The organism is Empedobacter sp. UBA5924, from assembly GCF_002431085.1.
Taxonomy (GTDB): domain Bacteria; phylum Bacteroidota; class Bacteroidia; order Flavobacteriales; family Weeksellaceae; genus Empedobacter; species Empedobacter falsenii_B.
Genome location: NZ_DJDM01000036.1, coordinates 1 through 115,343, shown reverse-complemented (window position 1 = coordinate 115,343; position 115,343 = coordinate 1). Strand labels below are relative to the sequence as shown.

The window sequence follows — 115,343 nt, the reverse complement described above, 5'->3', positions numbered from 1 at the left end:
GTAAATATTCTCTAAAACAACGATAGCATCATCCACTAAAATCCCTACAACAAGCGATAAACCAAGTAACGACATCAAGTTTAAGGTATACCCCATTAAGTACATTCCGATAAAAGTCGCAATTAACGATGCTGGAATAGAAACCATTACAATAAAAGCATTACGAATACTATGTAAAAATAAAAGCATTACAATTGCAACTAAAACAACTGCTAAAACTAAATCGAAAATAACGTGATCTGCCGCAGCCAATGTAAAATCAGACGTATCATTTACAATCTGAATTTTAAGTCCTTCTTTCTTATAATCTGTTTCAACTTTTTTGATGGTTTCTTTCATCAATTCAGAAACTGCAACCGCATTTGCATCTGATTGTTTTACAACCTGAACAATAATCGCTGAACTCTGATTAACACGTGCAATTTTTTCTACTTCTTTTTGAGAATCTTGCACAAAAGCAACTTCCGATAAACGAACTTGAATTCCATTATTCGAAGAAATTACCAAATTATTTAATTCATCAACTGATTTATATTTTCCAGAAAGACGAATAATTGTAGAGTTTTCACGTGTTTTTACACTTCCTGTTGGGAAATCTAAATTCGAAGTTAAGATTGCTTGCTGAACTTGAGGCACAGATAATCCATAACCTTTCAATTTCACAGGATCTAAACTTACCTGAATTTCACGTTCTTGTCCTCCAATCAAATTTACTTGCGCAACACCTGTCACACGCGATAAAACTGGTTCTATTTTTTTATCTAACAAATCATACAAATCTTTTTCTGTCAACTTATCAGACGTTACACCAGCTGTAATAATTGGTAAATCACTTAACGAGAATTTCGTCAAAGAAGGCGGATCTACATCATCAGGTAAATCTTTCTCAATGGCATTAATCTTACGTTGCGCATCATTCAACGCTAAATCTGCATTTGCATCAGAATTCAACGTCACCATTACAACTGATAAACTTTCATAAGATTTCGATTCTACTTTCTTTACATTTTCTAAGGCTGCAACCGCATCCTCTATCTTTTTGGTTACAGAATTTTCAACTTCGTTTGGAGAAGCTCCAGGATAAACCGTTGAAATCGTAACAACATTCGTTTCAAATTTTGGGATTAATTCGTATCCCATTTGCGTATAACTAAACAATCCTCCTAATGTTAAAATCGTGAATAACACGATAATCATTGTGGGACGTTTAATTGATATTTCTGCTATTTTCATGGAAAAACTACTCTTATTTTACAACTTTCACTTTCGTTCCATCTTTCAGATTAATCTGACCACTTGTCACGATTTCAGCTCCATCTTTAATTCCACTAATAATTTCAACTTCAGTTCCAACCGTTTTCCCAATCACAACTTTCGTTAATTTCGCTGTATTATTTTCAACCACGAAAACTTGTCCAGAACTAATTCCGTTAACAAAAGCATTCGCTGGAACAACCAATACATTTTTCCCTGCATTTACATCATCTTTTGTCGAGAAAACTGCCGTTCCGTACATACCAGCTTTTAAACCAGAATTATTCGAAACTTGAATTTCTACTGGAAAGTTTAATGAAGCATCTGCTTTAGGCGCAATAAAAGAAATTTTTCCTGCAAATTCTTGATCAGGAAAAACACTCGCCAATACTTTGATTGTTTGTCCCACTTTCAAATTCACAACTTCAGCTTCTGTTACTGTAACTTGTAATTTTAGTTTTGACACATTAACAATATCAAACATTTGCGAACCCGGTGCTACTACAGATCCTGGCTCTATGTAACGCTTGTTAATCACACCAGAAATAGTTGCTTTTACATTGGTATCACGAACACGTAAATTTTGTGCAGAAACCGCTGCTCTTGCATTTTTTAATTGCAAACGCGAATTATCCAATTGTTGCTTTGTTACTCCTCCAGTTTTGTACGCATTTTCGTAACGTTGATTATCTATAATCGCATTTTGAAGATTATTTTGTGCTTGAGTTACATCAACCTCAATTGCATCTTTTTTGATTGTTGCCAATGTTTGACCAACAGAAACATAACTACCTTCATCTACCAATACACGAACAATTCTTCCTGAAATTTCTGAAGGAAAACTCATTTCCTGAAATGGCGCAAATGTACCGTTTGACGTATAATCTGTATTTAAGCTTTCGTATTTTGCTTTAATTGTATTTACCACAACCTCATCGTTATTAGCATTTACAATCGCAACTTCCTTTTCTTGCTTCGCTTTGTTATTTTTGATTATGTAAACTGCTCCACCAATCAAGCCAGCAGCAATTAATATATAAAGTAAAGTTTTTACTGATTTCATAAATCGGTTCTATTATTGAATTAATGTTTTTAAGTCTCCTTTTGCTTTGATTAATGCTATTTCTGCAATTTTATATTCTAATAAAGCATTTGAGTAATTATTTCGAGCGTCTGTCAACGCATTTTCTGCGTCTAAAATTTCTGTCAAATTAGCTAAGCCTTGTTGATAATTATTTTGTGTATTTGCTAAAACTTTCTCCGCCAAACTCACGTTTTCTTCTTGAATATCGACACTTTTTAACGCATTTTCTATTTGCGCTTTCGCATTATGATATTCTAAACTCAACCCAAGTTTTGTATCATTCATTTGCTCTTCGATGTCCAACAAATCAATTTCAGCTTGATTAATTTTTGCTTTTGTAGCTCCTCCTGAAAAAATCGGAACTTTAACACTCAAACCTATCGAAGCCAAATCTGACCAGATGTAACTTTTCGACGTAATAAATTTTTCGCCAAAACCTTGCAATCCATAATTTCCAGCTAAACCAACTGTTGGATATAAATTCGCACGCTCGGCTTCTTTAGCAAAATCTAACAATTCTTTTTGTTTTGATAAAACTTTAAATTCTGTTCTATTTTCAACATCTATTTGATCTTCCAACAAAACTAAATTTGGCGCAATAGTTTCTACTGCTAAATTAATTGGTTTCTCAATTGTATAACCCATATAAAATTTCAATGCATTCTTGTTAATTTCTACTGCATTTACCAATTGTTGGCGAGATGAAGATATGTTATTTAATTGTACAACTATTCGGTCTAAATCAATAGGCTTTGCCAATCCATTATCCACTAAACTTTTGATAACATTGCGAACTTTATTCGTGTTTTCGTAACTTTTATCAATTGTTTTTAATTTCTCTTCTTGAATAAAAACTTGATAATACGCATTCGCTACTCGCTCTATAATTTGTTCATCTGTTAAATCCGCATTAATTTGGTAAAATTCACGTGTAGATTTTGCTGCTTTAAGTCCTGTAAAAACACGCTGATCAAAAATATTTTGATTAACCGTAACTCCCAAACTCGAATTCCATGGTTGTCCCATTTTAATGATAGTTGTTTGCCCTCCCATTGTCAGTGCAGTTTCTTGCACAATTGGATTATACTGTAATCCTGCATTTGCACTAACCTGTGGCAAAGCTCCTGCTCTAGCTTCATCAATTTTATATTCTGCTTTTTTGATAGCCAAATTCGCACGTTTAGCATCAGCTTTATTTTCTAATGCAAAATTTACTGCATCTTTAAGTGCAATAATTTCTTGGGCATTAGCAGAACTCATCAACGCTACAATCGCTATAGAAAGTAATTGTTTTAACCTTTTCATTGATATATTAATTATTAAAAAGTGTATTGAGAATAATTTCTTTTCGATCAGAAAGAATACGTTTGAAATCTTCGTCGCTCAATTTCAAATCCAATTGAAGTAGCGGACGAATTGTAAATGGATAATTAACCAATGAAATCATGTTTAACAAAAACTGAAGTGGCTCCATCTTTTTAATCGTTCCTTTTTCCATTTCTTCCTCTAATCTTTCGTAAAAAACATTTACAACTACATCTAAATCATCTTTCATTAACTTAGAACACATTGTATTATTTTTATTCATTTCGGTAACGATGTAAGTTTCCAAATATGGATACTTGATTGATGTTGCAATAGAATCCTCTATAAATTCGCCAATCATTTCTTTGATATCACGATTTCTATCAAAAATAGCACGCGATTTTTCATTACTTACTCGCGTAGCTTCTTCGTAAATAATACTAATTAAATTGTTTCGCGATCTGAAATAATAATTAATCAACGTTCTATTCACTTTCGCTTCATCAGCTATTTCATGCGTTGTTGCATGAAATCTACCTTCACCAAAAAACATTCTTTTCGCTGTTTCTTTGATCAATTCTTCTGTATCGTCTTTCATATCTGTGCGGCTTTTTTATTTTGACAAAATTGTCAAACAAAATTATTAATATATTTCGTTAATCCAAATAGTTAAACATTATTTTTAAAAAAATTGAAGAAAATCATAAAGATTACCGAACTGATTATCCGTAAATTTGCTTGATGAAAGAACAATATGATTTGATAATTGTAGGTGCTGGGCCAATTGGTTTGGCTTGTGCAATAGAAGCGAAAAGAAACAATCTTTCTTATTTAATTATTGAAAAAGGTGCTTTAACAAATAGTTTGTACAACTATCCTTTGTATATGACATTTTTTTCGACTGCCGAACGATTAGAAATTGGAGAAATTCCGTTCAATTGTATTGAGACAAAACCTGGTCGACAAGAGGCGTTAGAATATTATCGAAACATTCATAAATATTTCAAATTCAATCTAAATCTATACGAAGAAGTTGAAACGATTAATAAAGTTGAAACAAATCATTTCGAAGTTAAAACATCAAAAAATAACTATTCAACTAACAATATAGTCCTTGCAACTGGTTTTTATGACATTCCAAACTTAATGAATATTGAAGGTGAAAATTTGCCAAAAGTTCATCATTATTACAAGGAAGCTCACCCTTATTCTTTTCAGAACGTAGTGGTTGTTGGAGCGAATAATTCTTCTGTTGATGCAGCTTTAGAATGTTATCGAAAAGGTGCCAATGTAACAATGGTGATTCGTGGCGAAGGTTTTACGCATCGACTAAAATATTGGGTTCGTCCTGATATCGAAAATCGAATTGCAGAAGGAAGTATCAAAGCTTATTTCAACTCGAATATTACTTCTATTGACGAAAATCAAGTTCATATCAAAACACCAGAAGGTGATATTTCAATTGAAAATGATACCGTTTTAGCTTTAACTGGTTATCATCCAAATTTCAATTTTTTGGAGAACTGTGGAATAACTTTCAGTGATGATGAATTGAAAACGCCAACTTATAATCCCGAAACAATGGAAACAAATGTGGATGGTTTATATTTGGCAGGCGTTGTTTGTGGTGGTATGTTGACAAATATTTGGTTTATTGAAAATTCGCGCGTACATGCACAGCAAATTGTTGAGGCAATTTTAGCAAAAAATAATAAATAAAAGTTTCTGTATTAATCAGAACATAAAAATAAAAATAACATGAAAGACCTTTTCGGACAGGCAATTTTAGATTATCAAACCAATCATTCGCCCGAAGATCTCTATACCGAAACATCAATTTCTGAGTTGGATGTGATGCCAATTGATTATCTTTTTAGAGATTATGATGACATGCCAATTTTGGAGCAAAAAGCATTGGATTTATCAAAAGGAAAAATCTTAGATGTTGGTTGTGGAGCGGGTTCTCATTCACTTTATTTGCAAGAAAAAGGGTTGGATGTTTTAGCAATTGATATTTCTCCGAAAGCGATTGAAGCTTGTTTATTGAGAGGAATCAACAATGCAAAAGTTCAGAATTTCCTTGAAATCAATGAAGCTGAGAAATTTGATACGATTCTATTTTTGATGAACGGAACTGGGATTTTTCAGAATTTAGTTTTAATTAATGTTTTCTTGGATAAAATCAAAAATTTATTAACCGAAAATGGTCAAGTTTTGATTGATGGAACCGACATTATTTATATGTTTGATGAAGACGAAGATGGTGGAAAATGGATTCCAAGTAATGGAAATTACTACGGTGAATTAGATTTTACGGTTCATTATAAAGGCGAACAAGAAGAACCTATTCAATGGTTGTATTTGGATTTTGATACACTAAAAAATGCGTGCGAATATCATCAACTAAAATGTACAAAAATAAAAACCGAAGGAGATTCTTATTTAGCAAAAATTACTTTGTAAAATATCGTTTCGATAATAAAATACAAACTCATTAGTTCATTAGAATTAGTGAGTTTTTTTTTATTCTCAAACAAAATTGATAATGATATAAAGTTAATCAATAGTTGAACAATTAATTATCTTTTAAAAAATTCTTAAATTAGTGGAGATTAAACGCAATTTATGGAAGAACACTTGCCAAAACTCATTACCGATCTTGGATTAATTCTATGTGTAGGCGCTGTGACGACGCTTATTTTCAAACGCATCAACCAACCTCTTGTTTTAGGTTATATTATTGCTGGTTTTTTGGTTGGACCGCATTTCGAATATATTCCGTCCGTTGCAGAAGAACATAATGTGGAGATTTGGGCGAAGATTGGTGTTATATTTTTGCTTTTTAGTCTTGGTCTCGAATTTAGTTTCAAAAAATTACTCAATGTTGGTGGTTCTGCCTCCATCACTGCGATTGTCGAAATCATTTGTATTGTAACCGTTGGTTATTTTGTTGGTCGATTTATGAATTGGTCGACAATGGATAGTATTTTCCTCGGCGGTTTATTAGCAAGTTCCTCTACAACCATTATTATTAGAGCATTTGATGAATTAGGATTGAAACGAAAGAAATTCGCGAATGTCGTTTTCGGAATTTTAATTGTAGAAGATATTGTGGTCATTTTATTAATGGTTATGCTTTCTACTATGGCGGTTAGCCAGCATTTTAACGGAGCAGAAATGATTAATTCTTTCGTTAAATTAGGTTTCTTTTTAGCGGTTTGGTTTATTGGAGGAATTTTTATTATTCCAACTTTTTTACGTTCAATTAAGAACTATTTAGATGATGAAACTTTACTAATTATCTCAATTGGGTTATGTCTTGGAATGGTTTATATCGCGGATAGTGCTGGGTTTTCTATAGAATTAGGTGCATTTGTAATGGGGTCTATTCTAGCTGAAACTGTTTATGCAGAAAAAATCGAACATAATTTTCAATCTGTAAAAAATTTATTTGCTACAATCTTCTTTATTTCTATTGGAATGATGATTGATCCTGTTTCAATGTACGAACACAAATGGGCAATTTTAATTGTAACATTGCTGACGATTTTTGGAAAGTTAATTTTTACCACTTTAGGTGCTATAATTTCAGGACAACCGCTAAAACAGTCCGTACAAGTAGGAATGAGTATGGCACAAATTGGTGAATTTGCTTTCATCGTTGCTGGTTTGGGACTTTCTCTTGGCGTAACAAGCGACTTCTTATTTCCTGTTGCAGTCGGTGTTTCGGCAATTACAACATTTACTACACCTTATTTAATAAAATCATCTGACAAAGTTTATACTTTATTGGAAAAAGTTCTTCCACAAAAATTTATTCAAGGTGTTGAAAATTATTCATCTGATACACAACACATTCAAAACGAAAATAAATGGAATAAAATCATCAAACAAACAGTTTCTACAATTTTTATCAATGGAATAATCATTATCGCAATCACATTGATTATCAAAAGCTACGTTTTATTCTTATTAACCGATTGGTTTACCTATTTTGGCGCAAGTTTGGTTAGCCTTACATTGACATTTGTATTGTGTATTCCATTTATTTGGGCAATTATTGGAAATCGACCAAAAAGAGAAATTATTGGAGAGTTTTGGGATGAATCTAATTATAATCGTGCACCAATTATCGCGATTATTTCTATCCGTTTAACTTTAGTTGTAGTTGCTGTAATTTTTATTTATAATCAATTTTTTTCAAGCACAATTGCCTCAATTGTATTAGTTATTGGATTATTGATTACAATGTATTTTCTTTCAAAATATTTCAATCAATTTTACAATTATATTCAAACAAAATTCATTTATAACTTAAATGAACGTGAAATTTTGACTAAAAAAATTGAAGAGAAAAAGAAACAAGATAAATTTCAATATACTTGGGATAACACGCATATTTCGGATATGATTGTTCCGCAAAATGCCAATTTTATTGGTGTTTTTTTGGGTGAATTGGATTGGCGAACAAAATTTCAGATCAATATTGCCTATATCAAACGTGGCGATCGAATTATTCAGACTCCAAATTCTGAATCAGTTTTATATCCTTTCGATAAAATTGGAATTATTGGAACGGATGAACATATTCAACGATTTGAGAAGTATTTGCAAATTATTGGTGAAACTCCTCCAGAAAATAATGATCTTAAAAATACAGATAATTTTACGTTGGATAAAGTAGTTATTCCGAATGATTTTTGTGTTTTGGAGCATAAATCGATTGGCTGGGTAAAAGATACGGCAAAAGGAATTGTGGTTTCGATAGAGCGCGATGGAAAAATGATTCACAATCCTGATCGAAATGTACCAATTGAATTGGGCGATTATTTGACAATTGTTGCCGATAAGAAAAACTTAAAAAACTTTATTCAAGAGTATCATTTAAAATAAAGCGAGTAATTTTGCAAGATGCAGCGTAAGATTATTCACATCGATATGGACGCTTTTTATGCTTCTGTTGAACAACGAGATTTCCCCGAATTAAGAGGGAAATGCATTGCTGTTGGCGGAAATGAAGAACGTGGTGTGATTGCTACCGCTAGTTACGAAGCTAGAAAATATGGCGTCGGCTCTGCAATGTCTTCTGTTGTTGCAAAACGCAAATGTCCACATTTGATATTTGTAAAACCTCGATTTCAAGTTTATAAAGAAGTTTCGAATCAAATTCGTGAAATATTTCTTGAATATACTGATTTGGTTGAACCTTTATCTTTGGATGAAGCTTTTTTGGATGTAACAATTAACCATAAAGACATCGAAATCGCCACAGATATTGCAAACGAAATCAAACAAAAAATAAAGGAACGAACAGATTTGACTGCTTCTGCAGGTGTTTCTTTCAATAAATTTTTAGCTAAAATTGCTTCGGATTATAACAAACCTGATGGACTTTATGTGATTACGCCTAAAATGTCTGAAAATTTTATTGATCAATTACCAATCAAAAAATTTCATGGAATTGGAAAAGTAACTGCCGAACGTATGCAAATGATGGGCATTCATACAGGTTTGGACTTGAAAAACCTAGAATTAGAAAAACTGTTACGGGAATTCGGGAAATCAGGTAAATACTATTACAATATTGTTAGAGGATTAGATTTTAGAGAGGTCAACCCTACTCGATTGCGAAAATCATCTGGTTCAGAAACAACTTTTAGCAAAGATTTAGAAACATTAGAAGAAATGCAAATTGCTTTATTTCCACTAATAGAAGATGTTTGGAACTTTTCTTTAAAAACATCAATTTATGGAAGAACAATTACTGTAAAAATAAAACACAATGATTTTTCGGTTACTACAAAAAGTAAATCAGCATCATTTCCAGTTAAAAATAGAGAACTTTTTGATCTTATTTGTTATGATTTATTAAGTGAAGGTTACTCCTTAGAAAAACCAGTTCGACTATTAGGTGTTGCTATCTCTAATTTATCCAATAATCAAAAAAAATTCGGAACTCAACTAGAAATTCCATTTAGAGAAACTATATAAAATCTTCAATATAATTTATCTTTAATAAGATATGACAAAATCAACTTTTACCATTGTTTATCAAACAAAAGTATGTTCTAATAAATTAATAAAATATGGTAAAACGAGGAACGGCAAACAACGTTATAAACGAGCTAATTATAAATTGTAATATTTTTTAAGTAAAAAAAACTAATATTTTAGATTTTTAAAAACATTATTATAACTTAAATCATATCCTAATTTTTGTATATTAGCATTAGAGTTATCGGAAATAGATTGAAATACTAAGCAATAAGAACCGTTACAAAATAATTACTACTCTTTTTCAACAATATTTATAAAATTTTGATTTTCAATAAATAGTAGCTTTTATAAATACTTTAAAATAAAAAAAAAACCAACTTTTCAGTTGGCTTATTAATTTATCTAAGTAATATCAAAAATTAACAATTCTCGATTACGCTTTTTACCACGCGAATTACATTTGGCATTGCTGTATTCGCTGCATTTAATACATCTTCGTGCGAAACATCGAATGAAATTTCTGGTCCACCTAAATCTGTAATAATAGATAAACAAAAAACGCGCATATCCATGTGACGAGCAACAATAACTTCAGGAACTGTACTCATACCAACACAATCTCCTCCAATAAAACGAACCAATCCGTATTCAGATGGCGTTTCGAAAGTTGGTCCTTGTAATCCTACATAAACTCCTTGATGAACCAGGATATCATTTGCTTTTGCAAATTCTGCAGCTTCATTCAACATTTCTCTGTCATATGCTTTAGACATATCCACAAAACGAGGTCCTAATTCGTCAATATTTTTTCCGCGTAAAGGATGTTCTGGCATCATATTAATATGATCTTTTACCAATAAAATATCTCCAACTTGGAAATTTGGATTAACACCTCCAGAAGCATTCGATAAAACAACTTTCTTAATTCCTAATCCGTTAAATACACGCATTGGGAACGTTACTTCTTCCATCGAATATCCTTCATAATAATGGAAACGACCAGCCATCATCAAAACTTTTTTACCTAAAATAGTTCCGTATACTAAATGACCTTTGTGCCCTTCTACTGTTACTTGAGGAAAGTTTGGTATATCTTTGTAGCTAATAACAACTTTATTTTCTACTTCATCTTCTAATTTTCCTAATCCAGACCCTAACACAATTACAAATTCTGGTTGATCTGGCAATAAATTATTGATGTACTTTACAGCCTCATTAATTCTGTCCAACATACTCTAAAATAGTTTGATTAAATTTTTCTTTATCGTTAATATCGATACTAATCGGAATGTAGTATAAATCGTCCTTTATCATGGATTCTTCCATCAAACGCATATAATCTTTCTCTGTTGTCATGATAATTTTATCAAAACGCTTTCTACCTTCCGTATCTTCGTATCGTTTGTAAATATACTCAATTTCTGATTGACTAAAATTATGATGATCTGGATATTCTAAATGCAAGACATTTGCAAAGTTTTCTTCCGCAAATTTTACCAAACCATCTGTTTTAGCAATTCCTGTAACTAAAATAACATTCAGATTTTTCCAAGTCGATTTCTCAACATTATCCAATTTCCCAATCAATTTGTTATCATAAACAATTTTCGAAAAAAATAATTGCTGATGAGATTTTAAGTTAATCTTTTTCGAAATTTCTTTGTGTTTTTCTTCCGAAATTCTGTCTGGACATTTCGTTACAATAATAATATCTGCACGACGAACTCCACTTCTACTCTCTCTCAAATCACCTGCTGGCAATAAAAAATCTTTGTAATATGGATTATTGTAATCGGTCAACAAAATATTGAAACCAGCTTTTATTCCTCGATGTTGATATGCATCATCCAACAAAATTGCTTCTGCATTATAATGGTCAATTAATTTTTGTGCACCAAAAGCTCTGTCTTCGCAAACAGCAATCAATATTCTATTCTTGAAACGTTGAAAAAACTGCATTGGTTCGTCTCCTATATCATAAACTTTGGATGAATAATTTGCAATCAAAAAACCTTTTGTTTTTCGTCCATATCCTCTACTCAATGTTGCAATTAATTTTTCGTCTTTCAACAAATCAATTAAATACATAATATGAGGTGACTTTCCCGTTCCACCAACGGACAGGTTTCCAACATTAACAATTGGAATTTTGAAGGATGAAGAACGCATCATTCCTATATTGTAAAACAGATTTCGAACCGAAGTTCCAATCCAATATAAACCAGAAAATGGAAGTAAAAATCTACGCCAATTCATTTTTATTTTTAATATTAAGCGAAAATACTATTTTCAATTTTAATTCTAAAAAAAGAAACACTTCATTTCTTTATTCAGCGAAAAAAAACCTATTCTATCGGAACAGGTTTTTAATTATTTATTAATTGTATAATTTATTCAATTCGTTGGCATAACTCGTTTTATCTTCTATCTTCCAACCATAGGTTTTTGCAAGGAAATACAAATCGCCAAGATTTTGAATTAATTGTTGATGTGCTTCTTGTTTTAGTTTGGTTTGATCAACCGTTTTTTCTACATGCTCTACTGCACGTTTCTTAATTCCGTTCAAATCATCTTTAGTAAATTTATTGAAAACACTTTGATCCATGTCATAAAAACTAACATCTGGATACACTTGGATTTCAACTGGAGGAATAGATTTGATGATAATTTTTTTATTCACCGAATCCAATTCAATATCCATTTTTTTCAAATCATACGTTGCTTGCGCTTTGGCTTTCACCAAAAGTGTCACCTTTTTATCCGCAGAAAAAATATGTGTTAAACCTGGTAATGATTTTTTTGACGTGTGATTGTATAAATCTGAATATGTTTGTTCAGCAACAATCATTTTATTCATTCGTTCGATTTGATACGCAATCACATGAGATTGTTCGCTATAGCTTTCAGATTTGAATTTATCCATGATGAAATATGTTATCATCACACCAAAAATAAAGGCTACAACGACAAGAATTATTTTCTTTAAATTATTCATTTGCATAATTTGGAGTCAGTGGCGTACCATTCACAATCTGTGCCAAATCTTCTTCTAAATAGCTAGAAACTGGAGATTCTACAATTCTACCAACTTCTTCTTTTTTATTATTATATACGATAATTGTCGGAACGTGCGTCACATTTTTATTAATTTCTTCTCCGTTGAAACTTTTCTTTTGACGATTTACACCAATCACTTTCAAACGATTTTGAGGAAATTTAATATCATCTAAAATTTTGTACAGACGCGGCAATTCACGACGAGAATCTGGACACCAAGTTCCTACAAAAACTTCCAAACGATAATTGCGTAAATCTTTTAAACCTTTCAATTTACTTTTTTCAACTTCGTATGTGTCATATTCTTGATGGTACCAATCCTTAAAATCATCTTCTTCCAACGCTTTTCTAGTGAATTCTCCCGTCAACATTTTCTTCCCATTTTCAGCTGTAATCGTACGATTCAACACTTTATTTTGAGCAAACGATTGCGTAGAAAATCCCAACATTGCAACAAGTGCAATTGCTAATATTTTTTTCATTGTATTTTTAGTTTATAGGTTAAATGTATAAATAATTATGAAATGATTTGCCCATTTTCAACTTTAATTGAGCCAATTTCGAAAGTCGCCAATTGATTCAATAAAGGATAATTTTTGGATGCTCCTTTATAAACTTGTTTTTCAGCATCAATTTCGAGATGACCAATAAATTTTCGCAAATCACCAATTTCAATAATTTTTGCGATTTGCTCTACCGAATTATTTTCTTCGTTGTATTCATCTTCAAAATAAATTCCCAAATCAACAACAGAAGATTTTTCACCATTCAGAATTTGAACATTATGAATCACAACATCCAAATATTTTTGTCCATTTTGAGGAATCGCTAAATATTCATCAAACGGAAAGTTATCTTGCTTAGCTAAAGCATTCAATCCTGCTAAAATAGCCAATGCATTGTATTTTCTTGTTGTATTACGTTGATAATCATTCGGAAAATGTCCCGCTTCAAATAATACGCACGGATAATCCATTTTTGTAAAATTATCCCCAGTAGACATCGGATAGAACTCTGATGTATAACGACCTACATGACCAGGAATTACTTTTTGCAATTCAATATTCATTGCCTGAATAATTCCCATCGTTTTTTCGCGAACTTCGTTTACATCTTCTTCAACATTGTAAGAAGGCGCCAAAAAAGAAAGCGTTGCAGGTTTTGCTGTTTGTCCAACATTGAAAATCGTACGCTGATCATGCAAATTGAATAACGTTTGATAATTTCCTTTCTCCACTTGATTCAACAAAACATGAATTTCTGTTGATTCTTTTGCTAAAAAGTCACGATTAATATCAATTCCAACCGCATTTCTACGTGTATTGACATTTGCACCATCAGGATTTAACATCGGAATAAAATCAATTGTCAATTGAGATAAAATGGTTTGAGCTAATTCAGATTTTTGTTCAAAAAAATTAATCACATCAAACATTGCACGCGTTCCAGAAGATTCGTTTCCGTGCATTTGAGACCAAATCAATAAACGTTTTTCTCCATTCCCGAAACTTAATTTATAAATCTCATTTCCTAAAAAAGATGTTCCAATTTGCTCTTTTTGACTTGATTTTAATGAAAAATAGTGATTTAAAGCTTCAAAATTTAACCATTTCGAATCAAAACCTTCTTGTCTGAAAGTTGAATATTCTTTCTCTAATTGATGAATATCAAACATATTTATTATGTTATACATTTATAATTTCTATGTTATAAATTTTGATTATCAAAATAAATAAAACCATCAATTCGAGTGAAATTCGTTTAGAATTTTGTATCGAGAATAAGGTTTTTGAAGATAAAATATATCTTAATTCTCGATACAATTTTTAAAAATAATCTTTCTAAAAATCACTCGAATTGACGAATTTTAATCCAAAATATACAACATTATTATTTATATTAAATTGATTTCTTGAAAGTTTTGCGACGTTTGTGATTTACAGGATTATATGCTTTCCATAAAACTTGAATACTTTCGTTGTCCGCTAATTCAGGGTTTGTTTCCAAAAATTTGATCCCGTTGTTTCTAAACGTATCAAACATTGCATTAAAAATCAATGCTGTAACTCCCTTTCCTTGAAATTTCGGATCAATTCCAATCAAATAAAATTGAGCAGAATCATTATTTTTACTTGCTTTCATTAAATGCCACCAACCAAAAGGAAAAATTTTACCTTTCGCTTTTTGCATCGCTTTCGAGTAAGAAGGCATCGTAATTGCAAACGAAACCATTTTTCCGTCTTCATCAACAATACAGTTCACAAAATCTGGATTGATAAACGGAATATATTTCTTTTTGTAATATTCTATTTGGTAATCCGCAATTGGCACATAAGTATCCAATTCGCTGTAAGTTTTATCTAACAAATCGAACATTTCGTCGACATACGGAATAATTTCAGAAGTTTTTGTAAACTTCAATTCTCGTAATTTGTAACGTTCTCGAATAATTTTATTAAATTTGATAACCTTTTCTGGCAATTCTGTTGGTGCAGCCAATTCATATTCCACCCACTCATTAGCCGTTTCAAAACCTAATGATTCTAAGTGTTGCGCATAGTACGGAAAATTATATAAACCAACCATTGTAGCCAATTTATCATATCCGAAAGTTAGCAAACCTGCCTTTTCCAAATTCGAAAAACCAACTGGTCCCTCTATATATTCTAATTGATTTTCTTTACCTATTTCCGTGACTTTTGCCAAAAGTACTTTCGTGACTTCGATATCATCAATCATATCAAACCAGCCGAAACGCATTTTACGTTTTTGTTGATTATTGACTTCTTGCCAATTGATAATTGCCGCAACACGTCCCACAATCTTACCTTCTTTTTCAGCAAGAAAATAACGCGCTTCAGCATCTTTAAAAACGGGATTTTTAGAAACATCTAATGTTTCCTTCTCCTCATTAATAAAGGGTGGAACGTAATATTGATTATCCTTATACAAATTCATCGGAAACTTAATAAATGCTTCCAAATCGTGTTTTGATTGTACTTCTATTATGCGAATACTCATAGCTTACAAAGGTAATGAGTTTTGTAATTTCAATTCAAAAATTTTTGAGCAAAATGTCAGTTTTTGTTCATTTTTATATGATTTAATACAGAACTCTGCCAAAAAAACTAACTTTTCTGCTATTTTTGTCTCTATTCACTTATTGGAATACTTTTTGAATTTTGAATAAATATTAAAATTGATTAAAAAATAAAATAGAAAATAGATGACAGGTTATTACATTATTATTGGGTTATTTATGCTGATTAGTTGGTTTGTTAGTAACCGACTGCAAAGTAAATTTAAGTATTATTCGAAGGTACATTTAGCAAACGGAATGTCAGGAAAAGAGATTGCAGAAAAAATGCTTTCTGATAATAATATTCGCGATGTTCGTGTTATCTCTACTCCTGGACAATTGACGGACCATTACAATCCTGCTGATAAAACGGTAAACTTATCGGAAGTTGTTTACCACGAACGAAATGCAGCGGCAGCAGCAGTTGCAGCGCACGAGTGTGGTCACGCAGTACAACATGCGGTTGGTTATAATATGTTGCATTTACGCTCGAAAATGGTTCCAATGGTAAACGTTGCATCTCGCTTAAATCAATGGATTTTGATGTTAGGATTAATCGTGATGGCTTCATCTAAAAATGCAACTTTATTGTGGATTGGTATTTTCCTATTTGCGGTAACAACAGTTTTCGCATTTGTTACTTTACCTGTAGAATACGACGCTTCCAACCGTGCGTTAGCTTGGTTAAAAGGAAACAATATGGTAATGCCAAACGAATATGAAGGCGCAAAAGATTCATTAAAATGGGCTGCAAGAACTTATGTAGTAGCGGCGATTGGTTCATTAGCGCAATTACTTTATTTTGTAATGATGGCAATGGGCGGACGACGAGATTAAAACTTAATTATTATAAAATTAAAAAAATCCCTTCAAAAATTTTTGAAGGGATTTTTTATTATTTCTTATCGTATAATTTATTGTATAAATCTTGATATTTAGCCAAGACATTTTTACGTTTCAATTTTAATGTTGGCGTTAATAATCCATCATCAATTGTCCATTCATCAGGAGTTAATTCAAACTTTTTGATTTGTTCCCAATGTCCTAAACCTTTATTCATTTTTTCAATTTCACGACCTATAATATCTAAAATTGCAGGCTCTTTAATTAAATCTGCCTTCGTTGCAGGTTCAGCAATTCCTTTGATACGTAAATAATCTTTCAACACTTGAAAATTAGGTTGAATAATCGCACAAGGCATCTTCTCTCCTTCTCCAACAACCATTACTTGCTCGATAAAACGAGATTGTTTAAACTTATTTTCAATAATTTGAGGTGCAATATATTTTCCTCCAGAAGTTTTGAACATCTCTTTTTTACGATCAGTAATTTTAAGTAAACCTCTTTCAAGAACTCCAATATCACCCGTTTTGAAATAACCATCTGGTGTGAATGCTTCAGCAGTTTTTTCAGGATCTTTATAATAACCTTGTGTAACGTTAGGACCTTTGACTAAAATCTCTCCATCTTCTGCAATTTTAACCTCGATTCCTTTTAATGGAGCACCAACAGTTCCGATTCCGAAACCATCTTTCTTCATACAATTCACCGAAATTACAGGAGAAGTTTCTGTCAAACCATAACCTTCTAAAATTGGAATTCCAGCACCCCAGAAAATATGATTCAAACGTGCTGCTAAAGGTGCAGATCCCGACACCATACATACTAAATTTCCTCCAACTCCTTCTTTCCATTTACTGAAAACCAAACTTTTCGCGATAGAATGTTTCAACCCAAATAATCCACCTTTTGGATTATAAGGATCGTAATCTTCAACAAGGCTTAAAGCCCACATAAAAATTTTCGTTTTAAGACCTCCTGCAGAAGCACCTGTATTGTAAATTTTATCGTAAACCTTTTCAACTAATCGAGGCACAACCGTCATTACATGTGGTTTGACCTCTTTCATATTATCTCCTAATTTATCGATGCTTTCTGCATACCAAATTCCAATACTCAAATGTTGATACAAATAAATCAACATACGTTCGAAAACATGATTAATCGGAAGAAAACTTAACGCAATCGCATGATTTGGAAAATCTGGAATACGATCAACAGACATTAAAACATCAGAAACGATATTTTCGTGCGTTAATACAACACCTTTCGGACGACCTGTTGTTCCAGAAGTATAAATCAAAGTTGCAATATCAGAAGGTTTTATCATCTCTTTGATACTATCTACTTCATGTTGTGTTGAATTATCTTCACCCAAATCTAAAATTTCTTTATAATTAGGAACTCCAGCAATTTCATCAAAACTATAAATCCCAACCAATGTTGACACTTTATCTTTTACAGCCGCAACCGTATCGTATAAACCTTTATCAGAAACAATGATAAATTTACATTCAGCATTATTTAAGATATAATCAAAATCATCTTCCGAAAGTGTTGGATATAATGGAACGGAAATCGCGCCAACTTGCTGAATACCGATATCACAGATGTTCCATTCGGTACGATTAGTTGAAGTGACTATTGCAATTTTATCTTGTGGCTTGATTCCTAATTGTAATAATCCTCGACTAAATGCATTTGCTTTGCCAACGTATTCTTGCGTAGATGTTTTCACCCAAGTTACGTTCACTTTAGACACCAATGCATCTTCTCGAGGATTATTTTCTAATTGATTTTGCGGAAAATCAAATAATCTTTTTATTTCCATGGTTTTGAATAATTTTCTTAGTTGCAAAATACTAATAAAAAAATTATAATGCAAGCATATAAAATTATTTTAGTGTAAATCTTACACCAATAAAAACATAGAAATTTTATTTATTTAAGACTTATTCTTCATCATCTAACAAAGACATTTCTTGATCATAAAAATCTAAAGCGTCTTCAATTAAATTAGCAATTTCAGTATTAAATTCTTCGTTATCTTCTTCTTCAGAAATATCTTCAAACCATTCAATATCGTCAGTTTCTACATCTAATAAAAATCGAGGATAATCTGTATGTAAAATAAAGATTTTGTCTGGCATTGTAGAGTTATCAGCCAATAAAAATTTTGGTAATTCCATTTTATATGTTTTTTAATTTATCTTCTAAAATTATTTCTGCATTAGGATTTTCCCTAATCATTTTCTTCGTTTGACGATTGTAACGAATCATCAAAAACACTGCCGAAGCTGTTAATCCAGTTCCTAAACCAATCCACATCCCAAATGCTCGCATTTCAAATACAATAGCTAAGACTACACCAATCGGAATTGCGATTAACCAATATGAAATAAACGTTAGAATAGAAGGGATTTTAACATCAGTCATTCCTCTCAAAGCACCTAGTAATACCAATTGTACGCCATCTGACATTTGGAAAAGCGAAGCAATGATTAATAAGGATGCAGCTAAATTGATAACATCTGGATTGTCTAAATAAATTGTTGGTAACTGATAACGGAAAATAATAAACAAAATTCCACACAAAATCATAAATGATAAAACCATTAAAATACAAGACCAACCTGCCTCTCTTAAGGTTTTATAATCTTTTAAACCTAATTGATTTCCGATACGAACCGTTGCTGCAACTCCAATTCCTGTACACATCATAAAAGTTGTGGAAGCTAAATTTATCGCAATTTGATGCGCTGCTAAATTTACTTTTGCTAATTCTTGATCTGCAATAGAATTTGTAAATGTATAACCGCAAACAAAGGCTGCCAAAGAGAATGCACTCATTTCGAAGAAAGAAGTTAACGCGGTTGGAATTCCAATTCCAGCAATTTTTCTGAAAATAGCTTTCTGAAAATTACTTGCCTTAAATTGAACTTCTTGTAATACAGATTTCGTTTTCTTAAAATTAAATAAAACAAGAATTAAGAAAATCATCATTACCAAACGCGCAACGAATGTTCCCCAAGCTGCACCAGCGACTTCTAAACGTGGGAATCCCCAGTTTCCATAAATCCAACCATAATTTAACGTAATATTAATCACGTTACTCAATACAGTTGCAATTGTAACAGGAATCGTTAAAGATAAACCTTCTGATAATTGACGAAACGTTTGAAAAATCATCAACGGTATCATCGAAAATGTCATAATCGTAAGATATGGAATACATTTTTCTACTACATCAGCGGGTTGTCCCATGTAGAACATCAGCGGTTTTAGGAATGTAATCAATAAGAATAAACCGATTGATAACGTAATATTTAAGACCAAACTGTGCGAAAAATAATTTGCAGCCATTTTTTTATCACCTTTCGAATCTTCTGCTGCAATCAATGGTGACAACGCAAAACTAAATCCGAAAGCAAATACTAAAACTGCAAAAAACAATGAATTTCCTAAAGAAGCTGCTGCTAGAGCTGTTTTACCCAAAACCTCATCTTCTATATTATCATATTTTCCACCTAAACCACCAACCATAATGTTATCAATAATGTTGACAGAAATTTGCCCCATTTGAGTAATCATTACAGGAAATGCTAATTTGATATTACGCCTTAAATGCTCTTTTAATTCCAATTTATTCTCTATTTACAATTGCAAAGATACAGCAAAGGTTTTGCTTCTACATTTAGAAATTGTGATGTAATTTAAAATTAATCAATAAAAAAAGACTACTTAAATAAGTAGTCTTTAATATTTATAGAAAATTTTTCTTTTTATTTTGCAACAAATGTTGACGCAATATTCAGTTCATCCATTTGTGTTTGATCAATTGGAGAAGGTGCATCAATCATGACATCGCGACCCGAATTATTTTTAGGGAATGCGATGTAATCACGAATTGTTTCTGAACCATCTAAAATCGATACAAAACGATCAAAACCGAATGCTAAACCTCCATGAGGTGGCGCACCATATTTGAAAGCGTTCATTAAGAAACCAAATTGCGCTTCTGCTTGATCTGGCGTAAATCCTAATAATTCGAACATTCTTGCTTGAACTTCTTTATCGAAAATACGAATAGAACCTCCACCGATTTCATTCCCATTTAAAACTAAATCATATGCATTTGCACGAACTTCACCTGGATTAGTCGCAATTAATTCCATATCCTCTGGTTTTGGAGAAGTAAATGGATGGTGCATCGCGTGATATCTTTCAGATTCTTCGTCCCATTCTAATAAAGGAAAATCTACAACCCATAATGGAGCAAAAACTTCTGGATTACGTAATCCTAAACGCTCTGCGATTTCCATACGTAAAGCCGATAATTGCGCACGAACTTTGTTTGTATTACCAGACATCACCAACATTAAATCTCCTGGTTTTGCGTTCATACGCTCTGCCCAAGCTGCTAAATCTTCTTGCGAATAAAATTTATCTACAGAAGATTTAAATGTTCCATCTTCATTATAACGCGCCCAAACAAGACCAGTTGCCCCAATTTGTGGACGTTGAACCCATTCGATTAATTTATCAATATCTTTACGTGTGTAAGCATTACAACCTTCCGCAGCAATACCAACAATTAATTCTTGTTCATCAAAGATTTTGAAATCTTTTCCTTTAGCTAAGTCTGTGATTTCACCGAATTCCATTCCAAAACGAATATCTGGTTTATCATTTCCATAACGACGCATTGCTTCTGCAAATGTCATACGTGGGAATTGTTCAAATTCTAATCCTTTGAAAGTATGTAATAAATGTTTTGCTAAACCTTCGAAAACATTCATGATATCTTCTTGTTCAACAAACGACATTTCACAGTCAATTTGTGTAAACTCTGGTTGACGGTCTGCACGTAAATCTTCGTCACGGAAACATTTTACAATTTGGAAATAGCGGTCTAAACCTCCTACCATTAATAATTGTTTGAATGTTTGTGGCGATTGTGGTAACGCATAAAATTCACCTGGATTCATACGAGATGGAACCACGAAATCACGCGCACCTTCTGGCGTAGATTTAATTAAAACTGGAGTTTCAACTTCTACAAATTCTTGTGCATCTAAATATTTACGAACTTCCTGCGCAACTTTAGAGCGGAAGATTAATTTTTCTTTTACTGGATTACGACGAATATCTAAATAACGATATTTCATACGGATATCTTCTCCACCATCTGTATTATCTTCGATTGTAAATGGAGGCAATGCAGATTCATTTAAAATTGTAATGTTTTCTGCTAAGATTTCGATATCTCCTGTTGGAATGTTTGGATTTTTTGAAGCTCTTTCGATTACAGTTCCTGTAACTTGAATTACGAACTCACGTCCTAAATGACGAGCAGTTTCAAATAATTCTTTCGAAGAACGTTCTTCATCTAAGATGATTTGTGTGATTCCGTAGCGATCACGTAAATCGATCCACATCATAAAACCTTTGTCACGTAGCGTTGATACCCAACCGCTTAACGTTACTTTTTCATTAATGTTGGCTTGTGTTAATTCACCACAAGTATGAGTTCTAAACATTTGTCGTCAAATTTATAAGACAAAGGTAGAGTTTTGAGGTGAAATAAAGAAGTTATATAACTTTTTTGATGAAATAATTTTAAGAAAAAAGCGATTCAAAATTGAATCGCTTTTTTACTATTATGAATTTTGATTTCTCAACTTACTATGTTTATAACCGTATGTAAAATAAATTGTCAAACCAATTGCGATCCAAATCAAGAAAATCATCCAGTTTTTTAATCCTAATTGTGCCATCATATAAAAACAACATAACATACCTGCAAGTGGAATAATAGAAGTTCTTTTGAAAAACGTTCTAACAACCATAAAAACATAAATCATTAAGAATAGAATCATTGGAATTTTGTGTTTGAAAACATCCCAACCTTTTTCCATCTTCTTATCCTCATAAACTGGCAATTTGCTCAAAGTAGATTTGTATTGTTCTGGTGATAGTTGAGCCAAATAATCATCCAAAAATTCAATTTCAGATCCTGTTAATTCATTAATTGTTGCATAAGAATCTTTTAGTTCTTTTGGCGTTAACGAACTTACAAAATGTTCAACTGGCATAGGTTGCGGTTTATTCGTAAAGAAATCAATCGAATCATCTTTAAACGTTGTTGCGCATAAAAATACAATCACCGCAGTTACAATTGGCATAATGTATTTTGCATTGATAAAAGGCGTTTTAAAATTTCCTCTTTTCGCATTTGGATCAGCATCCATACGAAGTACAGCCGCACAAACCAACACAAAAGCAAACAAAGTTCCGATAGAACAAGCATCAACAACCAATTCTAAATCTGTAAATAAAATAGGAATACCTACAACAAATCCAGTAAAAATAGTCGCAAAAGATGGTGTTTTAAATTTTGGGTGAATAGTAGAAAATTTCTTTGGTAATAAACCATCGCGAGACATTGTCATCCAAATACGAGGTTGCCCAATTTGAAAAACAATAAATACACTCGCCATCGCTACTACAGCCGAAAAAGCAATAATTCCTGCCAACCACTTTAAATCTTGAATTTTATCAAAAACATACGCCAAAGGATCTCCAACATTCAATTCAGAATAATGAACCATTCCCGTAATTACTAAAGCAATCAGCACATATAAAACAGTACAAATAATGATAGACGCAAAAATTCCACGAGGCAAATCTCGCTTCGGATCTTTACATTCTTCCGCAGTTGTGCTAATCGCGTCAAACCCAATATAAGCGTAAAAAACAGACGAAACTCCAGCCAAAACGCCTCCTACTCCATTCGGTGCAAAAGGATTCCAATTATCTGGATTCACATAAAAAGCGCCAACCACAATTACCAAAAGCACCACTGCTAATTTTAACACAACCATTGCGTTACTTGCTTTTCTCGATTCATTAATACCGCGATAAACCAAAGCTGTAATCAAAAAAGTAATGATTAATGCAGGAATATCCACCACTAAATTGAATCCTAAATATGGTGCATCTTTGAAAGCTAAATATTTTGGGATTTCTTGTGCATAAGGCGAATTCGCAATTCCTTCTAATGTTTTACCTTTCGCTAATTCATTCGAAACAAATTCAAAACCTTCTCTCGCCGTAAAATAATCCATTGTCATCCATTCTGGCAGATGTAATCCCATTCCGGAGAGCAAGGTGGTAAAATAATCACTCCACGAAATCGCGAGCACAATATTCCCAATCGCATATTCCATAATCAATGCCCAACCAATTACCCAAGCAAATAATTCTCCAAATGCAACATAGCTATAGGTATACGCACTACCCGAAACAGGCACTAACGAAGCAAATTCTGCATAAGCAAAAGCTGTAAAACCACAGGCAATTGCCGTAAAAATAAAAAGGAAGATAACTGCTGGACCGCCCTCGAAACTTGCTCGACCAATGGTACTAAAAATACCAGCTCCAACAATTGCGGCGATACCAAAACCTGTTAAATCTCGAACACCTAAGGTTCTTTTCATTGTAGACGTGTTCTTTGCAGACTCTGCTAAAATGGATTCGACAGATTTTTTTCTGAATAATTGTGACATAATTTATTTAAAAACGGGCAAATATAAAAAAGACAATCCCAAAATCGGATAGAATCCGTATAAATATTGGTTTTTTATTCAAATTTTCTTTTTTATTCTGCTTGGTTAGATTAATTTTAAATTTAATTCAAAAAATTAACATGAAACAATTTTTATTTGCAATTGCTTTAGCTGCTACTTTAGTAAGTTGTGATTCTACAAAACCAATTTCTCAGGAGAAATATCAAAAGAGTCTTGTAAAATATACAGATAAAATTTCTGAAGCTGAATTAAAAAAACAGCTTTACATCATTGCTGCGCCTGATATGGAAGGTAGAAATGCTGGAACTGAAGGCGAAATAAAAGCGGGAAACTATATCTCTAATTATTACAAAGAATTAGGAATTAATGGACCAAATAATAATTATTTCCAAATTATTCCTGCTGGAACTTTTAACCGAGTAAAAGGTCAAATGAGAAATGTGATGGGATTCATCAAAGGATCAGAAAAACCAGAAGAAATTGTGGTGATTTCGGCACATTATGATCACGAAGGAATAAAAGATGGAAAATTATATGCTGGTGCTGATGATGATGGTTCTGGAACTGTTGCTGTAATGGAAATTGGTCGTATTTTCCGCGAAGCTGAGAAGAAAGGAATTCGTCCAAAACGTTCGGTTTTATTGCTACATGTTTCTGGTGAAGAAAAAGGATTATTAGGTTCTAAATATTATTCAGAACATCCAATTTTTCCTCTTGCAAACACAGTTGCAAATGTTAACATTGATATGATTGGTCGAGTAGACTACGAACATAATGAACAAACAAGAGACTTTGTTTATGTAATTGGTTCTGAAATGTTGTCTTCTGATTTACACAAAGCTGTTTTAGCAGCAAATGATGGATTAGGAATTAATTTAGATATGCGTTACAATACGCCAGATGATCCAAATCGTTTTTATTACCGTTCTGACCACTATAATTTTGCGAAACATAACATTCCGTCTGTTTTCTTCTTTAATGGTGTGCACGATGATTACCACAAACCAGGCGATACACCAGACAAAATTGAATATGATTTATTGACGCGTCGTACAAAATTAGCTTTCAATACAATTTGGATTTTAGCAAACGTCGAAAATAGACCAGTTGTAGACAAAGAATCTCCTATGCCTTCTACAAGATAAATATAAAAAGTATACATTAAAAAATCCCTTGAATTCAAGGGATTTTTTGCTTTATAGATTTTTCTTTCTTATAAAGATAAAGTAACTCAACCCTAAAAAGAAAATATTGTATATAAGGTTGATATAATCTAATCTTTCTAAAGATGCTATTTGATTCATTAAGTTATCAAATGATTTTGGAGAACTTGAATAAGGAATGAAATCTGCAAACTTTTTACTACTAATCACAGAACAAAAAACAGTTACAAATAGAGAAAAACCTACTGGATAAATAAAACTTCTGAAGAATAAACTCAAAGCAAATTGTATCATAGATACAGCTAAACATCCAATCCATAATTTGAAAAAAGTGTAAAAAGCAATTTCTCTAAAATCAAAATTCTGAAAACCATAATTTGGTGAAATAAATTGTAATAAATATCCACTTAATAGAAAAAACACATAAGCCCCAACAACAGAAAAACTGACTATAATTAAAATAAATAAAGCTTTGGCTAAATAAATTTTAGCATGTGAAATGGGCAGTGTAAATAACAATTTATAATTGTTGTTCTTATATTCTACATCGCAACATGAATGCACAAACACAGCAATTAAAACTGGAAATAGCATATAGAAAAACATAAAAACATATCGTCCTAAAAAACCGTACCACGGATTCAAAGCAATAGGTTCCATTGGTACTTTATAAATTAAATAGAAAAAAACACCTAAAACGACTAAAGTTGGTAAAAATAATACACCAAAAATTTCTTTGTTTTTTGATAATTTATATCGTTCGGAAGCAAATGCTTTATAAAATGTATTTGTCATTTTAGTGTTGAATTAGGTTAATAAAAATTTGTTCAAGATTAGCTGTTTCAGACTGAACATCATAAATTTTAATGTTATGCTGAATTAATTGTTGTATTTTTTGATGAAAATCATCATCGTTTTCAATTTCAAAATGCATGACGTTATCTTCAATTATTACATTTTCAAAAAGTTGTTTTGCTTTCTCTGCATCATTTATTTTTATAGCAACTTTACGAACAACATTCCCAAGTAATTCTTCTTTTTTGCCTTCAAAAATCATCTTTCCTCCTTCTATAATTCCAATATGCGTAGCAACTCGTTCTAATTCACTTAAAATATGACTTGACAAAAAAATCGTTTTACCTGATGCATTCAACCTCAAAAACAATTCGCGCATTTCATAAATTCCTTGTGCATCCAATCCATTAAGAGGTTCATCTAAAATCAAAATTTCTGGATCATGAAAAATCGCTATTGCAATTCCCAAACGTTGTTTCATTCCCATCGATAAATCAGATGTTTTATAATGTTCCGCGTACAACAAATCAACCAAATCTAACACTTCACTAATTCGCTCCTCACCTTTTTGGTAAATTACATCTAAGTATTTTAGATTTTCATAAACAGTCAATTTTGTGTAAAAACAAGGCGCTTCAATCAAATTACCTGTTAAAGCATGAATCTTAATAGGATGTTTTTTGATACTCAACTCATTCAAGAAAATAGTATCTTCATTCGAATTCAATAATCCTAAAAGCAATTTTATTGTTGTCGATTTTCCTGCTCCATTTCGCCCCAAATAGCCATAAATACTTCCTTTCGGAACATTAAGATTAACTTGATTTAATATTTGTTTTGACCCGAAACTAAAATTCAAATCTTTTATTTCTATACTTTTCATTATTTCTCTTCTTTTAGTGGTGTTGGTTCTTGATTAACATCGATGTAAAAAATTCCATCTACAAAGTCACTCCATTTTGCTTTTACATTCATTCCTTGATCTATAACTGAATAATACTCAGATTTTAGTGCAGATTGATTCGGAATTTGACTAAAATCTAAAAAGAAATAAGGCTGATTAAGTTGATGAAATGCATTCTCTACCGCATATTTATTAGGTGTATTAATTATTTGTTTCAGAGGATTATAAACGCCATACGAAGTAAAACCAATTGCATACGATTGGTTCTTGTATTTTTCTTTGATATATTGTCCCAATGGTTTAAAATTATTCGGATAATATTTTTTGTAAGCATGTACATTCGCCGACCAAATAATTACTTTCTGATTTGGATAAAGAGAATCCAATTGATAAATTAAATTCTCTATCATCAAAGAATCTCTAAAATTCATACTTTCCTTAGTTCCAGATTTATACATCAAATTTTTCTGAATATGGTTTTTAATATCTTTCAGATAACGTGAATAGATTTTAGTTTCTTCAGTTTTTGGAAGCCTTGATATTCGTAATGAAATCGATTGTAACTCTTTAAGGAGTTGAGTAATTTCATTTTTTTTATATGTAGCTTCAGTAAATTTTTTATATCTAAAAATTGTAAGATTATCAATATTTTGATTTAAAAAAGGGTAATCATATAAAGATATATTTTGATTCGCTAAAAACTCTCTTAATAATTTTATACGTCTTAAATACCCATTATTTAAAATTTCTGTCAGTAAATCACCAGAATATTGCATATCAAAACCACCTAATGTGATTGGATTATTTGTTTTCTTAGTTTGTAAATAATAGTTATTTAGAGGTTGAGTTTCTTTATTATCCCACCAAAAATTAAACATACCAAGTCCCGCAATCGAATCTTTTCCAACACCTAAAGTTCCTTTTTCCATTTCTTGGTTGGTTATCCACATATCATATTGTCCAGCTTCGTACAAGACAACATTGTAATCCAAATTTTCGTGCAAATACTTTATCAAGCGTGATTTGGCTTTAAAAGTTTGTCCATCTTGATGTATACCTTCACCCAAAAAAACAATACGATTATCTTTTAACATCATTTTCAAAAATTCTAAATCCTGATTATTTTGTTCAGTCATTTCAATCGAATTTATTGGATGTTTATATTGATTTGTTTCAGCGATTATCTTCTCTGAGTCATCATTGAAAGTTTTCTTGAAAACAAAAACATTCAACAATACTGCACTGAGTAAAGTCAAAATTGTAAATAGTGTTAATTTCTTCATGAATCATTAGTGTTATTTAAAAATAGTATTTTTCGTATTACATCACGTTTTTATTTTTTCATTTATAATAATATGATTCATAAAAAAATAAAAAGGTTGGTTGAGAATCAAAAAAATTTAAAACTTCTTTAATAAAACTATATTGTCGCAATTCCGTAACTTTGAGGAACAATAAAAAACAAACAATGAATAACGATATTCTTAATTTGGAACCAAAAGCAATCTGGAAAAACTTCTCAGCATTGAATTCAGTTCCAAGACCTTCTAAGAAAGAAGAAAAAGTACGTCAGTTCATCATCAAATTTGGTGAAGATTTAGGTTTACCTGTCGAAACGGACGAAGTAGGAAATGTTTTAATCAAAAAAGCTGCTTATCCAGGAATGGAAGACCGTAAAAAAGTGATCATGCAATCGCACTTGGATATGGTTTGTCAAAAAAATAACGATGTAACATTCGATTTTGAAACACAAGGAATTGAAATGTACATTGAAGATGATAAATTTGTTACAGCAAATGGAACAACTTTAGGTGCAGATAACGGAATTGGAGTTGCGACAATTATGTCTATTTTAGAATCGAAAGATATTCCTCATCCAGCTATTGAAGCATTTTTTACAATTGACGAAGAAACTGGAATGACTGGTGCTTTAGGTTTGAAAGCTGGATTCTTATCTGGGAAAATCTTGTTGAACTTAGATACCGAAGAAGATGATGAATTAGACATTGGTTGCGCTGGTGGTGTTGATGTAACGGCGACAAAAGCTTACACTACAGAAGCTACTAACGGAACTGCTTTTACCTTAACATTAAAAGGTTTGAACGGTGGACACTCTGGAATGCAAATTCACGAAGGTTTAGGAAATTCGAACAAATTGATTGTTCGTTTATTAAATGCTGCAACTGAATTTGGTTTACAAATCGCGCACATGGAAGGTGGAAGTTTACGTAACGCTATTCCTCGCGAATCTTGGGCTAAAGTTGTGATTCCTGCGGATAAAGTAGATGCTTTCAAAGCGTCTTACGAAACTTTACGTACAGAAATCATTGAAGAATACGAAACAAAAGAGCCTAAAATGGTAATTACACTAGAACCAACTGATGCAACTGATGCAATGTCAGCACAAGATTCTAAAGTTTTTGTTCAAACAATTATGGCAGCTTTCAATGGTGTTTACAGAATGAGTCCAGATGTTGAAGGTTTAGTAGAAACATCTAACAATGTGGCTCGCGTAGAAGTTATTGACGGAAACGCTCGTGTTTTATGTTTAACGCGTTCTTCTATAGAATCAGGTAAAGAAGCATTAGCACAAACATTAAAAGCTGGTTTCGAATTAGGTGGTTTTGAGGTTAAATTCTCTGGTTCTTACCCAGGTTGGAAAGCAAATACTCATTCTGAAATTTTAGAATTGATGAAAGGAATTTATGTTTCAAAATTTGGAGAAGAACCAAAAGTTGTGGCTTGCCACGCAGGTTTAGAATGCGGAATTATTGGAACAAATTATCCAGGTTTGGATATGATTTCTTTTGGTCCAAACATCTCTGGTGCTCACTCTCCTGACGAAAAAGTAGAAATTGCTTCTGTACAAAAATTCTGGGATTATTTATTAGATATTTTAAAAGATATTCCAAACGATGGTCCAGTTAATTACAGCTGTGCAAATTCAAAAAATATATAATTTAAGCTGAAAACTTAATCTAAAGACCACTTTTGCAAGTGGTCTTTTTTTACAATAATACTTTTTAAACAATTCTTTTAATCAAATTAAAATTTTTCTATAATTCTATTTATTTCAGAAAAAAAATCATTAATCATTCATAAGATTAAAAAACAATTATTTACAATTTTATCACCTTATTTTTACTTCTTCAAATAAGCATAATCATTTAATAATCTAGACTATATTTGTTTAACACGTGATTAAAAATGCTTATTGAAAAATGAATCTTATAACAAAATACAGTAAAGTTATTGTTTCTGCACTTGTTGTTCAGACAACTTTTGCACAAATAAATCCGCCAATTGAAAATCCTTTTACTCATAATTTAGGGGGCTTCAATTACGGAATGAAAGATTCTCCAGACGGTAACGAATGGGAATCGCCAATGAATTTATCCTTCAACAAAGAATTACCTAAAAGCTATTTTTTCTCTTTTGAGAATCAAAATCAAGCTGTAAAACTTTTACCAGAAAATAGTCCATATTGGATGAATTTGAATGGTACTTGGAAATTTAATTGGGTAAAAAACCCAAACGAAAGACCGAAAAATTTTTACGAAAACAATTTTGATACCTCTTCTTGGGCTGATGTTCCTGTCCCGATGAGTTGGAATATTTTTGGAATTCAGAAAAATGGAGATTTAAAATATGGTGTTCCAATTTATGTCAATCAAAAAGTTATTTTTCAGCATGCTGTAAAAGTTGATGATTGGAAAGGCGGTGTAATGAGAGAGCCTAACAAAGATTGGACAACATATATTTATAGAAATGAAGTTGGTTCGTATAAACGTACATTCGATGTTCCTAAAAATTGGGATGGACGTGATATTTACATGAATTTTGATGGAGTAGATTCATTTTTCTACTTATGGATTAATGGAAAATATGTTGGTTTTTCTAAAAATTCTAGAAATTTAGCTTCATTTAACATTACACCTTATCTAAATAAAAAAGGTGAAAATTCTGTAGCAGTTGAAGTCTATAGGAATTCTGACGCTTCATTCTTAGAAGCACAAGATATGTTTAGATTGCCAGGAATTTTTCGTACAGTTTCATTAACATCAAAACCGAAAATCCAAGTTAGAGATTTGGTTGTAATTCCTGATGTAACGAATAACTATAAAGATGATGAACTAAATATTTCGGCTGATATTAGAAATTTATCAAATAAAGTCGCAAAAGGTTATAAAATTGCTTATACACTTTATCAAAATAAATTATACAGCGACGAAACTGAAAAAATTGCAACAACTGAATATATTATCAATTCTGATGCAGTTACAATCAATCCTAATTCTTCATCTATTTACAAACTAAAACTAAAACTAAAGAATGCAAATCTTTGGTCAGCAGAGCGTCCTTATCGTTATACGTTAGTTGGAGAATTAAAAGATGTAAAGAACAAAACAATCGAAACAGTTTCGACGAATGTAGGATTTAGAAAGGTTGAAATTAAAGATACAAAAGCTGAAGATGATGAGTTTGGTTTGGCTGGACGTTATTTCTATGTAAATGGAAAAACAGTAAAACTGAAAGGTGTTAACCGCCACGAAACAAATCCTGAAAAAGGAAAAGTTGTGACACGTCAACAGATGGAAGAAGAAATTAAGTTGATGAAACGTGCAAATATTAACCATGTTCGTAACTCACATTATCCAGATGATCCTTATTGGTATTATTTATGCGACAAATATGGGATTTATTTAGAGGACGAGGCCAATGTAGAAAGTCACCAATATTACTACGGTGAAGCTTCAATCTCTCATCCAAAAGAGTGGAGAGATGCGCACGTGGCACGTAATGTAGAGATGGTTCATGCAACAATCAATCATCCTTCTATCGTTATTTGGTCTTTAGGAAATGAGGCTGGTCCTGGAAATAATTTTGTTGAAGCCTACAATGCAATCAAAAAAATTGATACTTCTCGTCCTGTTCAATACGAGCGAAATAATGCAATTGTTGATATGGGATCTAATCAATACCCTTCTATCAATTGGGTTCGTGGTGCTGTACAAGGAAATTATAAGTTAAAATATCCTTTCCATATTTCTGAATATGCGCATGGAATGGGAAATGCAGCTGGAAATCTGATAGATTATTGGGAAGCAATGGAATCTACCAACTTCTTTATGGGAGGTGCTATTTGGGATTGGGTTGACCAAGCAATGTATTATTATGATAAAAAGACAGGCGAAAAATTCTTCGCTTACGGAGGTAATTTCGGGGATAAACCAAATGACGGAACGTTTGTAAACAATGGATTAGTTTTCGCTGATTTAAAGGAAAAACCTTCTTACTGGGAAGTTAAAAAAGTCTATCAAAATGTTGGTATAAAACCTGCAAATATCTTGAATGGTGAAATCGAAATTTTTAATAAAAATTATTTCATTTCGTTAGAAGATTACACGCCAGAATGGGCTTTATACGAAGATGGAATCGAAATTGAAAGAAGTACAGCTTTTATTGAGCCTAAAAAAATCATTAGTCCTCGCGAAAAACAAATCGTTCGTTTACCAATTAATCAATCAAAATTAAAACCTACATCAGAGTATTTTGTAAAAATTCAATTCAAGCAAAATCATGATCAATTGTGGGCGAAGAAAGATTATGTTCAAATGGAAGAACAAATTTTTGTGAAAGCTGCAGAACAAATTCCGACAATTCAAGAAGTTCAAAAAACAAATCAAATTACCATAACAGATTCAGAAAAACTAAAAACAATTAGTGGAAATGGTTTCGCTGTAAAATTTGATAATCAAACTGGAACTATTTATAGTTTAAATTATAATAACCAAACGATTATTAAAGATGGTGACGGTCCAAAATTAGATGCTTATCGTGCACCAATGGATAATGACAACTGGGCGTATCAGCAATGGTTTCAAAAAGGTTTACATAATTTAAAACACAAAGTTTTATCATCAACTTCTTACACAAGAAAAGATGGCGCAATTGTATTATCGTATGTTGTAGAATCACAAGCGCCAAATAGCGCATCACTTTTAGGAGGTACTTCTGGAACATATAAGATCGAAGAACACAAAGACCAAGTATTTGGGGAAAATGATTTCAAATTTACTTCAAATCAAGTTTGGACGATTTATCCAGATGGTTCAATCGAATTATCGTCAAGTATTACTTCAAATGACGAATCGCTTGCTTTAGCGCGTTTAGGTTATGAATTGAAATTACCAGAAAATTTGAGCAATTACAACTATTACGGACGCGGTCCGATTAATAATTATGCAGATCGTAAAACCGCTCAGAATATTGAATTTCATAAAAGTACAGTGAAAGATCAGTTTGTACCGTGGCCAAATCCGCAAAGTATGAGTAATAATGAGGAAGTTAGATGGAGTTCTTTAACTGATACTTCTGGAAATGGGGTTGTTTTTGTAAGCAAAGATTTGATGTCAACTTCTGTTTTGCCTTGGAGCGAATTAGAATTAACGCAAACGCCTCATTTCTATCAATTACCAAAAAGTAATGGAACGTATATGCATTTAGATGCTGGTGTTACAGGGCTTGGAGGAAATAGTTGTGGGCAAGGACCACCATTAGAACAAGATCGTGTAAAACCAAACGCAACAACTTTTGGATTTATTATTCGTCCTGTTCAAAGCAATAATTATTCAACGCAAGCAAAAGTAAAAGGAGCAGGAGATTCTCCACTTCTTATTACACGAAACAAAATTGGGGAAGTTACAATTTTGAGCCAAAATCAACATGCAGATTTGTATTACAAAATCGGGAATGGAAAAGAAACGAAGTATACAGAACCTTTCAAATTGAGAGATGCGAATACAATTGTTACTTGGGATAAAAATAATCCGAACATTAAAGTTTCTTCAAAATTTACTAAAATAGAAACGATTCCGTTACAAGTTGTTTTTGCTTCAAGTCAAGAAACTGGAGAAGGAGATGCTGCAAATCTTGTAGATCGTAATCCAAGCTCTATTTGGCATACGATGTATTCTGTCACTGTTGCGCAATATCCTCATTGGGTTGATTTTGATGCAGGAGAATTCAAGATGATTAAAGGATTTACATATTTACCTCGTCAAGATGGAGCTAATGGAAATATAAAAGATTATAGAATTCAGATTAGTTTAGACGGAAAAAATTGGAGTAACCCTATCAAAGAAGGTTCTTTCGAGAAAAACACTAAACTGCAAACAATTTTGTTCGACAAACCAATTCGCGGAAGATATATCCGTTTCACAGCTTTAAGTTCTCAGAATGGACAAGATTACGCTGCTGGATCCGAATTTGGAGTTTTAGTTAACTAACATTTTTACTCATAGTTTTTTCAAAAGGAATTCATATCATACAAAATGGTATGAATTTCTTATTTTTATACCTCACATCAATTTAACATCAAACCAAAATGTCATCAAATCGATATCCTCAACGCATTGTTTGCTTAACCGAAGAAGGAACTGAAATTATGTATAACATTAACGAACAACATCGTTTAGTAGGAATTAGTGGTTTTACCTATCGTCCGCCACAAGCAAGAAAAGAAAAACCTAAAGTTTCAACTTTTTTAGATGCTAAATTTGAAGATATCATCAATTTGAAGCCAGATTTTGTTGTAGGATATTCTGATTTACAAGCTGATATTGCAGCAGAATTAATTAGAAGAGGAATTAATGTTTTTATTTTTAATCACCGAACAGTTGATGAAATTTTAAATATGATTGTGCAATTTACTTCATTGATTGGTTGTCAAGATAAAGGATTAAAATTAGTCGAATTTTACGAAAAGAAACTCGAAGAAGTAAAACAACAAGCAACTCTTCTTCCCTATCGCCCAACAGTATTTTTTGAAGAATGGGACGAACCAATTATTTCGGGAAGCGCTTGGGTTAATGATTTGATAGAAATTGCTGGTGGAAAATTAGCTTTTCCAGAACTCAAAAATAAAGCTTTAGCTAAAGATCGTATTTTGTTGGATGAACAAGTGATTGAACGAAATCCTGATATTATTATCGGTTCGTGGTGTGGTAAAATGTTCAAACCCGAAAAAGTAAAACAACGAATTGGTTTCGAAAACGTAAAAGCTATTCAACAAAATCATTTATACGAAATAAAATCTGAATTGATTTTACAACCTGGTCCTGCTGCTTTAACCGATGGTTTGGATAAAATTGTGGAGATTATTACAAATTATAAATAAATATATGGATCCGGATTTTTTAATTTTGTATACTAAAGTAATTTTAGTCCTTCACTTCGTATTCGATATTTTATTATTAATTATTTCTATTGTTGCTCACGGAAAAAAAATAAGTTTTAGTAATTATCTAATTTTCATAACAATTTCTATATTACTATTATCAATAATAAGATTATCTATAAAAGAATATCTTGGTGTTTCAATTTATGAACTAAATATAGTAACAAATATTCTCGAAAAACTTTTATACATAGCATTCGGAATTATATTAATAATTGGAATTTCTAAATTAAAAATCAATAAAGAAGAAGAATAAAAATCCCGCTGAAAGCGGGATTTAATTTATTGTATAATATTGACTTCTCTAACCAATGTTACGCCATATTTGGCTTTCACATCTTCTATAATTCGTTCAGACAAATCATATATTTCGCGTCCTGTTGCATTTCCATAATTCACCAAGACCAAAGCTTGTTTGTCGTGAACTCCCGCATCTCCAAAACGTTTTCCTTTCCAACCTGCGTGTTCTATTAACCAACCAGCAGCTAATTTTACACCTAAATCAGTTTTGAAATGAGAAATTTCTGGATGAAGTTTTTCAATCTCAGCAAATTCTTCATTCGAAATCACAGGGTTTTTAAAGAAACTTCCCGAATTCCCTATTTGCGAAGGATCTGGTAATTTACTTTGACGAATTTTGATCACAGCTGCACTAATTTCTTGAATCGTTGGATCAAAAATTTGCTCCTTTTCCAATTCAGATTTTATTGCACCATAATCAACATGAAGTTTATGATTTTTCTTTGTCAGTTTAAACGTAACTGCCACCAAGACATATTGACCTCTCAATTCATTTTTAAAAACAGATTCGCGATAACCAAACTGACATTCTTCATTTGTAAAAGTACGTTCATCACCCGTTTCCAGAACTAATGTCTGAACTTCTTCGATATAATCTTTTACCTCTACGCCATACGCACCAATATTTTGCATCGGTGCAGTACCAACATTTCCAGGAATCAACGAAAGATTTTCTAATCCTCCGAAATCATTTTGCAACGTCCATTCAACAAAATTATGCCAATTCTCGCTTCCTTGCGCTTTTACATACACAAAATCATCATCTTCATTGATAATTTCGATTCCTTTCAAATTCAGTTTTAACACAATTCCAGGGAAATCGTCTACAAAAAGCATATTACTTCCTCCTCCTATAAATAAAATAGGTAAATCTTTTTGACGACGAAAAACCAAAACTTTTCGCAAATCTTGAATAGTTGCAACATCAGCAAAATATTTTGCTTTCGCTTCTATTCCAAATGTGTTATATAATTTTAATGAATAATTTTCGATGATTTCCATCTTCGTATTTTTCTTATGATCTAATTGTTCCTGGATATTGTTCTAAAGCTTCTTTCAAAATTTCGACAGAACGAACCAAATCTTCTTCTTTCAAAACATAAGCCAAACGAACTTCTTGAATTCCTGAATTTGGAGTTGAATAAAATCCTGCTCCTGGTGCCAACATTACTGTTTCTCCATTTGATGAGAAAGATTCTAATAACCAGATTGCAAATTTTTCTGCACTATCTACAGGTAATTGAATCATACAATAAAATGCTCCTTTTGGATTTGGACAAACAACACCTGGAATTTGTTGTAAACCTTTTACCAAAGTGTTGCGACGTTTTAAATATTCTGTACGACAATCTTCAAAATAAGTTCCTACGTTTCTGTGTGCTAATGTTGCAATGTACTGAGAAATTTCAACTGGACTTAAACGCGCTTGAGCATATAACATCGCAGCTTTTAAGAATTTCTCGTTACGTGTAATCAAAGCTCCAGAACGTGCTCCACATAAAGAAAAACGTTTCGATTCAGAATCAATTACAATTGCATTATCTTTCAGTTCTGGGAAACTTAAAACAGATGTAAATTCTTCTTCAGTATATAAATATTCAGCATAAACTTCATCCGCAATTAAATAGATATCATGTTTAAGAACTAATTCTTTCAATTGATTTAATTCTTCTTTCGAATATACATATCCAGTTGGGTTTCCAGGATTACAAATTAAAATTGCACGTGTTTTATCCGTAATTTTTTTCGCAAACTCCTCAACAGATGGTAAAGCAAAATTATTTTCGATTGTAGATGGAACAGGAACAATATTTACATCATTTTCACATGTAAATCCGTTATAATTTGCATAAAAAGGTTCTGGAATAATAATTTCATCACCTGGATTTGCAATAATTCCGAAAATAAATAATAAAGCTTCAGAACCTCCTAATGTTGCAATAAAATTCTCTGGCGTTAATTCAATTCCACGATTTGTAAAATAATCTGCCAAAGCTTGGCGATATTCCAACGTTCCTTCTGAGTGCGTATAAGAAATAATGTTTGAAGGAAAATTTTTCAATCCTTCTAAAACAGCTTTTGGTGACTCAATATCAGGTTGTCCAATATTTAAGTGATAAACTTTCGTTCCTCTTTTTTTCGCTGCATCTGCGTATGGCACCAACTTTCTGATTGGAGAAGCTGGCATATTTTGTGATTTTTCAGATAATATTAACATTTATTGTAATTTTTTAAATTTGATTTGAATTCTTTGGTATTGTTTTTGTAATTTTAAAGTGTAAATATAAAAAACGTTTAATCTCAAAAAAAACTTTATTATGAGTAAATTAAATAATGCAACTAAATTATTAGCAGGTTTAGCAATCGGAACAGCAATCGGAGCAGTAGTAGGTTTATTATATGCACCAGAATCAGGGAAAGACACTCGCAAAAAATTAAAAAAAGAAGCTGACAAATACAAAAAAGAGTTAGACAAATACGCGAATGATTTTTCTGATAAAGCGAAAAAAACGAAAAAAGAATTAGAAGCTAAATTAGATGAAGTAAAATCAAAATTAGTTGAGCAAAAAGATGAGTTTGTTTCTAAAGCAAAAGAAGCTGGAAAAGATTTAAAATCTAAAGCAAACCAAACAAAAGAAGATTTAAAAGACGAGTTTCAAGAAAACGTAGGAGTTTAATTTCTTCGAAACACAACATTCCTTAAAATTTATAATTAACTTTGTCTTAAATAAATCAATTTTATGTTTAATGAACTAAAAGTTTATATTAATAATAGAATAACTTTAGCAAAATATGATCTCGTAGATTCGCTGAGCAACATGCTGGCGAGCGGTATTTATATATTAATTATTGCTGTATTTTCTTTGTTTATATTATTATTAGGAAGTTTAGCATTAGGATTTATTTTAGGAGGTTATTTTAATGATATAGGATTAGGTTTTCTTACTGTAACTGGAATTTATTTCTTAATGATGGTTCTTTCTATTTTATTTAGAAAGAAATTAAAACTTTTCTTGACAAATATTGCCGTAGAAAACGCTATGGAAGCCATGTCTAACCACGATGATGAAGACGACGATGAAGAATAAAGAACAAATATCTGCGATAAAAAATTTAGACGATTTGCGAATGGCAAAGCGTAAACTAAAATTGCAAATGAAAGTTGCTGAAAATAAGCACGATAATTCATTTGTAAACAAAGCAGTAAGTCTTGTAACAAATTTAAAATCTGATACAAGTTTCACTTCTTCTAAAGTTGAAAGCGCATTAAATTGGGTTGGAGATAAAGCTTCAAAAAAATATCCAATGAAAGGGATTACAAAAATTGTAATATCTGGATTGATTATGATAGCGGTTCCAATCATTACGAGTAAAATTCAGGAATACATAGAAGAAAAATTATAAAATTATTTGATAATAAAAAGACCACTTCGTTTGAAGTGGTTTTTTTGTGTGTGTTAATTTTAAGCTCGACTAATATTTTTCGTGAAAATATTCGTTTGGTATAATCGTTTTATTCTTTTTATCGATAGCTTCTTGATTTCGCAATTCCACACGACGTATTTTTCCTGAAATTGTTTTTGGTAAACTCTCCACAAACTGTACAATACGCGGTATTTTATAACGTGCTAAATGCTCTTCTGTATATCTAAAAATATCTTTCGCTAATTCTTCCGACGCTTTATGACCAGGCGCTAAAATCACAAAAGCTTTTACAGCATTACTGCGTAAATCGTGCGGACTAGCGACAACTGCAGCTTCCATAATTGCATCATGCTCCAACAAAACACTTTCTACTTCAAATGGTCCTACACGGAAATCAGACGCTTTTATCACATCATCATCACGCCCAACAAACCAAACATAGCCGTCTTCGTCCTTATAAGCTTTGTCTCCAGTATAATATAATCCATGTTTGAAAACTTTCATCATTTTATCTTTCTGAATCAAATAAGTTTTGAAAATTCCATTGATGGTTTCTTCATTATGCACAACACAAATATTTCCTTCTTCGCAATCTTGCACAATATTTCCATCATCATCTGCAATCACAATATCATACAAAAATGCAGGTTTACCCATCGATCCGTATTTAATCTTCTCATTTGGCAAATTCGCTATCATGGCAGTAGATTCTGATTGTCCGTAACCATCACGAATCGTAATTCCTGTGCCTTCTTTCCAAACATCAATAATTTCAGGATTAAGAGGTTCACCAGCTGCAACACATTGACGAAGTTTGAAATCATAACTTTTCAAATCTTCTAAAATAAATACACGTAAAGCTGTTGGCGGCGCGCAAAAGGTTGTTACACCCAAATCTTGAATAGTTTGTAATTGTTCTTTCGGAACAAATTTATCTGCATGATAACCCAAAATTGTCGCACCCATATTCCACGGAGCAAAGAAACTACTCCAAAAAAATTTCGCCCAACCTGGTTGAGAAATATTGTAATGCAAATCGCCTTTTTTCATTCCTACCCAAGAAGATGTCGTGAAACCTCCAAGCGGATAAGTGTAATGCGAATGCACCACAACTTTCGGCATTCCTGTCGTTCCTGAAGTAAAGAAATAGAATAAATCATCGTCAGGATTTGTATCTGCAGCCTCAGCTTGTGTAGATTCTTTCCATAACTCATTGATATTTGTCCAACCTTCTCTCTCGCCTTCTGTAATTAATTTTACCTTGATCTTTTTATCAAATTTTGCTTCTGCTTCATCTATTTTCGATGCATTTGCTTGATCTGCTAAAGCAACTTCTGGAAAAGAAGACTCGAATCTAAATGTTAAATCTCTTGCTTCTAAGGTTGTTGCGGCTGGAATAATAATTAATCCGCCTTTGATAGAAGCCAAATAACCAATCCAAGTAATCGGTAATAATGGAACTTGAGAAAACATTTTGTCTCCTTGTACAATTCCTTTGTTTCTTAAATAGTTTAAAAATTGATTGTATTTATCAGCTAAATCCTGAAAAGTATAATTATCTCGTTCTTCATTATACTTCCAAATTAAACCTTTTTGAGTTCCTAATTGAGCGACATTATAAAGCTCAAAAATATCCTTCACCCAATTGAATTTTTCTGGCTTAAAAATTTTAATTTCTTTTAATTGCGTATAATTCTCTTTTTCGATGGATAATCGAATAGAGTTAAACAATTCTTGTACTGTCATTTATTTGTGGTTTTGAATAAATATAGAAAAATTATTTATTTAAACAGAAGTTTTATGAATAAAAAAAAGGATGATTTTAAGAAATCATCCTTTTTTTTTATTATTTATTGAGAATATATTAATCTCTACCTCTTCTCGAGTTTCCGGTTCTGTTACGATCTCCACCGCGGTAACCACCACGATCTCCACCTCTTGAATCTCTTGAATCACGGTCACGATCTCCACCACGGAATCCACCTCTGTCTCCTCCGCGATCACGATCTCCACCACGATAACCTCCACTTCTTTCACGGTCATTATCACGACGGCTGTTGAAACCACGTCCGCGAGAATCTCCTCTATCATTACGACGACGATCTCCACCACGACGCTCACCATCACCACGTCTTGGTTCTGGTTTAGAGATTTGAACATCTAAATCTACACCATCACGTTGTGCATCTTTGAAAGATTCTAACACTAATGATTCGAATTGTTTATCAACTTCAAAGAAAGAGAAATTACGTAAAATTTCAATTTTTCCGATTTCGATGTTACGGTTACGAGTTTGCTCGTTGATTAAACCAATTAAGTTTGGAACACGTAAGTTGTGTTTTTGACCAATATTGATAAAGAAACGAGAGAAATCACGACCTCCACGACGGTTAGAAGAACGATCTCCTCTATCACCACGATCTCCTTCAGAAGAAATATCTTTCGTGTTTTTGTAATATTCTAAGAAAGAATTGAACTCAACTGTCATGAAACGTTTTAATAAATCGTCACGATCTAAGTTTGCCAATTTTTCGTTTACAGTTTCCATGTAAGGCTCGATTAATTCTTCATCAACTTCAATATTCTCGATTTTATCGATTAAAGAAATTAAACGTTTTTCACAGATTTCTGCTCCAGTTGGTACGTTTTTAGGCTCGATTTTAGAAGCAATTAATTTTTCTAAATCTCTAATTTTACGCGCTTCACGTCCTCCTGAGATAATGATAGAAATCCCTTTGTTACCCGCACGTCCTGTACGTCCTGAACGGTGTACATAAACTTCTGGATCATCTGGTAAATTGAAGTTGATTACGTGAGTCAATTCATTTACGTCGATACCACGAGCAGCAACATCTGTTGCAACAAGGATTTGAATGTTTTGGTTACGGAATTTCTCCATCACGTGATCACGTTGTGATTGTGATAAATCTCCGTGTAATGCGTCTGCATTGTAACCATCTTGCATCAATTTATCTGCTACATCTTTCGCTTCGCGACGAGTTCTACAGAAAACGATACCATAAATATTAGGGTAATAATCGGCCAAACGTTTTAAAGCTAAGTAACGATCAGAAGAACGTACTAAGTAAACGTGGTGCTCGATATTTTTTGATGCAGTATTTACTTTACTTACAGCAATCTCAACTGGATTGTGCATATATTCTGAAGCGATACGACGAACCTCTGAAGGCATTGTAGCTGAGAATAATAAAGTTTGTTTTTCTTCTGGAGTTGTTTCTAAGATAGAATCGATTTCGTCACGGAATCCCATGTTCAACATCTCATCTGCTTCATCTAAAACTGTCCATGTGATGTCATTAATTTTTAATGCGCCACGTTTGATTAAGTCCATTGTACGACCTGGTGTTCCTACAACGATTTGCGGATTATCTTTTAATCCTCTAATTTGTTTAACGATGTCAGCACCACCGTAAACTGCCTGTACACGTACTCCACGCATATCTGCAGAAAAAGATTCTAATTCTTTTGCAATTTGTAAACATAATTCACGAGTAGGACACAAAATAATTGCTTGTACTGATTTTGAATTGCTGTCTAATTGATTTAAAACCGGAAGCCCGAATGCTGCAGTTTTTCCTGTACCTGTTTGCGCCAATGCAATAACATCTTGATCTGATGAAAGGATTTGAGGAATAGCTTTTTCTTGAATTGGAGATGGGTTAACGAAGCCCATTTTCTCAATTGCAGTTAGGATTTCATCTTGAAGTCCTAATTCTTTGAATGTAATCATGTTAGATACTATACCGAGATAATGAAATTCATTTATATTCCATATCACCGGTTTTATTTTAAATTATTTAACCAACAGATATGAAAGAATAAAATTAAATGGCTGAGCAGCCTAAAAAATCCCTAAATGAATATTCTTTAACATCCGTACCTTAACTCTAAAAGGCTGTGCAAATGTAAGGATTATTTTTGAAATACACAACACACATTCATAATCCTTACAATTAATACACATAATTTTATTTTATTGATAATAAATAAATTACTAACAGTCTGCAATATTTACAGCAACTGCCAAACCTCCTTCAGAAGTTTCTTTGTATTTATTATTCATATCTTTTGCAGTTTCCCACATCGTATTTACGACTTTATCTAACGGAACTTTCGCAGTCAATGGATCTGTATCCAATGCTAATTCTGCCGCATTTATCGCTTTAATCGCTCCCATTGTGTTACGCTCGATACAAGGAATTTGAACCAAACCTCCAATCGGGTCGCATGTTAAACCTAAATGATGTTCCATTGCAATTTCGGCAGCCATCGTTACTTGCGCAGGAGTTCCTCCCATTAATTCGCATAATGCAGCTGCAGCCATAGCCGAAGATACACCGATCTCAGCTTGGCAACCTCCCATTGCCGCAGAAATAGTTGCTCCTTTCTTAAAAATAGAACCAATAACTCCTGCTGTTGTTAAGAATTGTTCAATCTCTTTTTGACCAGCTTTATGATTTTCGATCACCAAATAATACATCAAAACTGCTGGAATAACTCCTGCACTTCCGTTTGTTGGCGCTGTTACAACTCTACCTAAAGAAGCATTTACTTCATTAACAGCAAGAGCAAAGCAACTTACCCATTTCAAGATTTGACGAAAATATACTTTGGTTTTTCGGATTGAAGCAATCCATTCTTGTGGATTAGAATAAGGTGTTGCCCCAACCAAATTCTTGTGCATATCGTAAGCACGACGTTTCACGTTCAATCCACCTGGTAAAATACCTTCTGTATGACAACCAATGTACATACACTCTAACATGGTATTCCAAACACGCATTAATTCGTGGTGAATTTCATCTTCAGTTCGAATTGTTTTTTCATTCTCGAACATGATTTCAGAAATCGATTTATTTTCTTTCGAACAAAATTCTAATAATTCTGTTGATGTATTAAATAAATATGGAAAAGCACAAGTGACATCTGTATTGGTAGCACTATCATCTTCTTTTGTAATAAATCCTCCCCCTATCGAATAAAACGTAGAAGATAATTCTTCGTTCTCATAAAAAGCTGTAAACATCATTCCATTAGCGTGAAAAGATAAAAACTCTCGATTGAAAACGATATCAGTTTCGGGATTAAAATCAATTAAAAATTTATTTCCAAAATTTAATTGTTTATTTGTATTGATCGTATTAATAATATTCGAAATATCATCAACAGGAATATATTCAGGATCAGCACCGCTTAGCCCTAACATTACTGCATAATCAGTCGCATGTCCTTTACCCGTAAGTGATAAAGAGCCATACAAATCTACACGAACTTTTGTAATTTTATTAAAGATAGATGCAGCATCTAATTCTTTCAGAAAAGCTTCTGCAGCGCGCCAAGGACCTAAAGTATGCGAACTTGAAGGACCAACGCCAATTTTGAGCATATCAAATACTGAAATACAATCCATTTTGTACTTTTAATTTATATTATTTCCACACAAGACAAATATAGCCGTTAAATTCTCATATTCGCTTTATTTAAGCAGTTTTTTTATCAACTTAAACAATTAATAAGCTTAAAATATTCATATTGAATGATATTAACACAAATTATTTAGCATCAAAAAAAGAGGTCACAACTAATTGTAACCTCTTTTCTAGACTTTATTAAGTTTTTATTTAAACTTGTGCCAATATGGATAGATAATCGCTAAACCATAACCTATAAACACAAATAATGTAAACATGGTAAAAAGTGTTCCATCTGCCATAAATTCGGGCTGCATTGCTGCTGACACAAATAATGATGTCACAACCATATATACACCAATTCTTTTATAAGATTTCACTAAAAAGATACCTATCAATGCAATAACTCCTAAAACAAGAGTCGAAATTGGATACCATTTTGGCATTTCTGGCGCATCTTCGTTCATCATTTGGCGGAACAAATAATCATTTGTCACCAATAATTGATAACCACGATAAAGAATACTCAAAATCAAGAAAACCATTATAAAGATCATTGACTTGAAAAGGAATGATGTTTTGTTTCCTTCGTGTTTCAAATCTTTTGTTTTGGTATTATCCGACATTAAAACTTTTGTGTCAAAAATATCGTCACGTTCTTGATTTTGTTCTACTTTTTGATCTGTCATAGCTTTATTTTAAAATAAGAAATCATATCCTTTCAAACTCAATTTTTCGTATTTTTCTTCATCAAAACGATACAATTTAGATACTTTACGATGTTGTTTAGGATCTGTTGTATTACCAGTTTCGATAATTAAATTTGAGTTAAAGATTTTCTTTCTAAAGTTACGTTTATCCAACTCACGATTCAAGGCTTTTTCATACAAACTTTGCAATTGCGCAATTGTAAACTCATCTCCAAGTAAGTTGAACCCTACTGGACGACGCTTCACACGACGTTTTACACGCTCTTTTGCATATTTTACAATCTCATTATGATCAAAAGCCAAATCCGGAACACGGTCGTAAGCATACCATTCTCCACCTTGTGTTTTCACTTTTTCCTCTATTTGAGGTGTCAATTTAACCAAAGCGTAATAAGCAACATTTACAACACGTCCTAATGGATTACGAAAAACTTTTGTAAAAGCTTTCAATTGTTCAATATATGTTTGATGCTCATCGTAAGCAATTTTCTCAATCAACAATTCGTGAATTGCTTGATCGTTACTTACCGTTGGCGCAATATATTTTCCTGGCAAAACCAATGCTCCTTTGAAAGGATCGTTTAGTTTTTTGTACACCAATATTTTGAGATCTTCTCCATCAAACCCGAAAAGTACGAGACTTGAACATAGAGCGACCTGAAAATATTTTTCTTTTTCTTCGTCTGTCATTTTGTGGGATGATTAATAAATTGAAATTTATTTTTAATGAAAAATTGAATGCATCAATCTATTTTTATCGTTAAAAGATTCTTCTAACGAAATCATAGATTCTGTTCTCAATACATCATCAATTTGATCAATTTTGTAGATAACATCTTTCGCATCAGAAGTATCTCTTGCACGAATTTTACAGAAAATATTATATTTCCCAGACACAACGTGAACCACTGTTACGTTAGGAATTTTATATAATTCATCTATCACTTTCTGAGTTTTGTTTGTTTTTGTAAGTAACAATCCTACATACGCAACAAACTGATAACCCATTTTATCATAATCTGTAATTAGTGTAGTTCCTTTGATGATTCCAGCCTCCTCTAATTTCTTGACACGTACGTGAATAGTACCAGCAGAAACATTCATTTTCTTTGCAATTTCTGTAAATGGCATTCTTGTATTGTCAATCAAATACATCAAAATTTTCTTATCAACATCATCAATTATGTAATTCATTTTCCTAATTTTTGATTATTATTATTATTTTAATAAAAAATCGAATTAATTTTTAGCAAAATTATAAATAAAACAAACAAACTTCAAAATATTTTTTAATGATTTATTTAATATTTTACTTTTGTTATAATAATAGTTCAAAAAAGAAAGAACTAATCACTTTTGTTTGTTTGCGCGAGTTTATTGTCTAACCACAATAAACTCATTTTTTTTTATTTAATTTTGACTAAACCACGACGTTTTTGTTCCACTTTAGGTTGAGTACTTTTTTGATACGTAACTTTGACCGTATCTTTTGTAGTTTGACGAGTAGAATCTATTCTTCTTTCCTCACTTTTAAACTGTTTCGGAAGGACAATCGAATCAAATCTTTCTTGCGTTTGCTCCTCTTTTTTAGCTTTTGCTTTTCGTTTATTTTCATCTAAACCTAAGAAACCTCTAAACGTTTCGAAACTTTTGTTGTATTGAATTCCAACTCCGAAACTTTGATTCAAGTTATTTTCCATTCCTGGCAATAAACCGAAAGTTGTAGGTTTTGTAAATGCTTTTAAGACCAAAGATCCATTATTCAATTTCGAGATATCATAAGAAACATCAAAATTTCCATCGAAGTTCTCTTGTACATTTCTATTATTTGTAACCGCAATTCCATACGAACCACGCAAACTTAAACGATTATTAACGCGATATGAAACCGAAGTTCTAATTTTATCATTTGTCTCTGATTGTGCACTACCACCTACGTACTCCATTTGTATATCTACATTATTTGCAATAGATGATAACATGCCCGCAATTGTCGATAAACCAATATCGGCAGCTGTACTCGTTACACCAGACTGAACAGCCGAAGCATCACCAAATTTACCTGTCAATAAGATATAACTAAACTGAAGCATCTGTTCTTCTGTATTTGAACGGAATTTTGACTGTAACTGCGAATTGATATCCGAACCTGCATTAGGAATTGTTAATCCAAAATCGATAATAGGTTTCTTCAACGTTTCGGAAATATTAATTGATAAGAGAGCATCATAAATTTGCGAATATCCTACACCTAAATAGTCTCCAACATTTGACACCGAACGTTGATATTCAGCTGTAATATTAAGCGTTGCATCAAGTGGATTTCCTGCAAATTGTACCGAAGATCCTTTTTTGATTTTAAAATCTTTTGGAATCAGCGGAAATTGTCTAAACTCATATGTTCCACTTTCTATATTATATACCCCTGTAATACTCAATCCTGCTTTATTCATTAAGAATCTAAGATTTTCTGCAGTTCCTCGCGCTGTTGCTTTATCATTTGTAGCTGCATCAAAAATCAAATTCACCATCGCATTTGGATACGCATTGATGTTGACATCTATCGACATTCCTTTTGGTGCGTGAGGCTCGTTATTTTTCGATTTTTCATCTAGATGTTGGTTAGGAACAAAACGTACCAAATTATTTTCTGACTCAATTGTTGTACTTCCTGTATTTATCGTTAACTCAGAATTTCCAACCACTGTCGCATCTCCAGCAATCTCCAATTCCTCTACCGCACCAAACATAGATACATTTCCTTTCGCAAATACTTTTCCATAAAACAATTCATTGTCTTTAATAGATGTGTTCATCACCAATAAATTATCGGTATCAAAATCTAAGTTGAGACCCCATTTAGATAAGTTGCGGAAAAGAATTGCTCCATCAACTTTTCCTTTTGTATTGAAAGTTGTGTCTTTGAACGCAATATCATTCAACATAATAATCCCTTGTCCTTTTCCTTGTTTCGAAACAAGTAATTCATTTTCTCCTTCAAATAAATAATCTGTTCCTAAGAAATTAACTTTTAATCCAAGATCTTTTGCAATCATATTTCCGCTAAGATTTGGTAAATCAATTGGTCCAGTAATTTTTAAATCACCAGATAACGTTCCACGCATATTAGAGAAAACAGATTTTAAGAATCCTTCTAAGAAATCGATATGAAACTCATCAAAATTGGCATCTACATCGACTTCAGGACCTGTTGGTTTATTAATAATATTACCATAAGCAACCAACGATTGAATTTGCTCTTTCTGTAAACTTGTTTCAAAATTAAATTGTTTATCCGCTACATTATAACCTCCTTGTAAAGTCAAATTACCAAGCTCAAAATCATTTAAACCTAACTTATCAATTTTAGCTTCAAGTGTTGGTTCTAACTTTTCTTTTGTACGAATAATATCTACTTTACCGTTCGCTATACCGACAATTTTTAGATTATTCAATAATGTTTTAGGAATGATTTTTTCTAAATGCAAATCTTTAAAATCAGCATTGAAATTGTAATCTACATTGTTATTAAATAAACCACTTACTTTTAAATATTGTTCTTCCGATTCTAATGACAAATCTTCAACTTTTAATGATTTATTGATTCGATTAAAAATTACCCGATTAGAATTTGCATCATTCAAATGATTAATTGTCCATTGTGTCGAATCTATTTGTATTGTCGAAGGTGAAAATCCAAAAATCAAATCATTATTATTCTGAACTGTGTGAAAAAGATTTAGATTAAATAAAATTGGATTCTTACGACCAATATTAAAATCTGTTTTGACAATCATTGTATCATTCTTCGGAATCGAATTTACGTTAATCGCATTAATCGTAACTCCACTCACTTTCATACTATCAATTTTCGCATTAAGTGTTGGTAGTTCTGCAATTGTATTTAGATTAACATTCGACTGAAACAATTGAATTCCTGCATATTTTATACCTGGAGTATCCAATGTCGCTTCCAATTGATTTTTCGTACCATCAATATAACCTTTAACATGTGTATCTGGCTCAATAGAAATCGATGGATCGATATATTGTAATAAATTTTCTTGCACATAAACATCAAACGAAAAAGCCTGATTTGGCGAAACTTTTTTATGGCGGAAAGATGGCACTAGATCTACAAGCGAATTATTGATAACATTTGCAACTTCAGTAATATTAAATTTACCATCAACAGTGGCTTTCATATAATCTGGCACATCTAATGTCATGATTTTATGCGAACCATCTATTTGAGAATTCAACATGACATGTGACAATTCTAACGTATCTTTTTTAGAACGGAAATAAAGATTTTTGACATCAATATTTCCCCTAAAATCATTAATATTTGTCAGCTTAAAATTCCCTTCAACATCGCCACGTACTATTGCATTTAGATTTTTTGTAACTCCAAGAAAATCTAAATTAACTTGACGAATGTTTGATGTAAAATCAAAATCATATGGTTTTCCACTGAAGTTAATTTTTCCGTTCAATTGTGCATTTAGATTAGGATCTTTGATATCAAATAAACCATTAAACTGATAATTTTTGACCAAGCCATCTACTGTAATATTTTGATATCTTTTTCCAATCAAATCGATGTAACGAAGATTTCCATCTAAATTTAAATTGATATTTTTTAGATCAGTTCCTTTTCCATCAAATCTAAATTTTCCGCTTACATAACCCAAATCTTTTGCATTTGTTAATTGACGAAGATTAAGATTTTTCGCATCTAAAGTTCCCTTATAAATTAACGATTTTACATCTTTGTAATTCCTAATTTGAGCTTTAATATCAGCATCACCAAGTCCAGAAACTGCGTAACCATTCGCATGAATTTCATTTGGATTTAATGAAATATCACCACGATAATTTAAGTTTCCAAAACGAGTCAACATATTCGGAATTTTCTTAGAAACAAAGGTTGGAAGTAACTTTACAATTTTTTGATAGGATGTATTGATTTTTACATTTCTTGTCGAAAAATTTAGCGAAGAACCATGTGTCACATCTTGCAATTGTAAACGAGAAGCACCAACATAATTATCTTCTCCTTTCAATTCGAAATCTGTAAATGTTAAATTATTCAGGGTTCCATTTACTTTTCCATATAAATCAACCGAAGAATTTTTATCAAATAAATCAGTGAAATAGCGAATTTCTTTAAAATTAATTTTAGATCCTCGATCAAAAAAAACGTCCCAACGAACTTTATTATTAAAATCAGACATATCCGAAGGTTGATTGTAACTCAATAATAAATTTCCGTTTAAAACAGACGTATCCGTTCGTAAATTTAAATTCCCAACTCGAATTTCTTTTTTCGAATAATGAACTTTTCCTGTGAAATTTTGTACGTTATACGTTTCTTTATTTTTTGTTGCAACAAAGCAGAAATTTTCTAAATCGGCCGTAATATCAGAATCAACTAATCGAAACTTTTTTACCGTCATGTTCAACTGCTTCGAATCCAACCAAACATTTCCAGAATTTTGATTAACAATTGAAACTCTTCCATCCTGTAAAATAAAATCTCCATCTAATTTGAAAATCTTTTTCGGATCTTTTGGTTTATCAGAACTAAAACCGTTCACAAATTTGATGAAATTCGAAATCGAATCACCTTTGTAGGTAATCACACGAATTTCAGGTTCAATCAATTTCACTTCACTCAAATTGATATGATCTTTTTTGATTCCTGGAATTAACGACCAAACATTTATTGTTGTTTCTAAAGTCTTCGACTTCAAAAAATCATATTTGTGATCGTCTTTAATGTGTACACCATAGAAATAAATACGTCCAAAAAAATCAATATCAACCGCATCTACATACATTTGTGTGTTCAACGATTTATTTAATTTTTCTAAGGCAAAGTGAGCTATTTTTGTCTGTACCGCAGGGATTTGTATTGCGATTGCTACTGTTAAAACAAGGGTTAAAACGAGTATAATCAACGACAATAAAAATCTTCCTATTCGTCTGACTATTTTCAATGGTTTAAATTTACGATATTTGCAGGGTAAAAATAAGTTATAAATTTTATTCTACAAGGAATTATGAGCGATAAAAACTACATTTTAGCCATAGAATCTTCTTGTGATGATACAGGCGCAGCAATTATTGACAGAAATAAAATTATTTCTAATGTTGTAGCAAGCCAAAAAATTCACGAAATATATGGTGGCGTAGTACCAGAATTAGCTTCGAGAGCACATCAACAAAATATTGTTCCCGTCGTAGATCAAGCCTTAAAACAGGCAAATATTAACAAAGAAGAACTTAAAGCAATCGCGTATACACGTGGTCCAGGATTGATGGGTTCGCTTTTGGTTGGCGGAAGTTTTGCGAAATCTTTCAGTCAATCATTGGATATTCCGTTGATTGAGGTTAATCACATGCAAGCACATATTTTGGCAAATTTTATTGAAGATGCCAACGACGAAAAACCAACTTTTCCATTTTTATGTTTGACTGTTTCTGGTGGACATACACAAATCGTGAAAATCAACAGTTATTTTGAGATGGAAATTTTAGGTGAAACAATTGATGATGCAGCTGGTGAAGCTTTTGATAAAGCAGGTAAAATTTTAAACTTACCATATCCTGCAGGTCCAATTATTGACAAAAAATCTAAGATTGGAGATCCTACAAAATTCAAATTTGCAAAACCAAAAATTGATGGTTTAAACTTTAGTTTTAGCGGTTTCAAAACGTCAATTTTATATTTTATTCAGAAAGAGGTCAAAGCAAATCCAAATTTTATAGAAGAAAATATTGATGATTTGTGCGCTTCTATTCAACGTTCTATCGTAAATATTTTGATGGAAAAAGTAAAAAAAGCATCGGACGAAACTGGAATTAAACAAATTGCAATTGCAGGTGGAGTTTCGGCTAATTCTGAAATTCGTCAACGATTAAAAGATGGAGAAACTGAATTTGGTTGGAAAACTTTTATACCAAAATTTGCTTATACAACAGACAATGCAGCGATGATTGCAATGGTTGGAAGTTTAAAATTTGATCAAGAGTTATTTACAGAAAACACAGCGAAATCTGTAGCTAAATACCATATTTAATGAAATTATTTTTTGGAGAAATTCATCATGACACAGCTATTCTCAACGAAGAAGAAAGTCATCATTTTGCAAAAGTTTTACGCGGAAATGAAGGCGATTTGGTGCACGTGACAGATGGAAAAGGAAATTTGGCTGAAGTTGAAATTACATCAATTTCTAAAAAAGCAGTTGAAGGAAAAGTTGTTGACTTAAAAGTAAATTTCGAGCAGAAAAATTACTATTTACATGTTGCAATTGCACCAACAAAAACAATGGAACGTTTGGAATTTTTCTTAGAAAAAGCAACTGAAATTGGTATTGACGAAATTACTTTTTTACAGACTTTTCATTCGGAACGAAAAAATATTAAAATCGAGCGAATTGAAAAAATTGTACAATCTGCAACCAAACAATCGTTGAAAGCGTATTTGCCAAAAGTAAATGATTTGACAAAATTCAATGAATTTATCAAACAGGATTTTGAAGGTTTCACGAAATGTATTGCGCATTGCGAAGCGGATATTGAACGTACGCCTTTACGAACAGTTTTGGAAAATAATCCGCAGAAAATTTTGATTATGATTGGTCCTGAAGGTGATTTTTCGAGAGATGAAATTTTCGCTGCAGAAGATCATAATTTTACAGGAATTAGTCTTGGACATCAACGTTTCCGTACTGAAACTGCAGCTTTACAAGCTGTTTTTGCTGTTGATTGGGGATTGAAATAATATAATTAAGAAAGTTGTTTCAAAAATGTCATTTCGAATGAAACGTAGTGAAATGAGAAATCTAAATTACAGATTTCTCCATGCGTCGAAATGACATGACTAATTTTAGTCTTTTGAAACAGCTTTTTTCTTTCATTCGAAAATAAATATCTTTATCAAAATTTAAAACTTATGAAAAAATTAGCACTTATTTTGGGATTATTCATCGGTAATTTTTCGGTTGCGCAAACTGTAAATGATGTTCCGATTAAAGATATCAATGTTGATTATGTACAGATTATTGGAACTGGGCGAGGTTTGAGTACAAAAATGAATATTCGATTGGATTTTGGACAAGAAACCAAATCTTTTTCACTGAAAAATGGTTTGAAAATAAAAGATGAACGCGGAATTTCAGTGAAATTCAATTCGATGATTGATGCGTTGAATTTTATGTCTGAAAACGGATATGAATTTCAGTTTGCCTACACATCAAAAGAAAATGATAACGATGCGCTTTATTATATTTTAAAGAGAAAAAAATAAAAAAATCCTCAACTTATGTTGAGGATTTATATTGAGAGAAATTCAATTCTTAATTAATTTTTTGAGCAACGTAATCACTTTCGTTTCCTAAACGATCGACAGCTTTTAGTGCAACTGCTGTTAAACTTTTACCATCTTTGTGTTTCAAAATTGTTTGGTTTGTTTTGGTTTTATCCAAAATAGACGTTTCCCAATCGTTGTTGTAACGTGTGTATAAAATCCATTTCGAAACATTTGAATTCATTTTATAATCATTCCAATTCATCACAACTTCTGACGCTTTCATATTTACAGTCAAACTTGGTTTTACCAAACGATCTGCTTTTATCCAATTCATAGTTGGCACCAAAGCTTTAGCTTTGTATGGACCTTCTTTCAGATAACTCAACATCGAAGGATTTTTCGTTAATCCAGCAATACTCCAGTGAATAACACCCACATTGTTTTGTAAAATTTCTCCAGCCATTTTTACCTGATTTGTAATCTCAGTTGTTCTATCCGAAACTTTCACTTCTACAGTATTCAAACCTGGCCAAAGATGACGATTATGTGTGTTTTCTGATTTCCACCATTCTAATAATTTCGGAAAACTTTGTCCTGTCGAATTAATTGGCCAATACAATTGTGGCGAAAAATAATCAACCCAACCTTTGTTCAACCATAATTTTGCATCTGCATACAATTCATCATATTGCGAAGAACCTGTAATTCCAGCAGGATATCCTGGTTTCCAAATTCCAAAAGGACTAATACCAAATTTTACAAAAGGTTTTTCTGCTTTGATTTCTTTATAAATACGCTCAATAATTGTATTCACATTTTGACGACGCCAATCTGCTCTCGACAACATTCCTCCATTATTCTTGTAAACATTCCAAGTTGAATTATCTGGAAAGTCTGCACCACCATTATACGATGCATATGGATAGAAATAATCATCAAAATGAACACCATCAATATCATAACGCGAAACGATATCACGAACAACTTCCGAAACGTGATCTTGCGTTTTTTTGTCAGCAGGATCAAACCAATACATGCCATTTTTCAATCTCACCACATTACTTGGCGATCTTTTCACCATCGATTCGTTTGTCACTGGACCTCCACTACTGTGATGCGCTCTGTAAGGATTTAACCAAACATGCAACTCAATTCCACGTTTGTGTGCTTCTTCCACCCAAAATTCTAACGGGTCATAATATGGCGAAGGCGCCTTACCTTCTTCTCCAGTTAAAAAGTAAGACCAAGGTTCGAAATTACTTTTATACAAAGCATCTGCCGCTGGGCGAACCTGAAAAATAACAGCATTAAAATTGTTTGCTTCTAACATATCCAACAACTTTATTGCTTCATCTTTTTGTTGCGTTGTTGTCAAATCTTTTTTAGAAGGCCAGTTAATATTTGCAACAGAAGCTACCCAAGCTGCACGAAACTCACGATTTACTTCAGGTAGTTTTACTGTAAAAACTTCATCTTTCTTGTTCGGAATTTCAGTTTTTGGCGTAGTAGCAATGGTTGACTTCGTAGATTCGACAGGTTTTATAGGCTGCTTAGATTCTACTTTTTTATAAACTATTTTTTTCGAATTTTTATTTGAAGCACACGAAGATAAGCCAATTGTAGCTATTCCGAAACACATCAAAATATATTTAAAATTAATTTTCATTCGTTGAAATATGTATTTTTAGCGTTACAAAATTAGTAATAAAGCTTTATTAATCCAGATTTTATCAAATATTTAGGATATCTAGATTTTCCTTCTCTATTAAATTTACAAAATTTTTCGCTTCAAAAAGTGTTCTATAAATTTTATTCTTTACATTTTTGTACTCATCTATAATTGATAAAAATATGTTTCTAATTATATGTTTTGGCGTATTGATTATTTGTGTAAATGTTATTTTACAATCAACTGTTACGGTTTATTCGCTAAAATATCTACATAAATATAATCTCAAAAAACAACGATTAACGTTTAGTGAAGTGCTTTGGCAAATGGCAATTTCAGTATCTTTCTTGACTTTATTGCACGGTGCACAATGTACAATTTGGGCGGCTACTTTTTATTTCAATCCAAATATTGACAATTTATATAGTTTTCAAGAAGCAATCTATTTTTCATTAATCACTTTTACAACCGTTGGTTACGGTGATGTTGTGATTGATAGCGAATGGAAAATTATGGCTGGATTAGAAGCTATAAACGGAATTATGATGGTAGGCTGGTCAACTGCGTTGATGTTTTCTTACCTACAAATTATCTTAAAGAAGAATATTACTCAATAAAAAAATCCCTTCAAAAATTTTTGAAGGGATTTTTAATTAATATTTATTTTTTTCCAAATTAACTTTCAATTCTTTGTAATAATCTGGCGCATTTGCATCTTTTTCTAAAGCTGTATTAACCCATTTCAACGCTTGATTTCGATCCAATTTATTCGAATAATAGAAGTTTGCTGAATTGTAAAAATCTCTTGCAGAAGAATTTTCATTCAATTGATCTCCAATCATTTTTAAAACTTCGTTAATTGTATTCGTTTCAATATCCAAAACAACCGTTGTGTTATCCCAAGCTAATACCAAATTCGCTGATTTTTGCGTCACATTTGTAAAACGAATCTCAAACGTTTCTGTCTTGTTCATCGATTTTGTTGACGGAGCTTTCACTTTCAAAGCGATATTCGACTCCTTCCACTCTTTCGGATTTCCCCAGTTTTTCGTGTCTTTGTAAAAAATTACCTCCCACTCCTCTTTATTCGGAATGCTATACAACGCATATTCGCCAGCAGCCAACTCTTGTCCATTCACTTTGATTGGTTTATCAAATTTGATGACCGTATTTTCATTCGCACCAGTTCGCCAAACTTCTCCATTCGGTACCAATTTTCCAAATACTTTTCTTCCGTTTACATTTGGTCGATTATATTCAACTTCAAATTCTGTTAAACCTACTTTTTGTTCAACTTCAGCATGAGAACTTACCGCGGGAAATTTCATTTGAGCAAAAGCACAACTTCCTATTAACAAAGCTAAAACTGTTGATGTTATTTTCATATAATTATTTCTTATTCTTTATTTTATCTGTTTTTTTATCGTATCCATACGGACAATGTTTGCATCCACTTTTACAACAATACCCTCTTTTTTTTAGATATTGTTCAGTAAATATTCTGAAACCTTCTGGAGATAAATAATAATCTCCTTCTTCAAACTTTTTCATTTCTAACGCTGTGAATTTACAACTTTTATCTATAAACTATCATTAATTTTGGTATGATAATTATTTGCGAAACTTCTTCTAAATTTACGCTTTTTAACGCTTTTTAAATCAATATCTTTTCAGATTGATTAATTTTGCAATAAAATCGAATTACCTAAATCATGTTTGTAGTTGTTTTGCGTCATTTATTCCGAAAGAATTTTATTGGAATTACCATTTTTCCTTTCATTTTTTTGAGAGATAAAAAACTGAAAAATGATGAAGTTTTAATCAATCACGAAACCATTCATATCATTCAACAACTCGAACTTTTGGTCGTTTTTTTCTATCCTTTTTATTTTATTGAATATGCCATTCGATTGATTCAATATCGCGATCAACACAAAGCATATCGCAATATTAGTTTTGAGCGTGAAGCTTATGCAAACGAACACAATTTGAATTATTTAAAAAAACGAAAATTTTATAATTTTCTAAAATATATCTAAATGATTTGGAACGATTTTAAAGCTCAAATTCAAAACATTGACATCAAACATTTAACTTCTCAAAATATTCAACTTTCTATATTAAGAGAAGATTTGATTCATCCAGAAATCTCTGGAAACAAATACCGAAAACTGAAATATAATTTTATTGAAGCTGAAAAACTTGGTTTCAAGAAATTGATAACATTTGGTGGCGCTTTTTCCAATCATATTGCAGCAACGGCGGCAGCTGGTCAACTTCATCATTTCGAAACTATCGGTATAATTCGTGGAGAAGAATTAAGTGATAAAATCGATGAAAATCCTACGTTACGTTTTGCTCAAAAATGTGGAATGCAATTGCATTTTATTTCCAGAGAAGATTATCGAAAAAAAGATGAAGTAGAATTTATTAATCATTTAAACACTAAATATCCAAACACTTACGTTATTCCAGAAGGAGGCACAAATGATTTTGCTATAAAAGGTTGCGAAGAAATTCTGTACGATGATTGTTTCGAATATGATTTTATTGCTTCGGCAATCGGAACTTGCGGAACAATTGCTGGATTGATTGAAAGTTCGAAACCTCATCAAAAAATTTTAGGTTTTCCGAGTTTAAAGGGAGATTTTATCCAAAATGAAATCGAAAAATTGACAAATAAAACCAATTTTACTATTTTTAATGATTATCATTTTGGCGGATATGGGAAAGTTTCGGATGAATTAATTACTTTTGTAAATGATTTCAAGCGAATTAACCATATTCAATTGGATCCTATTTACACTGGAAAAATGGTTTTTGGTATTTTTAAATTAATTAAAAATCATTATTTTAGTGATAATTCTAAAATTCTTTTGGTTCATACAGGCGGATTGCAAGGAATTGAAGGAATGAACAAACTTTTAAAGAAGAAGAACAAAAATATTATAGAATGAAAAAATTGTTATACGTTTTTAGCTTAGTGTTGACGATTTCGACGCAAGCACAAGAAAGTAGAGACATAACTTACATTCGAAAACATGCTATTTTAGCTGTTGAAGAAATGCAACTTTACAAAGTTCCGGCAAGTATTACGTTAGCACAAGGATTATTGGAAACTGGAGGCGGACAAAGTAAATTAGCCGATCAAGCCAATAATCATTTTGGAATAAAATGTAAAGGTCCTGAAGAATGGTCGTTGGATAAACCTCGTATTTATCACGATGATGATTCGAAAGGAGAATGTTTTAGAAAATATTCTTCAGTTGAAGAAAGTTATAGAGATCATTCTAAATTTTTGGCTTTAAGACCTTATTACAAAGCTTTATTTTTCTTAGATCCGACAGATTATAACGCTTGGGCAAATGGTCTGAAAAAATCTGGTTATGCAACTGATCCAAAATATGCTTCAAAATTAATTTCGAGAATTGAGAAATATAATTTAGATCAATTTGATAAGATTTCTCCAGAAGAAGTTTATACAAAATTGTATACATTATACAACAATCAGGATGATATGATGATGGCAAATAATTCATCGAAATCTAAAACGAAGAAAGAATCTAAAACAATCAAAGAAGAAATTGCATTAGCGTCTTATCAACCAAATAATAATAGTATAGAGAAAAATGAGCCTAGTGTAAATAACAAAACAATTGCTTACGAAACTCGTCCTCAAAATCCTACAACTCGCATTAAAAATCACAAGAATAATATTCCTTATATTGTTGCTCAAGCGGGAGAAACAATTGCGACTATTTCTAAAACATACAACAAAGTTCCTTCGGATATTGCGAATTTCAATGAAATACAAATGGGTTCTAAATTGAAAGATGGACAAATTGTATTTTTCGGAAAAAAGAAAACAAAAGGTTCTGATTATTCATACAAAGTACAAGAAGGTGATGATATGTACACGATTTCGCAACGTTTTGGTGTAAAAGTAAACAACCTATATAAACTAAATCGTATGGAACCAGGTGAACAACCTAAAATTGGTCAACGTATTAATTTGAAAACAAAAGTTAGAGCATAATGAGCTCAATAATAAAAAAAAGCTTCCAAATGGAAGCTTTTTTTATTTCATCATTTTGAGAATATCAACCAATTGTTGATTGATTCCTCCTGTTTGATAATCCATCGGTGCAGGCGCGCGATCAATCATAATATTTCCTTCTTTGTCTAAAATAATAAAAGTCGGAATGTATTCTATCTTATAATCAAAGCCAAAGTTATCTTCTCTTCCTGCAAATAACTGTACACCAGACATCTGATTTTCTCTCACCATTTTTTCCCAAATTGGCTTATCTTCTAATTTATCCAAAGAAACACTTACAAAATGAATTGGTGCATTATGAAATTGTTTTTCCAATTCTTTCATAAAAGGAATTTGAACTTTGCAAGGTCCACACCATGTTGCCCAAATATCCATGTAGACATATTTTCCTTTGAAATCTGATAAGTCAAATCGTTTTCCATTGATATCAGCCAAAGAAAAATCTGGTGCTTTTATCAATTCTTTCGGAATTTCTGATTCTGGTGATTCTTTTTTTGCAACAGAATCAATCTTTTCTATTTCAGCAGATTCTTCAATTTTTTGTTCGGATTTATTACAACTAAAAAATGTAAAAAACATTGATAGTAATAGTAGTTTCGTTTTCATTTTATTTTTCAAATAAGTATTAAAAAACTTGATAATATCTATAAGTCTTTCGTCAAAAATAAACATTTAAACGTTAGCAATTTCATAAAATACCTCAATTCACTTGACAAAGGGGTATCTGACATCGTATATTTGCAAAAAATTGTACAATTATGAAAATGAAAACCTCCGATTTCGACTTTACTTTACCTGAAGAACTTTTAGCAGATCGCCCTTCTGAAAACAGAGACGAAGCTCGCTTAATGGTTGTTCACCGTGACACCGGAGAAATTGAACATAGACAATTTAAAGATCTTATCGAGTATTTCGACGAAGGAGATGTAATGATTCGTAACAATACGAAAGTTTTCCCTGCTCGTTTGATGGGTAACAAAGAGAAAACTGGTGCTCAAATCGAAGTTTTCTTGCTAAGAGAATTAGATGCTGAGACTCGTTTATGGGATGTTTTGGTTGATCCAGCGCGTAAAATTCGTATCGGAAATAAATTATTCTTCGATAATGATGATACATTAGTTGCAGAGGTTGTTGACAATACAACTTCTCGTGGACGTACTTTACGTTTCTTATTTGATGGATCTTACGAAGAATTCCGTGCAAAATTGAAAGAATTAGGAGAAACTCCACTTCCAAAATATATTTTACGTGATGTTGAACCAGAAGATGCAGAGCGTTACCAAACAATTTATGCAAAACACGAAGGAGCTGTTGCTGCACCAACAGCTGGTTTACACTTTTCTAAACACTTATTAAAACGTTTAGAAATTAAAGGTGTTGATTTTGCTGAATTAACATTACACATTGGTTTAGGAACTTTTCAAGCTGTAGAGGTTGAAGATTTATCTAAACACAAAATGGAGTCTGAGCAAGTTATTATTCCTCAAGAATCTGCTGATCTTGTAAATCGTGCAATTGACGAGAAGAAAAAAGTTTGTGCTATTGGTACAACTTCTATGCGTTCTATCGAATCTTCTGTTTCTGCAGATGGTCATTTAAATGCATTTGATGGTTGGACGAACAAATTTATTCACCCACCATACGATTTCTCTATTGCAAATTGTATGATTACAAACTTCCACACACCAAAATCTACATTAATCATGATGATTTCTGCGTTTGCTGGACACGATTTAACAATGAAAGCATACAACGAAGCTGTAAAAGAAGGATACAAATTCTACTCTTACGGAGATGCAATGTTAATCTTATAAGACAAGTTTGAGTACAACAAAAAAAGATATACGAAAGCTTTCACAAGCTGAGATTGAAGATTATTTCAAAGAGATTGGAGAAAAATCATTCCGCGCAAAACAAGTGTACGAATGGTTATGGAAAAAGAATGCGCATCAATTTGATGACATGACGAATATCTCAAAAGCTCTACGTGAGCAATTGGGAGAATCTTTCCAAATTCAACCTGTTGAAGTTGATCTTCTACAAAAATCTAACGACGGAACCATCAAGAATGCGGTTAAACTTCATGATGGTAACGTTGTGGAATCTGTTTTAATTCCGACTGATTCTCGCACAACTGCATGCGTTTCTTCGCAAGTTGGTTGTAGCTTGGATTGTACTTTTTGTGCAACAGCGCAATTAAAACGTATGCGTAACTTAACAGCTGCCGAAATCGTCGATCAAGTTGTGATTATCGATGAAGAAAGTAAACGTTATTTCAATCGTCCTTTAAGCAATATCGTATTTATGGGAATGGGAGAACCTTTGTTAAATTATAACGAAGTAATTTCTGCCATCAAAAAAATCACATTGCCAGAAGGACTAGGAATGGCTCCAAGACGAATTACAGTTTCTACTTCGGGAATTCCTAAAATGATTGAAAAACTGGCTGACGAAGATTTACGTGTTAACCTTGCGGTATCTTTACATTCGGCTCGAGAAGAAGTTCGTAATGTGATTATGCCTTTTTCTGTTAAATTTCCGTTGACGGATTTAATGGATAGTCTTCAATATTGGTACCAACAAACAGGTTTACGAATTACGTTCGAATATATTGTTTGGGGCGGTGTTAATGATAAAAAAGAAGATATCGATGCATTGGTAAAATTCTGTCGAAAAATTCCTTCTAAAGTGAATATTATCGAATATAATTCGATTGATGACGGAATCTACAAACAAGCATCAGAAGAAGCAGTTAACAATTATATCAAAGCTTTAGAATCCAACAATATTGTGGTAAATGTACGTCGTAGTCGCGGAAAAGATATTGATGCAGCTTGCGGACAATTAGCCAATAAAACTGGAAATGATTAAAACATAATCAAATGAAATATTTAGCCATATTTTTATTTTTGATTCTGACTAAATTCTCTTTCGCGCAAATAGTAGAAAACATCGATACAATTTCTATTGATGATTATAAAATGGAAAGTATCAACTTACCGCCTACTTTGAACGAAATTTCGACTTTAGAATATGAAAAAGAAGATAAAAATGTGGCTTCTTTTTGGGGTTTAAACGATTCTGATTCCAAACCAGAATTGTATCGTTTTGATGCAAAAACAGGTAAAATTATCAATACTATTTTCATCACAAATGCTCCAAATATCGATTGGGAAGAAATGTCTTCGGATGATAATCGAATTTATTTTGCTGATTTTGGAAATAATTTGGGCAAACGAAAAGATTTAGCCATTTATTTTATCCAGAAATCAAACATCGATTATTCAAAATCTTATCAGCAATTAAAAGCTGAAAAAATAGAATTTTATTATCCAGATCAAGAAACTTTTCAGTTCAAAAATATGACGACAAATTGGGACGCAGAAGCATTTTTTGTCTACCAAAATCAATTGCATATTTTTACAAAAGAATGGTCAAATATGTCAACGTCTCATTATGTTGTTCCTATTGACTCTTCTAAAAAACACGCAGCCAAAAAGTTAGAAACTTTTCCTACAAATTACGCTGTAACTGCTGCTTATATCGATGCTGATGTAAATAGTTCTACCAAAGGAGTTTATCTGTTAGGCTACACAAAAGAAGCGTTAACGTTTATCAGTTGGTTTGATTTGCCAAAAGATAACAATCAGTTATTCTTCACTTCTCAAGTTAAAAAAATAAGTTTACCTTTGGGCTTCACGACACAGTTGGGACAATTGGAAGGTATTTCAGTTTTGCCAACCGAAAACAAAATTTGTTTTAGCGGAGAGGAATTTAATTATAAAGGATTCTATGCAAAACAGGTTGTACATTGCATCAATAATTTTACGAATTAAAAAACTAAATTTTGGGTAACACGGTAGATTTGATTAAAGCTCCGATCGCGGAGGAAATGAAATTGTTTGAACAGAAATTCTTCGAATCGATGAAGAGTAATGTTTCGCTTCTTGACCGTATTTCCAATTATATCGTGCGTAGAAAAGGAAAACAAATGCGTCCGATGTTTGTATTTTTAACTGCAAAATTAAATGGCGAAGTACAAGAACGTACCTATCGTGCAGCTTCTTTTATCGAGCTTATTCACACCGCAACTTTGGTACACGATGATGTAGTGGATGATAGTACATTGCGTCGTGGTTTCTTTTCACTTAATGCGATTTGGAAGAACAAAGTAGCTATTTTGGTGGGAGATTATTTTTTATCAAAGACCTTAATTATTTCGACTAAAAACAAAGATTTCGATTTACTTGAAGTTGTTTCGGTTGCGATACAGGAAATTTCGGAAGGTGAATTATTGCAAATCGAAAAAGCGCGAAAACTTGATATTACAGAAGATGTATACTTCGAGATTATTCGAATGAAAACGGCAACGCTTATCGCAGCTTGTTGTGAAGCTGGTGCGCGTTCTGTTGGTTGTTCGGAAGAAGTAGCGAAGAAAATGCATCGCTTTGGTGAATTGGTTGGAATTGCCTTTCAGATCAAAGATGATTTGTTTGATTATACCACTTCTAATGCAATTGGAAAGCCTGTCGGAATTGACATCAAAGAACAAAAAATGACGTTACCGTTGATTTATTCAATTAACACAGCGAATGAAAAAGACAAAAAATGGTTGATTAATTCGGTAAAACGTTACAACAATGACAAAAAACGTGTACGAGAAATTATTCAGTATGTAAAAGATCACGGCGGAATTGAGTACACGCAAAAAATGATGAAACAATATAGCCAAGAGGCTTTAGATATACTATACGAATTCCCAGAAAGTGAATTTCGAAATTCATTGGAAACAATGGTGAAATACGTTATCGAAAGAGAAAAATAACAAAAGGACTTCTAATTGAAGTCCTTTTTGTTTTACATTAAGAATTAACAGTTCTAAGCTCTGGATGCGATATTGAAACAAGTTCAATATGACTCCGATAAATTAAGATCTATTTTCAATAATAAATTAGCGGAAAATGTCAAGCTGAATTGAATTCAGCTTCTCATCACTTTAAAAACTAAATCAACCTCACGACATTACGAATTAAGTCAGCTTGGTTCTAGACACTTTGTTTACAACATAAAAAAAGCCATTACAAACCGTAATGACTTTATATTTTGATTAAAACCTTATTTTTAAATGGATTTCTGATAAATATAATCATCCATAATGTATCCATTTCCAATGTCAAATGTTTTTGATTCCATATTCTTGAAACCATTTTTCTCATAAAAACGAATTGCTTTCGCATTGTGTTTATTCACTGTTAAATGAACAGCTTTTGCTCCTTTTTCTCGCGCATAATCTACAACTCTATTCAACATCAATTGTCCAATTCCTTTGGTTTGATTAGACTCTTTCAAGTAAATTTTGGATAAGAAAACAGTATTATTTTCATCTAATTTGTAATGCAAATAACCAGACGGAACATTATCAATTTTCAGGATTTCCCAAACATCTTCATTTGCAATTCCTTCGTTTACTTTGTCAGTATTATACATCATATCAATCATATAATTGATTTGATCTTGGGATAATAAATCTTTGTAACATTCGTTCCAAATCTCATTTGCTAAAGGTTGAACCAAATGAATATTTTTTTCATTAACCGTATGAAAATGAGGATAAACGTCCAATTTTACTGGATTTATTTTTTGATTAACTTCTAAATTTTGTAGAATTTCATCTTTACGCTTTTCGATATCTGCAGAAAACATTTCCATTGTCCATTTACGTTTAAGATGATAGTAATAGAAAACACCAATAAATAGAAAAATAATTGTTTCTCCAATCCAAACAAATTTTGACTTACTCAATTCAACAGGATTCATGATATCAATATCAATTATACTAGTTACTTTAAGAGCCACTAATGCAAATACTAATAGAACAATTCCAAAAAAATACATTCCAATAACACTTAGAATTGTTTTAACTTTGTTCTTCTTAAAAAACTTAGCTAAAAAATAATATTGTACCGAGAACAAAAATAATATAATAAAATCCACTTAATTTAAATTTTTATATCTCACAAAAATACGAAAAATATGCCCGCAAACATTTATATTTGTATGAAACATATCAAAACAAAAAGTGATTTATTATGTATAGCGATAAATTTCAAAACTACTTACAAACGCAATTGAATGATTTAGAAGAACAAGGATTATTCAAAAAAGAACGCATCATTGCTTCTCCTCAAAGTGCAGAAATTACATTAGAAAATGGTAAAACATTACTTAATTTTTGTGCGAACAACTATTTAGGATTATCTGATAATAAAGACGTTATCTCAGCTTCTCAAAAAATGTTAGATGACCGCGGATACGGAATGTCTTCGGTTCGTTTTATTTGTGGTACGCAAGATGTACACAAACAATTAGAGAAAAAAATCGCTAATTTCTTAGGAATGGAAGATACGATTTTATATGCTGCTGCTTTTGACGCAAATGGTGGTGTTTTTGAGCCTTTGTTTACAGAAGAAGATGCTATTATTTCTGATGAATTAAACCACGCTTCTATTATTGATGGTGTTCGTTTATGTAAAGCTGCTCGTTATCGTTATAAAAACAATAATATGGCTGATTTAGAGGCTCAATTAATTGTAGCTTCAGAAAAAAATCATCGTTTCAAAATTATTGTAACAGACGGAGTTTTCTCTATGGATGGTATCGTTGCAGACTTAAAAGGTGTTTGTGATTTAGCTGATAAATACGATGCTTTGGTAATGGTTGATGATTCTCACGCAACTGGTTTTATTGGAAAAACTGGACGTGGAACACATGAGCACAACGAAGTAATGGGACGTGTAGACATCATTACATCTACTTTAGGAAAAGCTTTAGGTGGTGCAATGGGTGGATTTACTTCTGGTAAAAAAGAAGTCATCGAAATGTTACGTCAAAAATCTCGTCCATATTTATTCTCTAACTCTTTAGCTCCTGGAATTGTTGGTGCAGCTTTACAAGTGTTAGAAATGTTAGAAAAAGATACTTCTTTACGCGATAAAGTAATGTGGAATGCTGAATATTTCCGCAAAGAAATGGTTGCTGCTGGTTTTGATATTCCAGAAGGTGATGCTGCAATTGTACCTGTTATGCTGTACGATGCGAAATTATCTCAAGTTATGGCAGACAAATTATTAGATGAAGGTGTTTATGTAATCGGATTCTTTTTCCCTGTTGTTCCTCGCGACAAAGCACGTATTCGTGTACAATTATCAGCTGCACATACAAAAGAGCAATTAGATCATACAATTGCTGCTTTTACAAAAGTTGGTAAAGAATTAGGAGTGATTAAATAAGAATTTGTTTTTTCAATATTATATTAGCGACTAAATATTTTTAGTCGCTTTTTTTATATATTTAACTTATGCTTTTCAAAAATAAAACATATCAAATAACGACAAATCTTTCTGAACAAGAAGTTTTTAAAATACTAAATGATAATACAGAAGAAAAAAGAATTCGTTTTTCTAAAAGTAAATATGAATTTGAAGGGATAGTTTATAAAGATCATTTCAATTTGATGAAAACGATTAGCGGACGAAATAGTTTTAATCCTCAAATTATTGGTCATTTCAATACCAACGACAATAAAACCACTATTGTTTACAATTTAGAATTAAACTCTTTTGTTTCAATATTTTTCATTGTTTGGATAAGTATTGTGACTTTATTTTTTATAATCTCACTTTTTCAAATTATTACTAATGGAATTCATAATTTTTTACCTTTAATTTCTATTCCGATGTTATTTTTTGGATTCATATTATATTTTGTTGCTACAAAAATGTCTGAGGATAAAATCACTGAAACTTTTGAAAAATTATTTCAAGAAAAAGTTCAAGAAGTAAAATAATTCAACGCCACGAATTGTCTCTCAAAATCCTTACTTTTACAACAACTCAACGAAAGAAAATTTCAAAATGGCTCAATTCATAGAAAATGTTGTAAAAGATTTAGTCCAAAATCAAAAAAACTTTATCAACACCACTTTAGTTTTACCAGGAAAACGTCCCATGTTATTCTTCAAACAAGAATTTCAGCGTCAAGCGCAAAATATCATTCTTCCACAAATGAAAAGTATCGAAGAATTGATGAGCGAACTTTCTGGTTTAGAAATTATTTCTGGAATTAATCTATGGTTCAAAGCGTATCAAGCCTATAAAAAAATCGTTGACAAGCCTGATTCTTTCGAAGATTTTATCAAATGGGGACCAACTGTTTTGAAAGATTTCGATGATATCGATGCTTCTTTGCAACCTGCGCATAAAGTTTTAGACTATTTGATTTCGGTAGAACGAATTAGTCAATGGGGAGATGGAAAAATTGAGATTGGGAAAAATGAAATCATTCAAAATCACTTAACGTTTTGGGGAATTGTTTCAAAATTATATTTTCAATTACAACAAGATCTGTTGGATTCGAAAGAAGGTTATGCTGGGATGGTTTTTAGAATCGCAAGTGAAAAGGTTGAAGAGATTGTCGAAAACAGAACTTCACATTATGTTTTTGCTGGTTTTAATGCCTTGACAAAAGCAGAACAAGCACTAATTTTTCGATTAGAAAAAGAAAAATTAGCCACTTTATATTGGGATGCAGATAAATATTATTACGAAAATCCGAATCAAGAAGCTGGTTCTTTTCTAAGAAAATACAAAGAAAAAATAAAACCTATCAATTGGGTGGTTGATGAATTTTCGAGACCAAAAAATTTACAGACAATTGGTGTTGCAAAACAAGTTGGACAAGCAAAATATATTGCAGATTTAATTAGAAATCTCAACGAAGATGAGATAAAAAATACCGCGTTGATTTTGGCTGATGAATCTATTTTACCAGCAATTCTCAATTCGTTGCCCGAAAATATCACACATCTCAACATTTCGATGGGAATTCCGTTACGTTCTGTTCCGTTAGCGCAATTTTTCAAATCAATTTTTGAGTTGCAAATGAATCGGGAGAAGTTAGGAAAAGGAACCATGTTTTATTTCAAAAATGTCTTACAAATTCTTGAAAATAAAACATTATCTCTTTTTAGCACAGAAGAAAGTCGAAGATTAATCGGTGATATTCGTTTACAAAATAGAATATTTAATTCTCAAAATTCGATTCAAAATGCCTTAAGAGAATCAATCTTTAAATCTATTTTTCATATTCCGAAAAGCATCACTGAATTTATTCATCATCTAAAAAATTGGACAGACGAATTACTGCATCATCCTTCGATGAACGATTTGTTGACAAAAGAATATTTGTTCTTTTTCAAAAAAGTTTTCAATCAATTGCACGAAAATTTGTTGAGTGTTGATGATATCAAAGATTACAGAACCTTGTTTTTATTGTACAATAAAATCGTTTCTTCCGAGACAATTTCCTTTATTGGAGAGCCTTTGAAAGGTTTACAATTGATGGGATTATTGGAAACTCGTTTATTGAATTTCGATAATATTATCATGACTTCTGTGAATGACGAAATTTTGCCTTTGGGACGACAAAACAATACATTTATTCCGTATGACATTCGCAAACAAATGAAATTGAATACATTTACCGAAAATGATTCGATTTATGCATATCACTTTTATCGTTTGATTCAGCGTGCGAAAAACGCTTATTTCGTGTACGATACCGAAGCTGACGGAATGGGTTCTGGAGAAAAATCTCGCTTTTTGGCTCAAATCAAATTTGAAAGTAATCACGAAGTGAAAGAAACTTTTGCTGCTCCAAGTTTTGTTACAAAACCTTTGAAAGAAATCATTGTTCCTAAAACTGACGAAACAATGGCTAAACTTCAAAATTGGGCTGAATATGGAATTTCACCTTCTTCACTTTCGACATATTTACGCAATCCGTTAGATTTTTATGAACAACGTGTTTTTAATGTAAATGAAGTCGAAGAAGCCGAAGAAATTGTAAGCGCAAGAACGTTAGGAAACATTGTACACGGAGCTTTAGAGGATTTGTACACGCCTTATATTGGACATATTTTGCATGAAAATGATTTCAAAAATATCGAAAAAATAAAAGATAAAACCTTACAAAAACATTTTAGCAAAGAATATAAAGATGGGCATTTAGATAAAGGACCAAATTATTTGATTTATAAAATTGCAGAGCGAATTGTAGATGGCGTTTTGTCTAAAGATACAACTACTGCAAAAGAAAATGAATTTGTTATTCGAGCTTTGGAGAGCAAGCTCGAAGTTGATTTTACACTTACAAATGGCAAAATTGTAAAACTGAAAGGGGTGATTGATAGAATTGATTCTGTCAATAATCAAACTCGAATTATTGATTACAAAACTGGTTATGCGAAAGATATTTCGGTTAAAACCGAAGAAATAGAAACCGTTTACAAAAAAGAAGATAAAGCCAAACAATTGCAATTAATTTTCTATGCTCATTTATTTTATGCAGACAAAAAAAATCTAAATAAAGACATTGAATTGTGTATTTATCCGATCAAATTTCCAAATAAAGATTTAATTAAACTTTCGGTTGATAAAAATACAACCATCGATTATTCGATTGTCGAAAATTCTACCGCACCGATGTCAACATTAATAGAAGAGATTTTAAATCAAGAAATTCCGTTCAAACAACCAGAATAGTACTCAATACACCATAAAGAAAACCCTTTGTAAACACTACATACAAAGGGTTTTATATTTTATTTGGTGTATAAATTGATTTATATTCTTAATAATTTGCTAAAAAATAGTAGTTTTGGAAAAGTTTAAAATCGCATAATGAAAAACAATAAACTTTTTATAGCTATTATTATTGCCCTTCTTATCGGGGTTGCGCTTGGAGGATATGTACATTATAATACCTCGCCAGAATTTATTAAAACATTTTCGACTAACATAAAACTTCTTGGTACTATTTTTATTCGTCTTATTCAGATGATTATTGCGCCTTTAGTTTTCTCAACATTAGTAGTTGGTATTGCTAAAATGGACGATATGAAAATGGTTGGACGTGTTGGTGGACGTGCAATGGGGTGGTTTATCACAGCTTCACTTACTTCTTTGGTGATTGGTGCTATTGTTATCAATGTAATGAAACCTGGAGAAGGATTGAACATTGAAATCGATTCAAGTTCTGCTCAAGATTTATTAAAAGGTCAAGCTTCGCTTACATTAGAACATTTCATTACACACATGATTCCTAAATCTGTTTTCGAATCATTTGCAACGAATGAAATCTTACAAATCGTTGTTTTCTCTATTTTCTTTGGTGTCGCAATGGCAGCTTATGGAAAAGAAGGAGAAATGATTACGAAAGCGTTAGACAAAATTTCACATATCGTTTTAATCATGGTTGGATACGTAATGTGGACTGCGCCATTAGGAGTTTTAGGAACTATTTCTGCTGCTATTGCTACGTACGGATTCGGAATATTCTTACTTTATGTTAAATATTTAATCGCCTTTGTAATTGGTATTTTACTTCTTTGGGCTGTTTTAATTTTGGTTGGATATTTCATCTTAGGAAAACGAGTAATCGACTTATTAAAACATATCAAAGCGCCTTTATTAATCGCTTTCTCTACAACTTCATCAGAAGCTGTATTCCCAAAATTAGTAGAAGAATTAGAAAAATTTGGAGCGCAAAAGAAAATTATTTCGTTTACTTTGCCGCTCGGATATTCCTTCAATTTAGATGGATCAATGATGTACATGACGTTTGCGTCGTTATTTATCGCGCAAGTTTATGGAATTCACATGCCGATCGAGAAACAAATTTTGATGTTATTGGTCTTAATGCTTACTTCAAAAGGTGTTGCAGGTGTGCCAAGGGCTTCATTAATTGTAGTGGTTGCAACTTGTTCGATGTTTGGAATTCCGCCAGAAGGAATCGCATTGATTTTACCTATCGACCATTTCTGTGATATGGCTCGTTCGATGACGAATGTTCTTGGAAATGCTTTATCGACTGTTGCGGTTGATAAATGGGAAGGACACGTGGCAATTGAACAAACATATACGCACGATGATGATCATCACAAAGCTTAAATAAAAATTGCTTTTCAAAAATATAACAAGAAATGCGACCTTTATCGGGTCACATTTCTTGTTATAATCTCATTTCGTTAACTGATTACAATTCGTTATATTTCGGAAATTTAGGATGAACAATTCGTTTCCATTCCGGATGCTTTTTGATGTAGGCATACACATAAGGACAATACGGAAACAAAGGATTTTTATGTTCCTCCAAATAAACCAATGTTTTTTCTACCAAAGCAGCCGCAACACCTCTTCCTCCTAATTCTTCAGGAACTTCGGTATGAATCAATTTGATGATATCATCTTCTTGTTTATAATCTATAAAAGCGATGTATCCATCAACATTCAACTCAAAGCGTGAAGTTGATTCATTTTTTACAACCAGTAAAGGAATTAATTCTTCATTCATATTATTTCTTTTTTTATGACAATAATCCGATAAAAATCTGTTTTCAGAATTGATATACATCAAAAAAGCAACCAAAAATTTTGATTGCTTTTTCCTACTATTCTATGCTGATTTCAATTCTATTAACGTAATTTCTGGCCAAATCCCAACTCTTCCAGGATAAAAATGATAACCAAAACCACGATTTACATTGATAATTTTTCCTTCAAAATCATAAAATCCTGCCCATTGCGGATACACATATTGCGCAGGACTCCAACGCAAACCAATTTTCGGAACTTCAATTCCCAACTGCATTCCATGCGTATGTCCAGACAAAGTCAAGTCAAAATGTTTGGGATGATTCTTCAAAATTTCGTTCCAATGCGAAGGATCATGTGACATTACAATTTTAAAATCCTCTGCATTTACATAATTCGAAGCTACATCAATATCACCTAATTTCTTAAATCGTGTTCCCCAATTCTGAACGCCAATCAACGCAATTTTTTCACCACTCTTTGTAATAAATCGGTTTTCATTTAATAATAATTTCATTCCAATCTTAGGGAAAATCGCTTTGATTTTCTCAAAATTATCTTGCTTTTCTTCCTCCGTTTTCCAATCCGAATATTCACCATAATCATGATTTCCTAACACTGCAAAATTACCATGCGGCGCTTGTTTTATTTTCGAAAAAACATCGTACCATTTGTCCATTTCCCAATGAAAATTATTCACAATATCTCCCGTAAATAACAATATATCAAACTCTTGTTGATTGATTAAATCGACTGCATATTCTATCTTTTCTCGATTATCCAAACTTCCCGAATGAATATCTGTAATATGTAAAATCTTGAAACCGTCAAACGATTTTGGTAAACGTTGATAAGCCAATTTTTTCTTGATTACTTTGAAATTATATTTTCCAATTGTCATTCCATAAATCAAACTAAAAAAAGGTATTGAAGCCACTGTTAATCCAGAAATCATTACAAATTTTCGGCGAGAAGGTAAATAAGAATCTTCTTTTGTTGGATGATTTGTTGCACGATTAAATAGCCAACCAAATCCTCTAAAAATATCTTGAACAAGAAAAAATAAAAACATAATCAATCGCGGAAAACCAAACAACATAAACAGACCTGTTGCCCACATTGTCGTTTGCGTTTGACCGACATTACGATCAAAAAAGATTAAATTATATCCAAAATTACCCAAAACAAGTAACCACAAAAGCATATTCCCGAAAAGAATATACTTATTTTGAATGAATTTTTTAAAATTATAATACAGGTAAATTTCAAGTACGATTGAAATAATTATTGACGTGATAACACTATAAACAAACATTATTTTATTTGATTTTGAACAAAAATAAAAGAAATCTTTCTAACAGTGATTTATTATTAAATTCTTAACAGAACATTATAAAATTTATAGATGATTCTACACAAAAATTTGCGTGATAAAAACGTAACTTTGTAGCATATTTTTAAGCATAAATTATGAAAAATAGACTACCTGTAACGGTACTTTCTGGATTTCTTGGAAGCGGAAAAACGACACTTCTTAATCATATATTACACAATAAAAAAGGACTAAAAGTAGCAGTTATCGTGAACGATATGGGCGCAGTAAATATTGATGCGCAAATGGTTTCTCGCGAAAATGATTTAATTCAAACGGATGAAAAATTGGTTGAATTAAGCAACGGTTGCGTTTGTTGTGAATTACGAGAAGATTTGATCGTAGAAATAGAGAAGTTGGCACAATCAGGGAAATATGATTATTTGGTTATCGAAAGTTCTGGTATTTCTGATCCAGGTCCTATTGCGCAGTCATTGGATTTTGTTTCGCCAGATGGTAAAATTGATTTGCCAAAAGTTGCGCGTTTAGATACGTTGGTAACTGTAGTTGACGCTTATAATTTCTTCAAAAATTTAGGAACTGATGAAGATGTTTTTGATCGTGGTTTCACAGAAAATAGAGACGATAATCGTCCGATTGTAAATCTTTTAATCGATCAAATTGAATTTTCGAATGTGATTATTCTAAATAAAATGGATTTGGTTGAAGAAGAAACGTTGATGAATATTGAAGCGTTTGTGACAAAATTAAATCCTTCTGCTAAAATAATTCCTGCAAGTTTTTCTCACGTTGAATTAACTGAAATTTTGAATACCAATCTATTCGATTTCGAAAAAATTCAGGATATAGACGCCTGGGTAAAATTATTAGAAGAGCAAGAAAAAGAGGAACATCACCATCACCATCATCACGACCATGATCAAGAATGTGGCGAACATTGTACACACGAACACCACGATCATTTGGAAGAAAAATATGGAATGACTTCTTTTGTTTACAGACAAAAAATTCCATTTCATGCAGAACGTTTTTTAACCTATTTGAATGATAATTTTCCAGCAACAATTTACCGTTCAAAAGGTTTATTTTGGTTAGCAAATCGTCCTGATGAAGCTATTTTCTTGAGTCAAGCTGGTGGTAGTATCCGAATTGATCCTGCGGGGGCTTGGTGGTGCTCGATGCCATATGACGAAAGAATTCAGTTTGCAGCGTATCAATTTAATCAAAAAACGATTGAAGCCAAATGGTCGAAAGAATGGGGAGATCGAATGATAGAACTTGTTTTCATTGGACAAGGTTTGGATAAAGAAAAAGTTACACAAGAATTAAACTCTTGTTTGCTGAATGAGCAAGAAATTGCTGAATGGCAAGCAAAACATAATTAAAATAAAAGAGCCTTATTTCGAATTGAAATAAGGCTCTTCTCTTATCATCCTTGTTCTAAAGATTTAAATAGATTTATTTCATTTATCAAATTCACTTGTTCTTTTCTAAGGCTCGGTTAATTACAAACAGCTATGTTTATCCTATCCCGAGGACTCAGTTGATTGTAAACAGATGTGTTTGTAATAAAATCTTCTTGACAAACATTACAAACAAGTATGTTTGTAATAAAATTTGGAACGGATATTTATATTTTTTGTTTTTGATTGAATGAATAAATCAAGTAAAACAAGAATGGTAAAATAAATATCGAGCCGAGTAATAATGCCCAAGCTAACATATTTATCGTACTCAACGCACCGTAATCTGTTAATAAAGATAATGTTGAACCATCTTTAAATAATACCAAATTTGGAAAATGCGAATAAGTTGCCGCAAATAAAATCATCATCACAATAATTCCTGCGTAAACTTTCAACAAAGAATCCTTCGCTTTATTTAAGGCTGAAAGTAATAATACAATCGAAATTGAAGCAATTGCAATTGCGATATAACCGTAAATTTCTGATGTTATCCAACTAAATAATGGAATGTTTTTCCAAAGTGAAACTGCAAATACCAATGCACCAGCAACAAAAATTAAAGCTGTATAAAGCTTCGCACGTTTTCTTAAAATCACTTTATCTTCTTCGTTTTTAACAGTTTGAATTGAATAAACCGAAGCCAAGAAAGCACAAATCACAACAGTAAAAATTCCAACTGAAAAATTAAACCAACTTAGCCACGAAAATATATATGCATCTTGAAACGAAAATGCATTATCATCAATACTTCCTGAAACGATAGATCCTGCAATTATTCCCAAAAACAAAGGCGTCACAACACTTGAATAGGTAAAAATGACATCGTACAGATTGTGCCATTTATCATTGATTGCATCATAATTTCTAAACGTAAACGATGTTCCACGCGCTATGATTCCTAACAACATAATCACTAACGGAATATGTAAATAATTAGAAACATCTGCATAAACCTTAGGAAAACCGACAAACAAAATTACAATGGCAATGATTAACCACATATGATTTGCTTCCCAAATAGGTCCAATCGAATTGTACATAATCTTCTGCGTACGTTTTTTGTAACTCTTTTCAGAGAATAATTCGACAATTCCAGCACCGAAATCTGCTCCACCTAAAATTAAATATAAACAGATGGCAACCCACAAAAATGCTATTACTACGTAAATCATACTTAATGTTTTTCTGGTTTATAATTTGGATCTTCTGGATCGTAAAGCTTCGCAACCATTTGTATTTGTCGATTCATTAAGAACACTAAAATAATGGACAATGTAATGAATACAAACGTGAAAATGTAAAACGAATATTGTATTCCTGGCATTGGCGTGATGGAATCTACCGTTCGCATAATTCCGTAAATAATCCACGGTTGACGACCGACTTCTGTTACCGTCCAACCTGCTTCTAAAGCGATGTATCCGAAAGGTGTCGCAATCATAAACAATTTATAAAACCAGCGTTTTGTTCGCCAATCTTTCTTAAAAAATTGCGCAATCAAATAAATAACAGCTATTCCCATCATCAACATTCCGAATGTTATCATAATCTGAAAAGCATAATGTACAACTGCCACAGGCGGCCATTCATCTTTCGGAAATTCTTCTAGACCTTTTACAGGTGTTTTGAAATCTGAATGAACCAAGAAACTCAATACACCCGGAACTTTTATCGCATATTTAATCTCTTCTTTTGATTCGTCCACTATTCCACCCAAAACAAATGAAGCACTTTCTTCTGTTTTGAAATGCGCTTCCATCGCAGCCAATTTAATCGGTTGACGTTTTGCTACATCTTTCGCCGAAATATCACCACTCAAAGGTGCTAACATTGCTGCTGTAATCGCTAAAACAGAACTAATTTTGAATGCTTCGCGATGAAAATTTACATTCTTACCTTTCAAAATAAGATAAGCATGTAAACCCGCAACCGCAAATCCAGTCGCACAAAAAGCTGCAATTGTCATGTGCAACGCTTGTGAAAACCACGCATCGTTGAACATAGCTTTTACAGGATCTATGTTTAAATATTCGCCATTTATAAAATCGAAACCTGACGGAGAATTCATCCAAGCATTTGCAGCAACAACCAAAATCCCTGAAGCTAAACCACTAATCCCTACAATTACACCACAAATCCAATGAAACCATTTATTGAATTTGTCCCAACCATAAAGGAAAAAACCTAAAGCAATGGCTTCAATAAAAAAAGCTGTTCCTTCTAACGAAAATGGCATTCCGAAAATTGGTCCAGCGTGTTCCATAAATTTAGGAAACAATAATCCTAACTCAAACGAAAGCATTGTACCAGAAACTGCTCCCGTAGCAAATAAAATTGCAACTCCCTTACTCCAAGCTTTGGTTAACCCTTTGTAAATTTCGTTTTTAGTTTTGAGGTATTTGTAGTGAGCGATTGCCATCATAAACGGCATCACCATTCCAACACACGAAAAAACAATGTGAAAGGCAAGCGACATCGCCATTTGACTTCTGGCAGCAATAAAATCGTCCATAAGTAGTTGTTTATAATTTGTTTGTTGGTTAAAGTTACTAAATAAAAAGAGGCAATTCGATTTTGAATTGCCTCTTTTTATATGATTTTGATTATATGTGATTTTCAAAAATTATTCAAATAATCTACATTCGGTATTTGATAAACTTTATTACTATCAAAATTTTTAATTTTATTACCCCTTACCATAATTCTTTTAGTTCCAGACTCTGTTGAAAAAATAATTTGAAAATCTTCATCAAAATTTTTAGAATCTATTTGTTTAGCTTTATTTAAAATAACTAAAAGTTGTTTTATCTGATTGTCATTTAATTGTTTTATTTCTGAAAATTTTCCATTTGAATTACTATCAGGTCTTTCTAATATAACTTCTTTAATTTCATTAATATTAGATGGATAATTTAACCTATCAATATTTGAACATGAAATTATAAATAGAAAAAGTAAAACAATCTTGATATACATCTTAATAAAATTGATTTTCTATTTAGCTGTCGCAGGAACTAACCACTTGAATTGTGGTCCTACTTCAGGAATTACAATACGTTGCGAAATTCTATCCATTCTATCTGGGAATTTCATGATATAATCTCTTGCTTTTTCAGCCTCAGCATTCAATCCAGAGATTTTATCTAATTGCCAAGCTTCAATTAATTTTCGCATAATATCGATGTAATCAAACGCTGTGTACACATTAATGCGTTGCGCTGCATCTGAAAACGCATCAAACAAAGTTCCTCTTTCTTCACCAGAAGCTCTTAAGAAATGCGCTGGCATTACAATTTTAAGTTTGAACATATGTTGAACAGCTAACATCATTTCAGAAGGATCAGCTTCGAAGATACGACGAACGAACTCTGTGTAAGCTAAATGGTGACGCATTTCATCTCCTGCAATAATTTTACACATACGCGATAATTTTTTCGCTCCGTATTTTTTTGCAATTGCTGATACATTATTGTGCGATACATAAGTTGCTAATTCTTGAAAACTTGTGTAAACAAAGTTTTTGTAAGGATCGTGTGCTGTTCCAATGTCGAAACCGTCATTTATCAAATGTTGCGTTGTTACTTCAACCTCGCGCATATTGATACGTCCTGATAAATACAAAAATTTATTCAAAACATCACCGTGACGATTTTCCTCTCCTGTCCAATGGCGAATCCATTTTGCCCAACCATTTTCTAGGTAATTTCCTTCTTCATCTACCACACCGTCCATTTGCATCAACCAAGATTCGTAGGTTGGCAAAGCTTCCTCGGTAATGGTATCACCAATCAATGTAATCCAGAAATCATCTGGCAAATCTTTCGAAAGCTCTTGTAATTCTTTGATTTCGTCAAAAAAAGAATCTGTTTGAGAATTCGGTAAAAAATCTGTTGGTTGCCAAATTTTATCGGCTGGAACTAAGAATTTGTCCATATAAGCATCAATATCTTTCTCAAGAAATTGCATTACTTCCAGGCGAACATTATTTATTGACATATAATTATTTTATGCGGTTATACTACTTTTTACAGTTTTTTCGGTAAGCTCGAATATTTCATCAAACTTATAGTCACTCACTTTTAAGGGTTTATGGTATTGTATCGTTACTTTCGCGCCCAAATACATCGGGAATTTACCCCACTTTTCTATTTCCCACGTATTATTTAGCGTAACGGGAACAACATAAGCGTCTTTAGCATATTTCGTCAAAACTTTCAATCCATTTTCTTTGAAAGCCTTTGGTACTCCATTTTTGCTTCTTGTACCTTCTGGAAAAATAATAGCTGAATAATTATTTTTCTGAATGTATTGCGCTAATTTTTTTATTTCCTCTATTGCTTGTTTTCCGTTCTTACGATCGATTAATGCAGAACCTCCATGCGTTAAATTGTACGATACACTGGGAATTCCTTTTCCCAATTCTATTTTCGAAATAAACTTAGGATGATAATCAGCCAAATCATATTCCAACGGAGAAATATCATACATACTTTGGTGATTACTCACAAAAATCAATGGTACATTTTGTTTCAAATTTTCTCTTCCTTTATAGGTATACGTTGTACCTAAAATTCTTGTCCAAAAAACCAAAAGACCATTCATCACTTTTACACTTTTGTGATGAGCAGCATAACCTCCCAAATTGTAGCACAACCATTGCACAACATGCATTACCAACAACGTTAATCCATAAAAAATATAAAAGATTATAGATAACGGATAACTTAAAATTTTCTTCAACATTAGAAATTTAGACAAATTTAATAAAAAATTATGCTAAGCATAATATATTTTTCTAGGCGATTTACTTTATTAATTTCAAAGTTAACTTTTCTTGATGAGCTTCATCATAAAAAGTAATTTGATTTGATGATTTTACTTTAAAATATGCAGTTTTTTGCAAATTTTGAATCAAATTTTGAGGAATTTCGCAATCAGAATTCACTTGTTTTAAATGATTAAAAATTATAGCTTGATCTATTTTGGTATAATCAGCCGTAATAATTCCGCAAACCGTTTTCATTACCATTTTTTTCGTTGCATCTTCAAAAATAATGTAATCTCCTCCATCATTTATATTCCATTTACCCGACAAATCGCTAATTTCTGAAGTCACAACTTTAGTTTCGGAAACTGTTTTGGTTGGTAAACAACTTGTTAATCCTAAAACAAAAAACAAAAGTATTGCTTGAATTGTATATTTCACGTGGTTTTATTTGTAACGAAGGTAGAAATATTTTGAATATTACGGATTGATTTTTTAAATATTCAATTTTATTAAGAAATTTGTTCTCTAAATAAGAAACAATGGCGAACACAAAGAAAGGAGAAGTTTTTACTGATCAAAATAACATCAAAAAAGTAAAAATAGAACGAAAACCAAGTTTTCCTAAAATCTATATTTTAACCGATGATTGTCAATTCGTGGAAGATGGTTTGTACGAATTAGATTTTTTTGAAACGCCAAGTGTGACTAATTTCAAATCTAAATTGAATCCAACTATTCCTGCAATTAACTTTAAACAATTGAGTGAAAAAGGAAAAGATTTTTTACAATAATATGCTGAAATAATTTTCTCTAAAAACACAATTAAATAACAACACAATATCCATTGTTGAAAAAATAGAATTCTACATTTTTTCTCCTACTTTCCTTCGAGGTTTCTTCGACCGTTGTTCGACGNNCGTCGAACAACGGTCGAAGAATGGTCGAACAACAATCGAACAAACTAAAAAACAACTAAAAATTCATATCGCTCAAAACGATGATAAATAGAGGCATAAAAAAGAATTTTTCTTTTTACTAATTGAATAAATAATGATAGGACAAATACGGACACAAAAAATGTTTTTTTTATAATTATTCTAACTTTTTAGTATCTTTATGAATCTTCGTTTTTTGAAAAATCAATAAAAGACGAAAATTTATTAAAAACTTCCTCCGAAATTAGCACCTTCAAATAGTTTTAAAATTCCAAAAAAAGGAATAAAACTTAAAAGTAATACAAGATATAATATCCTATTTTTATAGTTAAAAATAATGGATATTACTGAAAAAAGTGGACATAAAATAAAAGACCCAAATCCAGTAATAGCTATAAAATCGAACATAAAATTTTGATTTCTTGCTATTTCAGTTCCATCAATACTATACATAACAATAAAGCATAGAAAGAAGAATATTGTCAATCCTATAAATACTCTTGATATGTTGATTTTGGTTGGCTGATTCATACAATTTATTTGAATAAAAATAAGTAAACTTTACAGAAAGCATCTCACTGAAAATAGTGATTTACAATTTTGCTTAAAATTTGATTGTATTGAAGCAGTAATAAACAAAAAACCCATACTGATAATCAGTATGGGTTTTCTTTAGATTGTGATCCAGTCAGGATTCGAACCTGAGACCTACTGCTTAGAAGGCAGTTGCTCTATCCAGCTGAGCTACTGGACCAATCCAAAATTCTATTACTAAAATTCGTCGGGGTGGCAGGATTCGAACCTGCGACCTCCTGCTCCCAAAGCAGGCGCGATGACCGGGCTACGCTACACCCCGAGTGGTGTTTTATTTCTAGCTTTAAAAAAGCGGAGAGACAGGGACTCGAACCCTGGCATCGGTTTCCCGATGACAGATTAGCAATCTGCTCCATTACCGCTCTGGCACCTCTCCTAACTTTTAAAAATAAGACTGATTAGTCTCATAAAGCGGTTGCAAATATATATTGACTTTTATTGCAAAACAAGTCTTTTTAGAAAAAAAATTAAATTATTTGGCTTAATTTTGGCTATTCAAAAGACTATTTAGAACTAAAAGAATGAATTTTAAAGGATTAGTATTTTCGGCAATTTCTTGTTTTTTTATTTTGGCTAGTTGTGCAACTAAAACAGTTCCACCAAAAACAATTACAAAAGTAATTCGTGACACAGTCATTATCAATTCAAAAACAGATCAACCGGAAATGACTCGAGCTGCAAAACTCGACAAGTACAAGGTGACAACAGATTATTATCCATCTATTTCGCAAGATGAACGTGTACGATTTTTAGTGTTACACTACACAGCAATCAACACAGAGTTATCGTTAAAAGTATTGACTCAGAAAGATGTAAGTGCACATTATTTGGTAAATGATTATGATGACAAAACAATTAATCTTTTAGTTGACGAAACAAAACGTGCATGGCATGCAGGTGTTAGTAGTTGGAAAGGATTGGATAATATAAACTTTTCTTCTATTGGTATCGAAATCGTTAATCTTGGAAACAAAGGAACGGATGCTTATCCAAATTACACGCCTTATCCAGATTATCAAATCAAAAAAGTAGGTGAATTGACACAAGATATTGTAAAACGTTATAATATTTCTCCTTTTAATGTAATTGGGCATTCTGATGTTGCGCCAGGAAGAAAACCAGATCCGGGTCCACTTTTCCCTTGGAAAAAATTATATACAGATTACGGTGTTGGTGCTTGGTACGATGATACAGACAAGTATGTATTTTTGCAACAATATCCTTGGGATACAACAAGTTCCGTTTTTATCACACAAGTGCAAACTGATCTTAAGAAATATGGGTACAACGTTCCTACAAATGGAATGATAGACGCGCAAACAAAAAATGCAATTGTGGCATTTCAGATGCATTTCCGTCCAGAAAAATACGATGGAGTTGTAGATGCTGAAACTTGGGCAATCTTGAAAGCATTAAACAAAAAATATAATCCATAAATCAATTTTGATTTATAGTATGAAACTCCTACGTGTTAGGAGTTTTTTATGGAATAAACTTTCAGTAAAATAATATGAATAAATAGCTTAATTTTCATTAAAAATGGAATTGAGAGTTAAGAAAAATTGAAGTAATTTTATCCAAAATAATATAACATGGCTTTTAAAAGTTTGCGCCCAATTATTTGGACGAAAGATTTACAAAAAACAACAAAATTCTATAAAAAATTAGGATTTAAGATTGCTGATCAAAATGAAGATTGGATTTGGGCTTGCTTGCAAAAAGACGATGTAGAAATTATGTTGGCTTATCCAAATGAAGGAGCAGATTTTGAACGAGCTAATTTCACAGGTTCTTTTTATTTTGTTGTAGACAACGTAGACGAGTTGTGGAATCAAGTAAAAGATGATTGCGAAGTTGTATATGAAATTGAGACCTTTGAATGGGATATGCGCGAGTTTGCAATCTACGACAACAATGGTTATATCTTACAATTTGGACAAGAAATAGAAGTTACATTCGAAGATTAATTATGATCTCAAAACGATATTACAACATTATTTTAGCGATAATTATTCTTATTATTCCAATTGTTTTTTACATGATTATTAACACTATGGTTAGTATAAAATATGAAACCGACGGAGTTGACACTTGTATTTCTACTGTAACAGGAAAAAATCTTTGTTCGCAAATCGATCAACTAAAAGTTACTATTTATATTGACATGATTGTGATGATTTTCTGGTTAGCCTTAAGAAACTTAATCGTAAAAAAATAACTTATGGATTATCATTTCGAAGAAAAATTTGAACAAATTAATTTCTCAGAAAATCAAAATATATCTGGTGAATACGAGAATTGCGAGTTTATAAATTGTGATTTGAATGGATTAGATTTAAGCGATATCAAATTTATTCAATGTCAATTTATCGAATGTAATTTGAGTAATGTAACTTTAGAAAACACAAGCTTTCAGCAAGTTGAGTTTATGAATTGTAAAATGATAGGTTTTAATCTCGAAAATTCGAACAAATTTGGGTTAAGCATTTCATTTGAAAATTGTACGTTAAACGACTCATCTTTTTATGAATTACCGCTAAAAAAGACAAAGTTTAGCAATTGTTCTTTACAAAATGTAGAATTTTCTTTCGCAGATCTTAGTCAAGCTTATTTTATGAATTGTAATTTGGCTCACACCATTTTCTATCAGACCAATTTAAAGCAAGCCAACTTCAAAACGGCTTATAATTTCACGATAAATCCGAATGATAATCAATTGAAAGGCGCGCAGTTTTCCAAAGAAAATTGTGTTGGATTATTAGATTATCTTAGAATTACAATAAATTAAAAAAAGGTTTCGAATAAAATCGAAACCTTTTTTATGCTTTCTACTTATACTATTCTAATCAGAATAAATAATTTCAGATTATATTTTACTAAATCATAACATTTTAGAATAAATTACTTCTATATTTTATCAATTAGTCAATAATTATTTCTTGATTTAATAAATAATAAGATTATTATTGCATCTTTTTTTGATAAATTTTCTGAAATAAATCCAACTCAGATTATCAACTTAAAACTTTTCTTGACATTTTTTTAAGAAATTAAAAAAAATATTAGCGTATTATTTACACTAATAAAATAAAAAAGAAATTCTTTATCAAAAAAAGCATTATTATTATTCAATACATTATTTTAGATAAACTTAAGTCTATTAATTAAGTCAATACAAAATCACAAATAATGTACAACTAACACCATTTATTAAAAAATGAAAAAAATTTTTGTCGCAATTGCTCTACTATCCATTTTTGGAGCCACGGAATTGAAGGCTCAATATGCTTCTGAATATGACGGCGGTTTGGTCGTTAAATTAAATCCAGAAGGAAGTAAATATGTCCGATTTATTCTTTGGGGACAAACTTGGTTTCAGGATTACGAAGGAAAACACGCCAATGATGGATTTTCTATCAAACGAGCGCGCGTTCTTGCTTATTCACAAATCAATGATCGATTTATGATTTTAACACATTTTGGTGCAAATGGAATCTATGATAATAATCTTTCTCCGATGGGAAAAAGTACAGATGTATCGTTTTTCTTGCATGAAATGTTTTTACAATATAAGGTAACAAACAATTTAGCAATTGGTGCTGGAGTTCACAATTTTGGTGGAATTTCTCGTGGAAATGGTCAAGGTTCTATCAATATGTTGACCTTAGATAATAACAGAGCTGACTGGTCAACACTTGGTTTGTCTGATCAATTTTCAAATCATTTGGGAATGTTTGCAAAAGGGCGAATTGGAAAACTGAATTATCGTTTAGCATTAAGTGATGCTATTACTAATACTTTAGATGGAAACTCTTCGACAGTTTTAGAAAACGGACAAGAAAAGTATTTAGGAAAAGCGATACTTGGAGAAGGAAAATATGCGGTTTCAGGATATTTTGATTATCAATTTTTAGATCAAGAATCAAATGCTTTACCTTATCGCGTTGGAACCTATTTAGGAACTAAAAAAGTATTTAACATCGGAGCAGGATTTTTCAATCAAAGTAATGCAATTGTCAAAAAAGAAAATGATAATTTGATTGGAGAAAATGTAACTCATCTTGCTGTTGATGCTTTTTATGATGCGCCAATCGGAAAATCTTCTTCGATAACAGCTTATGCGAAATATCAAAATTCGGACATGGGCGAAAATTATGTACAAGGAAATGTTGTAGGAGATGGAAATCAGTTTTCTGGACATGTCGGGTATTTATTGCCTAAAAACATCAAAGAAGGAGAAGGAAAATTCCGTAATAGAATTCAGCCGTATGTAGGATATTCTTACAGAGATTTCAAAGGTCTAGTAAAGCCTGCAAACGAATTAAAATTAGGTGGAAACTGGTACATTGATGGTCAGAATGCTAAAATTTCTGTAGAATATCAAAAATCTTTCGATCAACCAAAACACATGGACGACATGATAACAATACAAGCAATGATATTATTATAAAAAAACACACAAGAATTAACACAAAAACACATTATTTATGAGCGAAACTGCTAACAAAAAAACAATCTGGAAAGTGATTGGTGCTTCCTCGATGGGAACGCTAATTGAATGGTATGACTTCTTTATTTTTGGAAGTTTAGCTGTTGTAATTTCTACTAAATTTTTCCCTGCTGACAATCCTACAGCTGCCTTTTTATCAACATTAGCAACATTTGCTGCTGGATTTGTTGTACGTCCATTTGGCGCGTTATTCTTTGGTCGATTAGGAGATATTATTGGTCGTAAATATACATTTATGGCAACTTTAGTATTAATGGGAGGAGCAACTTTTTTAATAGGATGTATTCCATCTTACGAATCAATTGGTTTTATCGCACCTTTATTAGTATTAATCTTACGTTTATTACAAGGTTTAGCACTTGGAGGCGAATATGGAGGTGCTGCAACATACGTAGCAGAACACGCACCAGACGGAGAAAGAGGATATTGGACTTCTTGGATACAAACCACTGCAACAGTTGGTTTATTTGTTTCGTTATTGGTTATTTTATTAACGAAAACATTATTATCAGAAGAGCAGTTTGACCTTTGGGGATGGCGAGTTCCATTTATCTTATCAATCTTAATGGTTTACGTTTCATATTTGATTCGTAAAAATATGGACGAATCGCCAGCTTTCAAAAAAGCAAAAGATGAAGGAACAACTTCTAAAAATCCTTTGAAAGAATCTTTCGGGAATCGTTACAATATGAAATTCGTTTTATTAGCACTTTTTGGAGCTGTGATGGGACAAGGAGTTGTGTGGTATACAGGTCAGTTTTACTCGATGAGTTACATGAAAACGGTGATGAATGTAGAATCTGATCAAGTAGATTCTTTGTTAGGAATTGCTTTATTATTTGGTACACCTTTCTTTGTGTTCTTTGGATGGCTGAGTGATAAAGTTGGTCGAAAATGGGTGATGTTAATCGGAATGATTGTCGCTGTATTCTCGTATCGACCAATTTACGAATCAATGTATCAAACAACAAATCTTGAAAATAAAGAAGTAATTGCAGCACAAACAATTGAAAAAGCTGAAATCAAAAATGTTGACGAAAAATCTGATTCTATTTATACAATTCAAAAATCATTTACAGATGGCACGACTTATAAACAAGTTACAACGCTTCATTTAGAAAATGGTCAAGCAAAAATTGTAGATGGAAAAGTAAGTGAAATTGTAAAAAAATCGACACATATTAATAGTGGTGATAAATGGAAATTAGTTGGATTAATTTGGATTCAAATTATTTTTATCACAATGGTTTATGGTCCAATTGCTGCGTTCTTAGTAGAAATGTTCCCTGTTAAAATTAGATATACATCGATGTCTTTGCCTTACCACGTAGGAAACGGAATTTTTGGAGGTCTTTTACCTGCTGTTTCTACTTATTTGGTAACAAATGCCAAAAACAACGGAGATCCACAGTTTTACTTAGAGGGTCTTTGGTATCCTATTGGAATTGCGGCTGTTTGTTTTATCATCGGAGCAATTTATATCAGTAATAAAGACAGAAATGTTAACTAAAAAACTAATTAGAAATGGAAACAATTAAAAAAATATTAGGAATCGTTTGGATCGCATTATCACTTGTTTTAGCCTACTTTTGTATCATGGAATTTGGAATTCCAAAATTATCATCAGGTTCGCAAGATGATTTAGTATTCGGAATTATTATTCTATTTGTCCTTACACCAATTATAGTTATTGGAATGGCACTTTTTGGATATTATGCTTTACTCGGCGAATATAGCGAAGAAAAAATGTAAAAAACTACACACGAAATCCTCAACACATGTTGGGGATTTTTTATATAAAATGTATTTTCAATAAACGTTTTTATTAAATCCATAAAAAACAAATCATAAAACGTTAATATCTTTTTAAGAGTTTTAGCATAGTTTATGTCAATTAATTTTAAAATCAACAAAGGTACTCGAAGTTAAACTGAAATATAATTCAAATACAAAAAACCTTGCAAATACAAAGCTTTTCATTTATAATATAATTTCTAAAATTGTTTTATATCTGTTCTTTTTCCGTGATAGAAAAGTATTTTCCAGTGTTCTGTTTTCGCATCAACTTCCCACCGCAAACGATCTTCCATCGCTTTTACACCATCTACATCATTCTTGAAAGCAGCATGATATTTAAAATAATTTAATTGAGGTAGATTGTCAGCTCCATAAAATACAATTTCATCATTTTCTTTGATCCAAAAAACTTGTTGAAACGGAACGTGTCCTCCTGTTACTTCGAATTTGATATTATCCGTTATATTTCCACTATCATCATTCATCCATACAATATTTTTGAATGATTTCAACTTTTCTAAACGATCATAGTTATAAGAATTATTTGTTTGAACAACCGCATAATCATACTCGCGTTGTTGAATATAAATTTTTGCTTCAGGAAAGTTACATACAAACTGATCCCCTACCCAATTTCCAATTCCGTTGATATGATCTTTATGTAAATGCGAAATCAATACTTTCGTAATTTGATTTGGATTAATATTATATTCGCGTAATTTTTTTAGAATGATAGGTTCACAATCTACTTCAGTTCCGAAACCACAATCAATCAAAATATTTTCATCTCCAATTTGTATCAAAAATGGACGAACAATAAGATTATATCCGTCAGCGGGATTTTTAACATCAATATTATCACCTAAATAATGAAACTCTTTTTTTGCATCAACATGAAAAACACCTTCTAAAAGAGGAATAACTTTCATTTACTTTTATTTTTTACAAAGGTAATTCGTTTAGATTCTCTCTACAAAAAAAGGCTTCCAAAATAGGAAGCCTTAAAAATTATTCTGATTCAAATCTTATTTTACAATTGTCATTTCATCAACGATGTGTTTTGCTCCAGCAAATTTATCAACAACCCATAAAACATAACGAATATCTACAGAAATCGTACGTTGTAATTTAGGATCAAAGATAACGTCACCAGCCATTGCTTCAATGTTTCCGTCGAATGCAATACCGATTAATTCACCTTTACCATTCATTACCGGAGAACCAGAGTTACCTCCTGTAATATCATTGTTTGATAAGAAATTTACGTGTAAATATCCATCTTTATCTCCATATTGTCCATAATCTTTCGCTTTCGCTAAATCTAATAAACGTTGTGGATTTTCGAACTCTTCGTCACCTGCGATGTGTTTTGCAACTGTACCTTCTAATGTTGTGAAATAGTTAGAAGCAACATCTGGTTGACGTTTTGGATTTGTACTTTTTGGTAAATTTTGAATAGAACCGTAAGTTAAACGTAACGTAGAGTTAGCATCTGGATATAAAATATTTCCGATTTTAGACTCACGTAAACCTTTTACCAATAAACGGAAGTTTTTAGAATAAACATCATTCAATTTTGCTTGTTCATCAGTTTGCTTAGAAGCTCTTTCTACTAAAGCATTTGACAAAACATATAAAGGATCTTTTTTCAAGACTTCTACATCTGGAGAAATTAAGAAATTCTCAACTTGTTTTTGATCAGCGAAGAAACTTCTTTCAACAGCATCATTTACATAAGCTGTAAAGTTCTTGTTATTTTGCTTCGCTAAATCAGCAACATAAGGCGCTAAACCAGCTTCGCTCGCTTTAGAAGCATAAAGATTTAATTGAGCAGCCAATAAATCTTTTTCTAAAGGTAAATACATTTTTTCGTAATATGCATTGATTGCATTCTGAATTTTCGGACGCATTTCATCACGTTTTGCATCATTCGCTGCTGCATAGTTTTCTAATGCTTTTCCAATAGAATATGGCGCACTTGCTAAAGTTGAGTAACGCAATAAAATGTTGATGTAATTGTTATGACGAGCATCTAAATTTGTTTTCGCATAATAATTATTCAAATTCGAAACAACATCACCATATTCGGCTTTGTTTGCTCCTTTTTGAGCCCATTTATTGAATTTTTCTTCTTCTTTTGTTTTCTTCGCAACAGTTCCGTGAAGTTTTAAAGCTTCGATCATTCCATCACGATTTTTCCAATAGTTCGCAACTCCAGCATATTTAGAAGCATAATCAATATTTACTTTTTGATTTTGCTCCATATATTTTTTCATTTGATCCATTGTCACTTTAGAAGCTTCAACCCATGCAGGATAAGCGTACTCTACATTTTGAGCAACACCTTGCGCTGGCATCCAACGATTTGTACGACCTGGATAACCTAAAATCATAGCGAAATCATTTGGTTGATATCCTTTTAAAGAAACTGGTAAATGATGTTTTGGTTGCAACGGAACATTGCTTGTAGAATAAGCTGCAGGATTTCCATCTTTGTCACCATATACGCGGAACATAGAGAAATCTCCTGTGTGACGTGGCCATTCCCAGTTATCTGTATCTCCACCATATTTTCCAATAGAACTTGGAGGTGTTCCTACTAAACGTACATCCTCATAGTCTTGGTAAACAAAATAGTAATATTCATTTCCTTGGAAGAATGAACGAACAGAAACAACATATTTTCCGTTTTCACTGTTCTCTTTTTCAATTTTTGCAATCTCTTGGTTAATCGCTTTTTCACGATCTAACTCAGACATTTTATCATTTACAACACCTAAAATACGTTTAGAAACATCATCCATACGAACGAAGAAACGTACTTTTAAGCTTTTTGGTTTTAACTCAGCAGCTTTATCTTTCGCCCAAAAACCATCTTTTAAGTAATCATGTTCTGGAGCAGATAATTCAGCAATAGCACCATAACCACAGTGGTGATTTGTCAAAACTAAACCTTGTCCAGAAACCATTTCAGCAGTACATCCACCACCAAATTGTACAATAGCATCTTTTAAAGAGTTATTGTTGATACTATAAATTTCTTCTGAAGTTAATTGTAAACCTTGTTTTTGCATATCACGGTGATTCAGACGCTCGATGAACATCAAAAACCACATTCCTTCGTCAGCTTTCACTTTAAAAGGAAAAAGCATAACCACTAAAAGCGTGGATAATAAAAATTTTTTCATTATTTGTTTGTCTTCAATTTTACGAATTGCTAAAATAATTGATTATCTGAAGTTCTCCTAATCTTTAAGTATTTAATAAAGTTTTACTGAGGTTTTATTGTTAAAAAAAGATTATTTTTATTTAATTAACACAAAATTTGAATCGTGAAAGTAAAAATTAAAATCATTAATCTACTTTAGGTTATGATTGGTTTTATAGAACAAAAAAATCCGAGAAAATCTCGGACTTTTTACTTTATATCAAAACTTAATTAAGCTTCTTTATTATCTTGAGGTTTATCCTCTTTTTTCTCTGCTGATTTAGCAGGTTTTTCTGTTCTCTCTGGTTTTGGCAACAAAGCTTTACGAGATAATTTCATTTTCTTTTTATCATCGTAACCTAAGAATTTAACATCAATTTTATCACCGATGTTTACAGAATCTTCAACTTTTTCAAGACGTCTGTGCTCTAATTCAGAAATGTGAACTAAACCTTCAACTCCTTTTGCAATCTCTACAAACGCTCCAAATGGTTTGATAGATTTTACAACTGAATGATATGTTTCACCAACTTCTGGAACGAAAGCAATTTGTTTGATTCTTTCTACAACACGATCGATGTTTTCTTGAATCACACCATTGATTTCTACACGTCCTGTTGTATCTAACTCAGTAATTGCAATAACTGTTTCAGTTTCTTTTTGCATTTCTTGAATTACTTTTCCTCCAGGTCCGATTACTGCTCCAATGAATTCTTTAGGAATTTCAATTACAACAACTTTTGGTGCATTTGGTTTCAATTGTGGACGAGGTGCTGGTAAAGTTTCTAATAATTTACCTAAAATGTGCTCACGACCTTCTTTTGCTTGTAACAAAGCTGTTTCCATGATTTCCATAGATAAACCTTGTACTTTAATATCCATTTGACAAGCTGTGATACCGTCTGCAGTTCCTGTTACTTTAAAGTCCATATCTCCTAAGTGATCTTCATCTCCTAAGATATCAGACAATACTGTAAATTTCCCTGATTTAGTATCTGTGATTAACCCCATTGCAATACCTGAAACTGGTTTCTTCATTTGTAAACCAGAGTCCATAATTGCTAATGTTCCTGCACAAACTGTTGCCATAGAAGAAGAACCGTTAGATTCTAATACTTCAGAAACAATACGAACTGTATAAGGACAATCGTCAGGTAACATTTGCGCTAAAGCACGTTGTGCTAAGTTTCCGTGACCAACTTCACGACGAGAAGTTCCTCTTAATGGACGAGCTTCACCTGTTGAGAATGGAGGGAAATTATAGTGTAAAAAGAATTTTTCGTCGAAGTTTGTTACAACTCCATCAACCATATTAGCATCTTTAGAAGAACCTAAAGTTACTGTAGCTAATGCTTGAGTTTCCCCACGTGTGAAGATTGCAGAACCATGAGTTGATGGTAAATAATCAACTTCTGTCCAAATTGGACGAATCGTTTTTGGATCACGTCCATCTAAACGAATTCCTTCGTTTAAGATTAATTGACGTACAGCTTCTTTTTGTACATCGTGGAAGTAAATGTGAGCAAAAGGAGTTACACGAGCTAACTCTTCTTCATCTCCTTCGTATTGAGCTAAGAAATCTGCTTCAACTTGAGCAAATTTATCACCTCTTTCGTGTTTATCAGATGGGTGTTTAGCGATATCATAAAATTTATCATATCCATAAGCCCATACTTTTTCGCGAATTTCTTCGTCGTGTGTTTCGTGGCTATATTCACGTTTTGGTAAAGATTTACCTACTTTCGCTGCTAAACTTTCTTGTGCTTCAATTTGTTTTTTAATCTCAGCATGAGCAAATTCAATTGCGTCTAACATTTCACGTTCAGAAATTTCGCTCATCTCCCCTTCTACCATTACAACAGAATCTTTAGAAGCACCAACCATAATGTCGATATCTGCTTGGTCTAATTGTTCTTTTGAAGGATTAATCATTAACTCACCATTCAAACGAATAACGCGAGCTTCTGAAATTAATGTGAAAGGAATATCTGTAATTGCAATGGCTGCTGATGCAGCTAAACCAGCTAAAGCTTCTGGCATTACATTTTTGTCGTAAGAAATAAGTGAGATCATGACCTGAACCTCAGCATGAAAGTCTTCTGGAAACATTGGGCGTAAAACACGGTCTACAAGACGCATTGTTAATACTTCATCATCTGATGGTTTTGCTTCTCTTCTGAAGAAATTCCCTGGGATGCGTCCTGCAGCGTAAAATTTTTCTCTATAATCTACTGTTAAAGGTAAAAAATCTACACCTGGATTTGCTTCTTTGTTTGCTACAACTGTAGCTAATAACATGGTGTCGCCCATGCGTACAACCACAGATCCGTCAGCTTGTTTTGCTAATTTCCCTGTTTCGATTGTAATTTCTCTTCCGTCTGAAAGAGTAATTTTTTCTGTGATCGCCTGTGGAATCATTCGTCTTCTTAGTATTTAATTCGTCTAAAGTTAAAGCCGTTTGCTTTAACTGCATTATATAAAGATAAATATCTTATTTTAATTTATAACAAAAAAAAAGGCAATTTCTACGTAATTGCCCTTTTATATTGTGTTTAAAATTACTTACGTAATCCTAATTCAGCGATAATCGCACGGTATCTTGTGATATCTTTTTTCTTTAAGTAGTTTAATAACGCTTTACGCTTACCAACTAACATAACTAATGATCTTTCTGTATTAAAATCTTTGTGATTTTTTTTCAAGTGACCAGTTAAGTGGTTAATTCTGTAAGTGAATAATGCGATTTGCCCTTCTGCAGATCCTGTATCTGTTGCAGATTTACCATGCTTTGCGAATAATTCGCTTTTTACTTCTGATGTTAAGTACATGCCAATATTATTTAATAATTATTATGTAATGAGGTGCAAATGTACAACTATTATATGAAATAATAAACTTTGTACAAAAATAAAAGTGACCGATTGGTTAATTCGGTCACTTTTTAAAAATTTGGTTTAGTTTGATTTAGATAGATAATAGAAAGTGATGTTTTAATTTTCTACTAAATCAGATAGGTTTGTTAGTTGTAAAAGACTTGCTTTCACGATTTTTGGTTGGTAGGTTAAAAGTCGGCTTAGTTTTTTAATAAGTAATTAATAGGTTGGTTAATAATTATTAAAAATAGGTTTGGGTAGGTAAGATTAATCTTCTATAATTCGTATTTTTTTATTCGTGATAACTTTTATCGGATACACAATTTTTTCATTTTCTGTTTGTATTGTCATACATATATTATTAATTGCAATTATCACGCCTTTTGTCTCATCTTCTATGATTACTTTTTGTCCAATTTCAAAATTCCTATTTGTGTAAAACGACAATAATAATCTATAAATAATATCTTTAGAACCTAATCCAAATGCAATTGCCAATGTCAAAAATATTGATCCTAAAATTAATGACAGATTATTTGTAATTAGCTCTGTATTAACACCTGCTTGATTTAATGAAGTAATTATCGTAAAAATAAGGATGATATAAAAAATGATATTACTAATAATATTTGCTCCGTTTAAATCAATTGATTTAATTAAACTTCTTAAAAAAGTTTTGATATAGTTAGCCAAATAAAATCCTCCAGCAAATATTAACACTGCACTAAAAAATTGTGGCAGATAATCTACAATTCTTCCTATTTGGTTAGAAACGACTGTTAATCCAAAAATATCAGATCCTATAATAATGATTAACAAAATAATAAACAATCGTACAAATTGTAAAATAATCTTAGAAGGATCTATTTCAATAGAGGAGTTTTTCAACGCTTCACTGTTGTTTAAAGCATTTTTTAATTTATCTATCTTAGATAATTTTAATATGTACTTAGTCAATATTAGAATCAATCTTAGCAAGATATATGACAGGATAATGAATATAATACCTCCTACAACTTTAGGAAAAACGAGTACCATTTCTTGATATAAACTTTCTAACAAGCTAAAATTTAAACCTATATTCATATAATCTATTTATAGTTAACCTTCTTTATCTTTTTTGTTCGGTTTGTTAGTTGATTTTTTTCCGATTCCGAAGAAATTTCCAATTGTGCTTGGATATTTTACTGAAACCAAATCGGCTACCTCCAACGATAATTTTATTAAAGCAACATCATCCATAACTTTTTGTTTTATTGTTTCTGGAAGCTTTTCATTGGCTAGTATAGTCTTAAAAGGATTTTCCATTTTACAAAGCGTTATAAATTTTTAGTAAACGATTTTTTGCTCTATTCAATCTCATCTTAGTTGCACTTTCACCAATCTCTAAAGTTTCTGAAATTTCTTTGATTGAAAATTCATCTTGATATTTCATGAGTAATATAGATTTCTCTTCGACATCCAACTCCTTTAGGGACTGCGTTAGTTTTTCGATTTTTAATTCAAAAATTTCTTTGTCATCAATAATTTCATCATTATAGTTATCAACCAAATCATCCGTTACCGAATAATTTTTTCTTTCTTCTTTTATCTTTCGTTGCACATGATTGACACAAAAATTATATGTAAAAGAATATAACCAAGTAGAGAATTTAGATTTTGATTGATATGTTTTCAGTTTTACAAACAACTTTACAAATATATCGTGCGTCATATCTTGTGCCTCAGCTTGATCCTCTACAAAACTCAAACATTTATTATATACCGTATGTGCATACCTATCATACAATATACCGAACAAATGCTGATTTTTTGTTTCGACAATCTTATACACCAAAATGTCATCTGCAATATTTTCTATAGAATCTTTTGACATTTTAACTGCTTACATTTAATATGACACACCTATTCTTATTTGGTCACTCATTTTTTTAGCTTTTTTTATCAAAAAAAATTAAATAATTTTAATTTAATCGAATATCTATTTAAAATACAATAATATACAAAAAAAAACCGACAAATAAAAATTTATCGGTTTTTTATGAATAATAATTAATTACGAATTATTTCTCCAAAACATCTAAGACATCTTGAAAACCTCCTCCATTAAAAATTTCGTCTACACCTTGCGCTTGCAAATATTGTGCAGCTTGACCTGAACGGTTACCGCTTCTACAAAAAACTACTATAGGTCTTGACATTGCTTTAAATTCCTCTACTCTTGTAGGAACTTCTCCTAATGGAATATTGATTGCATTTGGAACAAATCCATCTGTATCCAATTCAAAAGGCTCACGAACATCCACTAATGTTACATTAGCATTGTTTATTGCTTCAACTGTTGTCATTTTAATAATTCTATTTTTATTTTTTATCCAATCAATAATTTTGCCAAGCATCTTACCAAATTCTAATACGGTCTTTTGGTGCTTTGTACAATTTATCTCCTGGTTTTGTTTTAAACGCATCGTGGAACGCATCAATATTAACGATTGGTCCAAAAGAACGGTAATATCCAGGAGAATGTGGATCTGTTTTCACTTGATTTACTAAAGCTTCGTCAGTCGCTTTTGTTCTCCAAATAGTTGCCCAAGATAAGAAGAAACGTTGTTGCGGAGTATATCCATCTATGTTTCCGTAAGTTCCTTTATCTTTTAAATACATTTGCAAAGCATCAAAAGCAACAGAAGCTCCTCCTAAATCTCCAATATTTTCTCCAGATGTAAAAATTCCATTTACATGTGTTCCTGCTACTGGTTCGTAAGCATCATATTGTCTTGCTAAAGCACCTGTTGCTGCTTTAAATTTTTCTTCATCTTGAGGTGTCCACCAGTTCACTAAATTTCCATCTCCGTCAAATTTAGCTCCCGAATCATCAAATCCATGAGAAATTTCGTGACCAATAACTGCTCCAATTCCTCCAAAGTTTACAGCTGCATCTGCTCTATAATCATAGAATGGTGCTTGTAAAATTGCTGCTGGGAATACAATTTCGTTATTTGTTGGATTAAAATAAGCATTAACTGTTTGTGGAGACATTCCCCAACGTGTTTTATCTACTGGTTTTCCAAAATCTTTCAAATTATCTTGGAATCTCCATTGACTGTAAGCTAAATTATTTTCAATTAAAGATCCTCCATTTTTAATTGATTTAACTTTAAATCCTGAATAATCTTTCCATTTATCAGGGTAACCAATTTTAACCGTAAATTTATTTAACTTTTCAATTGCTTTTACTTTTGTATCCTTTGACATCCACTCTAAATTATTGATGTGCATATCAAACGATTTAAATAAATAACTAATCAATTCTTGCGCTTTTGCTTTTGCCTCTGGTGGAAAATTATCTTTCACATAAATTTGTCCTAATAACTCACCAACTGTTCCATTTACATAAGCCAAACCTCTTTTATCTAAAGCTCTTTGTTCTTTTTGACCAGATAATTTTTTACCATAGAAGTCAAAATTAATTTTTTCTAATTCAGTTGTAGAAGAATTAGAAAAAGAATCAATCAATTTGAATTTCAAATAATCTTTGATGATTGGTAAATTCTCTTGATTTATGATTTTATCTAAATTTTTGTAATAATCTAATTCACGGATGATTACTTTGTCAGGATTAATTCCGAAAGACTTTACAAACTTCACTACATCAACATTCTTAGAAAAAGCTCCTGCTTCCGATAATGTTACTAAATTATAAGATTTATTTGGATCACGGCTTTCTTCAACAGTTTTGATATATTTTGCCATCATTTTCTCGAAAGCAACAATTTTTGGTCCTTTTAAATCACGAGTTTTAGATCCTGTAAAAGGAAAAACTTGATCGATATATTGATTTAAGTTAGCTAAAGTTTCAGTATTTTTGGCATCCTCTTTTTGGTAATATGTTTTACCTAAAGTTAATCCAACACTTCCTAAATAAACAGCATTTTGCGTACTATTTTTCATATCAGTATAAACAGAAACACCATAAAATGGATTCTCTCCAATTGGAGTAACTTCTGTTAAATACGCTTGTAAATCTGTCAAATTTTTGATTGCATCAATTTGCTTAAAATATTTCTGAATTGGAGCAATTCCTGTTTTATTTCTAGCTTCCATGTTTGTGTAAGCTGAGTATAAGTCAGAAATTTTTTGTTCATTAGAATCTTGAGCATATTTATTATTCAATAAATCTTTTACCAATTTCAAAGAAACCTTATCTGTATTCTCTCTCAATTCATCGAAACTTCCCCATCTTGCTCTATCAGATGGAATTTCTGTAATTTTCATCCAATTACCATTTACATAATTATATAAATCATCTTGTGGACGAACAGACTTATCCATATAATTTGGATTAAAAGCCTGATATGATTCTTGCGCAATTGCTAAAACAGAAGTACATGCAAATGCAGCAACAAATAGTTGTTTTTTCATATTTCTACTAAGTATTTTTGATATGATATGTCGAAATTAATACGACCTTTGTTACAAATTTACTAAATAAAGTATTAATTATTCGTGCAATTTTTGACACTTTTGAAGAGGAAGATTAACATTTTTAAAACTTTCAAACCAAAACTCTTTATCATTTAAGATATTGTAAAAAGCTTATTAAAACAGAAAATTTTTCTATATATATCATTCCATATTTATATATTTAGCAAAAAACAATCGATTTCATTATTAATATCTAAATATTATTTTGTTATATCCATATTCAATAGAAAATCTTTAAATTTGGGACCAAACAAAGTAACTTTTTAAGATGGAAACCGATACGATTTTGATCACCGGCGCTTTAGGACAAATTGGTTCTGAATTGGCTGAGAAATTAAAAACCATTCATGGAAAAAATAATGTAATTATTTCTGATATACGTGATCCTAAAGATGTTGATTACGACGGGATTTACGAAGTAATTGATGTAATGGATGCTGATCGAATAAAAGAAGTCATTGCAAAACACAATATTAAAACTGTTTATCATTTAGCGGCTCTACTTTCTGGTACAGCTGAAAAAAATCCAATGTTTGGTTGGAAATTAAACATGGACACTTTACTTACTTTCCTTGAATTAGCGAAAGATAAAGTAATCGATAAAATCTTTTGGCCTTCTTCTATTGGCGTTTTTGGTCCAGATACACCAAAAGACAATACACCACAAAATACAATTCAAACTCCTTCTACAGTTTATGGCATTTCCAAATTGTCAGGAGAATATTGGTGCAAATGGTACCAACAAAATCATAATGTAGACGTTCGTTCTGTTCGCTTTCCTGGTCTTATTTCTTGGAAAACTCCTGCTGGAGGTGGAACTACAGATTATGCAGTTGATATTTATTACAAAGCAATTGAAGATGGAAAATATACTTCTTTCTTGAAAGAAGGAACTTATTTACCAATGTTGTATATGGATGATGCAATAAATGCCATTATTGAATTAATGTCTGCTGATCCAAAACAATTAGGTGAATTTAAATCTTATAATTTAGGAGGTTTAAGCTTCGCACCAGAACATTTAGCAGCAGAAATCAAAAAACATATTCCAAATTTCACAATCGATTATGCGCCAGATTTCCGTCAAGCTATTGCAGATTCTTGGCCGTCTTCTATCGATGATTCTGTTGCAAAAGCAGATTGGGGATTTGAACCAAAATTTGATATCGATAAAATGACAACTACAATGTTAGACAATTTGAAAATAAAATTAGGTAAAGCTTAATTTTTTCTTACAATACAATATTTTAGGAATGCTCTTTGATAATTTTTGGTTAAAAAACCACAAAATATGTCAGGAGCATTTTCTAATTTAAAAAATATCGTCCATCTACTAAAATCTGTTAATTTAGAGCAATTAAATAAAATTTCTCAAAAAGTAGATTTACCTCTTTTAATGGAAAACTTTTCTAAACTTGATGATAAACAACTTCAAGGAATGATGAAAATGTTAAATCCAAATAAAAAACACAAAGAACTTCCTCCAATTGATGGTGATTTCTACGATGTTTTTCACACTTTAACTCCAGAACAGCGTGAATTACAATTAAAAGTAAGAGCTTTTATGGAAAAAGAAGTTAAACCAATTGTTAATGATTATTGGCTTCGCGATCAATTTCCTTTTGAATTAATTCCAAAATTTAAAGAACTCAACATTTGTGGCGTCACTTATGATGGTTATGGTTGTCCAAATTTACCTTTTATTATGGAAGGCGTTTTGGCTATGGAAATGGCTCGTGTAGATGCTTCGATTGCAACTTTTTTTGGCGTACAATCTGGTTTGTCTATGGGATCAATTTATATGTGTGGATCGGAAGAACAAAAAGCAAAATGGTTACCACAAATGCAAAAATTTGATAAAGTTGGAGCTTTTGGATTAACTGAACCCGAAGTTGGTTCTGGTGCGGCAGGAGGTTTAACAACAACGTGTAAAAAAACAGAAGAAGGTTGGATTTTAAACGGTCAAAAGAAATGGATTGGAAATGCGACTTTTGCAGATTTAGTGATTATTTGGGCAAGGGATTTAGATGATGGTGAAGTAAAAGGTTTTATTGTCGAGAATAATAATCCTGGCTTTTCTGTAGAAAAAATTAAAGGAAAAATGGCTTTACGAATTGTTCAGAATGGCTTGATTACTCTGAAAGATTGTTTAATTACAGAAGAAAATCGTTTACAAAATGCTAATTCATTTAAAGACACGGCAAAAGTATTGCGAATGACGAGAGCTGGAGTTGCTTGGATGGCAACTGGATGCGCTCGTGGAGCATATGAAAGCGCTTTGGATTACACTCGAAATCGAAAACAATTTGGAAAACCAATTGCTTCTTTTCAAATGATACAAGGACATTTGGTAGAAATGTTATCTAATTTAACAGCAATGCAAACTTTAGTTTTTCGCTTATCTGAAATGCAAGACGAGGGAATTTTACTAGACGAACACGCATCTTTAGCTAAAGTTTTTTGTACAATGAGAACACGCGATGTCGTTTCACGAGCACGAGAAGTAATGGGCGGAAATGGAATATTATTAGAGCATGACGTCGCTCGTTTTGTTGCCGACTCCGAAGCCATTTACAGCTACGAAGGCACAAAAGAAATCAATTCGCTTATTGTAGGTCGATCTATCACAGGATTTAGCGCGTTTGTATAAATAAAATTTAAAAATCCCAATAAATTAATTTATTGGGATTTTTTATCTACTTTTTGTTCTCCAAAAAAGTTTCAAAAGCTTTTTCGAATTCTTCTAATGTGATTAAATGTGTCATTTCAGCATCAAAAATCTGTTCGATATTTCCGTTTTGTTTTTGAAGATTTTCTACAAATTCAATCTGAAATTTTGGTTCGATCACATCATCTTTTAATCCTGTAAAAATTAAATTTGATTTTGTTGGAACTCCTTTTAATAATTGTTCTGGCAAAAAAGGTTTTAAACGTTCTACCGCTATTACAGCAGGATTAAACATCAAAACTGGAACATTTAACAATAATCCCAAATAATAACTTATCATTCCGCCTAAACTTGTCCCTGCAATAAATTCGATTGGTTCCTTTGTAAAATGTTCAATCAAATCTTGAATCAAAGTTGGAGCATTATCGTAATCAATTGATGGTGCATAACATTCTCCCAAAGAATCTAAATATTCTCTCTTTTCATCTGTTACAAAACCTTGGTAGCCGTGTAAGTATGCAAATTTCATTTGTTTAAAATTTTAATAATTTGATACTGAAAACTTTCAGTAGTTAATGTAAAAATACTAAAAAACCCTTTCAGAAAATTTCAGAAAGGGTTAAAGTTATATAAAAAAATCTTTTTAGTTTACTGATTCAGTTTCCTCTACAGATTCTTCTTTTTGAGTATTTGGTAATTCTCCTTTGAACAAGAACGAAATAATTTCTTTGTTCACTGTGTCTAACATTCTTTGGAAGATATGGAAAGACTCTTGTTTGTAAACAACCAATGGATCTTTTTGTTCGTAAACCGCATTTTGAGACGTTTTACGTAAGTCATCAACATCACGTAAATGCTCTTTCCAGTTATCATCAATCAAACTTAATACAACTGATTTTTCGAAATCTTTTATTAAAGTTTTACCTTGAGATTCGTATGCTTCTTTCAAATCACAAACAACTGTCATTTGACGAATTCCGTCTGTAAATGGTACTTGAATACGAGAGAACATATGTCCTTGATTCTCGAAAACATTCGAAATTACTGGGAAAGCTGTTTCTGCAACATATTTCATACGTGCTTTGTAATCTTCAATTGCTGCGTCGTACGTAATATTTGTTAAATCTTTGATTGATTTAGATCTAAATTCATCTTCAGTAACAGGAGTTCCCATTGTAAAGAATTTAATTAAATCTAATTCATATTGATCAAAATCTTCGAAATCTTTGTTAGATTTTACAACAGAAGCCGCAACATCATAAATCATATTTGCAATATCAACTTCCAAACGATCTCCGAACAATGCATTGTGACGACGTTTGTAAATTACTTCACGTTGTTTATTCATTACATCATCATACTCTAACAAACGTTTACGAATACCGAAGTTATTTTCTTCTACTTTTTTCTGTGCACGCTCGATAGATTTTGTAATCATAGAATGTTCAATCACATCACCATCTTTGTGTCCCATACGGTCCATTAATTTTGCAATTCTTTCTGAACCGAATAAACGCATTAATGAATCTTCTAATGAAACGAAGAATTGAGATGATCCTGGATCTCCTTGACGACCAGCACGACCACGTAACTGACGGTCTACACGACGAGAATCGTGACGTTCAGTACCAATAATTGCTAAACCTCCAGATTCTTTTACTTCTTTCGTTAATTTAATATCGGTACCACGACCAGCCATATTCGTTGCAATTGTTACAGCTCCTGGTTTACCAGCTTCTGTTACAATATCAGCCTCGCTTTTGTGTAATTTTGCATTTAAAACATTGTGATTAATTCCACGTAATTTTAATGCTTTTGATAATAACTCAGAAATCTCAACATTAGTTGTTCCAACTAAAACTGGACGTTTGTCATCTTGAGATAAACGAACAATTTCCTCGATTACTGCTTTATATTTTTCACGATTTGTTTTGAAAACAATATCGTTTTTATCGTTACGTAAAATTGGGCGGTTTGTTGGAATAGAAACAACATCTAATTTGTAAATTTCCCAGAACTCACCTGCCTCAGTTTCCGCTGTACCAGTCATACCTCCTAACTTATTGTACATACGGAAATAGTTTTGTAATGTAATTGTCGCAAACGTTTGTGTAGCTGCTTCAATTTTTACATTCTCTTTCGCTTCAATTGCTTGGTGCAATCCATCCGAATAACGACGACCATCCATAATACGACCTGTCGATTCGTCAACGATTTTTACTTCACCTTCAACCACAACATACTCGATATCTTTTTCGAATAATGTATATGCTTTTAACAATTGGCTTAAAGTATGGATACGCTCAGATTTGATTGAGAAATCACGGAAAAATTCTTCTTTCATTTGAAGAATTTCTTCTTTAGTTTTTCCTGAATTTTCAATTGCTCCAATATTTGTCGAAACATCTGGTAAAATGAAGAAATTCTCATCTTCCATTCCTTTAGACAAATACTCGATTCCTTTATCTGTTAAATCTGATTGATTTTGTTTTTCATCAATAACAAAGTATAAATGCTCGTCAACTTTTGGCATTTCACGGTTATTATCCTGAATAAAATGCGCTTCTGTTTTTTGTAATTGAGCACGAATACCATCTTGAGATAAGAATTTGATTAATGGTTTGTATTTTGGTAAACCACGGTAAACTTGGTATAATTTGAAACCACCTTCTTTTAAATCTCCTTGTTTGAATAATGTTTTTGCTTCGTTTAATGTTTTTCCTAACATCTCACGTTGCATTTGATATAAACGATCAATTTTTGGTCTTAATACATCAAATTCGTGACGATCTCCTTGTGGAACTGGACCAGAAATAATCAATGGTGTACGAGCATCATCAATTAAAACTGAATCGACCTCATCGACAATCGCAAAATTTAATTCACGTTGTACCAAAGCATCTGGTGTATTTGCCATATTGTCACGTAAATAGTCGAAACCAAATTCGTTATTTGTTCCATAAACAATATCAGATGCATACGCATCGCGACGACCTGGAGAGTTTGGTTGGTGATTATCGATACAATCTACTGATAAACCATGAAAAGAGAAAATTGGACGCATCCACGCCATATCACGTTTTGCCAAGTAATCATTCACCGTTACTAAGTGAACTCCACGACCAGTTAGTGCATTTAAGTAAATAGGTAAAGTTGCAACCAACGTTTTACCTTCCCCTGTTTGCATCTCCGCAATACGACCTAAGTGTAAAGCGGTACCTCCAATAAACTGAACATCGTAATGAGACATATCCCATGTTACTTGACGACCTGCTGCATCCCAAGAGTTTTTCCAGATTGCAGTATTATCATCTTTAAGAGAAACGAAATCGTGTCCACGATTTACCAAAACTTTATCAAACTCAGAAGCTGTAACTTCTAACGTTTCGTTTTCAGTAAAACGTTTCCCTGTTTCGCGCATTACAGCAAAAGCTTCTGGTAAGATTTCTAATAAAATCTTCTCTTCTACTTCGTATGCTTCTTTATTGATTTTATCAATTTTAGCGTATAAATCTTCTTTTACACCAAAATCTTCTGTTTCCTCAACTTGTTTTTTTAACTCTTCAATTTGAGTTTTGAAATCTTTAGTCGCATCAGCTAATTTAGCTTTAAACTCTAAAGTTTGCCCTCTTAATTCATCAATTGATAATGAACTAAGCTTTTGACCAGCTTCATTCGCTAAGTCAACATATTTTCGTAATTCTTTTACATCTTTGGCATTCTTATCACCTAAGAAACCTTGTAAAATTTTGTTTAAAATATTCATATTTTTCTGCGTTCTTCGTCAAAATTAGCCACAATATATTTGAGACTAATTAAGATGCAAATATACGTTAACTATGTTAGTTATAGATTATAGAATCGAAAAAAGCCCCAATTTGGGCTTTTTTATTTTTAATATTCGTCCTCGTTCCAAAGGAAATCGTCGTCCGTTGGATAGTCAGCCCAAATTTCTTCAATGCTTTCGTAAGAATCTCCTTCATCCTCAATAGATTGTAAGTTTTCTACAACTTCCAAAGGTGCACCAGTACGAATTGCGTAATCAATTAATTCATCTTTTGTTGCTGGCCAAGGTGCATCACTTAAATAAGATGCTAATTCTAAAGTCCAATACATAGCTTATATTTTTTATTATTAGTAGAGACAATTAAACTCTAATTTATTTTCTAAAATTTGATTTTTTGCAAATCAAATAATCTGCCAAAGTCAAACTGTCAGTATTTATGTTAAAATTAAATTTTTTCGTTCTCTATATTTATTTAATTTTATGCCTAAATATAACGAAAATGGACACGAATATAACAAAATTATTTGCAATAAAATATCCAATTATTCAAGGTGGTATGATTTGGAATAGTGGTTGGCGATTAGCGTCAGCTGTAAGTAATGCTGGAGGACTAGGTTTAATAGGTGCTGGAAGCATGTATCCTGATGTTTTACGCGAGCATATAAAGAAGTGTAAAGCTGCTACAAATCATTCTTTTGGCGTTAATGTTCCAATGCTTTATCCGAATATTGAAGAAATTATGCAAATTATTGTGGAGGAAGGTGTAAAAGTTGTTTTTACTTCTGCCGGAAATCCAAAAACGTGGACAGAAACTTTAAAAAAAGAAGGAATAACTGTTGCACATGTTGTCAGTAGTGCCAAATTTGCATTAAAATCTCAAGATGCAGGAGTGGATGCTGTCGTGGCAGAAGGTTTTGAAGCTGGCGGACATAATGGCAGAGAAGAAACCACTACACTTTGTCTTATTCCGAATGTGAAACGTCAAATCGATATTCCATTAATTGCTGCTGGAGGAATTGGAACAGGTTCTCAAATTTTAGCAGCATTTGCATTAGGTGCAGATGGAGTACAAATTGGTTCTCGTTTTGCTGCAACTCAGGAATCTTCTGCTAATCAAGCTTTCAAAGATGTGATTGTAAATGCGCAAGAAGGTGACACGCAACTTACATTGAAAGAATTGGCTCCTGTTCGATTGATTAAAAATGAGTTTTATAATCAAGTTCAAGAAAAATATCAACAAGGCACAACCGCAGAAGATTTGAAAGAACTTTTGGGTAGAGGACGTTCTAAGAAAGGAATGTTTGAAGGCGATTTGGTAAATGGAGAATTAGAAATTGGTCAAGTTTCGTCATTAATCGATTCTATTCCGACAGTTGCAGAAGTTTTCGACGATTTATTAGTAGATTATCAAGTTGCAAAAGATAAATTAATTCGATTATAATCATCGTTCAGTTTTAAACACTATAAAAAAGCTGTCAAAAATTTTTGACAGCTTTTCGTTTTATAATCTTCCTTGTTCTTTTAATTTCCAATAACGCATTAGTCCATTAACAGACATCCAGCATGGATTGGCATATTCATACACCTGAATTTGATCTTCTGTTAAACCTAAGTCTTTATAGTTTTTTGTGACATAATCGACAAAAACAGGGACAATTTCTTCGGTCGGAATTTTATCATCATACATCGGTTTGATATAATTTGACCAATCATCTAAAGCTTTTTCTAATTGATCAAAATGATTTTCTAAATCTTCGTGATAACCATAATGCGTCGGATAAATTCCTTTTGCATTAATTTTTCTCAATTTAGCAATCGATTCTTTCCACAATTCAATATTAATATCTGGCGGCGGACAAGGAGGCGAAACAGGTCCATTTTCTATCTTCACCCCCGCTACATCACCTGTAAAAATAACATCGTCCAACACATAAGCATTGTGATGAACAGCATGTCCAGGCGTATAAACAGTCTGAAAAACAGCATCACCAAACTCCACACTTTGTCCATCTGCCAAACCAACCAAATATTCTTCGTCAATTGGTTTCATTTCTCCCCACAAACGATCCATATCGTCACCATAAATCATTTTTGCAGATTCCCACAATTTCTCAGGATTTTTCAGATGCGGTAAACCAATCGGATTTAAAAAAATTGTTGCGCCATGTTCTGTAAATTTCCATGCAGCACCAGCGTGATCAAAATGAATATGTGTAATTAATATGTTTTCAATATCGATTACCCGCCAACCTAAAGCTTCTATTCCTGTTTTCAGATTTTCGAAAGTGGAGTATGGGCCCGGATCGACTAAAACCGGTCCCTGTTCTGTTTCGATTAAATAAGTTGCGATAGCTTCCTTTTCATTTTGAAAATTCAGGTCTATTGTATGTATTTTTGGCATGCTATAATATTTCTTCTATGGTATATTTTATTCCATTAAATTCTATTTTATCGCCGGCTCGTTTTCCAACCAACGCTTCAAAAATAGGTGCTTGTGTACTAATTCCTACAAACTTTTTATTTTCCCATTCGAAATCTTTGAAAGATAAACCAATGACAAAATTAACTTTGTCAGTCAAAACAACATTTCCTTCCGTTATTTCATCAATCAACTCAGGGCGAAGTACTCTGAAGTTATTTAAATCTTCTGTTGCTTGATTAATTCTTATTTGTAAATTTCTGGCGGAATCTGTCGACTGACTTTGTTGTGCAAAATCATCAAGCTCTAAACTCGATTCTTCATCTAAATCAGCACTTTCAGTATAAATTCGCTCCGATTCTTTTAAGGCGTTTATTTCATCTTGTTTAAGTTGAATAAGATGCTGAATGACATCTTTTCTGATATGTTTTTTATTCATTTTTGTAGTTTTAAGTTTAGATAAACTTACAAAAAATAAAAAACTCCTGAACTATTCATTCAAGAGTTTTTTACTACTATATTTAATTATCCTGATGTTATTGAGCGAAGCTATAGCGTGCACCTCCCGGACTGAAAATAGATAACATTCTACTTTTTTGTCCTTCAGAGAACATATATAATCCTCTATCGTCACTATAATCCATATAATTCATGGTCATTTCGACAGGAGATCCTGAACATGTACTATAATGAGGGTATGCAGGGACACCATAGTTTGGTGCATTATGATAAGGCGTATCGTTCACATAATCTGTTAGACATCCACCACCATCTCCCCAAATGTGACGTAAATTCATCCAGTGCCCAACTTCATGAGTAGCTGTTCTCCCTAAATTGAACGGGTAAGTTGCTGTTCCTGTATTTCCAAAATATCTTGAATCAATTACCACTCCGTCTGTTGCAGAACTACCCCCGGGAAATTGTGCATAACCCAGAATACCACTTCCGATTGTACAAACCCATAAATTAAGTTTTGTTGTAGGGGAAGTTGGCAGAATTCCTGTACTTTTCTTCATGGCATCATTTGTTCCCCAAGAAGTTTTTGTTGTTTGTTTTCTGTTCACCGTTTCTAATTCAAATTTAATCCCAACATTTGCTTTTACATTTGAAAACAAAGCGGGTACCTGTGAAAAATCAGCATTCTGTGCATTGAAATCTTTATTTAAAACATCAATTTGAGATTGAATCTGAGCTAAAGAAATATTTTCAGCGGCCGTTTTATACAAAACATTTACAACAACAGGGATAACAATAGTTCCATTGACTAGTTTTCCTTGCATTTTTTCAAAGTTTTGGGCATGGGCTTCAATATCTGCCATTTTTGAGGCCAGATTAGGATTTTCTGATAGCTGTAATTTTAAAACTTCATCAGAAGCGCACGTTCGACTTGCAACTTTTTGATTAGCAGATTCTGCTTGAGGATCCATTTCGTTTTTAGTGTCATCACTACAAGCTGTGAATACAGCAAGTGTAGCTAATGTAAAGATAAGTTTGTTCATATTATTGTTATTTAATTAGTGTTATTTAATTAGTGTCTACTAAAAATACAATAATATTTATTAAAAACATGAATAAAATCATATTTTAACAATAGAAACAATTACAGGTACATAATAGTTTGCAAGAATGGAAGTTAAATTGAAAAAATATCACATCTGATTTTATGGAAGAATTTCATTGATTTCATCCTCCAGTTCATATTTGGTCATGGCTTGATCATGAAAAACAACTTTTTCTCCTTTATTGTAAATAATTGTAACAGGAATATTTCCACCCCACTTGGAATCGAAAGAAGGAATCCATTCATTCATCCGCTTGGTGTCATCCAGTAAAACAACTTCTGTATTGATGTGATAATCTGTTATAAATTTCTTTACTTTATCCAATACTTTTGGTCGATCCAAAGATACCAACAGCATTTTGAAATTGGGATTGTCTTTGTATTTTTCATTAATTTCCATAAATGCAGGAATTTCTTCAACGCAAGGAGCACACCATGTTGCCCAAAAATTAACGACAACAACTTGATCTTTATAAGTTGTGATTTTTTCGTGTAAAGCTTCATATTTTACAGTTTCCACAGATTGTGCATTTACAGTAGAAAAAGCCAAAATTCCCATTAAACCAAGGAAAGAAAATAGTTTCATATTTACTTTTTAAAAATATTTGTTCAAATGTAATAGAACAAGAATCAATCCAAGCTATTTTTCTCGAAATTTTGTTGAATAGAATATTAAACCGATTTTTGTAAAAAAATAATCAATTTGTTTTCAAAAGAAGATGCTTATCGCATAAAAAAGGATTTTTGGATTTCGTATGGAACGTATATGAAATTGCAGATGAATGCCGAAGGAACGCGTATTAATTGGATAAATTACAAAACGGATATAAAAGGTGTTTATTTTAGAACGGATGTCGAACGCAAGTTTGCAGAGGTTTCGATTGAAATTTCGCATCCAGATCCGTCAGTTCAACTGATGATCTATGAACAGTTTGAGGAATATGAAAATGTTTTGGAAAATTATCTTGGCGAAAAATGGATTTGGACAAAAGAAGATTATGACGAAGACGGAAAAATGATTTCGACAATAAAAATACGTTTAGAAAACATTAGTATTTTTAGAGAAACCGATTGGCCGCAAATTATTCCGTTCCTAAAAGATCGAATGATTAATTTGGATGAATTTTGGTGCGATCACAAAGATAGTTTTGAGATTTTTAAAGAATTATAAAGCAAAAGAAGCTCAATATTGAGCTTCTTTTTTATTTCATTTTAAGCAATTTCGCACGTAAAATTCTCGATTTCTAACAATTCATTCGTTTCTTCCAAAACTTCGTTTCGTTGTTCTTGAGACAAATTTAATGAATCTAAAAACTTATTATTTTGTTTTAAATCTTTCACCAAAATACATTCTTTTGACAAAAGAACTTTTTCTTGCTCTGGCGTCAAAGTCGTTAAACATGTAATTGGATACAAAGCCGCATTATCAACCAAATATTTGATACTATTTGTTTCTGGATAATCCCAAGAAATTAATCCAATTCCATAATAATTTGCAAAATCTATACTATCAGTTGTCAAATAAGCATTTGTTACCAAGAAACCTTTTGTTGGTTTCATATCTCGTCCAAAAAAATGATACGTATGACCTTCTACATCTTTCATTCGTGATAAAAAATACATCGGTGTTGTCACCGAAATTTTGGCATCTTCGTCATTTCTAAATTTACATTCACAGAAAAGTAACTGATCACCTTTAGAAGCCACCACATCTATTTCGTGCGTTACCGCATTTCCTTGTACAATTTCTGAATGCAAAGATTGATATCCTGCCGCTTGCATCACTTTTCCAATCCACTTTTCGAAATAGTATCCTTCTGGTCCCAAATCTCGCAAAGCTCTTTTCAAGCTATAACGCGCCGCATACGAATTTCTATAATTTTTGAGATGGGCAAAAGCAATTTTATACAATTCTCTTGTCGGAATACCCTCGTAAAGATCTTTCGAAACTAATTCGAAAACTTCTTCAACTTCCTCTTTTTTTGCGCCAGATTTCGTTAATGAACGTTTTAAAGCTTTTGGATTATATGGAATTAACTCACCTGAGTTTTTCTTTACTAACATATTTTAAGGTTGAATTTTATTCTTAACGAATTTAAATAATTCTGATTAAAAATCCTTAAAAGTTTAAATTCTAAATATAAGGTTATCTTTGCAAAGCTTTAAAATCAACATATGAAATTAGAAACATTTTTACAAGAAAGAAGTGGCAACCAATGTGAGTTGACAGGATTTACAGAAGATTTAGCTATTTATGAAGTGAATCCTGATGCAAGTAGTAATCCAGACAGAAATGTCTATATAACTCAAAAATGTATTAATCAGATTGAAAAAAGAGAAGAATTGGATGCATCTTTTTGGGAATCATTCTTACTTTCTTCTATGTGGAGTGAGGTTCCTTCTGTACAAGTGCTTTCTTGGAGAATATTGAATCGCTTTAGAAACGAGTCTTGGGCTGCTGATGCTTTAGACATGATGTATTTAGATGACGAAAATATGGAGTGGGCAAAAGCTTCTGGAGATCATGAAGGAGATGGGAGTGTTGATTTGCACAAAGATAGCAACGGGAATATTTTGGTGAATGGAGATACGGTGACATTGATTAAAGATTTGGATGTAAAAGGTTCTTCTATCAATGCAAAAATTGGAACTGCTGTTCGAAACATTCGTTTAGTTCATGATAATACCGAACAAATTGAAGGAAAAGTTGACGGACAATTAATCGTTATTTTAACGAAATTCGTGAAGAAACAAGCATAAAAAAATCCACTCAGTTGAGTGGATTTTTTGTTTTTATCTAAAATTTACTTTTCTATTTCTTTCAAGTTCTCCATTTTCTTTGTTGCAAGAAAACCTTTGATATCTTCGAAATGTTCTTTGACACGTTTATTTCCAAATTCGAAAACTTTTTCTACCAATCCATCTAGGAAATCACGATCGTGAGAAACTAAAATTACTGTTCCTTCAAATTCTTTCAACGCATCTTTGATAATATCCTTTGTTTTCATATCCAAGTGATTTGTTGGCTCATCTAAAATCAAGACATTATAAGGTTCTAACAACAATTTTACCATTGCCAAACGTGTTTTTTCTCCTCCAGAAAGCACTTTTACTTTCTTATCGATATCATCACCTTTGAACATGAATGCACCCAAAATATTTTTAATTTGTGTTCTGATATCACCTTCTGCAATGCGATCTACAGTTTCGAAAATAGTTAAATCTTCATCTAATAAAGCGGCTTGATTTTGAGCAAAATATCCGATTTGTGCATTATGACCAATTTCTAATTTTCCTTCGAAATCAATTTCATTCATAATCGCTTTAATCATTGTTGATTTTCCTTCACCATTTTTCCCAACCAACGCCACTTTTTGTCCTCGTTCGATGACCATATTTGCATCCTTAAACACAATATGATCACCATACGATTTATCTAAATTTTCGACTACAACAGGATATTGCCCAGAACGTGCAGCCGCAGGAAATTTCAATTTCAAAGCTGAAGTATCAACCTCATCAACCTCAATAATATCTAACTTTTCTAACATACGAACTCGTGATTGCACTTGTTCTGTTTTAGAAAAAGTCCCGCGAAAACGTTCGATAAATAATTTATTTTCGGCTATGAATTTTTGTTGCTCATCATAAGCTTTTTGCTGATGAATTCTACGATCTTGACGCAACACTAAATAATCAGAATATTTTGCTTTGTAATCATAAATTCGTCCCATTGTAACTTCAATAGTGCGATTTGTAATATTATCGACAAACGTGCGGTCGTGCGAAATCACCATAACAGCTTTGGCTTGATTTTTCAAGAAATCCTCTAACCATTGAATTGATTCGATATCCAAGTGGTTTGTAGGCTCATCTAATAAAATCAAATCTGGTTTACGCAAAAGAATTTTAGCCAATTCGATTCGCATACGCCAACCTCCCGAAAACTCAGAAGTTGATCGATCCAAATCTTCTTGCGCAAATCCCATTCCTTTCAAAACCTTTTCCACTTCGGCTTCGTAATTTACTTCTTCTATCGAATAAAATTTTTCACTGACTTCCGAAACGCGCTCGATTAGCTTCATATAATCATCACTTTCGTAATCAGTTCGTACAGTTAATTGCTCATTTAATTTATCAATTTCATTCTTCATTGATAAATATTCGGCAAAAGCTTTTGACGTTTCTTCGCGAACAGAACAATTATCTTCGGTTAACAAATGTTGTGGCAAATATGCAATTACCGCATCTTTTGGTGCTGAAATATTTCCCAAAGAAGGTTTATTGATTCCTGCAACAATCTTAAGTAAAGTAGATTTTCCTGCACCATTTTTACCCATTAAGGCAATTTTGTCATTTTCGTTTATCACAAAACTAACTCCACTAAACAACGTTGAAGAACCGAATTGAACGGCAATATCATTAACTGTAATCATATATTTTATCGAATAATTGCAGCAAAGATAATCTTTTTCAACCGAGATCAAATCAATAAAAAAGCTTGAGATTATCTCGAGCTTTTATATATTGTAAAGAATTTCTTAAACCGTTAAATCTTCGCCAATTTCTAATAAAATCAATTGAATATGACGTGAAAAGAAAATAGATTTCGCTTCTGCTTTATCAATTTTAATTGGTGGAAATGTATCGTAATGATAACCCAAAACCTTAGTTGCTTGCACATATTCTGCCGCAATAGAAGCACTTTTTGCACCCATCGTAAAGTTATCTCCGATTGGTAAAATTGCTAAATCAAGTTGTCCAATTGTATCTGGAATCAACTTCATTTCGTATGTCAAAGCTGTATCACCAGCGATGTAAACACGTTTTCCTTCACTTTCGATAATGTAACCATTCGGATCTCCTCCATACGTTCCATCAGCAAATGAACTAGAATGAAATGCAATCGTCGATTGAATCGAACCAAAATCAAAACTAAATTTACCGCCCGTATTCATTCCGTGTGCTTTCAAACCTCTTTCCGAATAATAAGAAGCAATTTCTGCATTCGAAATAATCAAAGCGCCTGTACGTTTTGCCAATTCTTCCACATCATACACATGATCTTGATGCGCATGCGTAATGACAATATAATCTGCTTTTAAAGTTTCGAAATCGATGTTTTTTGATAATTCATTTGGTGTAATAAATGGATCAACAACAATGTGTTTGCCATTTGCTTCAATCGCAAGCGAGGCATGTCCTAAGTATTGAATTTTCATTATATATTCTTTTGTGATTAACGAATTAAAGTATCAATAAAATCGAAACCGATTAAGCTATATCCCAACAATACAGCGAAAAATAAAGCTAACATTGCTACTTGTTTCAAAAATGGATCGAAATCTTTTGGATCTTTTACTGCAAAAATTTGACGACGAATGGCGTTTGCAAAAAAGATTAAAATTAAAAAAACAAAGCCAGATAATTTACCTTGTTTAAGTGGTGACATCGTTACATATAATGCGCTTAATGTGAAAGGAATCGTCATTAAAGCCATTTGGTAATATTTACTTTTTTGAAAACCTAATTTTGATGCAACCGTAATTTTATTGTTCTTGACATCATTTTTCACATCTCGCATATTGTTCAAATTTAATACTGCTACACTCCAACATCCCATCGAAGCTGCAGGTAATAAAATTTGCCATTGAAAAACTTTAGAATATAAAAATTCTCCACCTGCAACTGCTAAAATTCCAAAGAATAAAAACACAAAAACATCACCTAAACCAATATATCCGTATGGTTTTTTTCCCATTGTATAAGCCATTGCTGCAAAAATAGACGCAACACCCAAACCAAGAAAAATGTAAATGTATTTCATATCATTTGGATAAAAAGATACATACAACAATGCAGCAACGCAAACTAAGGAAATCGCAACCATAATTCCGATGGCAACTTTCATTTGGTTTTGAGTTATCAATCCAGATGCTACAGCACGCTGTTCTCCTACTCTATTTGCGTCCGTTCCTTTTACTGCATCGCCATAATCGTTCGCGAAATTTGATAAAATTTGGAAAGCCAAAGTTGTTAAAAGTGATAAGAAAAATATATCATTTCGAAAGATTCCTTCTGATTTTGCAATAAATCCAGCCAATAATAATCCACTCAAAGAAAGTGGTAATGTGCGAAGCCTTGCGGCTAATATCCATTTTTTCATACTGAACAAAGATAATGAAGATTTTACTTTTTTTATCATCGAAAATTGAAGTAATATTGCATAGAATTTATCTATTTCAACTACTAAAATGCCTCGTAAAAAGAAAACACAACAATCTATTTTTAATACATTAAAAAAAATCAAACTTTCGACTTATGTGATTAGTCTGCTGATTTTGTGCGTTGTTTATTTTGCATATCGTTATCGCCATGGTATTCATTACTATTTTTCGGTTGTAGAAAAATCGCTGAAAGGTGAAAAATTGGTTGATGATAAAGTTACAAAATTTGATATCCGAAATATTGAGGTGATGGATAAATATTATCTCAAAACTTTTGGTGTTGATGTTTCGCATTATCAAGGAAAAATTGATTGGACGAAAATGCATACGATTTACAATTTGTATCCGATAAATTTTGCTTTTATCCGTTCTACAATGGGAACTTCGTCTATTGATGAGACTTTTGAAGATAATTGGGAAGGTGCAAAAGAAAATAATATTTTGCGTGGTGCTTATCATTTTTATCGTCCAGACGAAAATTCTACTTTACAAGCACAAAATTTTATCGCAAAAGTAAAATTAGAAAATGGTGATTTGCCTCCAGTTTTGGATATTGAAACCTTACCGAAAACTCAATCTATGGATCGTTTGGTGGAAGGAATCAAGAATTGGTGCAAAATTGTTGAAGAGCATTACGATATCAAACCGATTATTTATACGTCGGACAAATATTTCGAAGATTATTTACAAGATCATTTTGATGGTTACATTATTTGGATTGCCAATTACAATTTTTGGGTGCAAGAAATGAAAGGTCATTGGGATTTTTGGCAATTTACCGAAAAAGCAACCATAGATGGCGTAAAACGTTATAAAGTTGATGTGAATATCTACAACGGAACCATTGATGATTTGGAAGGATTGACGCTTTAGAAAATTAATGAATCAATTTTACAGCTCCTTTTTCATCATAAATCAATGTATCTTTTCTTATCATTAAAATAGTATTTTCTTCAATTATAGGGTAAAAATAACAATACTCGCAATCTTCATCAGGTATCATTATACTGTCTGAGTATGATTTATTTTTATTAATTTCTACCTGTTGTGCATTTTGATTA

At 32.0% G+C, this 115,343-nt stretch carries 105 protein-coding genes and 3 tRNA genes (1 of these 108 running past the window's edge); 43 read left to right on the top strand and 65 right to left on the bottom strand.

Annotation, left to right across the window (positions count from 1 at the left end; all coding sequences use genetic code 11):
• The 4 genes in view from B3792_RS10700 to B3792_RS10685 are tightly spaced (at most 13 nt apart) and all read right to left on the bottom strand, a layout consistent with a single transcriptional unit that may run on beyond the window.
• Window positions 1–1,233 carry the 5' portion of an efflux RND transporter permease subunit gene (locus B3792_RS10700; protein WP_219034226.1) on the bottom strand. 1,944 nt of this gene lie to the left of the window's left edge, so the window shows 1,233 of its 3,177 coding nt (coding positions 1–1,233); its start codon is at window positions 1,231–1,233; its stop codon lies off the left edge, out of view.
• 13 nt (window positions 1,234–1,246) lie between these two features.
• Window positions 1,247–2,317: an efflux RND transporter periplasmic adaptor subunit gene (locus tag B3792_RS10695; RefSeq protein ID WP_221856169.1), complete on the bottom strand. Its 1,071-nt coding sequence runs from the start codon at window positions 2,315–2,317 to the stop codon at window positions 1,247–1,249.
• A gap of 12 nt (window positions 2,318–2,329) precedes the next feature.
• A complete protein-coding gene (locus tag B3792_RS10690; RefSeq protein ID WP_291065301.1) occupies window positions 2,330–3,643 on the bottom strand; it encodes a TolC family protein in 1,314 nt (437 codons plus the stop codon).
• Window positions 3,644–3,650: 7 nt separating this feature from the next.
• Window positions 3,651–4,241, bottom strand: a complete 591-nt coding sequence (locus tag B3792_RS10685) for a TetR/AcrR family transcriptional regulator (protein ID WP_291067717.1) — start codon at window positions 4,239–4,241, stop codon at window positions 3,651–3,653.
• Between the two features lie 143 nt (window positions 4,242–4,384).
• Here B3792_RS10685 and B3792_RS10680 point away from each other — a divergent pair, with 143 nt between their 5' ends.
• From B3792_RS10680 to dinB, 4 genes are all read left to right on the top strand, one after another.
• Entirely contained in the window at window positions 4,385–5,362 is a 978-nt protein-coding gene (locus B3792_RS10680; RefSeq protein WP_180904757.1) for a YpdA family putative bacillithiol disulfide reductase, read from the top strand.
• A 39-nt stretch (window positions 5,363–5,401) separates the two neighbouring features.
• On the top strand, window positions 5,402–6,106 hold the full coding sequence (locus tag B3792_RS10675) for a class I SAM-dependent methyltransferase (protein ID WP_125350536.1): 705 nt from the start codon (window positions 5,402–5,404) through the stop codon (window positions 6,104–6,106).
• A 162-nt stretch (window positions 6,107–6,268) separates the two neighbouring features.
• The gene (locus tag B3792_RS10670; RefSeq protein ID WP_291047071.1) at window positions 6,269–8,536 is read left to right on the top strand and encodes a cation:proton antiporter; all 2,268 of its coding nucleotides are present in this window, start codon (window positions 6,269–6,271) and stop codon (window positions 8,534–8,536) included.
• A gap of 18 nt (window positions 8,537–8,554) precedes the next feature.
• Window positions 8,555–9,634, top strand: a complete 1,080-nt coding sequence (dinB, locus tag B3792_RS10665) for a DNA polymerase IV (RefSeq protein ID WP_286496366.1) — start codon at window positions 8,555–8,557, stop codon at window positions 9,632–9,634.
• Between the two features lie 425 nt (window positions 9,635–10,059).
• Here the strand turns inward: dinB and B3792_RS10660 are convergent, their stop codons facing one another.
• The 6 genes from B3792_RS10660 to B3792_RS10635 all read right to left on the bottom strand — a co-directional run bounded on the left by B3792_RS10660 (window position 10,060) and on the right by B3792_RS10635 (window position 15,718).
• Window positions 10,060–10,872 carry a purine-nucleoside phosphorylase gene (locus B3792_RS10660; protein ID WP_115001055.1) on the bottom strand — a complete coding sequence of 271 codons (813 nt, stop codon included), beginning with the start codon at window positions 10,870–10,872 and terminating at the stop codon, window positions 10,060–10,062.
• Complete coding sequence (lpxK, locus tag B3792_RS10655; RefSeq protein ID WP_291069566.1) at window positions 10,856–11,896, bottom strand: tetraacyldisaccharide 4'-kinase; 1,041 nt, start codon at window positions 11,894–11,896, stop codon at window positions 10,856–10,858. Before lpxK ends, B3792_RS10660 begins: the two co-directional genes overlap by 17 nt.
• 121 nt (window positions 11,897–12,017) lie before the next feature.
• Window positions 12,018–12,635: a DUF4230 domain-containing protein gene (locus B3792_RS10650; RefSeq protein WP_291069564.1), complete on the bottom strand. Its 618-nt coding sequence runs from the start codon at window positions 12,633–12,635 to the stop codon at window positions 12,018–12,020.
• A complete protein-coding gene (locus tag B3792_RS10645) occupies window positions 12,628–13,179 on the bottom strand; it encodes a TlpA family protein disulfide reductase (RefSeq protein ID WP_291069562.1) in 552 nt (183 codons plus the stop codon). The genes B3792_RS10650 and B3792_RS10645 overlap by 8 nt, the downstream gene beginning before the upstream one ends.
• Window positions 13,180–13,214: 35 nt before the next feature.
• Window positions 13,215–14,390 (bottom strand): M14 family zinc carboxypeptidase, encoded by a 1,176-nt coding sequence (locus B3792_RS10640; RefSeq protein ID WP_291047072.1) that lies wholly within the window; start codon window positions 14,388–14,390, stop codon window positions 13,215–13,217.
• Between the two features lie 206 nt (window positions 14,391–14,596).
• Complete coding sequence (locus B3792_RS10635; protein WP_286495561.1) at window positions 14,597–15,718, bottom strand: GNAT family N-acetyltransferase; 1,122 nt, start codon at window positions 15,716–15,718, stop codon at window positions 14,597–14,599.
• Between the two features lie 205 nt (window positions 15,719–15,923).
• Between B3792_RS10635 and B3792_RS10630 the strand changes: the two genes are divergently transcribed.
• Window positions 15,924–16,613 carry a zinc metallopeptidase gene (locus B3792_RS10630; RefSeq protein ID WP_286495562.1) on the top strand — a complete coding sequence of 230 codons (690 nt, stop codon included), beginning with the start codon at window positions 15,924–15,926 and terminating at the stop codon, window positions 16,611–16,613.
• Window positions 16,614–16,671: 58 nt separating this feature from the next.
• Here B3792_RS10630 and B3792_RS10625 read toward each other — a convergent pair whose 3' ends face one another.
• The 5 genes from B3792_RS10625 to B3792_RS10605 all read right to left on the bottom strand — a co-directional run bounded on the left by B3792_RS10625 (window position 16,672) and on the right by B3792_RS10605 (window position 24,184).
• Window positions 16,672–18,447, bottom strand: coding sequence for an AMP-dependent synthetase/ligase (locus B3792_RS10625; RefSeq protein WP_291069560.1), 1,776 nt, complete (start codon window positions 18,445–18,447; stop codon window positions 16,672–16,674).
• A gap of 121 nt (window positions 18,448–18,568) precedes the next feature.
• Complete coding sequence (locus B3792_RS10620; RefSeq protein ID WP_038336082.1) at window positions 18,569–18,805, bottom strand: hypothetical protein; 237 nt, start codon at window positions 18,803–18,805, stop codon at window positions 18,569–18,571.
• Between the two features lies 1 nt (window position 18,806).
• Entirely contained in the window at window positions 18,807–20,258 is a 1,452-nt protein-coding gene (locus tag B3792_RS10615; protein ID WP_115001065.1) for an MATE family efflux transporter, read from the bottom strand.
• Window positions 20,259–20,398: 140 nt separating this feature from the next.
• Window positions 20,399–22,156: an aspartate--tRNA ligase gene (gene aspS / locus B3792_RS10610; RefSeq protein WP_286495565.1), complete on the bottom strand. Its 1,758-nt coding sequence runs from the start codon at window positions 22,154–22,156 to the stop codon at window positions 20,399–20,401.
• A gap of 120 nt (window positions 22,157–22,276) precedes the next feature.
• Window positions 22,277–24,184, bottom strand: coding sequence for an amino acid permease (locus B3792_RS10605; protein WP_180906385.1), 1,908 nt, complete (start codon window positions 24,182–24,184; stop codon window positions 22,277–22,279).
• Between the two features lie 140 nt (window positions 24,185–24,324).
• Here B3792_RS10605 and B3792_RS10600 point away from each other — a divergent pair, with 140 nt between their 5' ends.
• Window positions 24,325–25,350, top strand: a complete 1,026-nt coding sequence (locus B3792_RS10600) for a M28 family peptidase (RefSeq protein WP_291069558.1) — start codon at window positions 24,325–24,327, stop codon at window positions 25,348–25,350.
• A 51-nt stretch (window positions 25,351–25,401) separates the two neighbouring features.
• Here the strand turns inward: B3792_RS10600 and B3792_RS10595 are convergent, their stop codons facing one another.
• The 3 genes from B3792_RS10595 to B3792_RS10585 are packed head-to-tail and all read right to left on the bottom strand — an operon-like array spanning window position 25,402 to window position 28,350.
• Window positions 25,402–26,163, bottom strand: coding sequence for an ABC transporter permease (locus B3792_RS10595; RefSeq protein ID WP_219034213.1), 762 nt, complete (start codon window positions 26,161–26,163; stop codon window positions 25,402–25,404).
• 1 nt (window position 26,164) lies between these two features.
• Window positions 26,165–27,046, bottom strand: coding sequence for an ABC transporter ATP-binding protein (locus B3792_RS10590; protein ID WP_125350228.1), 882 nt, complete (start codon window positions 27,044–27,046; stop codon window positions 26,165–26,167).
• A complete protein-coding gene (locus tag B3792_RS10585; RefSeq protein WP_125350227.1) occupies window positions 27,046–28,350 on the bottom strand; it encodes an erythromycin esterase family protein in 1,305 nt (434 codons plus the stop codon). Before B3792_RS10585 ends, B3792_RS10590 begins: the two co-directional genes overlap by 1 nt.
• 185 nt (window positions 28,351–28,535) lie before the next feature.
• Between B3792_RS10585 and B3792_RS10580 the strand changes: the two genes are divergently transcribed.
• The 4 genes from B3792_RS10580 to B3792_RS10565 all read left to right on the top strand — a co-directional run bounded on the left by B3792_RS10580 (window position 28,536) and on the right by B3792_RS10565 (window position 35,562).
• Entirely contained in the window at window positions 28,536–30,026 is a 1,491-nt protein-coding gene (locus tag B3792_RS10580; RefSeq protein ID WP_291069554.1) for an aminoacyl-histidine dipeptidase, read from the top strand.
• A gap of 262 nt (window positions 30,027–30,288) precedes the next feature.
• Window positions 30,289–34,356, top strand: a complete 4,068-nt coding sequence (locus B3792_RS10575; RefSeq protein WP_291069552.1) for a glycoside hydrolase family 2 TIM barrel-domain containing protein — start codon at window positions 30,289–30,291, stop codon at window positions 34,354–34,356.
• A 98-nt stretch (window positions 34,357–34,454) separates the two neighbouring features.
• Window positions 34,455–35,246 (top strand): cobalamin-binding protein, encoded by a 792-nt coding sequence (locus B3792_RS10570; protein ID WP_286495573.1) that lies wholly within the window; start codon window positions 34,455–34,457, stop codon window positions 35,244–35,246.
• A gap of 4 nt (window positions 35,247–35,250) precedes the next feature.
• Complete coding sequence (locus B3792_RS10565; protein WP_219034206.1) at window positions 35,251–35,562, top strand: hypothetical protein; 312 nt, start codon at window positions 35,251–35,253, stop codon at window positions 35,560–35,562.
• 26 nt (window positions 35,563–35,588) lie between these two features.
• Here B3792_RS10565 and murB read toward each other — a convergent pair whose 3' ends face one another.
• Together murB and B3792_RS10555 are read right to left on the bottom strand one after the other, a co-directional pair.
• Complete coding sequence (gene murB / locus B3792_RS10560) at window positions 35,589–36,608, bottom strand: UDP-N-acetylmuramate dehydrogenase (RefSeq protein WP_219034205.1); 1,020 nt, start codon at window positions 36,606–36,608, stop codon at window positions 35,589–35,591.
• A gap of 13 nt (window positions 36,609–36,621) precedes the next feature.
• Window positions 36,622–37,824: a pyridoxal phosphate-dependent aminotransferase gene (locus B3792_RS10555; protein ID WP_291069550.1), complete on the bottom strand. Its 1,203-nt coding sequence runs from the start codon at window positions 37,822–37,824 to the stop codon at window positions 36,622–36,624.
• A gap of 100 nt (window positions 37,825–37,924) precedes the next feature.
• Here B3792_RS10555 and B3792_RS10550 point away from each other — a divergent pair, with 100 nt between their 5' ends.
• The 3 genes from B3792_RS10550 to B3792_RS10540 all read left to right on the top strand — a co-directional run bounded on the left by B3792_RS10550 (window position 37,925) and on the right by B3792_RS10540 (window position 39,011).
• The gene (locus B3792_RS10550; RefSeq protein ID WP_291059508.1) at window positions 37,925–38,284 is read left to right on the top strand and encodes a YtxH domain-containing protein; all 360 of its coding nucleotides are present in this window, start codon (window positions 37,925–37,927) and stop codon (window positions 38,282–38,284) included.
• A gap of 141 nt (window positions 38,285–38,425) precedes the next feature.
• On the top strand, window positions 38,426–38,695 hold the full coding sequence (locus tag B3792_RS10545) for a hypothetical protein (RefSeq protein WP_349676707.1): 270 nt from the start codon (window positions 38,426–38,428) through the stop codon (window positions 38,693–38,695).
• Complete coding sequence (locus B3792_RS10540) at window positions 38,685–39,011, top strand: hypothetical protein (RefSeq protein ID WP_291059512.1); 327 nt, start codon at window positions 38,685–38,687, stop codon at window positions 39,009–39,011. Before B3792_RS10545 ends, B3792_RS10540 begins: the two co-directional genes overlap by 11 nt.
• Before the next feature lie 69 nt (window positions 39,012–39,080).
• On the opposite strand, the gene B3792_RS10535 is transcribed toward B3792_RS10540, so the two are convergent.
• The 7 genes from B3792_RS10535 to B3792_RS10505 form a co-directional block, all read right to left on the bottom strand.
• Window positions 39,081–40,778 carry an AMP-binding protein gene (locus B3792_RS10535; protein ID WP_291059514.1) on the bottom strand — a complete coding sequence of 566 codons (1,698 nt, stop codon included), beginning with the start codon at window positions 40,776–40,778 and terminating at the stop codon, window positions 39,081–39,083.
• 118 nt (window positions 40,779–40,896) lie between these two features.
• Window positions 40,897–42,783, bottom strand: a complete 1,887-nt coding sequence (locus tag B3792_RS10530; protein ID WP_291069547.1) for a DEAD/DEAH box helicase — start codon at window positions 42,781–42,783, stop codon at window positions 40,897–40,899.
• 264 nt (window positions 42,784–43,047) lie between these two features.
• Window positions 43,048–44,463 (bottom strand): L-serine ammonia-lyase, encoded by a 1,416-nt coding sequence (locus B3792_RS10525; protein WP_114999998.1) that lies wholly within the window; start codon window positions 44,461–44,463, stop codon window positions 43,048–43,050.
• 207 nt (window positions 44,464–44,670) lie between these two features.
• Window positions 44,671–45,153: a hypothetical protein gene (locus B3792_RS10520; protein ID WP_219034200.1), complete on the bottom strand. Its 483-nt coding sequence runs from the start codon at window positions 45,151–45,153 to the stop codon at window positions 44,671–44,673.
• Between the two features lie 9 nt (window positions 45,154–45,162).
• A complete protein-coding gene (locus B3792_RS10515) occupies window positions 45,163–45,864 on the bottom strand; it encodes an NUDIX hydrolase (RefSeq protein ID WP_038336322.1) in 702 nt (233 codons plus the stop codon).
• 33 nt (window positions 45,865–45,897) lie between these two features.
• Window positions 45,898–46,368: an Lrp/AsnC family transcriptional regulator gene (locus B3792_RS10510; protein ID WP_038336320.1), complete on the bottom strand. Its 471-nt coding sequence runs from the start codon at window positions 46,366–46,368 to the stop codon at window positions 45,898–45,900.
• A 212-nt stretch (window positions 46,369–46,580) separates the two neighbouring features.
• Window positions 46,581–51,176, bottom strand: a complete 4,596-nt coding sequence (locus B3792_RS10505; RefSeq protein ID WP_291069544.1) for a translocation/assembly module TamB domain-containing protein — start codon at window positions 51,174–51,176, stop codon at window positions 46,581–46,583.
• Between the two features lie 63 nt (window positions 51,177–51,239).
• Between B3792_RS10505 and tsaD the strand changes: the two genes are divergently transcribed.
• From tsaD to B3792_RS10490, 3 genes are all read left to right on the top strand, one after another.
• The gene (tsaD, locus tag B3792_RS10500; protein ID WP_038336318.1) at window positions 51,240–52,259 is read left to right on the top strand and encodes a tRNA (adenosine(37)-N6)-threonylcarbamoyltransferase complex transferase subunit TsaD; all 1,020 of its coding nucleotides are present in this window, start codon (window positions 51,240–51,242) and stop codon (window positions 52,257–52,259) included.
• Window positions 52,259–52,966 (top strand): RsmE family RNA methyltransferase, encoded by a 708-nt coding sequence (locus B3792_RS10495; RefSeq protein ID WP_125350218.1) that lies wholly within the window; start codon window positions 52,259–52,261, stop codon window positions 52,964–52,966. The genes tsaD and B3792_RS10495 overlap by 1 nt, the downstream gene beginning before the upstream one ends.
• A 171-nt stretch (window positions 52,967–53,137) precedes the next feature.
• Window positions 53,138–53,491: a hypothetical protein gene (locus tag B3792_RS10490; protein WP_038336316.1), complete on the top strand. Its 354-nt coding sequence runs from the start codon at window positions 53,138–53,140 to the stop codon at window positions 53,489–53,491.
• 49 nt (window positions 53,492–53,540) lie between these two features.
• On the opposite strand, the gene B3792_RS10485 is transcribed toward B3792_RS10490, so the two are convergent.
• A complete protein-coding gene (locus B3792_RS10485; RefSeq protein WP_114999991.1) occupies window positions 53,541–55,160 on the bottom strand; it encodes a glycoside hydrolase family 10 protein in 1,620 nt (539 codons plus the stop codon).
• A 185-nt stretch (window positions 55,161–55,345) separates the two neighbouring features.
• Here B3792_RS10485 and B3792_RS10480 point away from each other — a divergent pair, with 185 nt between their 5' ends.
• Window positions 55,346–55,780, top strand: a complete 435-nt coding sequence (locus B3792_RS10480; protein WP_280049537.1) for a potassium channel family protein — start codon at window positions 55,346–55,348, stop codon at window positions 55,778–55,780.
• Between the two features lie 36 nt (window positions 55,781–55,816).
• Here B3792_RS10480 and B3792_RS10475 read toward each other — a convergent pair whose 3' ends face one another.
• Window positions 55,817–56,548: a DUF2911 domain-containing protein gene (locus B3792_RS10475; protein WP_084106931.1), complete on the bottom strand. Its 732-nt coding sequence runs from the start codon at window positions 56,546–56,548 to the stop codon at window positions 55,817–55,819.
• 4 nt (window positions 56,549–56,552) lie between these two features.
• Window positions 56,553–56,714, bottom strand: a complete 162-nt coding sequence (locus B3792_RS10470) for a DUF5522 domain-containing protein (RefSeq protein ID WP_160279602.1) — start codon at window positions 56,712–56,714, stop codon at window positions 56,553–56,555.
• Between the two features lie 161 nt (window positions 56,715–56,875).
• Here B3792_RS10470 and B3792_RS10465 point away from each other — a divergent pair, with 161 nt between their 5' ends.
• Genes B3792_RS10465 through B3792_RS10455 form a run of 3 tightly spaced genes read left to right on the top strand, consistent with a single transcriptional unit; the run spans window position 56,876 to window position 59,199 of the window.
• Window positions 56,876–57,202: a hypothetical protein gene (locus B3792_RS10465; protein ID WP_038336313.1), complete on the top strand. Its 327-nt coding sequence runs from the start codon at window positions 56,876–56,878 to the stop codon at window positions 57,200–57,202.
• Window positions 57,203–58,120, top strand: coding sequence for a 1-aminocyclopropane-1-carboxylate deaminase/D-cysteine desulfhydrase (locus B3792_RS10460; protein WP_038336312.1), 918 nt, complete (start codon window positions 57,203–57,205; stop codon window positions 58,118–58,120).
• A complete protein-coding gene (locus B3792_RS10455) occupies window positions 58,117–59,199 on the top strand; it encodes a glucosaminidase domain-containing protein (protein WP_291069542.1) in 1,083 nt (360 codons plus the stop codon). Before B3792_RS10460 ends, B3792_RS10455 begins: the two co-directional genes overlap by 4 nt.
• Window positions 59,200–59,241: 42 nt before the next feature.
• Here B3792_RS10455 and B3792_RS10450 read toward each other — a convergent pair whose 3' ends face one another.
• Complete coding sequence (locus B3792_RS10450) at window positions 59,242–59,826, bottom strand: TlpA family protein disulfide reductase (protein WP_181816294.1); 585 nt, start codon at window positions 59,824–59,826, stop codon at window positions 59,242–59,244.
• A 158-nt stretch (window positions 59,827–59,984) separates the two neighbouring features.
• Here B3792_RS10450 and queA point away from each other — a divergent pair, with 158 nt between their 5' ends.
• Genes queA through B3792_RS10430 form a run of 4 tightly spaced genes read left to right on the top strand, consistent with a single transcriptional unit; the run spans window position 59,985 to window position 64,045 of the window.
• Window positions 59,985–61,034, top strand: a complete 1,050-nt coding sequence (queA, locus tag B3792_RS10445; protein ID WP_038336356.1) for a tRNA preQ1(34) S-adenosylmethionine ribosyltransferase-isomerase QueA — start codon at window positions 59,985–59,987, stop codon at window positions 61,032–61,034.
• A gap of 7 nt (window positions 61,035–61,041) precedes the next feature.
• Window positions 61,042–62,091 (top strand): 23S rRNA (adenine(2503)-C(2))-methyltransferase RlmN, encoded by a 1,050-nt coding sequence (gene rlmN / locus B3792_RS10440; RefSeq protein ID WP_038336309.1) that lies wholly within the window; start codon window positions 61,042–61,044, stop codon window positions 62,089–62,091.
• Window positions 62,092–62,102: 11 nt separating this feature from the next.
• Window positions 62,103–63,056 (top strand): hypothetical protein, encoded by a 954-nt coding sequence (locus B3792_RS10435; protein ID WP_286495588.1) that lies wholly within the window; start codon window positions 62,103–62,105, stop codon window positions 63,054–63,056.
• Window positions 63,057–63,112: 56 nt separating this feature from the next.
• The gene (locus tag B3792_RS10430) at window positions 63,113–64,045 is read left to right on the top strand and encodes a polyprenyl synthetase family protein (RefSeq protein ID WP_180906365.1); all 933 of its coding nucleotides are present in this window, start codon (window positions 63,113–63,115) and stop codon (window positions 64,043–64,045) included.
• A 296-nt stretch (window positions 64,046–64,341) separates the two neighbouring features.
• Here the strand turns inward: B3792_RS10430 and B3792_RS10425 are convergent, their stop codons facing one another.
• A complete protein-coding gene (locus B3792_RS10425) occupies window positions 64,342–65,115 on the bottom strand; it encodes a GNAT family N-acetyltransferase (RefSeq protein ID WP_280037923.1) in 774 nt (257 codons plus the stop codon).
• 194 nt (window positions 65,116–65,309) lie between these two features.
• Between B3792_RS10425 and kbl the strand changes: the two genes are divergently transcribed.
• The 4 genes from kbl (at window position 65,310) to B3792_RS10405 (ending at window position 71,228) form a co-directional block, all read left to right on the top strand.
• The gene (gene kbl, locus B3792_RS10420; protein WP_125350209.1) at window positions 65,310–66,509 is read left to right on the top strand and encodes a glycine C-acetyltransferase; all 1,200 of its coding nucleotides are present in this window, start codon (window positions 65,310–65,312) and stop codon (window positions 66,507–66,509) included.
• 68 nt (window positions 66,510–66,577) lie between these two features.
• A complete protein-coding gene (locus tag B3792_RS10415; RefSeq protein WP_219034190.1) occupies window positions 66,578–67,066 on the top strand; it encodes a hypothetical protein in 489 nt (162 codons plus the stop codon).
• Between the two features lie 67 nt (window positions 67,067–67,133).
• Window positions 67,134–69,821 carry a PD-(D/E)XK nuclease family protein gene (locus B3792_RS10410; protein WP_291069539.1) on the top strand — a complete coding sequence of 896 codons (2,688 nt, stop codon included), beginning with the start codon at window positions 67,134–67,136 and terminating at the stop codon, window positions 69,819–69,821.
• A 138-nt stretch (window positions 69,822–69,959) separates the two neighbouring features.
• Window positions 69,960–71,228, top strand: a complete 1,269-nt coding sequence (locus tag B3792_RS10405) for a dicarboxylate/amino acid:cation symporter (protein ID WP_291069538.1) — start codon at window positions 69,960–69,962, stop codon at window positions 71,226–71,228.
• An 85-nt stretch (window positions 71,229–71,313) separates the two neighbouring features.
• Here B3792_RS10405 and B3792_RS10400 read toward each other — a convergent pair whose 3' ends face one another.
• The gene (locus B3792_RS10400) at window positions 71,314–71,631 is read right to left on the bottom strand and encodes a GNAT family N-acetyltransferase (RefSeq protein WP_125350400.1); all 318 of its coding nucleotides are present in this window, start codon (window positions 71,629–71,631) and stop codon (window positions 71,314–71,316) included.
• Between the two features lie 102 nt (window positions 71,632–71,733).
• Window positions 71,734–72,855 (bottom strand): metallophosphoesterase, encoded by a 1,122-nt coding sequence (locus B3792_RS10395; RefSeq protein WP_311394751.1) that lies wholly within the window; start codon window positions 72,853–72,855, stop codon window positions 71,734–71,736.
• 266 nt (window positions 72,856–73,121) lie between these two features.
• On the opposite strand from B3792_RS10395, the gene B3792_RS10390 reads away from it, so the two are divergent.
• Window positions 73,122–74,369, top strand: coding sequence for a GTP-binding protein (locus B3792_RS10390; protein WP_284583857.1), 1,248 nt, complete (start codon window positions 73,122–73,124; stop codon window positions 74,367–74,369).
• Window positions 74,370–74,614: 245 nt separating this feature from the next.
• Here the strand turns inward: B3792_RS10390 and B3792_RS10385 are convergent, their stop codons facing one another.
• The 6 genes from B3792_RS10385 to B3792_RS10360 all read right to left on the bottom strand — a co-directional run bounded on the left by B3792_RS10385 (window position 74,615) and on the right by B3792_RS10360 (window position 79,656).
• Entirely contained in the window at window positions 74,615–75,622 is a 1,008-nt protein-coding gene (locus B3792_RS10385; RefSeq protein ID WP_284583858.1) for a cytochrome d ubiquinol oxidase subunit II, read from the bottom strand.
• 2 nt (window positions 75,623–75,624) lie between these two features.
• Window positions 75,625–76,962 carry a cytochrome ubiquinol oxidase subunit I gene (locus tag B3792_RS10380; RefSeq protein ID WP_114999963.1) on the bottom strand — a complete coding sequence of 446 codons (1,338 nt, stop codon included), beginning with the start codon at window positions 76,960–76,962 and terminating at the stop codon, window positions 75,625–75,627.
• A gap of 104 nt (window positions 76,963–77,066) precedes the next feature.
• Window positions 77,067–77,426: a hypothetical protein gene (locus B3792_RS10375; protein WP_125350396.1), complete on the bottom strand. Its 360-nt coding sequence runs from the start codon at window positions 77,424–77,426 to the stop codon at window positions 77,067–77,069.
• A gap of 18 nt (window positions 77,427–77,444) precedes the next feature.
• Entirely contained in the window at window positions 77,445–78,446 is a 1,002-nt protein-coding gene (locus tag B3792_RS10370) for an acyl-ACP desaturase (protein ID WP_286495596.1), read from the bottom strand.
• 9 nt (window positions 78,447–78,455) lie between these two features.
• Window positions 78,456–79,190, bottom strand: coding sequence for a lysophospholipid acyltransferase family protein (locus B3792_RS10365; RefSeq protein ID WP_125350403.1), 735 nt, complete (start codon window positions 79,188–79,190; stop codon window positions 78,456–78,458).
• Between the two features lie 64 nt (window positions 79,191–79,254).
• Entirely contained in the window at window positions 79,255–79,656 is a 402-nt protein-coding gene (locus B3792_RS10360; protein WP_221855789.1) for a hypothetical protein, read from the bottom strand.
• A gap of 101 nt (window positions 79,657–79,757) precedes the next feature.
• Here B3792_RS10360 and B3792_RS10355 point away from each other — a divergent pair, with 101 nt between their 5' ends.
• Window positions 79,758–80,009, top strand: coding sequence for a hypothetical protein (locus tag B3792_RS10355; RefSeq protein WP_219034183.1), 252 nt, complete (start codon window positions 79,758–79,760; stop codon window positions 80,007–80,009).
• Window positions 80,010–80,378: 369 nt separating this feature from the next.
• Here B3792_RS10355 and B3792_RS10350 read toward each other — a convergent pair whose 3' ends face one another.
• The 4 genes from B3792_RS10350 to B3792_RS10335 form a co-directional block, all read right to left on the bottom strand.
• A complete protein-coding gene (locus B3792_RS10350; protein ID WP_180906354.1) occupies window positions 80,379–80,684 on the bottom strand; it encodes a hypothetical protein in 306 nt (101 codons plus the stop codon).
• Window positions 80,685–80,833: 149 nt separating this feature from the next.
• Window positions 80,834–80,907: transfer RNA gene (locus B3792_RS10345), tRNA-Arg, on the bottom strand.
• A 27-nt stretch (window positions 80,908–80,934) separates the two neighbouring features.
• A tRNA-Pro gene (locus tag B3792_RS10340) sits at window positions 80,935–81,009 on the bottom strand.
• Between the two features lie 30 nt (window positions 81,010–81,039).
• Window positions 81,040–81,123, bottom strand: a tRNA-Ser gene (locus B3792_RS10335).
• 145 nt (window positions 81,124–81,268) lie between these two features.
• Between B3792_RS10335 and B3792_RS10330 the strand changes: the two genes are divergently transcribed.
• From B3792_RS10330 to B3792_RS10300, 7 genes are all read left to right on the top strand, one after another.
• A complete protein-coding gene (locus B3792_RS10330) occupies window positions 81,269–82,183 on the top strand; it encodes an N-acetylmuramoyl-L-alanine amidase (protein WP_291047089.1) in 915 nt (304 codons plus the stop codon).
• Between the two features lie 156 nt (window positions 82,184–82,339).
• Window positions 82,340–82,714 (top strand): VOC family protein, encoded by a 375-nt coding sequence (locus B3792_RS10325; protein WP_038333665.1) that lies wholly within the window; start codon window positions 82,340–82,342, stop codon window positions 82,712–82,714.
• A 71-nt stretch (window positions 82,715–82,785) separates the two neighbouring features.
• Entirely contained in the window at window positions 82,786–82,965 is a 180-nt protein-coding gene (locus tag B3792_RS10320) for a hypothetical protein (RefSeq protein ID WP_185655206.1), read from the top strand.
• Between the two features lie 3 nt (window positions 82,966–82,968).
• Window positions 82,969–83,535 carry a pentapeptide repeat-containing protein gene (locus tag B3792_RS10315; RefSeq protein WP_180906343.1) on the top strand — a complete coding sequence of 189 codons (567 nt, stop codon included), beginning with the start codon at window positions 82,969–82,971 and terminating at the stop codon, window positions 83,533–83,535.
• Between the two features lie 429 nt (window positions 83,536–83,964).
• Window positions 83,965–85,197 (top strand): hypothetical protein, encoded by a 1,233-nt coding sequence (locus tag B3792_RS10310; protein WP_114999950.1) that lies wholly within the window; start codon window positions 83,965–83,967, stop codon window positions 85,195–85,197.
• A gap of 37 nt (window positions 85,198–85,234) precedes the next feature.
• Window positions 85,235–86,767, top strand: a complete 1,533-nt coding sequence (locus B3792_RS10305) for an MFS transporter (protein WP_180906341.1) — start codon at window positions 85,235–85,237, stop codon at window positions 86,765–86,767.
• Window positions 86,768–86,781: 14 nt separating this feature from the next.
• Window positions 86,782–87,009: a DUF6814 family protein gene (locus tag B3792_RS10300; RefSeq protein ID WP_125350389.1), complete on the top strand. Its 228-nt coding sequence runs from the start codon at window positions 86,782–86,784 to the stop codon at window positions 87,007–87,009.
• A gap of 242 nt (window positions 87,010–87,251) precedes the next feature.
• Here the strand turns inward: B3792_RS10300 and B3792_RS10295 are convergent, their stop codons facing one another.
• The 9 genes from B3792_RS10295 to B3792_RS10255 all read right to left on the bottom strand — a co-directional run bounded on the left by B3792_RS10295 (window position 87,252) and on the right by B3792_RS10255 (window position 97,557).
• Complete coding sequence (locus tag B3792_RS10295; RefSeq protein WP_038333657.1) at window positions 87,252–87,983, bottom strand: MBL fold metallo-hydrolase; 732 nt, start codon at window positions 87,981–87,983, stop codon at window positions 87,252–87,254.
• A gap of 96 nt (window positions 87,984–88,079) precedes the next feature.
• Window positions 88,080–90,242 carry a S46 family peptidase gene (locus tag B3792_RS10290; RefSeq protein ID WP_038333656.1) on the bottom strand — a complete coding sequence of 721 codons (2,163 nt, stop codon included), beginning with the start codon at window positions 90,240–90,242 and terminating at the stop codon, window positions 88,080–88,082.
• A 251-nt stretch (window positions 90,243–90,493) separates the two neighbouring features.
• Window positions 90,494–92,680 carry a polyribonucleotide nucleotidyltransferase gene (locus tag B3792_RS10285; RefSeq protein WP_038333655.1) on the bottom strand — a complete coding sequence of 729 codons (2,187 nt, stop codon included), beginning with the start codon at window positions 92,678–92,680 and terminating at the stop codon, window positions 90,494–90,496.
• Between the two features lie 140 nt (window positions 92,681–92,820).
• Window positions 92,821–93,090 (bottom strand): 30S ribosomal protein S15, encoded by a 270-nt coding sequence (gene rpsO, locus B3792_RS10280; protein ID WP_038333654.1) that lies wholly within the window; start codon window positions 93,088–93,090, stop codon window positions 92,821–92,823.
• A gap of 312 nt (window positions 93,091–93,402) precedes the next feature.
• A complete protein-coding gene (locus B3792_RS10275; protein ID WP_280050084.1) occupies window positions 93,403–94,221 on the bottom strand; it encodes a mechanosensitive ion channel family protein in 819 nt (272 codons plus the stop codon).
• Window positions 94,222–94,236: 15 nt separating this feature from the next.
• Window positions 94,237–94,443 carry a hypothetical protein gene (locus tag B3792_RS10270; protein WP_038333652.1) on the bottom strand — a complete coding sequence of 69 codons (207 nt, stop codon included), beginning with the start codon at window positions 94,441–94,443 and terminating at the stop codon, window positions 94,237–94,239.
• A gap of 1 nt (window position 94,444) precedes the next feature.
• Window positions 94,445–95,011, bottom strand: a complete 567-nt coding sequence (locus B3792_RS10265) for an RNA polymerase sigma factor (RefSeq protein WP_038333651.1) — start codon at window positions 95,009–95,011, stop codon at window positions 94,445–94,447.
• A 187-nt stretch (window positions 95,012–95,198) separates the two neighbouring features.
• Window positions 95,199–95,483, bottom strand: coding sequence for a rhodanese-like domain-containing protein (locus B3792_RS10260; RefSeq protein WP_038333764.1), 285 nt, complete (start codon window positions 95,481–95,483; stop codon window positions 95,199–95,201).
• A gap of 52 nt (window positions 95,484–95,535) precedes the next feature.
• A complete protein-coding gene (locus B3792_RS10255) occupies window positions 95,536–97,557 on the bottom strand; it encodes a M13 family metallopeptidase (RefSeq protein ID WP_286496203.1) in 2,022 nt (673 codons plus the stop codon).
• 331 nt (window positions 97,558–97,888) lie between these two features.
• On the opposite strand from B3792_RS10255, the gene B3792_RS10250 reads away from it, so the two are divergent.
• Together B3792_RS10250 and B3792_RS10245 are read left to right on the top strand one after the other, a co-directional pair.
• On the top strand, window positions 97,889–98,845 hold the full coding sequence (locus B3792_RS10250) for an NAD-dependent epimerase/dehydratase family protein (protein ID WP_125350177.1): 957 nt from the start codon (window positions 97,889–97,891) through the stop codon (window positions 98,843–98,845).
• A 66-nt stretch (window positions 98,846–98,911) separates the two neighbouring features.
• Complete coding sequence (locus B3792_RS10245; RefSeq protein WP_219035144.1) at window positions 98,912–100,270, top strand: acyl-CoA dehydrogenase family protein; 1,359 nt, start codon at window positions 98,912–98,914, stop codon at window positions 100,268–100,270.
• Window positions 100,271–100,316: 46 nt separating this feature from the next.
• Here the strand turns inward: B3792_RS10245 and B3792_RS10240 are convergent, their stop codons facing one another.
• The 3 genes from B3792_RS10240 to B3792_RS10230 all read right to left on the bottom strand — a co-directional run bounded on the left by B3792_RS10240 (window position 100,317) and on the right by B3792_RS10230 (window position 104,404).
• Window positions 100,317–100,817, bottom strand: a complete 501-nt coding sequence (locus B3792_RS10240) for a YqiA/YcfP family alpha/beta fold hydrolase (RefSeq protein WP_280037347.1) — start codon at window positions 100,815–100,817, stop codon at window positions 100,317–100,319.
• A 114-nt stretch (window positions 100,818–100,931) separates the two neighbouring features.
• Entirely contained in the window at window positions 100,932–104,054 is a 3,123-nt protein-coding gene (gene secA / locus B3792_RS10235) for a preprotein translocase subunit SecA (protein WP_125350181.1), read from the bottom strand.
• A gap of 128 nt (window positions 104,055–104,182) precedes the next feature.
• Complete coding sequence (locus tag B3792_RS10230) at window positions 104,183–104,404, bottom strand: DUF2795 domain-containing protein (protein ID WP_019976296.1); 222 nt, start codon at window positions 104,402–104,404, stop codon at window positions 104,183–104,185.
• Window positions 104,405–104,574: 170 nt separating this feature from the next.
• On the opposite strand from B3792_RS10230, the gene B3792_RS10225 reads away from it, so the two are divergent.
• On the top strand, window positions 104,575–105,516 hold the full coding sequence (locus B3792_RS10225; protein ID WP_219035146.1) for an NAD(P)H-dependent flavin oxidoreductase: 942 nt from the start codon (window positions 104,575–104,577) through the stop codon (window positions 105,514–105,516).
• Window positions 105,517–105,576: 60 nt separating this feature from the next.
• Here B3792_RS10225 and B3792_RS10220 read toward each other — a convergent pair whose 3' ends face one another.
• From B3792_RS10220 to B3792_RS10205, 4 genes are all read right to left on the bottom strand, one after another.
• Window positions 105,577–106,476, bottom strand: coding sequence for an MBL fold metallo-hydrolase (locus B3792_RS10220; RefSeq protein ID WP_219035147.1), 900 nt, complete (start codon window positions 106,474–106,476; stop codon window positions 105,577–105,579).
• A gap of 1 nt (window position 106,477) precedes the next feature.
• Window positions 106,478–106,933: a GreA/GreB family elongation factor gene (locus tag B3792_RS10215; protein ID WP_219035148.1), complete on the bottom strand. Its 456-nt coding sequence runs from the start codon at window positions 106,931–106,933 to the stop codon at window positions 106,478–106,480.
• 97 nt (window positions 106,934–107,030) lie between these two features.
• A complete protein-coding gene (locus B3792_RS10210) occupies window positions 107,031–107,993 on the bottom strand; it encodes a zinc metalloprotease (RefSeq protein WP_219035149.1) in 963 nt (320 codons plus the stop codon).
• Window positions 107,994–108,155: 162 nt separating this feature from the next.
• On the bottom strand, window positions 108,156–108,641 hold the full coding sequence (locus B3792_RS10205; RefSeq protein WP_280037360.1) for a TlpA family protein disulfide reductase: 486 nt from the start codon (window positions 108,639–108,641) through the stop codon (window positions 108,156–108,158).
• 117 nt (window positions 108,642–108,758) lie between these two features.
• On the opposite strand from B3792_RS10205, the gene B3792_RS10200 reads away from it, so the two are divergent.
• On the top strand, window positions 108,759–109,226 hold the full coding sequence (locus B3792_RS10200) for a DUF4268 domain-containing protein (protein WP_125350185.1): 468 nt from the start codon (window positions 108,759–108,761) through the stop codon (window positions 109,224–109,226).
• A 41-nt stretch (window positions 109,227–109,267) separates the two neighbouring features.
• Here the strand turns inward: B3792_RS10200 and B3792_RS10195 are convergent, their stop codons facing one another.
• Entirely contained in the window at window positions 109,268–110,119 is an 852-nt protein-coding gene (locus tag B3792_RS10195; RefSeq protein ID WP_125350186.1) for an ATP cone domain-containing protein, read from the bottom strand.
• Window positions 110,120–110,230: 111 nt separating this feature from the next.
• On the opposite strand from B3792_RS10195, the gene B3792_RS10190 reads away from it, so the two are divergent.
• A complete protein-coding gene (locus tag B3792_RS10190) occupies window positions 110,231–110,815 on the top strand; it encodes a PhnA domain-containing protein (protein WP_125350187.1) in 585 nt (194 codons plus the stop codon).
• A gap of 44 nt (window positions 110,816–110,859) precedes the next feature.
• Here B3792_RS10190 and B3792_RS10185 read toward each other — a convergent pair whose 3' ends face one another.
• The 3 genes from B3792_RS10185 to menA all read right to left on the bottom strand — a co-directional run bounded on the left by B3792_RS10185 (window position 110,860) and on the right by menA (window position 114,221).
• On the bottom strand, window positions 110,860–112,491 hold the full coding sequence (locus tag B3792_RS10185) for an ABC-F family ATP-binding cassette domain-containing protein (RefSeq protein ID WP_125350188.1): 1,632 nt from the start codon (window positions 112,489–112,491) through the stop codon (window positions 110,860–110,862).
• A 105-nt stretch (window positions 112,492–112,596) separates the two neighbouring features.
• Window positions 112,597–113,277, bottom strand: coding sequence for a metal-dependent hydrolase (locus B3792_RS10180; RefSeq protein ID WP_291069529.1), 681 nt, complete (start codon window positions 113,275–113,277; stop codon window positions 112,597–112,599).
• Window positions 113,278–113,294: 17 nt separating this feature from the next.
• A complete protein-coding gene (menA, locus tag B3792_RS10175; RefSeq protein ID WP_291069527.1) occupies window positions 113,295–114,221 on the bottom strand; it encodes a 1,4-dihydroxy-2-naphthoate octaprenyltransferase in 927 nt (308 codons plus the stop codon).
• An 88-nt stretch (window positions 114,222–114,309) separates the two neighbouring features.
• Between menA and B3792_RS10170 the strand changes: the two genes are divergently transcribed.
• Window positions 114,310–115,155 (top strand): glycoside hydrolase family 25 protein, encoded by an 846-nt coding sequence (locus B3792_RS10170; protein ID WP_038332218.1) that lies wholly within the window; start codon window positions 114,310–114,312, stop codon window positions 115,153–115,155.
• A gap of 4 nt (window positions 115,156–115,159) precedes the next feature.
• Here the strand turns inward: B3792_RS10170 and B3792_RS10165 are convergent.
• Window positions 115,160–115,343, bottom strand: a 184-nt coding sequence (locus B3792_RS10165) for a hypothetical protein (RefSeq protein ID WP_291069525.1), incomplete at its 5' end; no start/stop codon positions are given.

Coding starts and splice junctions, on each gene's coding strand:
- B3792_RS10230 (WP_019976296.1), bottom strand. CDS start 104,404: ATGTATTGGACTTTAGAATTAGCATCTTATTTAAGTGATGCACCTTGG.
- B3792_RS10640 (WP_291047072.1), bottom strand. CDS start 14,390: ATGTATAACATAATAAATATGTTTGATATTCATCAATTAGAGAAAGAA.
- B3792_RS10480 (WP_280049537.1), top strand. CDS start 55,346: ATGTTTCTAATTATATGTTTTGGCGTATTGATTATTTGTGTAAATGTT.
- B3792_RS10595 (WP_219034213.1), bottom strand. CDS start 26,163: ATGACAAATACATTTTATAAAGCATTTGCTTCCGAACGATATAAATTA.
- B3792_RS10430 (WP_180906365.1), top strand. CDS start 63,113: ATGAAATTGTTTGAACAGAAATTCTTCGAATCGATGAAGAGTAATGTT.
- B3792_RS10680 (WP_180904757.1), top strand. CDS start 4,385: ATGAAAGAACAATATGATTTGATAATTGTAGGTGCTGGGCCAATTGGT.
- B3792_RS10405 (WP_291069538.1), top strand. CDS start 69,960: ATGAAAAACAATAAACTTTTTATAGCTATTATTATTGCCCTTCTTATC.
- tsaD (WP_038336318.1), top strand. CDS start 51,240: ATGAGCGATAAAAACTACATTTTAGCCATAGAATCTTCTTGTGATGAT.
- B3792_RS10285 (WP_038333655.1), bottom strand. CDS start 92,680: ATGATTCCACAGGCGATCACAGAAAAAATTACTCTTTCAGACGGAAGA.
- B3792_RS10315 (WP_180906343.1), top strand. CDS start 82,969: ATGGATTATCATTTCGAAGAAAAATTTGAACAAATTAATTTCTCAGAA.
- B3792_RS10620 (WP_038336082.1), bottom strand. CDS start 18,805: ATGGAATTACCAAAATTTTTATTGGCTGATAACTCTACAATGCCAGAC.
- B3792_RS10295 (WP_038333657.1), bottom strand. CDS start 87,983: ATGAAAGTTATTCCTCTTTTAGAAGGTGTTTTTCATGTTGATGCAAAA.
- B3792_RS10550 (WP_291059508.1), top strand. CDS start 37,925: ATGAGTAAATTAAATAATGCAACTAAATTATTAGCAGGTTTAGCAATC.
- B3792_RS10265 (WP_038333651.1), bottom strand. CDS start 95,011: ATGTCAAAAGATTCTATAGAAAATATTGCAGATGACATTTTGGTGTAT.
- B3792_RS10270 (WP_038333652.1), bottom strand. CDS start 94,443: ATGGAAAATCCTTTTAAGACTATACTAGCCAATGAAAAGCTTCCAGAA.
- B3792_RS10525 (WP_114999998.1), bottom strand. CDS start 44,463: ATGGATTGTATTTCAGTATTTGATATGCTCAAAATTGGCGTTGGTCCT.
- B3792_RS10570 (WP_286495573.1), top strand. CDS start 34,455: ATGTCATCAAATCGATATCCTCAACGCATTGTTTGCTTAACCGAAGAA.
- B3792_RS10210 (WP_219035149.1), bottom strand. CDS start 107,993: ATGAACAAACTTATCTTTACATTAGCTACACTTGCTGTATTCACAGCT.
- B3792_RS10370 (WP_286495596.1), bottom strand. CDS start 78,446: ATGTCAATAAATAATGTTCGCCTGGAAGTAATGCAATTTCTTGAGAAA.
- menA (WP_291069527.1), bottom strand. CDS start 114,221: ATGAAAAAATGGATATTAGCCGCAAGGCTTCGCACATTACCACTTTCT.
- B3792_RS10630 (WP_286495562.1), top strand. CDS start 15,924: ATGACAGGTTATTACATTATTATTGGGTTATTTATGCTGATTAGTTGG.
- B3792_RS10535 (WP_291059514.1), bottom strand. CDS start 40,778: ATGACAGTACAAGAATTGTTTAACTCTATTCGATTATCCATCGAAAAA.
- B3792_RS10485 (WP_114999991.1), bottom strand. CDS start 55,160: ATGAAAATTAATTTTAAATATATTTTGATGTGTTTCGGAATAGCTACA.
- B3792_RS10380 (WP_114999963.1), bottom strand. CDS start 76,962: ATGGACGATTTTATTGCTGCCAGAAGTCAAATGGCGATGTCGCTTGCC.
- secA (WP_125350181.1), bottom strand. CDS start 104,054: ATGAATATTTTAAACAAAATTTTACAAGGTTTCTTAGGTGATAAGAAT.
- B3792_RS10625 (WP_291069560.1), bottom strand. CDS start 18,447: ATGGAAATAAAAAGATTATTTGATTTTCCGCAAAATCAATTAGAAAAT.
- B3792_RS10260 (WP_038333764.1), bottom strand. CDS start 95,483: ATGACAACAGTTGAAGCAATAAACAATGCTAATGTAACATTAGTGGAT.
- B3792_RS10685 (WP_291067717.1), bottom strand. CDS start 4,241: ATGAAAGACGATACAGAAGAATTGATCAAAGAAACAGCGAAAAGAATG.
- murB (WP_219034205.1), bottom strand. CDS start 36,608: ATGGAAATCATCGAAAATTATTCATTAAAATTATATAACACATTTGGA.
- B3792_RS10465 (WP_038336313.1), top strand. CDS start 56,876: ATGTTTGTAGTTGTTTTGCGTCATTTATTCCGAAAGAATTTTATTGGA.
- B3792_RS10255 (WP_286496203.1), bottom strand. CDS start 97,557: ATGAAAAAACAACTATTTGTTGCTGCATTTGCATGTACTTCTGTTTTA.
- B3792_RS10675 (WP_125350536.1), top strand. CDS start 5,402: ATGAAAGACCTTTTCGGACAGGCAATTTTAGATTATCAAACCAATCAT.
- aspS (WP_286495565.1), bottom strand. CDS start 22,156: ATGTTTAGAACTCATACTTGTGGTGAATTAACACAAGCCAACATTAAT.
- B3792_RS10190 (WP_125350187.1), top strand. CDS start 110,231: ATGAAATTAGAAACATTTTTACAAGAAAGAAGTGGCAACCAATGTGAG.
- B3792_RS10545 (WP_349676707.1), top strand. CDS start 38,426: ATGCTGGCGAGCGGTATTTATATATTAATTATTGCTGTATTTTCTTTG.
- B3792_RS10185 (WP_125350188.1), bottom strand. CDS start 112,491: ATGATTACAGTTAATGATATTGCCGTTCAATTCGGTTCTTCAACGTTG.
- B3792_RS10695 (WP_221856169.1), bottom strand. CDS start 2,317: ATGAAATCAGTAAAAACTTTACTTTATATATTAATTGCTGCTGGCTTG.
- B3792_RS10400 (WP_125350400.1), bottom strand. CDS start 71,631: ATGAATGAAGAATTAATTCCTTTACTGGTTGTAAAAAATGAATCAACT.
- B3792_RS10455 (WP_291069542.1), top strand. CDS start 58,117: ATGAAAAAATTGTTATACGTTTTTAGCTTAGTGTTGACGATTTCGACG.
- lpxK (WP_291069566.1), bottom strand. CDS start 11,896: ATGAATTGGCGTAGATTTTTACTTCCATTTTCTGGTTTATATTGGATT.
- B3792_RS10555 (WP_291069550.1), bottom strand. CDS start 37,824: ATGTTAATATTATCTGAAAAATCACAAAATATGCCAGCTTCTCCAATC.
- B3792_RS10690 (WP_291065301.1), bottom strand. CDS start 3,643: ATGAAAAGGTTAAAACAATTACTTTCTATAGCGATTGTAGCGTTGATG.
- B3792_RS10240 (WP_280037347.1), bottom strand. CDS start 100,817: ATGAAATTTGCATACTTACACGGCTACCAAGGTTTTGTAACAGATGAA.
- B3792_RS10170 (WP_038332218.1), top strand. CDS start 114,310: ATGCCTCGTAAAAAGAAAACACAACAATCTATTTTTAATACATTAAAA.
- B3792_RS10580 (WP_291069554.1), top strand. CDS start 28,536: ATGAATAACGATATTCTTAATTTGGAACCAAAAGCAATCTGGAAAAAC.
- B3792_RS10300 (WP_125350389.1), top strand. CDS start 86,782: ATGGAAACAATTAAAAAAATATTAGGAATCGTTTGGATCGCATTATCA.
- B3792_RS10510 (WP_038336320.1), bottom strand. CDS start 46,368: ATGAATTACATAATTGATGATGTTGATAAGAAAATTTTGATGTATTTG.
- B3792_RS10670 (WP_291047071.1), top strand. CDS start 6,269: ATGGAAGAACACTTGCCAAAACTCATTACCGATCTTGGATTAATTCTA.
- B3792_RS10635 (WP_286495561.1), bottom strand. CDS start 15,718: ATGAGTATTCGCATAATAGAAGTACAATCAAAACACGATTTGGAAGCA.
- B3792_RS10415 (WP_219034190.1), top strand. CDS start 66,578: ATGCTTTTCAAAAATAAAACATATCAAATAACGACAAATCTTTCTGAA.
- B3792_RS10660 (WP_115001055.1), bottom strand. CDS start 10,872: ATGTTGGACAGAATTAATGAGGCTGTAAAGTACATCAATAATTTATTG.
- B3792_RS10245 (WP_219035144.1), top strand. CDS start 98,912: ATGTCAGGAGCATTTTCTAATTTAAAAAATATCGTCCATCTACTAAAA.
- B3792_RS10590 (WP_125350228.1), bottom strand. CDS start 27,046: ATGAAAAGTATAGAAATAAAAGATTTGAATTTTAGTTTCGGGTCAAAA.
- queA (WP_038336356.1), top strand. CDS start 59,985: ATGAAAACCTCCGATTTCGACTTTACTTTACCTGAAGAACTTTTAGCA.
- B3792_RS10650 (WP_291069564.1), bottom strand. CDS start 12,635: ATGAATAATTTAAAGAAAATAATTCTTGTCGTTGTAGCCTTTATTTTT.
- B3792_RS10220 (WP_219035147.1), bottom strand. CDS start 106,476: ATGCCAAAAATACATACAATAGACCTGAATTTTCAAAATGAAAAGGAA.
- B3792_RS10585 (WP_125350227.1), bottom strand. CDS start 28,350: ATGAAGAAATTAACACTATTTACAATTTTGACTTTACTCAGTGCAGTA.
- B3792_RS10530 (WP_291069547.1), bottom strand. CDS start 42,783: ATGATTACATTCAAAGAATTAGGACTTCAAGATGAAATCCTAACTGCA.
- B3792_RS10520 (WP_219034200.1), bottom strand. CDS start 45,153: ATGACAGATCAAAAAGTAGAACAAAATCAAGAACGTGACGATATTTTT.
- B3792_RS10385 (WP_284583858.1), bottom strand. CDS start 75,622: ATGATTTACGTAGTAATAGCATTTTTGTGGGTTGCCATCTGTTTATAT.
- B3792_RS10470 (WP_160279602.1), bottom strand. CDS start 56,714: ATGAAAAAGTTTGAAGAAGGAGATTATTATTTATCTCCAGAAGGTTTC.
- rpsO (WP_038333654.1), bottom strand. CDS start 93,090: ATGTACTTAACATCAGAAGTAAAAAGCGAATTATTCGCAAAGCATGGT.
- B3792_RS10390 (WP_284583857.1), top strand. CDS start 73,122: ATGAAAAATAGACTACCTGTAACGGTACTTTCTGGATTTCTTGGAAGC.
- B3792_RS10540 (WP_291059512.1), top strand. CDS start 38,685: ATGAAGAATAAAGAACAAATATCTGCGATAAAAAATTTAGACGATTTG.
- B3792_RS10395 (WP_311394751.1), bottom strand. CDS start 72,855: ATGCTTTTGTGGTTACTTGTTTTGGGTAATTTTGGATATAATTTAATC.
- B3792_RS10375 (WP_125350396.1), bottom strand. CDS start 77,426: ATGTATATCAAGATTGTTTTACTTTTTCTATTTATAATTTCATGTTCA.
- B3792_RS10605 (WP_180906385.1), bottom strand. CDS start 24,184: ATGTCACAATTATTCAGAAAAAAATCTGTCGAATCCATTTTAGCAGAG.
- B3792_RS10350 (WP_180906354.1), bottom strand. CDS start 80,684: ATGAATCAGCCAACCAAAATCAACATATCAAGAGTATTTATAGGATTG.
- B3792_RS10575 (WP_291069552.1), top strand. CDS start 30,289: ATGAATCTTATAACAAAATACAGTAAAGTTATTGTTTCTGCACTTGTT.
- B3792_RS10435 (WP_286495588.1), top strand. CDS start 62,103: ATGAAATATTTAGCCATATTTTTATTTTTGATTCTGACTAAATTCTCT.
- kbl (WP_125350209.1), top strand. CDS start 65,310: ATGTATAGCGATAAATTTCAAAACTACTTACAAACGCAATTGAATGAT.
- B3792_RS10460 (WP_038336312.1), top strand. CDS start 57,203: ATGATTTGGAACGATTTTAAAGCTCAAATTCAAAACATTGACATCAAA.
- B3792_RS10325 (WP_038333665.1), top strand. CDS start 82,340: ATGGCTTTTAAAAGTTTGCGCCCAATTATTTGGACGAAAGATTTACAA.
- B3792_RS10290 (WP_038333656.1), bottom strand. CDS start 90,242: ATGAAAAAATTTTTATTATCCACGCTTTTAGTGGTTATGCTTTTTCCT.
- B3792_RS10645 (WP_291069562.1), bottom strand. CDS start 13,179: ATGAAAAAAATATTAGCAATTGCACTTGTTGCAATGTTGGGATTTTCT.
- B3792_RS10215 (WP_219035148.1), bottom strand. CDS start 106,933: ATGAATAAAAAACATATCAGAAAAGATGTCATTCAGCATCTTATTCAA.
- B3792_RS10225 (WP_219035146.1), top strand. CDS start 104,575: ATGGACACGAATATAACAAAATTATTTGCAATAAAATATCCAATTATT.
- B3792_RS10600 (WP_291069558.1), top strand. CDS start 24,325: ATGAAACAATTTTTATTTGCAATTGCTTTAGCTGCTACTTTAGTAAGT.
- B3792_RS10410 (WP_291069539.1), top strand. CDS start 67,134: ATGGCTCAATTCATAGAAAATGTTGTAAAAGATTTAGTCCAAAATCAA.
- B3792_RS10355 (WP_219034183.1), top strand. CDS start 79,758: ATGGCGAACACAAAGAAAGGAGAAGTTTTTACTGATCAAAATAACATC.
- B3792_RS10515 (WP_038336322.1), bottom strand. CDS start 45,864: ATGACAGACGAAGAAAAAGAAAAATATTTTCAGGTCGCTCTATGTTCA.
- dinB (WP_286496366.1), top strand. CDS start 8,555: ATGCAGCGTAAGATTATTCACATCGATATGGACGCTTTTTATGCTTCT.
- B3792_RS10425 (WP_280037923.1), bottom strand. CDS start 65,115: ATGTATTTTTTTGGAATTGTTCTATTAGTATTTGCATTAGTGGCTCTT.
- B3792_RS10475 (WP_084106931.1), bottom strand. CDS start 56,548: ATGAAAATAACATCAACAGTTTTAGCTTTGTTAATAGGAAGTTGTGCT.
- B3792_RS10310 (WP_114999950.1), top strand. CDS start 83,965: ATGAAAAAAATTTTTGTCGCAATTGCTCTACTATCCATTTTTGGAGCC.
- B3792_RS10180 (WP_291069529.1), bottom strand. CDS start 113,277: ATGAAAATTCAATACTTAGGACATGCCTCGCTTGCGATTGAAGCAAAT.
- B3792_RS10330 (WP_291047089.1), top strand. CDS start 81,269: ATGAATTTTAAAGGATTAGTATTTTCGGCAATTTCTTGTTTTTTTATT.
- B3792_RS10275 (WP_280050084.1), bottom strand. CDS start 94,221: ATGAATATAGGTTTAAATTTTAGCTTGTTAGAAAGTTTATATCAAGAA.
- B3792_RS10195 (WP_125350186.1), bottom strand. CDS start 110,119: ATGTTAGTAAAGAAAAACTCAGGTGAGTTAATTCCATATAATCCAAAA.
- B3792_RS10320 (WP_185655206.1), top strand. CDS start 82,786: ATGATTATTAACACTATGGTTAGTATAAAATATGAAACCGACGGAGTT.
- B3792_RS10205 (WP_280037360.1), bottom strand. CDS start 108,641: ATGAAACTATTTTCTTTCCTTGGTTTAATGGGAATTTTGGCTTTTTCT.
- B3792_RS10495 (WP_125350218.1), top strand. CDS start 52,259: ATGAAATTATTTTTTGGAGAAATTCATCATGACACAGCTATTCTCAAC.
- B3792_RS10450 (WP_181816294.1), bottom strand. CDS start 59,826: ATGAAAACGAAACTACTATTACTATCAATGTTTTTTACATTTTTTAGT.
- B3792_RS10305 (WP_180906341.1), top strand. CDS start 85,235: ATGAGCGAAACTGCTAACAAAAAAACAATCTGGAAAGTGATTGGTGCT.
- B3792_RS10490 (WP_038336316.1), top strand. CDS start 53,138: ATGAAAAAATTAGCACTTATTTTGGGATTATTCATCGGTAATTTTTCG.
- B3792_RS10565 (WP_219034206.1), top strand. CDS start 35,251: ATGGATCCGGATTTTTTAATTTTGTATACTAAAGTAATTTTAGTCCTT.
- B3792_RS10250 (WP_125350177.1), top strand. CDS start 97,889: ATGGAAACCGATACGATTTTGATCACCGGCGCTTTAGGACAAATTGGT.